The sequence below is a fragment of the Parabacteroides sp. AF19-14 genome (assembly GCF_003635485.1).
Lineage (GTDB): Bacteria > Bacteroidota > Bacteroidia > Bacteroidales > Tannerellaceae > Parabacteroides > Parabacteroides distasonis.
Map to the genome: position 1 here is coordinate 22,540 of NZ_QTMJ01000007.1, position 115,343 is coordinate 137,882.

Annotated in this window: 80 protein-coding genes and 2 pseudogenes (1 of these 82 running past the window's edge); 66 read left to right on the forward strand and 16 right to left on the reverse strand. The window is 43.8% G+C overall.

The features are described from left to right. The 10 genes and pseudogenes from DWX33_RS22800 to DWX33_RS08985 all read left to right on the forward strand — a co-directional run. Positions 1-194, forward strand: a pseudogene (locus DWX33_RS22800) (glycosyl transferase family 2); the annotation flags it as partial. A gap of 179 nt (positions 195-373) precedes the next feature. Next, on the forward strand, positions 374-2,113 hold the full coding sequence (locus tag DWX33_RS08945; protein ID WP_008778955.1) for a lipopolysaccharide assembly protein LapB: 1,740 nt from the start codon (positions 374-376) through the stop codon (positions 2,111-2,113). A 96-nt stretch (positions 2,114-2,209) separates the two neighbouring features. Continuing rightward, the gene (locus tag DWX33_RS08950) at positions 2,210-2,572 is read left to right on the forward strand and encodes a DUF3244 domain-containing protein (protein WP_005863687.1); all 363 of its coding nucleotides are present in this window, start codon (positions 2,210-2,212) and stop codon (positions 2,570-2,572) included. A gap of 26 nt (positions 2,573-2,598) precedes the next feature. Beyond that, complete coding sequence (locus DWX33_RS08955) at positions 2,599-3,477, forward strand: tail fiber domain-containing protein (protein WP_005863685.1); 879 nt, start codon at positions 2,599-2,601, stop codon at positions 3,475-3,477. Between the two features lie 90 nt (positions 3,478-3,567). Beyond that, positions 3,568-4,506 (forward strand): glycosyltransferase family 2 protein, encoded by a 939-nt coding sequence (locus tag DWX33_RS08960; protein ID WP_122380230.1) that lies wholly within the window; start codon positions 3,568-3,570, stop codon positions 4,504-4,506. A 177-nt stretch (positions 4,507-4,683) separates the two neighbouring features. Beyond that, entirely contained in the window at positions 4,684-5,721 is a 1,038-nt protein-coding gene (locus DWX33_RS08965) for a tail fiber domain-containing protein (protein WP_224201869.1), read from the forward strand. A 47-nt stretch (positions 5,722-5,768) separates the two neighbouring features. Next, positions 5,769-6,155, forward strand: a complete 387-nt coding sequence (locus tag DWX33_RS08970; RefSeq protein ID WP_008778959.1) for a hypothetical protein — start codon at positions 5,769-5,771, stop codon at positions 6,153-6,155. Between the two features lie 28 nt (positions 6,156-6,183). Then, positions 6,184-12,339, forward strand: a complete 6,156-nt coding sequence (locus DWX33_RS08975) for an RHS repeat-associated core domain-containing protein (RefSeq protein ID WP_121962021.1) — start codon at positions 6,184-6,186, stop codon at positions 12,337-12,339. Positions 12,340-12,385: 46 nt separating this feature from the next. Next, complete coding sequence (locus DWX33_RS08980) at positions 12,386-12,901, forward strand: hypothetical protein (protein WP_022193033.1); 516 nt, start codon at positions 12,386-12,388, stop codon at positions 12,899-12,901. A 497-nt stretch (positions 12,902-13,398) separates the two neighbouring features. Then, positions 13,399-14,976 (forward strand): PQQ-binding-like beta-propeller repeat protein, encoded by a 1,578-nt coding sequence (locus tag DWX33_RS08985; RefSeq protein ID WP_008778962.1) that lies wholly within the window; start codon positions 13,399-13,401, stop codon positions 14,974-14,976. Between the two features lie 49 nt (positions 14,977-15,025). On the opposite strand, the gene DWX33_RS08990 is transcribed toward DWX33_RS08985, so the two are convergent. After that, positions 15,026-16,225, reverse strand: a complete 1,200-nt coding sequence (locus tag DWX33_RS08990; protein WP_008778963.1) for a hypothetical protein — start codon at positions 16,223-16,225, stop codon at positions 15,026-15,028. A gap of 237 nt (positions 16,226-16,462) precedes the next feature. On the opposite strand from DWX33_RS08990, the gene DWX33_RS08995 reads away from it, so the two are divergent. The 24 genes from DWX33_RS08995 to DWX33_RS09115 all read left to right on the forward strand — a co-directional run bounded on the left by DWX33_RS08995 (position 16,463) and on the right by DWX33_RS09115 (position 48,938). After that, positions 16,463-17,167, forward strand: a complete 705-nt coding sequence (locus tag DWX33_RS08995; RefSeq protein ID WP_005860303.1) for a hypothetical protein — start codon at positions 16,463-16,465, stop codon at positions 17,165-17,167. 151 nt (positions 17,168-17,318) lie between these two features. Then, on the forward strand, positions 17,319-17,723 hold the full coding sequence (locus DWX33_RS09000; RefSeq protein WP_122380231.1) for a PH domain-containing protein: 405 nt from the start codon (positions 17,319-17,321) through the stop codon (positions 17,721-17,723). Positions 17,724-17,733: 10 nt separating this feature from the next. Next, positions 17,734-19,080: a dihydrolipoyl dehydrogenase gene (gene lpdA / locus DWX33_RS09005; protein WP_005860301.1), complete on the forward strand. Its 1,347-nt coding sequence runs from the start codon at positions 17,734-17,736 to the stop codon at positions 19,078-19,080. Between the two features lie 36 nt (positions 19,081-19,116). After that, a complete protein-coding gene (locus tag DWX33_RS09010; protein WP_005860300.1) occupies positions 19,117-19,842 on the forward strand; it encodes a DUF4271 domain-containing protein in 726 nt (241 codons plus the stop codon). Continuing rightward, entirely contained in the window at positions 19,839-20,594 is a 756-nt protein-coding gene (locus tag DWX33_RS09015) for a uroporphyrinogen-III synthase (protein WP_029257164.1), read from the forward strand. Before DWX33_RS09010 ends, DWX33_RS09015 begins: the two co-directional genes overlap by 4 nt. Further along, on the forward strand, positions 20,594-20,980 hold the full coding sequence (gene rnpA / locus DWX33_RS09020; protein ID WP_009016771.1) for a ribonuclease P protein component: 387 nt from the start codon (positions 20,594-20,596) through the stop codon (positions 20,978-20,980). Before DWX33_RS09015 ends, rnpA begins: the two co-directional genes overlap by 1 nt. Then, a complete protein-coding gene (gene yidD / locus DWX33_RS09025) occupies positions 20,980-21,201 on the forward strand; it encodes a membrane protein insertion efficiency factor YidD (protein ID WP_005863660.1) in 222 nt (73 codons plus the stop codon). Before rnpA ends, yidD begins: the two co-directional genes overlap by 1 nt. Next, positions 21,185-21,856, forward strand: a complete 672-nt coding sequence (locus tag DWX33_RS09030; RefSeq protein WP_057326766.1) for a TatD family hydrolase — start codon at positions 21,185-21,187, stop codon at positions 21,854-21,856. Before yidD ends, DWX33_RS09030 begins: the two co-directional genes overlap by 17 nt. 103 nt (positions 21,857-21,959) lie before the next feature. Then, on the forward strand, positions 21,960-23,252 hold the full coding sequence (gene tyrS / locus DWX33_RS09035) for a tyrosine--tRNA ligase (RefSeq protein ID WP_008778966.1): 1,293 nt from the start codon (positions 21,960-21,962) through the stop codon (positions 23,250-23,252). 413 nt (positions 23,253-23,665) lie between these two features. Beyond that, entirely contained in the window at positions 23,666-24,496 is an 831-nt protein-coding gene (locus DWX33_RS09045; RefSeq protein ID WP_005863654.1) for a family 16 glycosylhydrolase, read from the forward strand. Between the two features lie 91 nt (positions 24,497-24,587). Next, on the forward strand, positions 24,588-27,446 hold the full coding sequence (locus tag DWX33_RS09050) for a triple tyrosine motif-containing protein (protein WP_122380232.1): 2,859 nt from the start codon (positions 24,588-24,590) through the stop codon (positions 27,444-27,446). A 334-nt stretch (positions 27,447-27,780) separates the two neighbouring features. Next, positions 27,781-30,822, forward strand: a complete 3,042-nt coding sequence (locus DWX33_RS09055; RefSeq protein ID WP_057326768.1) for a TonB-dependent receptor — start codon at positions 27,781-27,783, stop codon at positions 30,820-30,822. 24 nt (positions 30,823-30,846) lie between these two features. After that, positions 30,847-32,343: a RagB/SusD family nutrient uptake outer membrane protein gene (locus DWX33_RS09060; RefSeq protein WP_122380233.1), complete on the forward strand. Its 1,497-nt coding sequence runs from the start codon at positions 30,847-30,849 to the stop codon at positions 32,341-32,343. A 114-nt stretch (positions 32,344-32,457) separates the two neighbouring features. Next, on the forward strand, positions 32,458-34,623 hold the full coding sequence (locus DWX33_RS09065) for a glucoamylase family protein (protein WP_122380234.1): 2,166 nt from the start codon (positions 32,458-32,460) through the stop codon (positions 34,621-34,623). Positions 34,624-34,763: 140 nt separating this feature from the next. Then, positions 34,764-36,920: a family 43 glycosylhydrolase gene (locus DWX33_RS09070; protein WP_005860287.1), complete on the forward strand. Its 2,157-nt coding sequence runs from the start codon at positions 34,764-34,766 to the stop codon at positions 36,918-36,920. Between the two features lie 9 nt (positions 36,921-36,929). Then, positions 36,930-38,324 (forward strand): glucoamylase family protein, encoded by a 1,395-nt coding sequence (locus DWX33_RS09075; RefSeq protein WP_008777708.1) that lies wholly within the window; start codon positions 36,930-36,932, stop codon positions 38,322-38,324. Positions 38,325-38,336: 12 nt separating this feature from the next. Then, on the forward strand, positions 38,337-40,592 hold the full coding sequence (gene bglX / locus DWX33_RS09080; RefSeq protein ID WP_122380235.1) for a beta-glucosidase BglX: 2,256 nt from the start codon (positions 38,337-38,339) through the stop codon (positions 40,590-40,592). 14 nt (positions 40,593-40,606) lie between these two features. Further along, a complete protein-coding gene (gene bglX / locus DWX33_RS09085) occupies positions 40,607-42,883 on the forward strand; it encodes a beta-glucosidase BglX (protein WP_122380236.1) in 2,277 nt (758 codons plus the stop codon). 18 nt (positions 42,884-42,901) lie between these two features. Then, positions 42,902-44,695 (forward strand): family 43 glycosylhydrolase, encoded by a 1,794-nt coding sequence (locus DWX33_RS09090; protein ID WP_122380237.1) that lies wholly within the window; start codon positions 42,902-42,904, stop codon positions 44,693-44,695. 271 nt (positions 44,696-44,966) lie between these two features. After that, positions 44,967-45,764, forward strand: coding sequence for a prolyl oligopeptidase family serine peptidase (locus DWX33_RS09100; protein ID WP_008777709.1), 798 nt, complete (start codon positions 44,967-44,969; stop codon positions 45,762-45,764). 293 nt (positions 45,765-46,057) lie between these two features. Further along, on the forward strand, positions 46,058-46,525 hold the full coding sequence (locus DWX33_RS09105; RefSeq protein WP_122380238.1) for a hypothetical protein: 468 nt from the start codon (positions 46,058-46,060) through the stop codon (positions 46,523-46,525). Positions 46,526-46,663: 138 nt separating this feature from the next. Further along, positions 46,664-46,819: a hypothetical protein gene (locus tag DWX33_RS22370; RefSeq protein ID WP_154396191.1), complete on the forward strand. Its 156-nt coding sequence runs from the start codon at positions 46,664-46,666 to the stop codon at positions 46,817-46,819. A gap of 9 nt (positions 46,820-46,828) precedes the next feature. Next, positions 46,829-47,395 carry a GNAT family N-acetyltransferase gene (locus DWX33_RS09110; protein WP_087346177.1) on the forward strand — a complete coding sequence of 189 codons (567 nt, stop codon included), beginning with the start codon at positions 46,829-46,831 and terminating at the stop codon, positions 47,393-47,395. 646 nt (positions 47,396-48,041) lie between these two features. Then, positions 48,042-48,938 (forward strand): YitT family protein, encoded by an 897-nt coding sequence (locus DWX33_RS09115; protein ID WP_087346180.1) that lies wholly within the window; start codon positions 48,042-48,044, stop codon positions 48,936-48,938. Positions 48,939-48,977: 39 nt separating this feature from the next. On the opposite strand, the gene DWX33_RS09120 is transcribed toward DWX33_RS09115, so the two are convergent. The 3 genes from DWX33_RS09120 to DWX33_RS09130 all read right to left on the reverse strand — a co-directional run bounded on the left by DWX33_RS09120 (position 48,978) and on the right by DWX33_RS09130 (position 52,475). Beyond that, entirely contained in the window at positions 48,978-51,800 is a 2,823-nt protein-coding gene (locus tag DWX33_RS09120; protein WP_122114997.1) for a pitrilysin family protein, read from the reverse strand. 132 nt (positions 51,801-51,932) lie between these two features. Next, positions 51,933-52,157 (reverse strand): (4Fe-4S)-binding protein, encoded by a 225-nt coding sequence (locus DWX33_RS09125; protein WP_005860269.1) that lies wholly within the window; start codon positions 52,155-52,157, stop codon positions 51,933-51,935. Positions 52,158-52,175: 18 nt separating this feature from the next. Continuing rightward, positions 52,176-52,475 carry a GNAT family N-acetyltransferase gene (locus DWX33_RS09130; RefSeq protein WP_036614495.1) on the reverse strand — a complete coding sequence of 100 codons (300 nt, stop codon included), beginning with the start codon at positions 52,473-52,475 and terminating at the stop codon, positions 52,176-52,178. Between the two features lie 195 nt (positions 52,476-52,670). Here DWX33_RS09130 and DWX33_RS09135 point away from each other — a divergent pair, with 195 nt between their 5' ends. From DWX33_RS09135 to DWX33_RS09175, 9 genes are all read left to right on the forward strand, one after another. Beyond that, positions 52,671-55,928, forward strand: a complete 3,258-nt coding sequence (locus DWX33_RS09135) for a DUF2723 domain-containing protein (RefSeq protein ID WP_008778978.1) — start codon at positions 52,671-52,673, stop codon at positions 55,926-55,928. 6 nt (positions 55,929-55,934) lie between these two features. Continuing rightward, positions 55,935-56,546 (forward strand): polysaccharide deacetylase family protein, encoded by a 612-nt coding sequence (locus DWX33_RS09140; RefSeq protein ID WP_005860262.1) that lies wholly within the window; start codon positions 55,935-55,937, stop codon positions 56,544-56,546. After that, entirely contained in the window at positions 56,546-57,463 is a 918-nt protein-coding gene (queG, locus tag DWX33_RS09145) for a tRNA epoxyqueuosine(34) reductase QueG (protein ID WP_122380239.1), read from the forward strand. Before DWX33_RS09140 ends, queG begins: the two co-directional genes overlap by 1 nt. Before the next feature lie 6 nt (positions 57,464-57,469). Beyond that, positions 57,470-58,759 (forward strand): S28 family serine protease, encoded by a 1,290-nt coding sequence (locus tag DWX33_RS09150; RefSeq protein WP_122380240.1) that lies wholly within the window; start codon positions 57,470-57,472, stop codon positions 58,757-58,759. 139 nt (positions 58,760-58,898) lie between these two features. Further along, a complete protein-coding gene (locus tag DWX33_RS09155; protein ID WP_233570149.1) occupies positions 58,899-59,717 on the forward strand; it encodes an FkbM family methyltransferase in 819 nt (272 codons plus the stop codon). 70 nt (positions 59,718-59,787) lie between these two features. Beyond that, complete coding sequence (locus tag DWX33_RS09160; RefSeq protein WP_122380242.1) at positions 59,788-60,675, forward strand: metal ABC transporter solute-binding protein, Zn/Mn family; 888 nt, start codon at positions 59,788-59,790, stop codon at positions 60,673-60,675. Next, the gene (locus DWX33_RS09165) at positions 60,659-61,420 is read left to right on the forward strand and encodes a metal ABC transporter ATP-binding protein (RefSeq protein WP_008773137.1); all 762 of its coding nucleotides are present in this window, start codon (positions 60,659-60,661) and stop codon (positions 61,418-61,420) included. The genes DWX33_RS09160 and DWX33_RS09165 overlap by 17 nt, the downstream gene beginning before the upstream one ends. A gap of 27 nt (positions 61,421-61,447) precedes the next feature. Then, positions 61,448-61,654, forward strand: coding sequence for a hypothetical protein (locus DWX33_RS09170; protein WP_005860253.1), 207 nt, complete (start codon positions 61,448-61,450; stop codon positions 61,652-61,654). 5 nt (positions 61,655-61,659) lie between these two features. Next, a complete protein-coding gene (locus DWX33_RS09175; protein WP_008778983.1) occupies positions 61,660-62,667 on the forward strand; it encodes an NAD(P)-dependent oxidoreductase in 1,008 nt (335 codons plus the stop codon). Positions 62,668-62,670: 3 nt separating this feature from the next. Here DWX33_RS09175 and DWX33_RS09180 read toward each other — a convergent pair whose 3' ends face one another. The 5 genes from DWX33_RS09180 to DWX33_RS09205 all read right to left on the reverse strand — a co-directional run bounded on the left by DWX33_RS09180 (position 62,671) and on the right by DWX33_RS09205 (position 66,859). Beyond that, positions 62,671-63,471: a head GIN domain-containing protein gene (locus DWX33_RS09180; RefSeq protein ID WP_122380243.1), complete on the reverse strand. Its 801-nt coding sequence runs from the start codon at positions 63,469-63,471 to the stop codon at positions 62,671-62,673. A 20-nt stretch (positions 63,472-63,491) separates the two neighbouring features. Beyond that, positions 63,492-64,268, reverse strand: coding sequence for a head GIN domain-containing protein (locus tag DWX33_RS09185; RefSeq protein WP_008778985.1), 777 nt, complete (start codon positions 64,266-64,268; stop codon positions 63,492-63,494). Next, positions 64,265-65,053, reverse strand: a complete 789-nt coding sequence (locus DWX33_RS09190; protein ID WP_057317243.1) for a head GIN domain-containing protein — start codon at positions 65,051-65,053, stop codon at positions 64,265-64,267. Before DWX33_RS09190 ends, DWX33_RS09185 begins: the two co-directional genes overlap by 4 nt. A 151-nt stretch (positions 65,054-65,204) precedes the next feature. Then, a complete protein-coding gene (locus DWX33_RS09200) occupies positions 65,205-66,029 on the reverse strand; it encodes a head GIN domain-containing protein (protein WP_005863610.1) in 825 nt (274 codons plus the stop codon). Between the two features lie 20 nt (positions 66,030-66,049). Next, a complete protein-coding gene (locus DWX33_RS09205; protein WP_008773133.1) occupies positions 66,050-66,859 on the reverse strand; it encodes a head GIN domain-containing protein in 810 nt (269 codons plus the stop codon). A gap of 112 nt (positions 66,860-66,971) precedes the next feature. Between DWX33_RS09205 and DWX33_RS09210 the strand changes: the two genes are divergently transcribed. The 10 genes and pseudogenes from DWX33_RS09210 to DWX33_RS09255 all read left to right on the forward strand — a co-directional run bounded on the left by DWX33_RS09210 (position 66,972) and on the right by DWX33_RS09255 (position 81,682). Further along, complete coding sequence (locus DWX33_RS09210) at positions 66,972-67,451, forward strand: pyridoxamine 5'-phosphate oxidase family protein (RefSeq protein ID WP_005860241.1); 480 nt, start codon at positions 66,972-66,974, stop codon at positions 67,449-67,451. 13 nt (positions 67,452-67,464) lie between these two features. Then, on the forward strand, positions 67,465-68,673 hold the full coding sequence (locus DWX33_RS09215; protein WP_122380244.1) for a hypothetical protein: 1,209 nt from the start codon (positions 67,465-67,467) through the stop codon (positions 68,671-68,673). A gap of 469 nt (positions 68,674-69,142) precedes the next feature. Next, positions 69,143-70,279, forward strand: coding sequence for a 6-bladed beta-propeller (locus DWX33_RS09220; RefSeq protein WP_057317246.1), 1,137 nt, complete (start codon positions 69,143-69,145; stop codon positions 70,277-70,279). Beyond that, on the forward strand, positions 70,276-71,271 hold the full coding sequence (locus DWX33_RS09225) for a BF3164 family lipoprotein (RefSeq protein WP_122380245.1): 996 nt from the start codon (positions 70,276-70,278) through the stop codon (positions 71,269-71,271). The genes DWX33_RS09220 and DWX33_RS09225 overlap by 4 nt, the downstream gene beginning before the upstream one ends. Before the next feature lie 118 nt (positions 71,272-71,389). Then, a complete protein-coding gene (locus tag DWX33_RS09230) occupies positions 71,390-72,952 on the forward strand; it encodes an ATP-binding protein (protein ID WP_057329487.1) in 1,563 nt (520 codons plus the stop codon). Positions 72,953-73,021: 69 nt separating this feature from the next. After that, the gene (locus tag DWX33_RS09235; protein WP_005860231.1) at positions 73,022-73,921 is read left to right on the forward strand and encodes a serine O-acetyltransferase; all 900 of its coding nucleotides are present in this window, start codon (positions 73,022-73,024) and stop codon (positions 73,919-73,921) included. A 130-nt stretch (positions 73,922-74,051) separates the two neighbouring features. After that, positions 74,052-75,602: a class I SAM-dependent RNA methyltransferase gene (locus DWX33_RS09240; RefSeq protein WP_005863595.1), complete on the forward strand. Its 1,551-nt coding sequence runs from the start codon at positions 74,052-74,054 to the stop codon at positions 75,600-75,602. After that, positions 75,583-77,784 (forward strand): S9 family peptidase, encoded by a 2,202-nt coding sequence (locus tag DWX33_RS09245; RefSeq protein ID WP_122380246.1) that lies wholly within the window; start codon positions 75,583-75,585, stop codon positions 77,782-77,784. Before DWX33_RS09240 ends, DWX33_RS09245 begins: the two co-directional genes overlap by 20 nt. 21 nt (positions 77,785-77,805) lie before the next feature. Next, complete coding sequence (gene purD / locus DWX33_RS09250) at positions 77,806-79,077, forward strand: phosphoribosylamine--glycine ligase (protein ID WP_122369503.1); 1,272 nt, start codon at positions 77,806-77,808, stop codon at positions 79,075-79,077. Further along, positions 79,078-81,682 (forward strand): annotated as a pseudogene (locus DWX33_RS09255) (family 78 glycoside hydrolase catalytic domain). A 63-nt stretch (positions 81,683-81,745) separates the two neighbouring features. Here DWX33_RS09255 and DWX33_RS09260 read toward each other — a convergent pair. The 3 genes from DWX33_RS09260 to DWX33_RS09270 all read right to left on the reverse strand — a co-directional run bounded on the left by DWX33_RS09260 (position 81,746) and on the right by DWX33_RS09270 (position 87,362). Beyond that, entirely contained in the window at positions 81,746-82,723 is a 978-nt protein-coding gene (locus tag DWX33_RS09260) for an endonuclease/exonuclease/phosphatase family protein (RefSeq protein ID WP_005863587.1), read from the reverse strand. Between the two features lie 74 nt (positions 82,724-82,797). Further along, positions 82,798-84,309 (reverse strand): RagB/SusD family nutrient uptake outer membrane protein, encoded by a 1,512-nt coding sequence (locus DWX33_RS09265; protein ID WP_233570152.1) that lies wholly within the window; start codon positions 84,307-84,309, stop codon positions 82,798-82,800. Positions 84,310-84,323: 14 nt separating this feature from the next. Then, positions 84,324-87,362, reverse strand: coding sequence for a TonB-dependent receptor (locus tag DWX33_RS09270; protein WP_005863583.1), 3,039 nt, complete (start codon positions 87,360-87,362; stop codon positions 84,324-84,326). Positions 87,363-88,258: 896 nt separating this feature from the next. Here DWX33_RS09270 and DWX33_RS09275 point away from each other — a divergent pair. Further along, the gene (locus DWX33_RS09275) at positions 88,259-89,275 is read left to right on the forward strand and encodes a hypothetical protein (protein WP_005860222.1); all 1,017 of its coding nucleotides are present in this window, start codon (positions 88,259-88,261) and stop codon (positions 89,273-89,275) included. Next, positions 89,260-89,709 (forward strand): YqaA family protein, encoded by a 450-nt coding sequence (locus DWX33_RS09280; protein ID WP_005863579.1) that lies wholly within the window; start codon positions 89,260-89,262, stop codon positions 89,707-89,709. Before DWX33_RS09275 ends, DWX33_RS09280 begins: the two co-directional genes overlap by 16 nt. 96 nt (positions 89,710-89,805) lie before the next feature. Here DWX33_RS09280 and DWX33_RS09285 read toward each other — a convergent pair whose 3' ends face one another. From DWX33_RS09285 to DWX33_RS09300, 4 genes are all read right to left on the reverse strand, one after another. Continuing rightward, on the reverse strand, positions 89,806-91,080 hold the full coding sequence (locus tag DWX33_RS09285) for a lipopolysaccharide biosynthesis protein (RefSeq protein WP_122297289.1): 1,275 nt from the start codon (positions 91,078-91,080) through the stop codon (positions 89,806-89,808). Between the two features lie 3 nt (positions 91,081-91,083). Beyond that, complete coding sequence (locus DWX33_RS09290; protein ID WP_057317251.1) at positions 91,084-92,139, reverse strand: M20 family metallo-hydrolase; 1,056 nt, start codon at positions 92,137-92,139, stop codon at positions 91,084-91,086. A gap of 1 nt (position 92,140) precedes the next feature. Beyond that, on the reverse strand, positions 92,141-93,061 hold the full coding sequence (gene ribF, locus DWX33_RS09295; protein WP_005860214.1) for a riboflavin biosynthesis protein RibF: 921 nt from the start codon (positions 93,059-93,061) through the stop codon (positions 92,141-92,143). A 228-nt stretch (positions 93,062-93,289) separates the two neighbouring features. Then, positions 93,290-93,793 (reverse strand): RNA polymerase sigma factor, encoded by a 504-nt coding sequence (locus DWX33_RS09300; RefSeq protein ID WP_036614544.1) that lies wholly within the window; start codon positions 93,791-93,793, stop codon positions 93,290-93,292. A 466-nt stretch (positions 93,794-94,259) separates the two neighbouring features. Between DWX33_RS09300 and DWX33_RS09305 the strand changes: the two genes are divergently transcribed. The 11 genes from DWX33_RS09305 to DWX33_RS09360 form a co-directional block, all read left to right on the forward strand. Next, on the forward strand, positions 94,260-96,542 hold the full coding sequence (locus tag DWX33_RS09305; protein WP_158595292.1) for an ATP-binding protein: 2,283 nt from the start codon (positions 94,260-94,262) through the stop codon (positions 96,540-96,542). An 80-nt stretch (positions 96,543-96,622) separates the two neighbouring features. Then, entirely contained in the window at positions 96,623-100,687 is a 4,065-nt protein-coding gene (locus tag DWX33_RS09310) for a two-component regulator propeller domain-containing protein (RefSeq protein WP_122380249.1), read from the forward strand. A 230-nt stretch (positions 100,688-100,917) separates the two neighbouring features. After that, positions 100,918-103,776: a TIM-barrel domain-containing protein gene (locus DWX33_RS09315; RefSeq protein WP_122380250.1), complete on the forward strand. Its 2,859-nt coding sequence runs from the start codon at positions 100,918-100,920 to the stop codon at positions 103,774-103,776. A 27-nt stretch (positions 103,777-103,803) separates the two neighbouring features. Further along, entirely contained in the window at positions 103,804-106,332 is a 2,529-nt protein-coding gene (locus tag DWX33_RS09320) for a sugar-binding domain-containing protein (RefSeq protein WP_122380251.1), read from the forward strand. A gap of 22 nt (positions 106,333-106,354) precedes the next feature. Further along, on the forward strand, positions 106,355-108,553 hold the full coding sequence (locus DWX33_RS09325) for a glycoside hydrolase family 3 C-terminal domain-containing protein (RefSeq protein WP_005863568.1): 2,199 nt from the start codon (positions 106,355-106,357) through the stop codon (positions 108,551-108,553). Positions 108,554-108,701: 148 nt separating this feature from the next. Beyond that, positions 108,702-109,652: a Dyp-type peroxidase gene (locus DWX33_RS09330; protein ID WP_005860205.1), complete on the forward strand. Its 951-nt coding sequence runs from the start codon at positions 108,702-108,704 to the stop codon at positions 109,650-109,652. Between the two features lie 496 nt (positions 109,653-110,148). After that, positions 110,149-110,754, forward strand: coding sequence for a hypothetical protein (locus DWX33_RS09335; protein WP_008778997.1), 606 nt, complete (start codon positions 110,149-110,151; stop codon positions 110,752-110,754). 12 nt (positions 110,755-110,766) lie between these two features. After that, positions 110,767-111,888, forward strand: coding sequence for a hypothetical protein (locus DWX33_RS09340; RefSeq protein ID WP_008778998.1), 1,122 nt, complete (start codon positions 110,767-110,769; stop codon positions 111,886-111,888). A 599-nt stretch (positions 111,889-112,487) separates the two neighbouring features. Next, on the forward strand, positions 112,488-113,393 hold the full coding sequence (locus DWX33_RS09350; RefSeq protein WP_121962567.1) for a transcriptional regulator: 906 nt from the start codon (positions 112,488-112,490) through the stop codon (positions 113,391-113,393). 387 nt (positions 113,394-113,780) lie between these two features. Beyond that, the gene (locus DWX33_RS09355) at positions 113,781-114,359 is read left to right on the forward strand and encodes an RNA polymerase sigma factor (RefSeq protein WP_087346833.1); all 579 of its coding nucleotides are present in this window, start codon (positions 113,781-113,783) and stop codon (positions 114,357-114,359) included. Between the two features lie 63 nt (positions 114,360-114,422). Beyond that, positions 114,423-115,343: the 5' portion of a FecR family protein gene (locus DWX33_RS09360; RefSeq protein ID WP_122380252.1), read on the forward strand. Its footprint extends 54 nt past the window's final position; 921 of the gene's 975 nt are visible here — the first part of the coding sequence; its start codon is at positions 114,423-114,425; its stop codon lies off the right edge, out of view.

The following is a 115,343-nucleotide window of genomic DNA, read 5'->3' on the forward strand; positions in this document are numbered from 1 at the left end:
CAGTCTGTCTATTGGTTATCGGCTCATTCTTTTGCTGGTTGTTTCTGGTGCCTCTTATTATTTATGCCCTTTTATTGTTTGTAGACGCAATGTTCCGCAATAAATGTGATTTACGTGTAGGGTTGTTATCTGTAATAGCCTCTTTTACGCAATTGTTTGGATATGGAGTCGGTTTTTTGAGAAGTATTATTTGAAAATTCATTTAAATGGAGGGGTATGCACAGAGGCTATTGAAGGATACCAAACTAAAGGAAAAGATTTTTAGTTGAGTAGTAGGCTTAAAGAAGATATTTTTTTGTGGCAAATGAATATTTTTATTGATATTTGTGGATAAATTTTATAACTTGCGTTTAAGTTGTAAACTATAATCTAAATGAAGAGAACACTAGGACTGACTTTGCTACTTTTCGCTACCCTTTTTTCTTGTATGCGCCAAGAAAAACCATTACCTGCGGAACTATCTCGTGCGGAATCTGTTATGTGGGAGCATCCGGATAGCGCATTACTCTGTCTTTCCTCTTTGGATAGCTCAATCATGAATGAGCCGGAAAATATACGTATGTACCATGCTTTGCTTAAGATTAAAGCTAAAGATAAGCTGTATATTCCTCATGAATCAGACTCTTTGATTAAATCAATAGTTCAGTATTATGAGGACTATGGGACTCCAGATCAATTAATGGAGGCATATTATTATCTAGGAAGTACATACCGGGATATGGGAGATGCCCCAAGAGCGGTGAGAGCTTTTCAAGATGCTGCGGACATAGGGAAAGATAGTAAGCGATATGATATATTAGGACGGGTTTATGAGCAGATGGGATATCGACTGGCATATCAAGGTTTGTATGATGAGGCTCTCGAAGCTTATAGGAAATCGTATGAATACAAGATGTATGATAAAGGAAAAGGAGAGGTGATCGCATTGAGGAATATTGCTCGGATCTATAACGCCAAGCAAGATACAGACAGTGCTATATACTACTATCAATCTGCTTATGAGAAGGCATTGTTATTAAATGATCAATCGAGAATAGATAATGTACTAAGGGAATTGAGTAGCATCTATATAGATATGGGAAAATATGATTTGGCTAAAGATTTGTTCAGTAAGGTTTCAAGTATGAAGAATCAAGCAAATATATATTTTGGATTAGGTTGTATATATGAAAGTTATAAGCAAATAGATTCAGCTCTATATTATTTTGAGAAAGCAAATGAGTATGGGAATATCTATATGAAAAAAAATACGTATAGAATCTTATCCAAAATAAAAAACCAAGAAGGAGACCGTAAATTAGCCTTGAATTATGCGTATAAATGTATAGAACTGTCTGATTCAATTAAGAATCAAACAAAAACGGAAGCTGTAGCAAAAGTTAACTCATTATATAAGTATCAGCATACAGAAAAGGAGAATGTTCAATTGAAAATAGATAATGAAAAAAGAAAAATTCGCAATTATCAATTTGCATTATTTGTTGTTTTAATTATTTTCTTTAGTCTATGTTATATATATGTGTTAGAAAAGAAGAAAAAAGCAGCGATTGAAAAGGAGAAAAAAATACGTCTATTGAAAGAGAATCAATATGCGGAAAGTTTGGATTGTATTGAATATAATAATAAGAAAATTTCATATCTAGAGGAACTTTTGCAGCAATCGGAGTGTCAAAGAGATAATTTTAAAAAGCAACTTGTGCAATCTCAAAAGGAATTATTAGAACTATCAAACCGAAAGATTCTTACTTCTCAAAATGAAAAAAGTTTGCTTGAAATAGCTTTTCGAAAATCCGAAGTCTATCGGTTATTTCATGAAACAAGTAATAATACTGATACGGAAATTCAGAATAAGGATTGGAAGGAGTTGAGAAAAGAGATTGATACAACCTATTCAAATTTCACCGCTCAATTATATGCTTTATACCCGCAAATCTCAGAGTTAGAACTCCATATTTGTTATTTGATAAAAATATCCATGCCCGTGAAGGACATTGCAAGGTTAGTTGGACGCTCGACTCCTGCAATAACAGCATCCCGGATTCGTCTCTATAAAAAGATTCATGGAACAGAAGGTACCGCAGAAATGATGGATAAATTTATCGCTGATTTATAATAACTTAATCGCTGTAAACAAAAAGTAAATAAGAAGTAAATCCTATTTTGCTTATAGATTTCTCATAGAGACTATTTTTGTTTATAAAAATAGATAATGAAAAAGAGAAGTTTTATATTGGGATTAGTATTTCTGATGTTTGTTTCTTCAGTTGTGTATCCGAATAGAGTGAAGGATACTGAACAATCTTGGGAAGAAGAGGAAGATCGTTCTATAATATCTTCTCCTACATTATCAATAGATGAAAATAATATTTACATCCATTCTAATAAATTATTGGATGGACTTAATGTGAAAATTATAAATATAAAAGGAAATGTACTTTATAATGACATCATAACTGTTTCTTCTGAGATAGAATATCCTATTTCTATAGATTTTTTGCTGAATGGTGATTATAAGATATTTATCTCAAAAGGAAATAATTATTTGGTTGGATATTTTGATGTGTTAAAATAGATATTATCAACTTAAATCTTTAAATCATGAAAAGATCTGTATCTTTATTAGGCATACTATGCCTATTCGTATCGTTTAGTGTCCAAGCCCAGTACACGAACATACAGACGTGGGGACAAAAATTGTATTATAACGGGAGTGATTATCCGGGTACATTTTTGAAATTAAAAGTTGCGGTCGCTAATCCTCGTATCTCAGGAACAGGAGGAAAGGTCGTTTTCTATGATTCAGAAAGCTCCCAGTATAATTATATAGAAGTAAAGGGGGTTTATCAATCTTCGGATGCTCGGTTGAAAACCAATATCACTCCCTTAAATAGTGGATTAGGAACCATATTGGGGTTAAAACCGGTATCTTACAATTGGAAAAGTGAGACATCGCAATTGAGATCAGCAGAAGCGGTACCTTCTAAAGCTTTTGGTTTCTTGGCACAGGAGGTAGCTGAGGTTATGCCAGAGATTGTGACGTTAAGTTCCACAGGTGATAGCTTGGTGGATTACACGGCTGTTATACCCGTTTTAGTACAGGCTGTAAAAGAATTGGACGCTACTATCCAACAACTGGAATTGCAATTGGATGAAAAAGCTAATTTGTCTGATTTGCAGAATAACAAGAATTTGACGAGTAAGTCTTTGCTCTCGAATGCGGTAATGAATCAAAATACGCCGAATCCGTTTAATTCTACCACGAATATATCCTTTACGATCCCTACATCCGCACGTTCTGCTTTTATCTCTATTTGCAATTTGCAAGGAACTCAAGTTAAGAAATTCGATATCGCTACCCGGGGAGAAGGTAGTATAATGGTAAGCTTTTCTGATCTAGGTGTCGCAGGTATGTATATGTATTCTTTGGTAGTAGACGGACAGTTGATCTCAACGAAACGTATGCTATTGGTACAATAATATTTATTTCTATTGAAGCTATAGTTTTTTTGATAAGATTGAGTGATACCGTCTGTAGAGGGTATCCTCAATCTTTTTTATACAAAAGATATGCGTTTATATTCCATTATAATTCCTGTTTATAACAGGCCGGATGAGCTTGATGATCTGTTATCAAGCCTTTGCAAGCAAACCTATGTCCATTTTGAGGTTATCGTGGTGGAGGATGGCTCTACGATACCGGCGAAAGAGATCGTAAGGCGATACCAAGAGCGGTTGGACCTCCATTATTGTGTGATCACGAACTCCGGCCCGGGTATGGCGCGTAATCATGGCGCTAGGCAAGCGCTTGGCGAGTATCTGCTCATACTGGATTCTGACGTGGTACTACCCTCCACGTGGCTTGAGCATATACACGACTCGTTGAATCATTATCCGGTGGATGCGTTCGGTGGTCCGGATAAGGCGCATGCCTCGTTTTCCCCGATCCAGAAGGCGATCAATTACGCCATGACCTCATTCCTGACGACCGGTGGTATCCGCGGCGGGAAGAAAAAGTTGGATAAATTTTATCCCCGTAGTTTTAATATGGGAATAAGGCGGGATGTATATGAGCGTCTGGGCGGTTTTTCCGGCATGCGATATGGTGAGGACATTGATTTTAGCATACGGATCATGGAGGCTGGTTATCGGACCCGGCTATTTCCTTCGGCATGGGTTTATCATAAAAGGCGGACGGATCTCATGCAGTTCTTCCGTCAGGTGCGTCATTCGGGGGAGGCCCGGATCGCGTTGAACCGGAAACATCCCGGCTCATTGAAGCTGGTACATTGCTTACCGGCATTATTCACGTTTTCAGTCTGTCTATTGGTTATCAGTTCATTCTTTTGCCGCTTGTTTCTGGTGCCTCTTATTATTTATGCCCTTTTATTGTTTGTAGACGCAATGTTCCGCAATAAATGTGATTTACGTGTAGGATCGCTATCCGTAATAGCCTCTTTTACGCAATTGTTTGGATATGGTACTGGGTTCCTTAGAAGTATTATTTGAATGTTTATCTATTTATATTTTAGAACAACTTATATGAAAACAACAAGACTTTTTTCTTTCTTAATTTTAATTAGTTTAGTATCAAACGCAAATGCTCAACTCCGGGTTCTTTCAAATGGACGAGTACAAGCAGGCCTTTTAAAAGACAATAATGAGGACTTAGGAAATGTAACCTCAATGCAGATATATGGTCGGATAGGGGATGCACGCGCAGGTTCGAAATTAACATTTGGTGATTTTGGACAATATGCAAATCAAGGTTGGAATGTGTTTGCTGGAGAATATGGAACCACGGATACGGATCAACTTTGGTTGCATGGGAAATTGGGTATTTATATGACTACAAATGGTTATGCTAACAATGTCGTGGCGTATTACAATCCGGCTAGTAATACTAATTTCGTGTTCAATACGAATCTTCGTGTGAATGGAGTGAATATAACTTCAGACGCTCGCTTGAAGGAAAATGTAGAGTCGCTGCAAAATCCATTAGCTCTTTTAGAGCAAGTGAATGGGGTCTCTTATTCATACAACCTCTCTACACTTGAGGAGAATAGGGAGCAGGATGAGTCTAAGTTCTCTGCCACATTGGATAATGGGATATCGGGAAGTTCCTCCGATTCAGAGGAGATTATGGATGCCGCTACTATCGCAAAGATAAATAGAGACAAACAAATCCAAGCAGAGATAGATCGAAGAGAGGCAGCGGAGGCTAGTCGTAAACGAATTGGTTTTTTGGCTCAAGACATACAAAAGGTATTACCCGAACTTGTACAAACGGATGAAAACGGGATGATGTCTATAGATTATATAGGTTTTATTCCGCTTATCGTAGAAAGTATCAAGGAGATGCAACAAACGATCCAACAACAGAATGAGGTGATTGATAATTTGCAAGCTCTACTATCGCCGGAGGTACAATCTCAATTACGTTCGAACACGACTTCCACAAGTAATATAAGTGCTGTGGATGGCGCAAAATTATATAATAGGGAAGGTGCATCTGTCTCTTATACCTTACCGGCGACGTTTGTGTCTGCTAGTCTACAGATATTTGATGTCACAGGTAAACCCGTGAAAGTTATTAAGTTGGATAATGGAAGTAGTAATGTGGTAGAAGTAAGCCGTTCGGAACTTGGTTATGGAACGTTTATTTATACGTTGTTTGTGGATGGGAAGAAAGCGGATACTTTGAAGAAGTATGTAAGTCTGTAATCTCAAGGAATTAAAAATAGAAATAACAGAATCATAAATTCTTTGATATGAAAGAGAGAATCGTCTTTTTTACATGTATCGTATTGACTTGCTTATTTTCCCCGTTATCATCACAAGAGGTTGACACGAGAAGCTGTGTGAGTACTTATACAAATCAGACAGTTTCATCAAGTGTATCAGTTTTGGGCTGTAATACGTTGGCTGTCCAAAATGTAACCGTGGCAAGTAATGGTAATTTATCTCTTTCCGCTCCGGCGCAAATTACGATTAATGGGCCTTTTGAGGTAAAGTCTGGCGGAATTTTGAATATTAGGCAATCCCAACAAATGATATTTACTTATACTTATGATGCGTCAGGAAATAGAACAACACGGCAATTTAGTGCGATGGCTTCATCTTTGGAGGCCGTTCCCGTAGACCAAGAGGAGGATTGATCAAAATATAATTTAAGTATACTTATAGATGAAATTAATATATTTATATACGATAGGGATATTTATCATGTTTATGTCCCCATCTTCTTATTTATGTGCCCAAGGAGTTGCTGAGAATAATCAATTTTTCGATTGGAAGGAAAGTGATTACAAGGCTTATGAGGATTCTTTATTGAAGGCTTTATATCCTCCGGTTATAGCGAAAACTGCAGAAAATCCGGAAAGGTTTTCACAGCAACCTCAGGCTTTTGTTCCTAAAGCCATATCTGATAATACTTACGTTCCGACTACAGTTACAATAGATAAATCGAAAGCTGTAGGAGAGATACCGATACAAACAGGTGTTTCCCCGACTGGAGCTAAAACCTATACGGTTCCCATACAGGTTTATCCGGGTATAAATGGATTTGAACCCCAATTATCATTGGCTTATAATAGCCAGCAAGGAAATGGCATCGTTGGTATTGGATGGGGTATTGGCGGTGTGCAATCGATCATGCGTACGAGTAGGAATATTTATTATGATGGTAAGCCCCAAGGAGCTTTACGTACGAAAGCGGATGCGTTCGTGTTAGACGGGATGCGTCTTATAAAGATCTCAGAGAATGCGACAACTATTAATTATGAGTCCGAGCAAGGCAATATAAAAGTAAAAGCTTTTTTGTCCGGCGATGTCGTGAAATATTTTGAGGTATTTTATCCTAATGGAACCAAGGGCATATTTGGATATGCCTCAAATACAAGCAATAAGATCTTTTATCCGATAGTTTCTTTGTCTGACTTGCGAAATAATCAGATCCTATATACTTATGTCGAGCAAGAAAACCATTACAGATTGACAAAAGTTGCTTATAATGGTGCCTCTGTGGAATTTCAGTATCAAGCCTCACGACCGGACCCCTTGGTCTCTTTTATAGGGGGGCTTAAGACAGGGGAAAGCTACTTGCTGGCTAAAATCATCAGTAAATTAGGCTCTACTGCGCTTTGTACGTATAGCTTGAGCTATAAAAACCAGAACAATAGCTCAGTTTTAAGCCAGATAGATTATTCCGCCTCCGGGCAATCTCTGAACCCTATAAAGCTTTACTATGGAGAAGGCATAACAGATGGGTCTTATGATAATGGTTCTGTCACACAGCTATATAATTGGTATGAATCAACGGATCCTGCTCGTATCAAGGTAGTGAAAGGAAGGTATGATTATGCGTCGGGGGCAGATGGTTTGATCTCTTTGCCTAATGAGAATCCCTATTGGGAGCATTACAGACATTCGACGGCTTTTCAGCATTCCCAGAATAGATATGACAATAAATTCACCGGAGAAGAGAAAATCTATCTTTATGCCGGATTGAATAGCGAGTACGCTTCCCCCATGCCCAATCTTACGACCGGAGCTAATTTTATCGATATCTTTTGTGCGGATTTGGAGGGAAAGCAAGAAGAGCATATCATAAAAGTAAACAATGGCGTTTCCGGTGATAATGATCAAGTGACTTTCCGTGTATATAGGGCCAGTTTGACTGTGGGATTGGTATCTAAATATACACGGACTTTTAATTTCCCGACCGTATTGACCGATGCGGATGGGGCAAAGAGCATACATCCTAAGTTTTATTATACAGGGGATTTCAATGGGGATGGAAAACAGGAAGTACTAGCGGTCTCTTGCCATCATCCTTTTGGAGAGACCAGTAAGACCTCTAAATGCTATATATTTGATTTGGAAAGTGGTAAGGTCTTATATCAGAGTTACTTGTTTCCCTATAACGTTAATTTTGTAGGCACGGAGCAGCCTGATCCTGAGGACGCATTTCAGAAAACAGATAGACTTCTGGTATTAGATTATGATGGAGACGGGAAAAGTGACATCGCTCTTATTAATGACTCCGGGGTAAATATATATACTTTTGATGTTTCCGGTAGTACTTGGACGGGCCGAAAAGTCTCTACTTATACCGGATTAAAAAAGGTGGATCTAAAAGATCGCTCGCTGTTGCTGGGGGAGATCAACGGAGATGGGCTTATGGATTTGCTGGTATCTCCGAAAAAAAAGGATCCAGTCTATACGTGGGCCGCTTATAACTCGATGGGAGATGGACAATTTTATAAATCCACGTTTGCCGGTACTCAAAACTCGGGGATTTCTACGGATGGCTTTTTGCTACAAGATGTAAACGGGGATGGTATGACAGACTTGATCCGGTATCATAGCTCCGGTTTCTTCACTTACCTCGCTAAGAAAAATAACGTGGGTTCGGTTGAATGTGCCCAAAATTATACATCGAAATCAATCTTGATCCCGACTAATATAAACAGTCATAATTATTTTAGTCAATTGGTCAGCTTGAAGAATGGAGTGGTTACAAAATATTCATTCAAGAGGAATGACAATAAAGGCGTTTTGGCCACGGGTATGGCGAATAGTTTGGGAGTGGTCGAAAAGAACACATACCTGTTGATGAATGAGGAGGCCATATCTTCCGGTACTTATGCTAAGGGTGCGAACGCTGTTTTCCCGTATGTGGACATTCAAGAGTCTATTCCTGTCATAGCCTTTTCCAGTACTTATATGAAAGGTAACCGGGTTGATAATTTCACTTTCACGTACCGAGGTGGTGTTATTCACCGCCAAGGATTGGGGTTTAGGGGATTTGAGAGTATATTCCGTACGAATTTGAAAGGGCAGCTTACGGAGCAATATTTTGATCCTTATAAATATGGCATATTGAAGAGTGAGGTTTCACCTGAGGCGAAATCGACCTATAATTTTGCCGTTAATGTTCAAGCCAATAAAACGGTCAAGATACGTTTAAGCAATAAGACAGAGCAGGACTTGCTTAAGGGTATTACTGCTACTACCGCTTTTGTATATGATACTTATGGAAATGCGACGCAAGAGACTATCACTTACACTGGGGGTATTACGGTAAAAAAGGCGAACACATTTTATAACAATACGGCAGAGAGTGGATATCTTATTGGTTTCTTGACCGATCAGAGCGTGACTACTACTCGTAATAGCAGTACTTATACCGAGCGAATGAATATTCCTTCGCATACGAACGGCTATGCGAATAGCAAGGTGTTCTATAAGAATGGAAATAAAGCGAAAACTTACGAGTATGTTTATGATACTCCGGGTAATATCACAAAAGAGACGCTATTCTTGTATGGTTCGGATAAAGGGCTGAAGACCGAATATGCTTATGATACGAACGGTCGATTGAAAAAGGTGACAAACCCATTAGGACTTGCAAATGAGTTTTCTTATAATACGGAGGGGCGTATGTCTTCTGAGAAGGACCACCGGGGAAAGTCTACGGCGCATACGTATGATCCATTTGGTCGGGAGACAAGTGTCACGTTCCCTGATAATACTACCGCTACTGTATCTTACGGATGGTCGGAGGAAGGGACAAACGCTTTGTATGCCATAACCCGTTCTGTGACGGGTAAACCTACTACTAAAAGTGTATATGATGCGTTGAATAGAGAGGTAAGAACGGCCGAGACTCGTTTTAATGGCAGTTTTCTAAAAACGGATAAAATTTATGATAGTTATGGAAGGGTGCAAAAAGTCTCTCGTCCGTTTGCCGGTAGTTCGGCTACGGCTTGGAATATCTATAGTTATGATACGTATGATCGCTTAACCGCTATATCGGAACCTTCCGGAAGAAAAACGACTCATGGTTATAGCGGCAATAGTATAACAACGGTGGAGGATGGAATCTCTGTCAAGCGGACGTATGATGCGTTGGGCAATCTTATATCTGTGGTAGACCCAGCAGGAACGATTACCTATAATCTGCGTCCGGATGGACAACCTTCTTCTATCGTCGCACCGGGTAACGTGACTACTTCATTTGGTTATGATGGTTTCGGCCGTCGGACTAGCTTGGGCGATCCTAGCTCTGGTACGACAACTTATGCTTATGACGCATCCGGCAACCTATTGAAAGAGACGAACGCAAATAATAAGGTTATCAATTACACATATGATACGTATAATCGCCTTAAAACGGCGACTTTACCAGAGTTTACGACTACATATACTTATAATGGCTACGATGAGTTGACGAAGGTCTCTTCTTCTGTCGGAACTTCCATTGATTATGTATATGATGCGTTGGGTCGTCTGTCGAGCCAGACAGAGACGGCGGTAGACAATAAATATTTACGAAAGGATTATACCTATAACGGAGGAAATGTAAGCTCTATTAAGTATACGTCTCAATCCGGAGTTTTGACAACCGAGAATTATAATTATGCGAATGGTCATTTAGTTGAGACCAAGCTGAATAACCAAACATCCATATTTAAGCTCACGAAAGAGAATGACATGGGGTTACCTACCGAGGTACGCTCCGGTGCCTTATCTCGTACCTATGGATATGACAGTTATGGATTCCCTACTTCCAGGAAGATACAGAAAACAGGGGTGACCACATTCCTCCAGAATATGGAGTATGTTTTCGATCCTGTTAAACGGAACTTGACTTACCGGAAAGACATTAATGTATCCCAAGAAGAGAAATTCTCTTATGATAATCTTAATCGTCTGACTTCCTACAAAGGGCTTATGGCAACTTATGACGCGAAAGGAAATATCTTAACCAAAGGGGATGTCAGTGGTACATTCGCATATAATACAAGTGGCAAGCCTTACGCCATATCTTCCTCTAGCGTGGCAAATGGTATTATGTCTTCCGCCACACAGGTTATTAGCTATACCTCTTTCAAGCGTCCGAACGCTATTACGCAAGATGGTAACGTGGCCTCGTTTACCTATAACGGCAATCAGCAGCGTGTGAAGATGCAGGTGGCTAAAGGGGGTAGCCGTTTGTTGACCCGCTATTATTTGGGGGATTGCTATGAGATCGATGAGACTCCCTCGGGTAATAAGGAGAAGCTGTATTTGGCGGGAGAGAATTACTACGACGCTTCGGCGGTATTGGTGAAGGATCATACGAATAGCTGGAAACTTTATTATATAGGTCGTGATTATCTGGGAAGTATCACGGATATCATCACCGAGGCAGGGACGAAATACGCGAGTTATAATTTTGACGCATGGGGTCGCCAACGTAACTCATCCAGTCACGTTTACATCCCTTCGGGGCAGGAGGTAGAGTTGTTCCTTGGTCGTGGCTACAGTGGCCATGAACATCTTAAGGAGTTTGGTCTGGTAAATATGAACGCCCGCCTGTATGACCCGGCTCTGGGTCGTTTCCTCGCTCCTGATCCGTTTGTCCAGATGCCGGACTTGTCCCAGAACTTCAATCGTTACAGCTATGCCATGAACAACCCGTTGAGGTATGTGGACGAGGATGGAGAGTTTATCCATATTATAATAGGTGCGGTTATCGGAGGAACAGCAAATTTGATCTATAAGGCTGTATCGGGTCAACTTCATAGTTTCAAGGATGGATTTGCCGCATTTGGTATTGGAGCCGCCGCCGGAGGTTTGGGGGCTGCGACTGGTGGGTTGGCCTTTGCCGCTGCTGGAGGTGCCGCCGGGGGAATCGGAGGCTTTTTGGCTGGAGCCGCCGCAGGTTCGGCGAGTACGGCGGTGATGATGCCTGTCCAAAGTGCGGGTAACTCGTTGTATTTCGGGGACCAGTTTATGAGCTTGAAGGATTATGGCTTGGGTATTTTGGGTGGTGCCTTGACAGGTGGAATCGGAAACGGTATGGTTGCCGCCTTGAAAGGTAATAACTTCTGGACAGGTAAGGACGTTAAATTCGGACGGACGATCTTCTCGTTCAAGAACACGGCGACAAGACCGGCACCGGAGATGAGGTTGATGGAGGCATCTACTCCTTCAGTAAATGTAGAGCGACCAAATCTAACTGCTACAGGAGATAAAATATCTGTGGCTAATGATCATAATACTTATACTGTTTATCAAGGAGTTGATGCAAATGGAGATGTACGTTATATAGGGATTACTAGCAGAAAGCCAGAAGTTAGATTCTCAGAGCATTTGAATTCAGGGACGAATAGGGCTACACTTGATTATAGACCGATACAAGGAACTGGGAACTTAAATAAGTTAGATGCTAGAATAATGGAGCAGAAATTGATAAATCGATATGGAATGCAGAAGAATGGAGGTTCTTTATATAATTTAAGAAATGAGATAAAACCTAAGTTTTGGGATAAGCATGGAATAGGTAAGTATTAATTTATAAAAATATTATCTTTACTGCAAAAAAGAAACTTGTGATAATATGGCAAAACGAATAGTGACAAAAATGGGAGATATTTTTTGTGTAGAAATAGATAATGGTTATAAAAGATTTTTTCAATATATCATTAATGATATAGAAGCTTTGAATAGCTCTGTAATACGAGTTTTCAAGACCCATTATCCCATGGATTATAGGCCGATTATAGAGGAGATTGTGATGGATGAGGTAGAGTTCTATGCCCATACGGTTTTACGTGCAGGGATAGTTTATGGGGCTTGGTACAAAGTTGGCAACTCAAAAGAGATAGGTGAAGGTCATAAGGATGTTCTATTTGGAACAGCTAGTGATGTCCGAGTTCTTCCAAACAAAGAACTTGAGTTTGTCAGTCCTTCGGAGAATTGGTATGTATGGCACATTAATGAACCTCCTTTGTTTGTAGGTAAACTTACGGAAAAGTATAAGGATTTAGAACAAGGTGATGTAATGTCTTATGTTTCTATAATTGATAGGTTGAGAAATGGAAGGTATATGCGTAAATGTCAAGGGAATGGATAGTTATGAAAAGAAACAGTGAATATAAATAATATGAAAGAATAGATAGTAGAATGGCTTTTGAATTTATGCCGTAACGAGGTAATACCAGAAAATAATGTAACATTAAATTTTGGTGTTTTTGAGTCTATATTAAAAAATAGGCTGTTTCGTGATAGAAAATGAGACAGCCTATTTTTTTGTTTGAGTTTTGTATATGTACTGATGCCGAGCTTATTTCTGAACTTTAATAAGTGTAGTTACACTATACAATCTGTTGATATATCTATCATCATAGAAGGCTTATCGGTGGAGCCGCCGCAGGTTCGGCGAGTAGGGTGATGATGATGCCGGTTCAAAGTGCGGGTAACTCATGATTTACAACCCACTATTGATAGAATACGATCAGGAAAGTTGTTTACGTTTCGTCATGATGGATCAACCTAATTATAATAATGTGACTTGTATTTCGTTAGAAAAATATCAAAAGTGAAATTGTATCAAATAATTATTGTGGAGATATGAGGGTCATCAAAATTTTCTTGCTGTTTGTTTGTTGTATTTCATTAGATGTACAATCTCAAACATTTTTGTCGGACACATTGGGTATCAATGAGGATGGCTCTGTTATCATTGCTAAAAGTTTGGCTTTACCCGGCTGGATTCTTGGAGTGGATGTGGATTCGACGGATAATTTGCTTTTTATCCGGTATCGGAATTTGTCGAAAAATGAGACTTCCTTGAAAAATAAGGGGGGAATATCCGTTTACTCCTTGGCTGATCAGAGGATGCTATGGCAACGTCCTGTCAATTATTTTAATCAAGATCCAAAGTTGACTTCAGAGGGAGTTTTGTTCGTGACAATGGGGAAGGCTACATCGTTGCTGGATTTGAAAACAGGTAATGAGGTTTGGAAGAAAAAGAAAATGATTCCTTATTGTGTGGACGCTAAGAACCGGATGTTTTTGGCTTATAAAGGCAGTTATATGAACGGGGTGTCTAACGAGTTGGAAGGCCATAGCCTTGCGACGGGAGAAAAGATGTGGAGCCGGAAAATGAGCCATGTATATGGATGGAATGAGAGTGGTTTACTGGATGACTCTACTCGATTGATTGTCTCGGATGGGATTCATCTGGTTCACATGGGAAATGGGGAAGGGCCGAGTTATGCCATGCCGACTGGGGCAAGTGATTATAAAGAGGCCGTCGCTCTTGGTGCGCTCGGTGTGGTGACGGGTGTCTTAACCGGTTTTGCAGCAGTGCCTACCGGGCCGAAGAAGGTGATGGAACTGGTATCGAATGTTTTATCGGACGACACGGTTTTTTACGTGGCAAGCCGGGAGAATTTGTTTTGTCTGGATCGGCAGTTGCAACCTAAATGGGGGTATCCGATACCTGATGGAATGGGATCTCGCTCTCATTTGTTTGCGAGAGGAGATAGCCTTTATATGATTAATATGGGAACAGGGTATCGAAATACTATTTTTGATACTTCTGAGGCTTATGCTCACGAATACTTAAGACTGAAGGTTGGCTGGCCGTTTATCGCCTGCTTCGATAAACGAAAGGGGGAGAAGGTTTGGTTTCGCCAGCTCTCGGATAAGAAAGAGATGGTGGAGGAGTTTGATATAAATTGGGAAGAGGATGCTCTGATGGTGTTGTTTTCCGATCATATCCGGAAATACTCGTTATCTGGGGATTCCTTATTGAGTGAGGTATCATGGAATACCGAAGTAAACGGGAAGTTATTATATCTTACCAATTCTTCTTATTTCTTGCAGGATTTTGAGGATAGTACATCTTATCAGCGATATAAACGCCCGGATTCGATTTATTGTTTGGTTACAGATAAGAATGAAATGGTTGAGCTAGACCAACAACTGAATGTTTTACAAACTTATCCTTTGTCTAGGTTACGTCCATTCAGGGATTTACCAAATGGGGATAATTTGATATTCTTGGGAGACAAAACATTGTGGGTTAATTCAAAGGGTGAAAAGAAAGCTTATTTACATACCTCATCCAAGATGTTTAGGGTAGGTGAAAAGTTTTTCATCTATAGTTTGGATGGTAAAAAGATATATGAATTTCCTTTATAATTAGGGGATATCCAAAGGCGGGTTGGATTGGTAAGTCGTATACAAATGCTTACATGGATAGAATCCCTGTTTTTGACAATGTATCCAAATAGTTTATTATATAACTATCAATGTTTTTAGGTTCTAGGGTATCCCTTGTCCAAGAAACTTGCTTTCCTGTTTCATCAATTTCTTTTTTAGCCCTATACAATAAATCGAAGTCACGCAGTAAAGATATTTTGGAATGTATATATAGTTGACTTAAGCATTGGATTACTTCTAAGACAGTTCTTCTTTTGTGATAATTTTCAAATAAGAGAAATCGAAGATAGTTCAAAAGTATGTATTCTTTGTTAATATCTAAATTGAACTCACATATAAGAATATCCATTCTTTTCCTTAGATCCTTTTGATTATCTATACAAGGTATCTGAGAAGCGAAGTCTTGCATGTTCTTGTTGACAAAGTCTGCTTTTATCATATTTTTAGACCAGGTTATCCATTTTTCATCAATTTCCATATCAAATACTGTCATGGCAAGTATCTCGAGGGTGTTTGGTACTTTATTTAATATTGCGGTGGGATTATAGAATGTGGATGTACGCAAATCAAAACGTCTCATAGCGTACAAAAGTTCTTCAATACTTTTATTTAGGTCTAACTTCGGAAAGACTTTGACTGGTATGGTGAAAAAAGCCATGTCTTGCTTTATCTCAAAAATACATTTCTCGCTCAGATAGCGATTCACATTTTCGATATGCTGTTCTTTGTCTTTTATTGATTTAGGTATATAATAAGGAATAATCATGCAAGTGAACCAATCTTCTTTTCCTTCATTCTTTAAAAGGCAAACCTCAATTCTGAAAAGTTTTCCCTCTTTTATGCATTCGAATGCTGTTTGGCTGACCTTTTTGGGTGGACTATCCCAAAGATAGAGTCCCAATCCTTGAAGTATGTATTTTCTTAATGTCTTTGGTCTCTTATAATTGTTGATAAAAGTCAATGTCAATGTCAGAGGTAAAATAAATATGAAGGGAATCAATGAGATTGCGATCAGTAGGTCCAATGGAATATTTCCGGATATGAGACCTGTAATAATTAGAATAGCCATACAAGGTATACAAAGGATAGTCACTAAAGAAAGTGAATATAGTAACCATCCTTTCAAGGTCAGAAACTCTAGATGAGTAAATTTACCCAAATCATGTATTATTAATTGTAGGTATTGTTTGATTGTAGAGATTGATATCTTATTTTCTTCCAGTTCCATTATGCTTGTTTAATGTCTATATTAATTACAAAATTACAACATATCCTTTATAAACTGGTATATTTCATGTAAATATGTAATAGATTACTTCATAGTTATGGTTAAATGTATTGTCAAGAAAGATATTTTGGCTATTTTTAATTTTTACCTTCTGAACATTTAGGGGTTCACTCTGTTTTAACAAAGCATTGGATATCCGGCATGTATTTAGTAGTGAATTAATTAAACGTCAAAATTATGAAGGTGAAAATATTATACACGGCTTTAATCTCATTGATCGCGGGAGGAGCGATGGCGCAAGATTGTACGTTCTTCTTTCCGCAAACAGAGGGAACGGTATGGGTCCGTAAAGGATATGACGCGAAGGGAAACTTACAATCTGTTATGAGTTATCAAGTGGATGAGGTGGAAACATTGCCTTCCGGCCAAGAGGTGGAAGCGGACTACGTATATACTAATCCCTCCGGTACGATCGTGAACAAAGGAGATATCAAGGCATACTGCCAGAATGGAGAATTTTTCCTCGACTCGAAAGAGACGCTCTCTTATCCGGGAGTGGTATCGGAAATGAATACGAATGTGGATATCACGGAGAACTTTATAAATTACCCAAATCCGTATGCGGCTAATTTCGATAAGAATAACGTGTATTTCGACGAGGCTTCCGTAAAGATCTACGATAAGAAGAACCGGAAGAATCGTAAGGATATGGCCATTAAGGATCGTGAGTTTATTAAAACGGAAAGCATAACAACTCCTGCCGGTACGTTCGATTGCGCTAAGGTAAAATATAATATCGCTACACGTTCCCCTAAATCAAAGGAGACAATCACTGGGTATGGCTATGAGTGGTACAGCCCGAATGTAGGCTTAGTGCGTACGGAACAATATGATAAGAATAACGTATTACAATCCTATACGGTATTGGAAGAATTAAAATAAAAAAGGCGACTACAATCTTATGATTTGTATTAACCGGTTTAAGTGGATACGCTGTTGCTGAGAAGTGACAGCGTATTTTCTTTTATGGGAAAGATTGGGCAATTTTCTTTTTGTTTGACGTTTTTCGTTAACTTGCGGCAAATTTCGAAAAATGGAAAGAGAATATAAATCAAAAGTGGGATGGTGGTATCATCTGGTGATTATCATGGTGGTAATTGGTTGTGTGGCTGCGTTTTTGCGTACCAATATATCGGTTATAGTGGGTATGATGGTCGCTGCGTTGGGGGTGCTTCATGTTTTCTTTAATACGTATTACCGGATAACGGAAGATGATATGTTGATAGCGCATTGTAGTATTTTCCCGGAGAAGAAGATCGCTATCGCTGATATAGAGGCGTTGGAATCTATCGTGATGCCGGTGTCAAGCTACGCCCTTTCGTTGGATCGGCTGATCATATGGAGCAATGGGAAACCTTGGATGCTCATATCTCCGACCAACCGGGCTGATTTTATCAAACAGTTGAGAAAGATAAATCCTAATATACAACTTAAATAGATCTAATAGTATGAAATACGATGTCGCTATAATCGGTGGAGGTCCTGCCGGTTATACTGCCGCGGAGAGAGCGGCGCAGGGTGGGCTTTCCACGATTCTTTTTGAGAAAAACGCATTGGGCGGGGTTTGTTTGAATGAGGGATGCGTGCCGACAAAGACGCTTCTTTATTCCGCTAAGACGTATGATAATATCAAGCATGCTTCCAAGTATGCGGTGAAAGCGGAGAATCCTTCTTTTGATCTCCCGAAAATCATCGCCCGTAAGAATAAGGTCGTGAAAAAGCTGACAGCCGGTATCCGTATGAAAATGACGGAGCATGGCGTGGTGATGGTTACGGCGGAAGCTTGTATCCAAGGACGTGCGGCCGACGGGACGATTACGATCGCTGCCGGAGAAGAGCTATACGAGGCTGCGAACCTTTTGATCTGTACGGGATCAGAAACGGTAATTCCTCCTATACCCGGATTGGCGGAGACGGAATATTGGACGAGCCGGGAGGCGTTGCAATCGAAGGAGCTTCCGGCCTCTTTGGTGATAATCGGTGGAGGCGTGATCGGTATGGAGTTCGCTTCTTTCTTCAATAGCCTTGGGGTAGAGGTACATGTCGTGGAGATGTTGGATAAGATATTAGGCCCGATGGATCGTGAGCTGTCCGAAATGTTGCAAGCGGAATACGCTAAACGGGGGATTAAGTTCTATCTAAGTCATAAAGTGACCGGGGTGCATGGAACCGAGGTTTCTGTAGAGAAAGACGGGGAGACATTCACGTTGCATGGCGATAAGGTCCTTTTGAGTGTAGGGCGTCGTCCGGTTACGAAAGGTTTTGGCTTGGAGACACTGGCTCCGGAGACTTTTCGTAATGGGGTGAAGGTGAATGAGTACATGCAGACTTCCCTGCCAAATGTATATGCTTGCGGTGATATTACCGCTTTTTCCTTACTGGCGCATACGGCAGTTAGCGAGGCGGAGGTGGCCGTGGATCATCTCTTGGGCAAATCGCGCCCGATGAGTTATAAGGCTATTCCGGGTGTCGTTTATACGAATCCGGAGATCGCCGGTGTCGGGAAGACAGAGGAGGAGTTGCAGGCAGAAGGTATTTCGTATACCGTGAAAAAAATACCGATGGCATTCTCTGGGCGTTTTGTCGCGGAGAATGAGATGGGGAATGGTGTTTGTAAGTTGATCTTGTCGGAGGATGAGACGTTGATCGGTGCCCATATGTTGGGTAATCCGGCCTCGGAGTTGATCGTGATCGCCGGAATCGCTATTGAGAAGGGGATGAAATCGGATGAGTTAAAGTCGTTTGTGTTCCCGCATCCTACGGTAGGAGAGATTATTAAGGAAGCGCTTTATTGAAATAATTATGTACCTTTGTGCCGATAATAGCGGCACATGGGTACATTTGAAGGATATGTAGGGATTCGTTTGTGGGACGGACAATTGGTGGACGATGTGGTCTTTAGCCTTTTGTTCGTCTTATTTATGTGTTTTGCGTTGGTGTTCCGTACCAATTATCGTTTATTCCTGAAGATGATGCGTGATGTGGTATATGTGAAAGAACGTCAAAATTTATTTGAGGTAACGAGGGGGAGCGAATGGCTCTTCCGGAATTTCATGACGTTTCAAGCCTTGTTTCTTTGTAGCGTTTGCCTTTTTGCTATCGCTAGGGCATATGGGTATTTCAACCATTTGCTAGAAAATACGGTATTGATATCTATTGGGTTGATAATGATGGTATTGATACTGTTTTATTGGTGTAAGCGCTGTTTCTATTATTTATTGGGGGTTGTTTTTACGGATGCTCCGAAATACAAGTTTTGGAAGACTAATTATAACGCTATTATAGGAGCGTGGGGGATTTGTTTATACATTCCGGCACTTTGGTTGGTATTCGTGGGGAGCAGTATACAGATTCCTGTTTTGTTGTTTGTATTTTTCTATATTCTGTGTCGTTTTGTGATAATTTATAAGACCATACGGATATTTCACAGGAAAAATAGCAGTTTTTTATATATTAGTTTGTACCTTTGCGGCCAAGAAATATTGCCTTTAGTTTTTCTGTATGAAGGCATTATTTATTTGTATAACTTTATCGAGTCAAGTACTCTATGGCATTGAATATTAAAAAATTATTGGTATCACAACCGAAGCCTGCATCGGAGAAATCACCATATTTCGATATTGCAGAAAAATACGGTGTGGAAATAGATTTCCGCCCGTTCATCAAGGTTGAACCTTTATCTTCCAAGGAGTTCAGGCAGCAACGAATCTCGGTTTTGGATCATACCGCCGTTATTTTTACGGCTCGTACGGCTATCGATCATTTCTTTCATTTATGCGAGGAATTGCGTGTGGCTATCCCGGAAACGATGAAGTATTTCTGTATGACAGAGGCGATCGCTGTTTATCTCCAGAAGTATATCGTTTATAGAAAACGTAAGATTTTTTATGGTCAGACCGGTAAGGCAGATGATTTGGTGACTGTTATCGCCAAACATGCGAAGGAGAAATACCTAGTACCTGTTTCCGATGTACATAAAGATGATCTATTCGCTTTGTTAGACGCAAAGAAAATCAACTATACGAAAGCGGTGATGTTCCGTACGGTGAGCAATGATTTCGCGAAGGACGAGAAATTCGATTATGATATGTTGGTTTTCTTTAGTCCGTCGGGTATCTCTTCCTTATTGAAGAACTTCCCGGATTTCAAGCAAGACGATATAAAGATCGGCTGCTTTGGCCCTACTACGGCAAAGGCTGTTAAAGATGCGGGTCTGCGTTTGGACGTTGAGGCTCCCACGGTGGAAGCCCCTTCTATGACTGCTGCTTTGGATTTATATCTGAAAAAACAGCAAGACGGTAAAAAATAATGACGACAAAAAGGTATACCCTTTCAAAAGAAGAACGCCTGTCGTGGAAACGTTACATTGACCTATTATTCGAAAAAGGACAATCGTTCGTGGCGTTTCCACTGCGGGTCGTTTATTTACCGATGGAGGAAGAGATGCCTGCCCGTGCTTCCTTCTTAGTGAGTGTACCGAAGAAAAAATTTAAGAGAGCCGTAAAGCGTAACTTGATCAAACGACAGGTACGTGAGGCTTACCGGGTTCGTAAATATGATTTACTGGAACCGTTGGAAGCGAAGAATAAGGGCATGTTAATCGCTTTCCTGTACCTCGATAAAGAGATCCATCCGTACGCTGCGATGGAAAAGGCAATGAAGAAAGCGATCCATATCCTTCGGGATAAAGAATAATGAGACGCTTTTTTACCACATTACTCTTATTGCCGGTTTATTTCTATAAATATTGTATCTCTCCTATGACACCGGCTTCGTGCAGGTATACGCCCACTTGTTCCGAATATGCGGTGCAAGCCTTGAAGAAATATGGCCCTGTGAAAGGATTGTATCTTGCGGTTAAACGAATACTTCGTTGCCATCCTTGGGGTGGGAGCGGTTATGATCCGGTTCCGTAACGCCATGGGTTATTATGATATACATACGCATCAGATGCCTTTCCATAAGGAGGATATCGCGATTATAAATAGGATCGTGAGTCCAATGGGTGATATGCAGCCGGGTCCACTTCTTGATACGGTTATTCGCTCATATGGTATCCATCCGTGGTATATATATAATGTAAAGGAGCAGATGGACTTACTTAGGGTATTGGTGTCTGGTTCGGGAGTCGTGGCGATCGGAGAGGCTGGACTTGATACACTGGCCGAATCTCCAATGGATTTGCAAAAAGAGGTGTTTCTGGCACAAGCTAATTTAGCGGAGGAAACACATAAGCCATTAATCATCCATTGCGTAAAAGCGTGGGCGGATCTCATTGCCTGTAAAAAGGCCGTGAAACCGGAGATGCCTTGGATTATCCATGGCTTTCGAGGTAATGGTGAACTTGCCTCCCAATTGGTTCGCTTGGGGTTTTATCTCTCCTTTGGAGATCGTTTTAATCCATCGGCTTTGCGTGCCGCATGGCCTGATTTCCTTTTCTTGGAGACCGATGATAAATCGATTGATATCCGCGGGGTCTACCAAAATGTAGCGGAAGCGTTGGATATTCCGGAAGAAAAGCTGCGGATTCAAATCGCTAAAAACGTTTCTATCTTCCACCTAAACGGATAATTATCAATTATCAATTTTCGATTCTCAATTAAAAAGTCGTACCTTTGCCTCGTATGAGATAAAGTGACAAATATATTAATGTAATACGATATAAATTAATACGATGAATTTTGTAGAAGAATTAAGATGGAGGGGCATGATCGCTGATATGATGCCCGGGACGGAAGAGCAATTGCAGAAAGAGTTGACATCGGCCTATGTGGGGATCGATCCAACGGCAGACTCTTTGCATATCGGACACTTAGTAAGTGTGATGATGCTGAAGCATTTCCAACGTGCCGGTCATCGTCCTATCGCTTTAGTGGGTGGCGCTACCGGTATGATCGGTGACCCGTCTATGAAGTCTGCCGAGCGTAATTTGCTGGACGAGGCTACTCTTCGTCACAATCAGGATTGCATCAAGAAACAATTGGCTAAGTTCCTTGATTTTGACTCCGACGCTCCTAATGCCGCTAAGTTGGTGAACAACTATGACTGGATGAAGGGTTATTCTTTCTTGAATTTTATCCGTGATATCGGTAAGCATATTACCGTGAATTACATGATGGCTAAGGATTCTGTGAAGAAGCGTTTGAGCCGCGAATCCAGTGTAGGTATGTCTTTCACCGAGTTTTCTTATCAATTGCTACAAGGCTACGATTATTTGTATTTGTATGAGCATGAGGGTTGCCGCCTACAGATGGGTGGTACTGATCAATGGGGTAATATCACGACTGGTACGGAATTGATCCGCCGTACGTTGGGAGGGGAGGCTTATGCCTTGACTTGCCCGTTAATCACGAAGGCCGACGGTGGTAAGTTCGGAAAGACGGAATCCGGTAATATCTGGTTGGATCGTCGCTATACTTCTCCGTATAAATTCTATCAATTCTGGTTGAACGTAAGCGATGCTGACGCCGCCAAGTATATCAAGATCTTCACGGACTTGAGCCAAGAAGAGATCGCCGCTTTGGAGGCGGAGCAAGAGGCCGCTCCTCATTTGCGTCCGTTGCAGAAACGTTTGGCGAAAGAAGTGACTGTTATGGTTCACTCTTTGGAAGATTATGAGGCCGCTGTCGAGGCTTCCAATATCTTGTTTGGTAACTCCACGCACGAGGCTTTGTTGAAATTGGATGAGGACACATTACTAGCCGTATTCGAGGGTGTTCCTCATTTCGATATCTCCCGTGATGAATTGGCCGCAGGAATCAAGGCTGTTGATTTGTGTACTGAAAAAGCCGCTATCTTCCCTTCAAAAGGTGAGATGCGTAAATTGGTACAAAGTGGTGGCGTAAGTTTTAACAAAGAGAAATTAGCGGAGGTTGATACTGTAATCGACTGTTCTTCACTGCTTGACGATAAGTATTTATTGGTTCAAAGAGGTAAGAAAAATTATTATTTGTTGATCGCAAAGTAAAAAAATAATCAAAAAATTTGCAAGGTAAGATTTTATTCTTACCTTTGCATCGCTTTAGTAAAGCAATCGGATTGTCTCATGGTGTAATGGTAGCACTACAGTTTTTGGTTCTGTCTGTCGAGGTTCGAATCCTCGTGAGACAACTCAACAATCCAGAGAGAGGGATGTCAATTGTGGCATCCCTTTTTTATTTTGTGACATTTTCTCGTATAGATAGCTTATCCGATAAATCCCTAGGGAAAATGGGGTAGTACTTACTTTGGCCATGAAGTATATCTTCTCTGCCACTTGAAGTATATCTCCTGTGGTATTTGCAGTATAATTGCGGGGATAACCTTGCGATGTGTTTTTTATCTACACTTTTATTTATTTTTTATACATTTGTGGAAATTCTGATTTAAATCTATATTGTTATGTCACGTTCATTTCTTTTGTTTAGTTTTATCCTATATCGTGTTTTCTTGAGCAGTCTGGCGAATGCTAGTGATGTCGATTTGTCTGCACCCATGGATAAAGGCGGGTGGAAATTGATATGGAGTGAGGAGTTTGACTATACGGGATTTCCTGATTCTACGAAATGGTCTTATGATACGGAAGGTAATGTATATCAATGGGGAAATAACGAGGCTCAATATTATACATCCGGCAGAAAGGAGAACGCTTGGGTCTCGGATGGGGTGTTGAGGATTACGGCCTTGAAAGAACCGATGGAAGGTCGTTCATATACATCGGCTCGCCTGATTACGAAAGGAAAAGGGGATTGGTTGTACGGACGTTTTGAGATTCGGGCGAAACTCCCGACTGGACGAGGGACATGGCCGGCCATCTGGATGCTTCCAACGGATTGGGAATACGGGGATTGGCCAAAAAGCGGGGAAATAGATATTATGGAAAATGTGGGCTATGATCCCGACACGATCGTAGGTTCTTCGCATACGGAAAAATATAATCATGCGATCGGAACTCAAAAAAATGCTAAAATTGCGTGTCCGGATTGTTATAAAGCGTTTCACGTGTACGCCTTGGAATGGGAGGAAGATGAGTACCGGCTTTATGTAGATGATCAATTATACTTTACATTTAAGAACGAGGGGACAGGCTATGAGGTTTGGCCTTACGATAAACGCTTTCATATCTTGCTGAATCTGGCGATCGGTGGGAATTGGGGAGGCCAAAAGGGTATTGATGATTCTCTTTTTCCACATGTGTTCGAGATTGATTATGTGAGAGTTTATAAGAAGTAGGGTGTAACGTGATGTTTTTTTATTTACTTTTGTGGTACATAACATTCTGTACTATATAGTGAAGGAGATACTTAAGAGGACGTTGGTTCGTATGTTGATTTGTTGCGTTATTGCCTTGTTATTTTGTATAACGGGGAATGCGAAGGTACCCTATATTCCTAAAATCATCAATTATTCCGTAAGCGATTACAAAGCGGGAAACCAGAATTGGGCCGTCTCCCAAGGTCCGGGAGGAAAGATGTATATTGGGAATAACCGGGGGCTTTTGGTTTTTGACGGTATTCACTGGGATCTTGTGAAATTACCGAATAATCTAGGTGTCCGTGCTTTGTATATATCGAAGGACGGACGTATTTATGTCGGCTCTTTCGAGGAGTTCGGGTATTTTGAGATGGATGATGAGAATGATCTGATTTATCATTCACTCAGTTCGTCTGAGATGAACGTCTATCTGAATAATGATGAGTTCTGGACGATTAATGAATATAAGGGTGAGATTTATTTTCAATCATTCCGGAGCTTTTTTATTTATGACGGGGAAAAAGTAAGAAAAGGTGTATCCGACCTGTCTCCATTGTATATTTTCACATTAGACGATCATCTATACGTTCAGTTTATGGAGGGAGGAAGCTTTTGTCGAATGGATGACGGCCAGTTTACAGAGTTACTATCGAAAAAGGTTTTGGAGGATGATGTGGTTTCGGTCTTGCCATTTGATCATCAGCTATTATTGGTCTCGGCTCGTAGTGGATGTTTTATCTATGATGAGGTGCGTAAAAAATTGTCTGTGTGGAATACACCAGCCAATGAGATATTAAAGGAAGGGATCGCAAACCGGGGAGTCATGATGAAAGATTCTACATTTATTGTGGGTACGATTTCTAATGGGGTTGTAGCGATTAATAAGCAGGGGGAAACTTTGTGGCATATCAACAGGGAGAATGGCTTGATTAATAATACGGTATTGAGAGTATTTGCTGATAATTCGGATAATTTATGGGTTACATTGGATAATGGTATCGCGCAGATACATGTGAATTCTCCGATCTATTTTTATGAACCGCTTGAGGCCCAGATTGGTATGGTGCATGATATGGTGATAGAGAAGGGTATTGTTTATTTAGCTACGAACCAAGGTCTTTATGCGTTATCTGAGAATGATAGTTATCCAACCTTGATTCCCGGTACTCAAGAACAGACATGGTATATCTCCGATGTCGGAAATCAACTGATTGCCGGACATAATACAGGTACCTTACAGCTAGAGGGCCGAAAAGCTACTCAGATACCGGGGCCCAATGGAGGGGGTACCGCATTACGTAAGACAATTATCCATGGAAAGGAAGTTTTACTCCAGATGTCTTACCGTCCACTCAGTGTTTTCACCCGGGATATGGTTACTAATCGTTGGAAATTTAGCCATAATGTAGAAGGATTCTCTAATTTGATCAAATCGTTTGAGGTTGACCCTACCGGCAATATATGGGCTAGCCATATGTATAAAGGTATCTATCGTCTTCGCTTGAATGAGGATTTGAGGAGTGTGAAAGAGATGGAGTATATCGGAAAACTGGAGGAAGGTAATGAGAGTGGTACGATTAATGTAATGAAATTACGCGGACGTATTGTTTTCTCGGATGGGAGTAAGTTTTATACTTATGAGGATTTGACTGGAAAGATCGTTCCTTATGATTTGTTGAATGAGGATTTTCCCGAGTTAAGCGATACCTATCGAGTTGTTTCCTTGAATAATGATTTATATTGGTTTATCCGGAATTCGGAATATGTATTGTTAGGATATGAGTCCGGGCGATTCCAGTTAAAACAGCGTATTCCTTTTACTTTGTTTGATAATCCGACCATAGAGGATAGGGGAAATATTTATGTGGCTTCCGACGGGACGTCTTATTTTTGTCTAAACGGGGGGATCGCTCGTTATGACAGATACCGGAATTATGTGGATACGACTCGAGTTCCATTGAGTTTGTCGCAGGTAAGGGCCTATAATCGGCACGAAAATGAGTTCGCTCCGCTCCCTTGCAAGGGAGCGGACGCACCGGTTTCCGGTGCGTCCGTATTGAGTTATAGCTATAATACGATTCTTTTTAAGTTTTCGTATCCGGATTTTACGGGGCGCCGTTTCCTGATCTATTATAAATTGGACGGATTTGATAATGAATGGATAGAAGGCACCAGTAATTTTCAACGGACTTATTCTAATTTACCCTATGGTAATTTTGTGTTACATGCGGTTGTGAAAGACGATCGAGGAAAAGAGCTATCTTCTTTGTCTTATCCATTCAAGATCGAACGTCCATTTTATAGCTCTTGGTGGGCTCTGATCATCTATTTTGCTTTGTTTTTATGTATACTGGTCGTATTAGTGAGAATGTATACAATGTGGATTGTCATGCGTGAGAAGAAAGTTAACGAGGAGCAAAAGAGATTGCAAGAAGAGCAATTGAGGGCGCAAGAGCAATTAATTGTCAAGCTAGAGAATGAAAAATTAGAAGATGACCTTACTTATAAGAGTAAGGAATTAGCCAGCGCTACTTTGTCTGTTATCTCTCATAATGATTTCCTTGAAGGTCTAAAAAAGGAAATACAAGCTCAACAATTATCAGGAAGTTATACGAAACGATTCTTCGATAAACTAATCCGGATGATCGAAGAGAATATATCAGGTGAGGATGAATGGGCCATTTTCCAGACTAATTTCGATCGTATCCACGAAAAGTTCTTTACGAATCTAAAAGAGCGGTATCCCGATTTGACTCCGGGCGATTTACGATTATGCGCTTTATTACGTTTGAATATGCCAACTAAGGATATGGCTCGTATGCAAAATCTTTCCGTACGTGGTATCGAGGCGGCGCGCTATCGATTGCGTAAAAAACTAAATCTACCGGAGGGGCAAAGCTTGGTAGATTTCATGATCCAGTTCCACTAAGAAATTTCATAGTTATGAATGAAAAATATCATAACTATGAAATAAGAAAATCATAACTATGAGTTTTCCTTGTCATTTTTGTGTTCCCATATTTAGTGAGATGTGTTTAATAACATATAATGTTCTCCTTTTGAATTAACAAATGTATTATAACTGAAAATAAGATAATTAATATGTATTGCAGTAGTATAAAAGTAGTAATTTTCTGCTTGCGCAAGGCTTGCAGTAGTGTTGAAGTATACAAAAATTTGCCCTTTTTTAGGTTTGGGTGTTCATTTGCTTCAAATTTAATAATGAGTGTAAAAACAAATGTTCAACTTTAAAACTAGAATGAATGAAAGCTAAATTAATGCTTTGTTTATGCCTGTTACTTGCCGCGACAACAATGTTTGCGCAGAATCTGACAGTTACTGGTGTGGTAACTGAAAAGGCCACAGGATACCCGGCTATCGGGGTGAGTGTTTTGGTTAAGGGTACGACTAACGGTACCATAACCTCTATGGATGGAGACTATACTTTGAGTAATGTTCCCAAGAATGCGACTTTAGTATTTAGTTATGTAGGTATGACTACACAAGAAGTTCCGGTTAACGGACAGACTGTAGTAAATGTTCTTATGAGTGAGGATACGCAAAACTTGGAAGAGGTTGTCGTTATCGGTTATGGTACGAGTAAGGCTAAGGATTTGACAGCTCCAATTGCCGTGATCAAGGCTGATGAGATTACGAAACATGCGACATCATCTCCGATGAGTGCTTTGCAAGGAAAAGTGCCGGGTGTGCAGATTACGAATAGTGGCCAGCCAGGTTCCGGTCCTTCCGTACGTATTCGTGGTATCGGTTCTATGAATACGGATAGCCAACCTTTGTATGTTGTAGATGGAATGTTCTTTGATAATATTGATTTCTTGAATAATAGTGATATTCAAGATTTGTCTATTTTGAAAGATGCTTCTGCCGCTTCTATTTATGGTGTACGTGCGGCGAATGGCGTAGTCTTGGTTACGACAAAGAAAGGTGCGTTGAATCGTCCTGCTACGGTTACTTATGATGGTTATGTTGGCTTTCAAAAGGCTACGAATGTATTGAAAATGGCTAATAGTGAGCAATATGCGACTATGATCAGTGAGATGGGTAATGAAACCTTACAGGCTGTTGTAAATAACGCTAAAAATGTTTGGGGAACACTTCCGAATACAAACTGGTATGATGAGATCTTACATACAGCTTTAACTCACAACCATTCTTTAGACATTTCTGGAGGTACTGAAAAAGCTACTTATTCTGTGGGTACCTCTTATTTGTATCAAGATGGTATCTTGGATTCTAAAAATGATTACTCTCGTTTCAATTTGCGTACGAAAGCGGATTATAAGGCTTTTGATTGGTTGAAAGTAGGGGCTAACGTTGTTTTGAGCAACTCTACGCAAAACTTGCCAAACGGCGAGGTTTGGTTAGCAGCTTTCCGTACACCGGGTATTATTCCTGTATATGATGAAAATAGCTCCTTGAATCCGTATCCTACGAAATATGGTTCTCCTGCCCAAATCGGTTTGAGTGAGTATTACTACAATCCGGTCGCTCAAGCGGAGTATTATGATTCTAAAAATTCAATGTTGCGCGTAATGCCTTCTTTCTATGCGCAATTCGACTTCTTGCCGGAGAATAAGTTATTCTTTAAAACGGCTTATAGCCAAGATATCAATGTTATTCAGACAAGAGCTTATACTCCTGAATATTTGGTTGGTGGAACTCAGTTGAATTCGACTCCCCTTTTGAATAAGAAGAATGATATTTATCACAGTTGGATTTTAGATAATACATTGACCTATACAGATACGTTCGGTGATCATGGTTTAACCGCGATGTTGGGTCAATCCGTACGTGAAGAGAACTGGCGTAACCTATGGGGAGAAGCTACAGGTGTTCCGGGCGGACACGAGGAATATTACTATTTGAATCAAGGTAATGCGGATGGACGTAAAACTGGCGATGACGGTACGACTTATCGTGGTGTTTCTTGGTTCGGTCGTGTATCTTATGATTATAAAGGCAAATATTTATTGTCTGCTACAATGCGTGCCGATGGTTCTTCCAAATACCAAGAGAAATGGGGTTATTTCCCTTCTGTAGGTGCTGCTTGGAATATTTCAGAAGAAGGATTCATGAAAGATCAGAAATGGGTTGATTATCTGAAATTACGTGCGAGCTGGGGTAAGTTAGGTAACGATAAGGTTGCGGCTAGTGATGGTTTCGCTTCCATTACGCAAGATATGGGTACCTCTGGTATATTTGGAGGAAGCGCTGTTCCTGGTTATACGAACTTGGTTTATTTTAGTTGGTTAGGTTGGGAAGTCGTGAATGAGACGAACGTCGGTTTAGATTTTCGTACGTTGAATAGCCGTTTGACAATAGAGGCAGACTGGTATTATCGTTTGACTCAAAATGCCGTGATCGATGCTCCTCTGCCAATGGGTGCCGGTAACTTATTAGGTAACAGAGGTGAGATTTTGAATACAGGTGTTGAGTTGTCTTTTAACTGGGCAGATAAGATCGGTAAAGATTTCTCTTACTACATTGGAGCAAACTTGACAACCTTGCACAATGAGGTAAAAGATTTGAATGGTTTATCTTATTTATATGGTGGTTCTGCGGAGTTCCGTACGATTTCTCAAGTTGGTGGTGAGTTGAATGCTTACTATGGATATGATATTGAGGGTGTTTATCAGAATGCCGCAGAGGTCGCTGCTGATCCGATTGCTGTAGCAAATGGTTTGGAGCCCGGAGATTTCAAGTATGTTGACCAAAATAAGGATGGTAAGATTGATAATAAAGACCGTGTAACATTGGGTTCTTATATCCCGAACTTCAATTACGGTATCAACTTAGGATTCTCTTACAAGAATTTCGATTTCTCTATGGTTATGCAAGGTGTAGCTGGAAACCAGATCGTAAACCGTAAACGTGGTGACCGCCGTTGGCACTCTGAATTGAACTATGACTTAGATCAGTTCGAGAATCGTTGGACAGGTGAGGGCTCTACTAACGAATATATGTCTGCGAAAGGTTCTGTAAAACCTTGGAATATCTCTAACTTTAACTCATTCTATGTAGAAGATGGTTCTTATTTCCGTATTCAGAATGTACAAGTTGCTTATACATTCCCGAAGAAAGACTTTGGAAAATTCAAGATGCCGAGCATTCGTTTGAGCTTGACTGCTGATCGTCCTTTGACTGTTTTCAAGGCAAACAGCTTCAGCCCAGAGTTGGGTAGTAAGAACGAGAAAGGTGAGATAGCATCTTCTTCTTATGGATTTGATGAGCGTGTATATCCTTTAGCATCTTCTTATACGTTAGGTCTTCGTATTATTTATTAATCTTTAAATGCTAATCAGAAGTATATGAAAAATATATTAAAAAAACAGATTTTATGGGCTATCCCTTTAGCCTTTTCATTGCTGACATCCAGTTGTAGTGATTACTTGGATAAGCTTCCAGAGAATACTGTAGAGGTAGAGGGTATTGATTATACGAATAAATCGAATATGTATATGCCTGTTTCCGGTGTATATGCGACCGCTCGTGGTTATCTGGGGTCTTGGTCCTCGTATGGATGTATCATAGTTCGCGGTGACGATGTGAATAAAGGAGGATCTCCTACGGACCAGATTGAGTATGAGTATGCTAGTAAATTCCAGTATGATCGTTTGACTACTTTCTGGGCATTAAGTGGCCTTTGGGGAAACTGCTATTATGTTGTCTCTACTTCTAATTCAGCATTGGAGTCTTTAGAGAATTATGCTAAACATTTGACGAGTGAGTCAGACAAGCAATTAAACGCTCAATATGCTGCTGAAGTTCGCTTTTTCCGAGCATATGCTTATTTCCAGTTGGTAAATTTATTTGGCGATGTGCCTCTTTTGTTAGACAATCAAGAACTGAATGTATTCAAGAATACGAAAGAGGATGTAAAGAAGTACATTTATGACGAGTTGGATTATTGTATAGCAAACTTACCGGCTATTCGTCCGAATGAGTCTGAGCATCCGGGAGCGGTTACAAAATATACCGCTGAGATGTTGAAAGCGAAACAGAAGATGTATGATAATGAATGGGATGAGGTATTGGCCTTGACCGAGGATATCGTCAATAGCGGAAAGTTTGAGTTGTATAATGACTTCTATGAGTTGTTTAAGATTCCGGGAAAATTGTGTAATGAGTCTTTGCTAGAGTATCAATTTACTGACTTTGGAAATGGAAGTGGTGATATCGTTTCTTCTGACAACTGGTTTGCGTTCCAAGGTCCTCGTGGAGAGGCTCCTATCTCTGGATGGGCATTTATTGAGCCGACTGAGAAAATCCGTAATTTATTCTCTAAACGTGGTGAAGCGGTTCGTGCGGAAACAACGTTCCTCATGACGGATGCCACTACTCGTGACGGTGATTATATTCCTGTCGCTCAACCGGGTGAACCGACTGCTTATAATGGAAAGGCTTATACACCGGCTAATCAAATGACTCCGGGACGTACTGGATATGGCGATAATAATAATATCCGTGTATTCCGTTATGCTGATGTGTTGTTAATGAACGCTGAGGCTAAAGTTCGTAAGGGACAAAATGGAGACGCTCCATTAAACTTGGTTCGCAAACGTGCTGGTTTAGCTCCGATTGCAAATGCGACTTTGGATCAAATTCTGGAAGAGCGTCAAGTTGAGTTGGCATTGGAATGGGGCGAACGTTTCTTCGATTTAGTCCGTACGGACAGAGCCACTCAAGAACTTCCGGGTTTTGTGAAAGGAGAAAGCGAATATTATCCGATACCACAGGATCAAATTGACTTGAATCCTAACTTAGAAGCTGAGCCTGTGCCTTTTGAGCCGGAAGTAACAGAGTAATATAAGTTTCTCATTATTTACTAGACCTTTGTAGTTTGGCAAGGCGGTGTCAACCCGTTTGGCACCGCCTATTTTATCTCAAATCATATCTTTATTTATATAAATATCAGCATCATGAAACACATCGCATTACTAACTACTCTCTTATTATCCGCCAGCTTGCAAGCGGTGGAGAAACCTTACGACTATGTTTTCTTCGAGAATAGCTTGATGAAAGGGGATTACTTTTATTCTCAAGCGAAATATACCTCACCTTCTTGGATTAAAAATGCGAGACATCATCTTCCAGTTGCCGGCTCTGTCGCTTTTACTCCCGGCAATTCCTTGGAGCTTACCTATGTATCCGCTCCCGGTGGAGATTGGTATAGCGAGATACAATATTGCCCGGTCCGTGGCAATGACTTCTTTCGTGAGCCCTCTACGCTCTCTTTACAAATACAACTGAGAGAGAGCATGAATGCTGCCGCTCTTCCCAATATCGCTATTCGTTATGCGGACAGCACGTATACCCAATACCTAAACCTGAGAAATTATCTGAAAGATACACGTCCCGGCGTATGGCATTCCGTATCCATTCCTTTGAAGGATTTCGGATTAAACGCCGTGAACGATACGAACATCAAGAAATTAGCGGCTGTAGCCCTTCGTCCCGGTACGGCCGATGGAAACGAATATACGATTTATCTGGATGATATAGAGCTTTTGCCGGCTTCCCTTCCGTCGGTAAGTACCTTAAACGCTCCGGTCTTGCAGGAAGCTAAGGCTTATGAGCGTCATATCGATATCAAATGGATTCCTCAATCAAAGGAGGATATAAAATACTATCGCATTTACCGTTCTTTCGACGGGATCACTTACCAGCCGGTCGCTGTCCGCCGCCCTTGGATGAATCGTTATACCGATTTCTTGGGAGAGGTTGGTAAAAAGGCTTATTATAAGGTGACGGCCGTGGATTATGCGCTGAATGAATCCAATGATTCCCAGACAGTCTCGGCCACTACCTATCCAATGACGGACGAGCAATTGCTGGATATGGTACAGGAAGCGAACTTCCGTTACTATTGGGAGGGAGCGGAGCCAAACAGCGGTCTTGCCCGTGAGAATATTCCCGGACGGAATGATATGATCGCTACCGGGGCTTCCGGCTTCGGTATCATGGCGATCGTGGCGGGTATCGAACGGGGATTTATCACCCGGGAAGAGGGCGTACAGCGTTTCTTGAAAATCACTTCTTTCTTGGAGAAAGCGGATAAATTCCATGGGGCGGTCTCTCACTTTATCGATGGGACAACCGGGAAGACGGTTGCTTTTTTCGGCCCGAAAGATAATGGAGGTGATTTGGTGGAGACCTCTTTCTTATTCCAAGGGCTGTTAACGGCTCGTCAATATTTCAACCAAGAGAATGACAAGGAGAAACAAATCCGTAAGAGCATCGATAATCTATGGAAAAACGTGGAATGGAGCTGGTATAAGCAATTTAAGGACAGCCCATATCTATATTGGCACTGGTCTCCAGATCAGGCGTGGGTGATCAATCATAAATTGATCGGCTGGAATGAGACCATGATTACCTATATGTTGGCTATCATGGGGCCGAAATACGGAATCTCTCCGGAGATGTATTATAGCGGCTGGGCCAGCCAAGAGGAGTATGCGCAGGAATACCGTGCCGGTTGGGGGTGTGTAGAAGATGGTAAGATGTATACGAATGGTAATACCTATTATGGGGAGAACTTAAAAGTCGGTGTCTCCAAGGGCGGTCCTCTTTTCTTTATCCATTACTCCTATCTTGGGTTGGATCCGCATAAGTTCACGGATAAGTACACGAATTATTTCGAGAACAACCAGAAAATGGCAAAGATCAATCAACGGTATTGTATCGAGAACCAAGGGGGGTATGTAGGTTATGGAGAAGATTGTTGGGGATTGACCGCTAGCGATTTCGCTTGGAACTATCAAGCTCAGGAGCCGATGCCGCACCGGGATAACGGAACGATGGCACCTACGGGCGCTCTGGCTTCTTTCCCTTATACGCCGGACGCTTCCATGAAAGCCTTGCGGAATTATTATCGTAACTACGGCTGCTTCTTATGGGGTGAGTACGGTTTCCGGGATGCTTTCAACTTGACTGTAAATTGGGTATCTCCCTTATTTATGGGATTGAATCAAGCGCCTGTAACGGTTATGATCGAGAATTACCGTACGAATCTGTTGTGGAACCTTTTCATGAGCCATCCGGATGTCCAGAAAGGTATCCAAAAGATTCAATCCATAAAATAATAATGCGACAAAAAACAACAATAACTTATCTTGAACATAATATGCTGGCATGTAATAGAATAAATAGGGCTATCGCTTCTTGGAAAAAACATGTACGTGTTTTCTCGGAAACATGTACGTCTTTTTCGGAAAACACGTACATGTTTTTCCGGAAAGACGTAGGAGTTTCTAGCGCTTCCTTAAAAGCCTACAATAAGTGTATGCTCGTATCGCTCCTTGCCTCTTTCTTCGCGGTCTCTACCGTAAACGCTCAAGTAAACGAGCGGGGAGATTCCGTGATCGTGATCAAGGGGCAGGTAAGCGATTACTATATTACCGTATCCCCAGAGCATTTTCTGGAAGGTACGATTACCGGACCGGACGGCAAGCCCTTGGAAGGCGCTACGGTGATGTTCACGGCTAGCCCGGTTCATTATACCACCGATGCGACAGGCTATTATAAGATACAAGCAAGCCGCTACGATCATGAGTTATTCGTGTATTATCCGGGGATGAAGTACGCTTATCGCACGTTTGGCGATAACGATACGAAAATAGATATCCGGATGGAAGCGGATCCTCGTGATGTACGGGTAAAAGCTCCTCAGCAAGCTACCCGCTGGTTCGACGCTACGGCCGATCATCCCTCTACCTATTGCAACCCGATGAATTTGAGCTACTGCTTCCGGGCGAATCTGCCGGATTTGGTGAAGAATGGCTCTTTCCGCTCTACGGCTGATCCGATGATGGTCATGTATAAAGGGGAATATTTCCTTTTCGCCACGAATCAAGCCGGATTCTATTATTCCAAGGACTTGAGTAATTGGGAGTTTGTATTCGCCGGTTTCCAACGTTATCCGGAAGATGACGACTTGTGCGCTCCGGCCGCTTTCGTAAGTGGAGATACCTTGTTCTATACCGGTTCTACCTATGCGGGATTGCCTATTTGGTATAGTACGAACCCGAAAAGCGGAAAGTTCAAGCGGTATGTGGAGAAAACGGCTCTTCCTAGTTGGGACCCGGCATTTTTGCTGGATGATGACGGACGTTTGTATATGTACTATGGTTCAAGTAATGAGTTTGCTTTGAAGGGAGTGGAATTGGATCGCCGTGATTTCCACCCGATCAGCAAGATCCAAGAGATCATGATGCTGCGCCCGGAAGAACACGGATGGGAACGTTTCGGGATGAACAATGACGATAGTACGACTTTAGCGCCTTTTACGGAAGGAGCTTTCGTGACCAAGCATAACGGTAAATATTATTTCCAATACGGTGCGCCGGGAACGGAGTTCAAGGTCTATGCGGATGGTGTCTATGTATCCGACAAGCCGATGGGCCCGTTCACCTACCAGAAACATAACCCGATGAGCTATAAGCCGGGAGGTTTCGTACAAGGTGCCGGTCATGGTGGTACTTTCGAGGATGCGTATGGCAATTACTGGCATGTGGCTACTTGCATGCTTTCTTTGAAATATAAGTTTGAGCGTCGTATTGGTTTGTACCCTACGGCATTCGATAAGGATGGCGTGATGTATTCGAACACCGCTTTCGGGGACTATCCTTTGCTTACGCCGAAAGGGAAGGTCGATGATATCGCGAATACGTTTTCCGGTTGGATGTTGCTATCGTATGGAAAACCGGTGATGGCCTCTTCCATGGATAGTACGTTAGTACCAGAGAATGTAACGGATGAGAGCATGCGTACTTTCTGGTCCGCCCGCTCGGGAGAGCCGGGTGAATGGCTCCAGATCTCTTTAGAGGGATTGAAAGAGGTACGTGCGATCCAGTTGAACTATTACGAGCATAGAGCCGTACAGCATAATAAGGCGATGGACTTGTATCATCAATATCGTATTTATCATTCTATAGATGGACAAAATTGGGAATTGGTAGTCGATAAGAGCGATAACGACAAGGACGTTCCGCACGACTATATCGAGTTGCGTGAGCCTTTGAAAACCCGTTATTTGAAAATAGTGAACGAACATGTGCCTTCGGGCAACTTCGCTATGTCTGGATTTCGTATTTTTGGAAATGGTTTGGGAGAAGCTCCCGCCGCCGTTAAGAACTTAAAGGTGGAACGCTCAAAAGCGGATAAGCGGAATGCGATGATCACTTGGGAGCCGGTAAAAGAGGCGTACGCTTACAATATCTATTATGGTATAGCGCCGGATAAATTGTACAACAGTATCACGGTACTAGGAGATACGATGTACGATTTCAGGGGCTTGGATAAGGATACGGACTATTATTTCTCGATCGAGGCATTGGGAGAGAGCGGCCGTTCACCGATGAGTAAAGTATTGAGACGATAACTATTTTAAATGTATATATCTATGAATACCTATTTCCGTACAGGCGTTGTTACCCTGTTGCTTGGCTTTTCGTTGACCGCTTGTCATGAGGCCAAGAAAAGTGACACATCCGCAGAGTCTACGCCCAATGAGCGTAAGTTGGATTTTCAGTCGGATGATGAATTCTTGACCTATATACAAAAGGCTCACTTTAATTATATGTGGGAAGGTGCGGAGCCTACCTCCGGACTGGCCTGTGAGCGTATCCATACGGATGGCGTGTATCCTGAGAACGATGCTGATATCGTGACCACCGGAGGTAGTGGTTTTGGCATCGCCGGGCTGTTGGTAGGTATTGAGCGTGGCTTTATCACCCGTGAGGAAGGTGTGGCCCGTTTTCATCAAATCGCTGATTACTTGGCGAAGGCCGATCGTTTCCACGGGGTCTGGCCTCACTGGATGCATGGACCTACGGGTAAGGTAAAGCCTTTCGGCCAGAAGGATAACGGAGGCGATTTGGTAGAGAGCGCTTTCTTAATGCAAGGTCTCTTATGCGTACGCCAATATTTCAAGGACGGTAATGCGAGCGAGAAAGCGTTGGCCGCGAAGATTGACCAGCTATGGCGTGAGATGGAATGGACATGGTATTTGAACGGGCAGGATGTATTGTATTGGCATTGGAGCCCGAATTACGCATGGGAGATGAATTTTCCTTTGGAAGGTTACAATGAATGTCTGATTACTTATATTTTGGCGGCGTCTTCGCCTACGTATCCGATCCCGGCTTCCGCTTATCATAACGGATGGGCTCGTAAAGGAGGGATCAAGAGCGATGCGGTCGCTTACGATTTACCTTTGATCTTGAAACATAATTATGCCGAGGAGTACGGCGGTCCGTTGTTCTGGGCACATTATTCTTATATCGGCCTATGTCCGGTCGGCTTATCGGATCGATACGCTAACTACTGGGACTTGAACCGGAATCACGTATTGATCGATTACCGTTATTGCGCGGAAAATCCGAAGGGCTTCAAGGGATATAGCGACGCTTGCTGGGGATTGACCGCCAGCTATTCCGTGAAAGGCTATAACGCGCATATGCCCTCCAACGATCATGGGGTAATTACGCCGACAGCCGCCTTGAGCAGTTATCCGTATACACCGGAGGAATCCTCGAAGGCATTGAAGCATTTCTATTTCAATCTGGGAGATAGCATCTGGGGTAAGTATGGTTTTTACGACGCTTTCAGTGAAGGCGAGAATTGGTATCCGCGTCGTTATCTGGCGATAGACCAATGTACGATCACCCCGATGATCGAGAATTACCGTACGGGCCTTCTGTGGCGTTTGTTTATGAGCTGTCCGGAAATCCAGGACGGTTTGAAGAAATTGGGTTTCACGATCCATAATGCGAGAGAATCTTAATATTTAAATAACATGAGAAAGATTATATTATCATTCGCCGCTTGTTTGGCACTTGCGGCATACGGACAAAAGCCCGTTCAAGATACGAGAGCGATGGATACGTTTATCGATCAGTTGATGGGTAAAATGACTTTGGATGAGAAGATCGGACAGCTGAACTTGTCCGGTGGGGGTGTTCCCGGCATCTTGAGTGGCTCGGAAGGTGCGGACGAGACGATTCGTCGGGGCTGGCTGGGTGCTACGGGAGGCTCGGAGCTGGAGACGTTCCGTAAATTGCAGGAGATAGCGGTTAAGGAATCTCGCTTAGGAATTCCGCTTTTGTTCGGACTGGATGTGATTCATGGATATCATACGATCTTCCCGATCCCATTGGCTTTGTCTTGTAGCTGGGATACGACGTTGATCGAGCAAAGTGCCCGTATCGCCGCTATCGAGGCCAGCTCAAACGGTGTGACATGGACGTATTCCCCGATGGTGGATATCGCCCGTGACGCTCGTTGGGGACGTATCGCCGAGGGTAGTGGAGAGGACCCTTGGTGGGGTGGAAAGATCGCCGCCGCCATGGTGAGAGGTTATCAAGGAGATGACTTGACGAAAGAGAACACGATCTTGTCTTGCTTGAAGCACTTTGCCTTGTATGGCGCTTCCGAGGCCGGTCGTGATTATAATACGGTGGATATGAGCCGTATCAAGATGTTTAATGAGTATTTCCCGCCTTATAAAGCGGCTGTAGAGGCTGGTTGTGCCACGGTTATGTCTTCCTTTAATTTGGTGGAGGCGATTCCGGCTACGGGTAACCGTTGGTTGTTGACCGATTTGCTTCGTGATCAATGGGGATTCAATGGGTTTGTCGTTTCCGATTATAATTCGATCGGCGAGATGACCAATCATGGTCTGGGTGATACGCAGACCGTATCGGCCTTGGCTTTGCATGCCGGCTTGGATATGGATATGATGACGAACGGCTATATCACGACCTTGAAGAAGTCGCTGGAAGAGGGCCGTGTGTCTCAAGCGGATATCGATCAGGCTTGCCGCCGTGTATTGGAGGCGAAATATAAATTGGGCTTGTTCGAGGACCCTTATCGCTACTTGGACGCAGATCGTGCGAAAAAGAATACATTCACGGATGAGCATATGAATACGGCTCGCCATATCGCCGGTAAATCCATTGTCTTGTTGAAGAATGACAAGGGTTTGTTGCCTTTGCGAAAGACAGGGACGATCGCCGTGGTAGGCCCGTTGGCGGATAAGAAGGTTGAGTTGTTCGGGACATGGTGTGGTATCGATACGGCGAAGTCGGCTTCCGTAGTGCAGGCCGTGAAGGAAATGGTTGGCAATAAGGCCCGTGTGATCTTCGCCAAGGGATGTAATTTGACGAACGAGCCGATGTTGGCGAAAGCCAGTGGCTTGAAGGTTGATCCGGTGGAGAATACCCGTTTGGTGAAGGAAGCGGTTGAGCAAGTGAAAGATGCGGATCGTATCATCGCTGTAATGGGTGAGCCGAATAACTGGTCCGGAGAGGCTTGCAGCCGTGCGGATATTAGTTTGCCGGAGAGCCAGAAAGAGCTGTTGAGAGCTTTGTTGGAGACCGGTAAACCGGTGGTGTTGGTCTTGGCGAACGGCCGTCCGTTGACCTTGGAGTGGGAGGATAGCCAATTCTCCGCGATCGTTGAGGCTTGGCATGGAGGTTCCGCCGCAGCTCGCGGATTGGTGGACGTATTGTTCGGCGACGTGAATCCTTCCGGTAAATTGACGACTACATTCCCTCGTAGCGTAGGCCAGATTCCTTTGTATTACAATGCTAAGAAAACAGGCCGCCCAATGAATCCGGATGATCATTTCACTTCTAAATATCTGGATATCACGAACGATCCTTTGTATCCGTTTGGCTATGGCTTGAGTTATACGACTTTCTCTTACGGTGATCTTCAGCTGGATAAGACGAGTGTGCAAGGAGAGAACGGTGTATTGACCGCCAGCGTACAGGTGACGAATACGGGCAAGCTAGAGGGCGAGGAAGTCGTACAGTTATATATCGGCGATCCGGCTGCCAGCATCTCCCGTCCGATGAAAGAGTTGAAGAACTTCCAGAAGATCTCCTTGAAACCGGGTGAGAGCCGAAAAGTCTCTTTTATGATTACGCCGGAAGACTTGAAATTTTATAACAGCGCATTGGAATACATCTGGGAACCGGGCTTATTCAATATTTACGTAGGTACGAACTCCCGGGACGTGAAATCGGCGCAGGTAACTTGGAACAAATAATACAGATACGAATAATGAAAAGGTTAACGACTTTTATCGCTGGTGCGGCCGTTGCCGCTACCTTAGGTGGATGCCAGCAACCCGCTGTAAGTGGCTGGAAAAGCTTCAGCGGCGACAAAAATATTGAACGCCGTGTAGATTCTGTGCTCCAATTAATGACCTTGGAGGAAAAGGTGGGGCAGATGGCCCAATACTCCTGTAACTGGGATGTGACCGGCCCGGTTATGACGGGGGATTATGAGACTTTGCTGAAACAAGGTCTTGTAGGAAGCTTGTTTAATGTATATACGGTAGATGGCGTACGTAAAATGCAAGAGATGGCTCTGTCCGAGAGCCGTTTGAAGATACCCGTATTGTTTGGTTATGATGTCGTGCACGGCTATCGTACGATTTTCCCGATGCCGTTGGCGGAATCCTGCTCTTGGGATTTGGAGCGGATGCGTAAAAGTGCGGCGATTGCGGCGGATGAGGCGAGCGCTTCCGGTATCGCTTGGACGTTCGCCCCGATGGTGGATATCTCCCGGGATGCCCGTTGGGGACGTGTAATGGAAGGTGCCGGTGAGGACCCGTATTTGGGAAGTCTGATTGCGAAGGCCCGTGTCGAGGGTTTCCAAGGAGGAAACGATTGGCGTTCGTTGGCTGACGTAAATACGGTCTTGGCTTGTTGCAAGCACTTTGCTGCTTATGGGGCCGCTGAGGCCGGACGTGATTATAATACGTCCGAGTTGTCGCAAAATACGTTGATGAATTATTATATGCCGCCTTATTTGGCGGCTAAGGAAGCGGGAGTCGCTACGTTTATGGCCTCCTTCAATGAGATCAACGGAGTGCCCAGCACGGGTAATAAATGGTTGATGACCGACCTGTTACGTAAGGACTGGGGCTTCAATGGTTTCGTGGTTACCGATTATACCGGTATCAATGAGATGGTAGCCCATAGTATCGTGCGAAATGATAAGGAGGCGGGAGAACTGGCCGCGAACGCTGGCATCGATATGGATATGACAGGGGGTATTTATAGTCAACATCTTGTACAATCCGTGAAAGAGGGTAAAGTCTCGGAAGAGAATATCGACCGTACCGTGGCGAGCATCTTGGAAATGAAGTTCCTCTTGGGTTTGTTCGATGATCCATATCGTTACTTGGACAATGAGCGTGAGAAGAATACGATCATGAAGCCGGAGTTCTTGCAAGAAGCTCGTGAGACTTCCGCTCGCTCGATCGTCCTTTTGAAGAATGATAATAACTTCTTCCCGATCTCGAAGGATAAGAATATTACGGTAGCCTTGATCGGCCCGATGGTAAAAGATAAGATCAACCAGAATGGCGAGTGGGCCGGCCGGGGTGAGCGTGAGGAGAGTATCTCTTTGTTCGAGGGTCTGACCGAGAAATATGCCGGTACGAACGTGAAGTTCATTTATGCCGAGGGATGTGATCTCTTGACTGATGATTCATCTAAATTCGCTGAGGCGATCGCTACGGCTCGCCGTGCGGATATCGTATTGGCGGCTATGGGCGAGGATTTCAACTGGAGTGGTGAGGCGGCTTGCCGTACGGACTTGAAATTGCCGGGCGCTCAACAAGCCTTGTTGAAAGAATTGAAAAAGACGGGTAAACCTCTTGGTTTGATCTTGGTGAACGGACGTCCTTTGGATCTTTCTTGGGAGGATCAGCATGTCGACGGTATCTTGGAGGCTTGGTATCTGGGTACGATGGCGGGTCATGGTATGGCTGATGTGATCAGTGGCGATTATAATCCGTCCGCTCGCCTGACGATGTCTTTCCCTCGTACGGTAGGTCAATTGCCTCTGTATTACAATCAGAAACCGACAGGCCGCCCGGTTCCTCCGGAAGCTCCGGATACGGATTATAAATCCAGATATATGGATGTGCCTAACACACCGTTGTATCCGTTCGGTTATGGCTTGAGCTATACGACTTTCGCCGTGAACTCTATGAAGCTGGATCAGAACTCTTTCACGAAAGGGGGCAAGATCACGGTAACGGCTGAGGTAGAGAATACGGGTAAGGTGGATGGCGAGACGGTCGTCCAGATGTATATCCGCGACTTGGCGGGTAGCGTGACCCGTCCGGTTAAAGAGCTGAAAGGTTTCGAGAAGGTGACTTTGAAAGCGGGCGAGAAGAAGCAAGTCTCTTTCACGATTGACGAAGCTTTGCTGGCTTTCTATGGTATCGATATGCAGAAGAAAGCCGAGCCGGGTGATTTCACGGTTTGGGTAGGCTTGAATTCTGCCGACGAGGCGAATCAGTCTTCTTTCTCTCTGCGGTAAAAATTAATACATATCAACATGAAACTATTATCAAAATATATCTTTTCGGCTCTGTTCTTGGCTGCTTCCGGAGGTTCCGCCACCGCTCAATCCATGCGGGCGAATACGTATTGTAATCCGCTTAATGTGGATTATACGTATATGATTTATAACTCATCGAACAACCTGTCTTACCGTTCGGGCGCGGACCCCGCTGTCGTAGAATTCCGGGGCGAGTATTATATGTTCGTAACCCGTTCGCATGGCTATTGGCATTCGAAAGATTTGTTGAACTGGGATTTTATCACTCCCGGTAAAAACTGGTATCCTCAGGGTTCCAACGCTCCCGCCGCTCATAATTATAAGGATTCCGTGCTTTATGTGATGGGTGATCCGTCCGGCTCCATGAGCGTTCTTTATACCGATGATCCGAAATCGGGTAATTGGAACGCTACTCCTGCTATACTCCACGACCTACAAGACCCGGATTTATTCATCGATGATGACGGGCAAGCTTATTTATTCTGGGGTTCTTCCAATGTTTATCCGCTTCGGGGCAAGAAACTGAATAAGGATGACCGTTTCTTGATCGAGGGTGAGACGGTCGAGCTTTTCGGCTTGGATATGCCGAAGCATGGCTGGGAACGTTTTGGCGAGAACCATACCGATACGGTATTGGGGGGCTATATGGAAGGTGCTTGGCTGACCAAGCACGACGGTAAATATTATATGCAGTATGCCGCCCCCGGTACGGAATTCAACGTATATGCCGATGGTGTTTATGTGGCGGACTCCCCATTAGGTCCGTATAAATACCAATCGCATAACCCGGTAAGCTATAAGCCCGGTGGTTTCATGAATGGTGCCGGACACGGAAGTACCTTGGTGGGGCCGGGAGGTAATTATTGGCATTTCGCATCTATGTCTCTCTCGGCTACGGTGAATTGGGAGCGTCGCCTCTGCATGTATCCTACTTTCTTCGATAAGGAGGGCATTATGTATTGTGATAATAACTTCGGTGATTATCCGCATTACGCTCCCGCCGAGCCGGGAAAGAAAGGTGAGTTTACGGGGTGGATGTTGCTTTCTTATAAAAAGCCGGTGAAAGCTTCCTCGTATGCGGAGGGTTCCGCTCCCGCCGCGCAAGGATTCACGGAATCGAACCGTCCCAAGACTTCCGCCAATTTCCTTCCGGCCAACTTGACGGATGAGGAATGTAAGACATTCTGGATGGCTCGCACGAATGGAGATACCGAATGGGTAGAGATCGATCTGGAGGTTCCCGCTACGGTGTATGCTGTGCAAGTGAATTATCACGATCATCAATCGAATATGTATGGACGTATTCCCGGTTTACGCCACCGTTATGCGGTGGAAGGCTCTTTGGACGGGCAGGATTGGGTAACGTTGGTGGATCGCCGGAATAATTATAAGGATGTCCCGAATGACTACGTACAAGTGGATAATCCGGCTCGTGTCCGTTATGTCCGTTATAAGAACATAGAGGTCCCGACGCCTCATCTGGCGATCTCGGACTTGCGTGTGTTCGGTATCGGTGAGGGCAAGAAACCTGCGACGGTGAAGAACTTCAAGGTCGTTCGCCAAGCGGATCGCCGTGACGCTATGATCACTTGGGACGCTGTCAAAAACAGCCAAGGCTACAACATCCGTTGGGGCATCGCTCCCGATAAACTATACAATTCATGGCTCCTATACGGAAAGAATGAATTACTTTTAAAGAGTCTGTCCACCGACCAGCCTTATTATTTCACCATCGAGGCTTTCAACGAGAACGGTGTATCAGAAGCGACAAAAATACAGGAAGCCCAATAATCTTCCGGTATCATTTTCAAATGTATTTTGTAGAGATAGGACAATCTGTCTCTACAAAATACATACAATATTCGATTATTTACTTACTAACGGGTATTTATCTGGATTTGCTATGATAGACAAGCTCAAATCTACATCTAAAGCATCCCAACGAATCCGCTCACGTCCTAATAGTTGGTTTAATCTTGATATTATACAACGCCTTAACAGACTATTTAATTATATTTGCGGAAGTTATCGATCTAGGTAGATAGTATTTACATTTGAATATATGATTATGAAAACACTTAGAAGTATCTTTTTTCTGTCTCTTTGCCTTCTTCTCTCCGTTGCTGGATATGCTGGTGATAAGGCTAGTTTTTTGAAAAAGCAGTTTACGGCTCGTGATGGTTATCAATTGAATTATCGGGTTCTGTATCCCCGAGATTATAATCCGGCGCAGAAATACCCGGTAATCCTGTTCCTGCACGGAGCGGGCGAACGAGGGTCGGATAATGAGGCCCAATTAGTACATGGTGGCGATATGTTCGCTTCTTTCGAGAATCAAACCAAATATCCGGCTATCATTATAGCGCCTCAATGCCCGGCCGAGAAGACTTGGTCTGAATATAAGGGATTGAACGCCGGAAAAGAAGGAAAGCGTTTCTATCCGTTGAATGCTCCGGCCACACAATCGATGGCCGCCGTCAAGGAATTATTGGATAGTTATATAGCGGAAGGTAAGGTCGATACGAAACGCATTTACGTAACCGGCCTATCAATGGGAGGTATGGGTACGTTCGATATCGTGATGCGTTACCCGAACCTGTTTGCCGCTGCCGCCCCGATTTGCGGTGGAGCGAATTTGCAACGTCTGGCGAACTTCAAGGGCAAGACGGCTTTCAGTATTTATCATGGCGGCTCCGACAGCGTAGTCGATGTACAATTCTCCCGTGACGCTAATGAGGCATTGAAGAAAGCAGGAGCTGATGTCCGTTATAAGGAATTTCCCGGTGTAGACCATAACAGTTGGGATAACGCTTTCGCCGAACCGGATTATCTGGCTTGGATGTTCCAGCATAGCTTGTAAAAACAGAGGTATCATCTCCAGATTTTTTACTTACTAGACATTATTTATCCTTTATAGGTTAGATATCCGGAAAAAAAAGTATATTTGCAGTGATCAACATTTTAAAACCAGAAAGCAGAGTAGAATACCTGCTTCTATTCGGTTGCAGGCATTTTTTTGCCTGTAACCGATCCGATATGACGGTTCCGTACCCCCGTGGAGTGCATTAATGTGCCTCCAGCTTTCTGGTAAAGTGTTGATCAACGGGTCAGGCGGGACCGTTCTTTTTTCCGCCTGCTTACAACTAATATATTATGGAAGAGGAAAAGATCTATTCCGTAACTGAACCTGTCGGTTCAGAGCAAGACGCTCCGGTTTCGAACATGGAAATGTTGAGTGATGTATTTTTTAAGGAAGAGGCACGACGCTTGAAAGAGGCGTGCCGTTTTGAGAAAGATGAGGATGATTTCGATTATCTGAACCATCAGTTGCAAAGCGTGAAAAATCTGTTGGTAGGTCTAAAACTGCCGTGGATACAAATAGCACCAATTTTGTACAGATGTATGGCCGTTTATCTGCAGCGTCCCGATCAACATGTAAGTAATATGAAAGTTCGCTACCTGTCAACGCAATTGATGGATGGGGTTTTGCTTTTATCCCAGAACGGACGGCTCATCAATGACTTGCTCATGTTTTTCGACCGCCAGATCAAGGAAATTCAATGTCTGCGAAATGAAAGAGGAGAGGAGATCGATAATGTGAGTATTTTAGGTACAGAGTGAAATATTTTGTAGAGACGTAGCGTTATGTTACGTCTCATACCATTCTAGGAAATTTCTTACTCGTTAATTAGGAACAGATTTGAAAAATTTATACCTTTGTTTCATACATCTAAAGTATAGGAGTTTTTTATGTTAGGAATGAATTCAAAGAGGACGCTTGTCTCTGGTAAATTCGCCAAAGAGATCAAAGAGAAAGCTCTTCGTATTCAGACTGGAGATTTGGACGAACGAGATAAAAAGGAGATCCAAAGAAACCGTCGGATTACCAAAGAGGTTTCCATTCTATGGAAATAATATTTGATCATGGAATATATTTTTGAGCGCTTAACAGATACATCTTGTTTACATGACTTTTGTTGTGGTGTTATTCCTATGGATTGTTTTATCCAAGATGGTTTTGATCTTAGTATCGCAAATCATTATTGTAGTGCTTATATCGTTAAGGAGAGTTTAAAAGAATCGACAGTCTTAGCATTGTTTGCTTTGAGTTTTGATTCCTTGGATTTAGATATTGATGATCGAAATGAAATTATAACAGGAGTCTCTAATACAAATATTCCAGAATTTACTGATAATTACAAAGATATATTTTTGACTAAACCCCGTTATCCCGCATTGGAAATTGCTTATTTAGCGGTAGACAAGAATTACCATAAGTCTGGTTTAGGGAAGATCATTGTGGAGGCTATTGTCCAAAAAGCACAAAAGCAGGATTTGGCGGGTTGCCAATTTATTACAGTAGAGGCCTTGAATACACAAGAATACAATGCTGTAGGTTTTTATGATAAGTGTTGTTTCTCGGCTTGCGAATATCCGAATCCAAATAAGGGTACATTAAGAATGTTCAGGACACTTTATCCGGTGTCGTAACCATTCAGCGAAGCGAATACGTTCTCTATATCATCTCGAAACAAGCTCATATATCAATCTGACACTTTGTAGACTAAAGTCCCGGAGAATCGTTTTTTCCGTACAAGAGTACGGCTTGTCCCTAAATACGCAAGGAAAAATCAGCAATTGCTTGGTTGGTAGATAGATGCTTGAAAACGGCCTTTTATTCTAGCGGAATTTATTCATCATAACTCATATCTGGAGGCCAAAAAAGGGAAATAATAGGGTAATGATAGGGTTATAATAGGGTACGAATGCCTATTCACGGGTACTTGCGACGCTATTCTTGACTACTCATGATGCCTAACGTGAGTATACGCGTCGCCTAATGCGGCCTATTGCATAGGCTTTCGTGGCTATTCATGCGTGAAAAGTGGTCCTTTTTAACAAAAAACGCCGTTTATAGCCTTCTCCTTCCCGCTATTTCGCTACTTTCGCCAGAAGTACTTGTCATGATATTTGCCTTATGTTGATCAAAAAGGTTTTTTATCGTTTATTTCGCTGCCAAAGAGATATTATTGAAGGGATGATACTAGGGAGAATATTTATGGGGAATATGGAAAAGGAAATAACCTACGTCCGATAACTTTCACTACCTTTGCGCCCGCAAAAATATACAAATAAGATGAAACCTACTTTATTAGTGACTTCCAGACAAGTAATGTTCAGAGAGATGAAGGATTACTTGATGATTGCGTTGGGGATGATCCTTTACGGTATCGGATGGACCGTTTTCCTTTTGCCGAATGACATTACGACAGGTGGAGTGCCGGGTATCGCTTCCATTGTTTTCTGGGCTACGGGATTTCCCGTTCAGTACACTTACTTCCTCATTAATGCCGTCTTGCTGATGCTTGCCTTGAAAATATTAGGTTTTAAGTTCAGTATCAAGACGATCTTCGCCGTGTTTACGCTTACTTTTTTCTTGTCCCTTATCCAGGAGCTGACAGCCGGGATGCATTTATTACAAGATCAACCGTTTATGGCATGTGTGCTGGGAGCCTCCTTCTGCGGAAGTGGTATCGGTATCGCTTTCTCCTCGAACGGTAGTACGGGTGGAACGGATATTATTGCCGCTATCATCAATAAATACCGGGATATAACGCTGGGACGGGTCATGATGATCTGCGATATGATTATTATCACCTCCAGTTATTTCGTGCTAAAGGATTGGGAGAAAGTGGTATATGGTTTCGTAACGTTATATGTTTGTAGTTTCGTGCTGGATCAGATCGTGAACAGTGCCCGCCAGTCCGTGCAATTCTTTATCATCTCGAAGAAGTATCAAGAGATTGGTAAGGAGATTAATGCGTTGCACCGAGGGGTTACGGTGATCGATGCTACCGGGTTATATACGGGGCAAGAACAGAAGATGATGTTCGTGCTCGCTAAAAAACGGCAATCCACTACGATTTTCCGTATCATTAATGATATTGATCCGACCGCCTTTGTATCCCAAAGCGCCGTAATCGGGGTTTATGGGGAAGGATTCGATCATTTTAAACTAAAGAAATCAAAGTAGAGACGGGGCACGCCCCGTCTCATCCCCTCAAAATAGTAACTAGGGTTGCATGATAACTTCTACCCGGTTACCCTGTCCCAAAAGCTTTTGGGCGAATGCCTTTATCTTCTCGGGAGTCAGCGCCTTAACAATCGACTCATAATCCGTATCGGTATCAAATCCTTTATAATAATAATCATCCAATACGTTCAACCAATAGCTGTTCTCCTGCAAGACTTCCGCATGACGTTTCAGCAGGTTATCCTGTGTTTTCTTGAAATCTTCTTGACGAGGGCCTACCTCGGAAAGCCGTTTCAACTCATTGCGGACAATTGTGTTCATCTGCTCCCACTTAGCCGGGTCCGTATCGAAGAATATCTGTAATGTCGTTCTTCCTTCCGGGAAAGGTGAGATTCTAGCGGATACACCGACGCCATACGTTCCTCCTTCTTTCTCGCGTACCTTCTCGTAATATACCAAGTCCATAACTTGTTTCAATGCGGTAGCGGTGATGATATTCTCCAGATTGTACTCCATTTGTCCGGTATAGAGGTTGGCTACCGTTACTTTCGGGATTTCCATGGAGCGGTTGAATCGATTCATATAGTCTCCCTTACGCATCGATGGAACCTCCGCCGGATTTCCCTTCTCAATTTTTCCTTGAGATGGCAATGTCGCTAAATACTGCTCTATATACGGACGGATACTATCGATCTGGATATTACCTACAAACGTGAATACGAAACCGGAAGCATCCGAGAAGCGTTCCTTGCGCATCTCCATGATACGAGGATAACTGATATGTTCGAAATCTTGTGGACGAAGACGTGACGCACGAGGATTATCTCCGTAAACCGCTTTAGACAAAGAGTCGCTGAAAGCGACCATGGGATTTAACTCCATATTCTGCAATTGCGCTTTTGTCCGTGTCTCGAAAGATGCGTAGGCCTCCTCGTCCATGCGGGGAGCCGTGAAGCTAAGGTAAATTAACTCGAATAAGGTTCGCAAATCGGAAGGAGCGGCCATTCCGTTCACGTTCTCACTATCTTGACTGAGCGATAGGGCGCAAGATACCTTCTTTCCGGCCAGACGCTTACTTAGATCCGTGGCGGAGAAATTACCCAATCCACCGATCTCGATCACGTCATTGAAAACTTTTAAGTTATCAATATCCTTCGTGCCGAATAAAGTGCTTCCTCCCGGGCTGGTAGCGGTCATGATGATCTCGTCCTTCTTGAATTCGGTAGGCTTCAATACCACCTTGATACCATTGCTTAAGGTAAATACTGTCGCTCCGAAGTGCTGGCCGGTCTTTGTCTCCGTGATCTGGCCCGGGGTCGGCAAGGTCGGGACTAAAGGCTCGTTGGAGACAGTTTCCTTATAAGGCTCTACCGGCATCTGTCGTGCTTTGAGGAACGTACGGAGCAGGTTCTCCTCGGTCGGGTATTTTATACCTTCTTTATCCGGTCCGGTTAACCCGATCACGATATTATCCTCTCCGATCATATCTTGGATATATTGGTTGACTTGCTCTACCGGGATATTCTGGGCGATCTGGTTCAATAGCGTGTATTCCATCTCAATGCCCGGGATATAACCGCCGTTGGTGAAATGGTTCACGTATTCACGGACATAAGCGTCGTTCTTTTGGTTATTCCGCTCGTTGTAAGCGGACTCGTATTGTTTCAACACGTTGATGCGTGCCCGTTCATACTCGGATGGCGTAAAGCCATATTGTTTTACCCGTTGAGTCTCTTTGACAAGCGTGGTCAGTGTGGAATCGATCTCGCCTTCCTTGGCAAGAGCGGCTACGGTCCATGCTCCCTTGCTTTTCGCGATCATGAAATTATCATCGTCGTAGGCTTCCGCATAGATAAACGGAGGATTCGCTTGATGCAAGATGTCATCGAAACGCTCGTCCATGATCGACGCGCATATTTGCTGGATATAGTCCTTTACCAATCCGGCAATCGTACGATTCAAGTCGTTGGGCAATTTATCGTGTTTATAGAAGATATAAAGGATCGTATTGGATGCCTCCTTGTCTTTGGCGATCGAGATCAGAGGTAGATCATTGTCGGGAACCGATACTTGTTCCCGTTTTGCCGGGTTGACCGGGGCAGGGACATCGGCGAACATCTTTTTGATCGTTGCCTCCACTTGATCTACATTTACGTCTCCCACGATGATAATCGCTTGCAAGTCCGGACGATACCATTTTTTGTAGTAAGCCCTCAACTCGTCCGGCTTGAAGTTCTCGATCACGTCGATCGAACCGATCGGCATCCGGTTCGCGTAACGGCTTCCCGGGTACATCTTGGGTAGTTGCTGCTCCCATAGACGAGTCTGGGCATCCTGTCGGGTACGCCATTCCTCACGGATGACCCCACGTTCTTTCTGGATAGCCGAGTCGGTCAAGGCTAGGAACCCGGACCAATCGTGAAGGATCAATAAGCAAGAATCAACCACGCCGCTTTTGTTGACAGGGGCGTTGGTAATCATGTAGACGGTCTCATCAAAGGAGGTATAGGCGTTGAAGTTTTCCCCGCTGCGCATACCTACACTCTCGATATATTCGTCCATCCCGTTATTCGGGAAGTTCCTACTGCCGTCGAAAGCCATATGTTCCAAGAAGTGAGCCAAACCTCGTTGATTGTCTTCCTCTAAGATGGAGCCTACGTTTTGGGCGATGTAAAAGTCTGCCCGGTCTTTGGGCTGATCGTTGTGACGGATGTAGTAGGTCAATCCGTTACTCAATTTCCCGTATCGAACCTTTGGGTCGATCGGAAGCGGTTCGGGTTCCTGCATCTCTTGTGCCATCACTTGTGTGAAAGCGACGAAACAAAGCAGGATTGCCGTTAAGATAGAATGTCTTTTTATCATATTTGTTTCATTGATAGTGAATCTAGATCACAAAACTAGCAAAAAATCATAGAAAGAGGCCCTTATGGCGAAAAAAGGAGTATCCGATGCGGAATACTCCTTTCTATCAAGATGAAACAGGCGGGGGGTGTCTCATTTCACCTCTTTATTCATTCGGTATGTCAACGCGCCAGACGGACATTGATTGATTTGGGCAATTAATTCCGCGGTTGTCGCGTTCTCTATCTGTATCCAGGGTCTCTCCTTCGGCTTATAGACACCGGGAAGAGTCTTTACACAGATACCGGCATGTTGACATAACTCCGGTTGCCAGATAATGGTGAGTTCACCATTCGTATATTCGATCTTCTTTCCCATATAATTTTGTTATAGATATTAAACATGTATGCCTCTCATTACGATGCGTTTCCAATCCGGATGCTTCTGAATATATCCAGCTACGAACGGACATAACGGGACGAGACGTAAGTCTTTCTTTTCGATATCCAAGAGCACTTTCTCCACCAATTGGCTACCAATTCCTTTACCTCCAAGCTCCATGGGAACCTCAGTGTGGGTGAGATAAATTACCCCATCCTTATTTTTTATATACTCTATTCTGGGAACGTATCGCTCTATATGAAATTCATATTGGTGGCGTTCTTCATTATCAATTAGTTCATAATTTTCTTTCATCTCCCTATAATTTTAATACTCAACTATTCTATTAACACTTGAGTGATAAGGTTTGTTTAATATAATTCTAATCTATTCTATATAATTTATAGGGGAATGGAACGTTAGGTATTAAACGTAAATGATTACCTTTGCGGCCGACTGCCCGTGTGGGTATGCAAGTAGAAACAATTAATTATCACACTTATACAAAGTATGGGAAAGTACAAACTAATCAACAACGTGTTGGGGTGGGTCGTTTTTTTGATCGCTTCTACCGTTTATCTGATGACAATGGAACCCACCGCCAGTTTCTGGGATTGTGGTGAGTTTATCTCTTCGGCATACAAATTGGAAGTAGGGCATCCGCCCGGAGCTCCTTTCTTCATGTTAACAGCCAATTTATTTACGCAGTTCGCCTCGGACCCTTCCAAGGTGGCGGTAATGGTCAATACGATGTCCGCCCTCTTTAGCGGCCTGACGATCTTATTCCTTTTCTGGAGTATTACTCATTTGGCTCGTAAGATTATCGTGGAAGACGATAAGACGATGTCTCTGGGACAGATGATTACGATCATGGGTTGCGGTTTGGTAGGTTCTTTGGCTTATACGTTTAGCGATACATTCTGGTTTAGCGCCGTGGAGGGCGAGGTATATGCTTATTCTTCCTTGTTTACCGCCTTGGTATTCTGGTTGATCTTGAAATGGGAAGAAGCCGCCGATCGTCCGCATGCTGATCGTTGGATCGTGCTGATCGCTTATTTGATGGGTCTGAGTATCGGTGTCCATTTGCTGAACTTATTGTGTATCCCGGCTATCGTGCTGGTATATTATTATAAGAAATTCCCGAATCCTACGATGAAGGGTACGCTGATCGCTTTATTGGTGTCGTTCGCTATCGTGGGCTTGATGATGTATGGTGTCGTACAAGGCTTGGTTGAGGTTTGCGGTTATTTCGAGCTGTTGTTTGTCAATACGTTCGGTATGCCGTATAACTCGGGTGTATATGCGTTCGTGATTATCTTGGCGGCTTCCTTGATCTGGGCGATCTGGGAGACGATGCAAGACGAGATCCATCCGGTGCGGATGAAGATATCCTTTATCCTCTCGATCGTATTGTTGGGTATTCCGTTTATCGGTAGCGGTTACGTGATCGCCGTGATCCTTACGGCGGCCTTGACGGCTTATTTGTTCATGAGCAAGAAGGTAAATATCAAGATGCTGAATACGATCTTGGTCTGCTTGATGGTAATCGTAGTGGGTTATTCATCCTATGCCTTGACATTGATCCGTGCGACAGCCGATACGCCTATGAACCAAAACGCTCCGCAAGATATCTTTACCTTGCGTACTTATTTGGCTCGCGAGCAATACGGTAAGACTCCGTTGATCTACGGCCAGACCTATGTATCCGAGGTGAAGCGTGAGAACCAAGGCGGTACTTGCGTACCTGTATCGAAAGAGGGTGAGCCGACTTGGAGCCGTGTCATTAAGAAAGATAAAAACGAGAAGGATCATTATTATATCTCTCGTTACGATACGGAATACGAATACGTGGATGAGTTGAGTATGCTTTTCCCCCGTATGTATAGTAGCGACGGACGTCATGTGGCTGCTTATAAGGAGTGGGCACAAGTGAAAGGTACACCGGTGAAGTTCAACCGTTGTGGTGAGATGGTGACGGTGATGAAACCTACATTTGCCGAGAATTTGCGTTATTTCTTCGCTTATCAGCTGAATTTCATGTACTGGCGTTATTTCATGTGGAACTTCTCCGGACGGCAGAACGATATACAAGGTAACGGTGAGGTCTCGAATGGTAACTGGATAACCGGTATTCCGTTTATTGATGAGGCTTTAGTGGGCCCGCAAGAGGATATGCCGTTCGATATTATCAATAATAAGGGGCATAACGTATATTATATGTTACCGCTTCTATTGGGTATCTTGGGGCTTCTATTCCAAGCTTATGCCGGAAAGAAGGGCATTCAGGGATTCTGGATCACATTCTTCTTGTTCTTTATGACGGGTATCGCGATCGTGCTTTACTTGAACCAGACGCCGTATCAACCTCGTGAGCGAGACTATGCGTATGCCGGATCATTCTATGCGTTCTGTATATGGATCGGTTTCGGTGTGGCGGCCTTGGCGAAAGGATTGCAGAAGTATGGCAAGTTATCTCCGGTGATAGCGGGTTCTGTCGCTACGGTACTGTGCTTGTTGGTTCCTATCCAGATGGGTGCGCAGAACTGGGACGACCATGATCGCTCGAACCGTTATGTTTGCCGTGATTTCGGTGCGAACTATTTGGAATCTTGCGAGCCGAACGCTGTCATATTTACGAATGGTGATAATGACACGTTCCCGTTGTGGTACGCACAGGAGGTGGAAGGTATCCGTACGGATGTACGTGTATGTAATACGAGCTATTTGCAAACCGACTGGTATATCAACCAAATGAAGAAGCAAGCATACGAATCCGATCCGCTTCCAATCTCTTGGCAACCGGAGGATTATGTGCAAGGTACTCGTGATGCCGCTTATGTATTCCCGATGACGGATAAGTCGATCGATCTGAAGACCGCTCTTGATTTCGTTCGTAGCAACGATCCGAAGTTTAAGAAGATCCCGGGTATCAATCAAGAATTAGATTATATTCCTGCGCAGACATTGACGATGGGGGTAGATTCCGCCGCGGTTATGGCTGCCGGCGTGATCGATACCGCTAACTTGCCGTATTTGCAGAAAGAGATGAAGATTGACTTGAAAGGCAAGGATGTCTTGGGTAAGCAAGAGTTGATTATCTTGGATATGTTGCAGACGAATGACTGGAACCGTCCGATCTATTACGCGATTACCGTAAGCCCGGATCAGTTCGTGAAATTGGATCCGTACTTCCAGCAGACCGGTATGGCTTATCAGATCGTTCCGATGGAGACACAGGGAACTGTTCGTTCGATCAATACGGAGAAGATGTATGACAACGTGATGAATAAGTTCAAATGGGGTGGTGTCAATACGCCGGGTGTGTACTTGGATGAGAATGTAATGCGGATGTGCAAGAGCTATCGTATTGCGTTGTTCAGCAAGCTGGCTGCCGCTTTGGTCGCTGAGGGCAAGAATGAGAAAGCACTGAACGTATTGGATAAGGCGATGGAAGTATTGCCTCCCGAGAATGTTCCGTTGGATTATAGCGCTCTTTCTTTAGGTGAGCTGTATTACGAGTTGGGCCAGAAGGAGAAGGCGGAGATGGTTTATAAAGGTATAGCGGACAATGCGTTGCGCAGTATAAACTGGTATTTCCGTTTGCGTCCGGGGCAATTATCATCTGTCGAGAGTGATTTAGGTCATAACTTGGCGGTTCTCCAAGAGGTATTGCGTGTGAGCAAACAATACAATCCGGAGTTCGCTAAGCCTTATCAAGAGGAATTTGATAATTACCGTATGGCGTACGGATCAGTGGCAAAAGACTAACAAAGTATGTTTATAGAACAACCGCCTTGGTTTTACAGGGCACTGTTCCCGGGGGTAACTTGGCGAATACCGGCAGAGAAGAAGTGTGTGTATCTCACCTTCGACGACGGCCCGATTCCCGAGGTTACCCCTTGGGTTTTAGATATATTGGATACGTATGGGATCAAGGCTACCTTTTTTATGGTAGGGGATAATGTACGTAAGCATCCCGAGGTCTTCCAGATGGTGATAGATCGTGGGCACCGTGTCGGTAACCATACGTTCAACCATATCCAAGGTATCAAGTTCTGGACGAAGAATTATTTGGCGAATGTGGAGAAGGCAGCCGAATATATTCCCAGCAATTTATTTCGGCCTCCTCATGGGCATATGCGTTTTCCGCAGGTAGTATGGCTTCGCCGCCATTATCATATCGTGATGTGGGATGTGGTCACCCGTGACTATAGCCCTCATATGACTCCGAACGGTGTCTTCAACGTGGTAAAGAACTATACCCGTAATGGTTCTGTTATCGTCTTCCACGATTCCTTGAAAGCCGAGCGCAATATGCGTGAGGCAATGCCCCGGGCTGTCGAATGGCTCTTAAAGGAAGGCTACGAGTTTAAAGTTTTTGAATAATGGGTATCTCCCAGTTTATAAAAGATAAAGCTATGGAATTAGGCTTTTCCGCTTGCGGTATCGCTGAAGTAGCGAAGGCCGGGAGCGAGGAGGCTTATTTTGACCAATGGATCGCGGAAGGCTACCATGCTGGAATGAAATACATGGAGAATCATCGGGAAATTCGTCTCAATCCGGATGGCTTGGTGGAAGGTGCCAAATCAGTTATCTCAGTAGCCTTGAATTATTATCCGAAAGTTCTCCGGAATCCGGCGGAACCTTATATCTCGTATTATGCGTACGGAGAAGATTATCATGGGGTCGTAAAGGATAAACTTCGCCAATTATGGAAAGCGATAACCGAGCATCATCCCTCCAACAATGAGGCCCGTGTATTCACGGACTCCGCCCCTCTGTTAGAGCGTTATTGGGCTTGGAAAGCTGGTTTGGGATGGATCGGAAAGAATACGAACCTAATCATCCCGGGCAAAGGCTCTTTCTTTTTCCTTGGGGAGATCGTGACAACTTTGGTAGTCGATACCTATGATTCCCCCAAAAAGAATCACTGCGGTTCCTGCATCCGCTGTTTGAACGCTTGTCCTACCGGAGCCTTGGAAGGGCCGAAACGTTTGAATGCCCGTAAATGTATCTCTTATCTTACGATCGAGCATCGTGGAGAAATCCCTGTTGAGCAAGCCGTCCTTTTAGGTAACCGTATCTATGGATGCGACACCTGCCAAGCCGTTTGTCCTTGGAACCGCTTCGCTATGCCTACGGCAGTAGCAGCCTTTCATCCCACCCCTTCTTTGCTCTCCCTTAAAAAAGACGACCTCAAGGCATTGAGCCGTGAGGATTATAATCGTATCTTTGCACATTCGGCGGTGAAACGCACCAAATATGAGGGATTATTACGAACAATACAATATCTAAAAGACTAAATTACCATGAGAAGAACATTTAACTTCTTGCTTCTTTTCTTCCTGTCGGTGATGACGGTAATGGCCGCTCCCGGAGATTTACAAGAGAAGCTTGCCGCCCTAAAAGGAATTAGTGGCATTGAAAAACTTCAATCCGATTATTATCCGGAGAAATATGTAGTACGTATTACTCAGCAGGTCGATCCGAAAGACCCCGCCGCCGGAACATTTACGCAACGGGTTATCGTAGGCCATGTAGGTTATGATCGTCCTACCATTATCGTGACCGAAGGATATGGAGCGGCTTATGCGCTCAATCCGAAATATCAGGAAGAACTATCTAAACTATTGAATGCGAACTTAGTGTTTGTGGAGTACCGTTATTTCTTGGAGTCGACGCCGGAACCTAAAAACTGGGATTATCTGACCGCCGAGAACTCTGCGTACGATTTACATAACGTCCGCAATACATTCAAGCAGATCTATCCGGAAAAATGGATCAGTACCGGTATCAGTAAGGGGGGACAGACTACAATGCTTTACCGTGCCTTTTTCCCGGACGACGTGGATTTCTCCGTTCCTTATGTCGGTCCGTTATGTAAAGGCGTAGAGGATGGCCGCCACGAACCTTTCTTACGTAAGGTAGGTACGAAAGCGGAACGCGAGAAGATACAGGATTTTCAATTGGAAGTCTTGAAACGTAAGTCCGATATGCTTCCTTTATTGGAGAGCTATTGTAAGAATAAAAACCTGACATTCCGTATCCCGATGCCCGAGGTATTGGATTATTGCGTACTGGAATATTCATTCGCTCTTTGGCAGTGGGGAACTTCGGTAAGTACGATCCCTTCCAAGTCTGCCGACGATCAAGCGCTCTTCGACTATCTGATGAATATCAGCGGTCCTGATTACTTCGCCGAGAACCAGCCGAATATCTCTTTCTTCGTACAAGCCGCCCGTGAGCTCGGTTATTATGGCTATGACGTAAAACCTTTCAAGAAATACCTTACGATCGATAGTGCCCACGGATACTTGAACCGTATCATGCTTCCCGGGGAACTGGTCGATAAAGTAGACTTCCGTCCGGCTCTGTACCACAAGATCTATAACTTCTTGAAAGACAACGATCCAAAAATGATCTTCATCTATGGCGAGATCGACCCGTGGAGCGCAGCCATGGTTCCCGCTTTCAAAGGCAAGAAGAATGAGCAAATCTATATCCAGCCCCGAGGTAGCCATCGTGCCCGTATCGGCAATATGCCGGAGGATATGAAGGAGCGGATCCTTACACAGATGAATAAATGGCTGGCCGAGTAAAAATAGAGTAGCCTATTTTTTCCCTATAAATCCCCGTATTATTACTTATCGGTTGTAATACGGGGATTTGTTATGTATATTAAGATATTTCTCGTATATTACGCCCTATTAAAAACTAGATGAAATGTTTACCGGTTCGATGATGAAATTGAAAAGCATATTATATGGGACGTTACCTTTTTACTATACCAAAGTGTTTGAGCCTTCTTCCCCTAAATTAGCGTATTATGATTATTTCCGAAAAAAGGGCTATACACGCTATCCTTATGATTTCGCTACGGAATATTTGGATATGCCAATTGCCGTTCAGTGGGATAAGGAGAAAGAATTGCCTTATGTGATGCACCGGGGAAATAAACGATTATATTTTCCGAGAGAGTATAGCACATCTAAGATCGAGAAATGCTATCGGGCTTTGTTGATCGAGCAAGACGTGAGACACCCCCATCATTATGCGGATTCCATGGAAGAATTTAGAGGAAAGACACTCTTGGATATTGGTTCCGCTGAGGGATTTACCGCTCTGGATACCATCGAGGTTACCCGTTTTGTTTATCTTTTTGAATATGAGGATAAATGGATCGAGGCGCTTCAGGCTACTTTTGAGCCGTGGAAAGAGAAAACGATGATCGTAAAGAAATATATCAGCGATCATGACGATGACGTTAATGCTGCTTTGGATAATTTCTTGAAAGACAAGTCTCGAAAAGATATCTTCTTAAAAATGGATATAGAAGGTGCGGAATGTATGGCTTTACAGGGCTGTATGGAATTATTCGCGAAAGCGGATCACTTGGATTTCGCGATCTGTACGTATCATAAAGAAACTGATGTCGTCCAAATCCCGGCTTTTCTGGACCGGTTTAACTGTTCCTATTCATTTACCGATGGCTATATGTTCGTAAAACATAGTTTACGCAAATGCCTTGTCCGGGGAAGTTGTCAAGCTAGTTCCTGATAACTTTGAATCGTCTCCTTGCTGCCTTATTACCCGATATTCGTTACCTTTGCGAAAATATATATGTGGTATGAAAGAATTTAAGGTATTGATATCGGCTCTTTTCGTCTTGATACTTATGGCCTGCGGCGATAAGCGGACAGATGAGAGGATCGTTTCCGTGACGATTGAGCCGCAACGGTATTTTGCGGAGAAGATAGCCGGAGATAAATTTAAGATTAATTGTGTGGTTCCGGCAGGGCAAAGTCCGGAGACGTATGATCCTACACCGCAGCAAATGGTGCAGGTGGGTAAAAGCCAAGGCTATTTAAGGATCGGATCGATCGGGTTCGAACAGGCTTGGATGGATAATATCCGGAATAATAATCCGGGACTCAAGGTTTTTGACCTGTCCGAAGGAATTGATTTACTTAAAAGCCCCGAGGAAGAAGAGGAACATGATCACCACCACCACCATCATCATCCCGGAGGCGTCGATCCGCATACGTGGAGCTCTATCTCTGGAGCGAAGGTGATCGCCAAGAACACCTTGGATGCCTTTGTGTCTTTGGACTCGGAGAATAAGGAATATTACCAAGCGAATTATGAGCAACTGACGAAAGAAATCGAAGAGACGGAAAAGACCGTTTCCGGTTTGTTACGTTCTCTTGACAATAAGACATTTATTATTTACCATCCGGCCCTGACCTATTTGGCTAACGAATATGGCTTGACCCAGCTTTGCATCGAGATGGACGGAAAAGAACCGTCTCCCGCACAATTAAAGGAACTGGTCGAGACCGCACGGGAACATAATGCGAAAGTCGTGTTTATCCAACGGGAGTTTGACCAGAAGAACGCCGAGTTGATCGCTAAAGAAACAGGTTGCCGTCTGATCCCGATCAATCCGCTGGATTACGATTGGGGTAAGGAAATGATTCATATCGCAAAATCGTTAGCCGATGGACAAGCTGATTGAGTTGAGAGAGGTTACCGCCGGATACGGTAATAAGATCGCCTTACGTAACGTAACGCTGGATGTGTGGAAAAATGATTTCTTGGGAATTATCGGACCGAATGGCGGCGGGAAAACGACGCTTTTAAAGGTGATACTAGGTCTATTGCCTCCTATTTCCGGAACGATTCGTTTTTACGATGAAAATGTAGAGGTTCCTTCCTTGAAGATCGGTTATCTACCCCAAATGAGCCAGATCGATAAGAAGTTTCCGATCTCCGTACGGGAAGTGATCTCTTCCGGTTTATCCGCGGAGAAACCCTTGTTCCGTCCATTCAATAGATCCCAGAGAGAGCGTGTAGACGAGGTGATCGTACAGATGGGATTGGAGGAGTTGGCGGGCAGGGCCATCGGTGAGCTTTCCGGTGGCCAGTTGCAGCGGGTCTTATTGGGGCGTTCTATTGTCTCCCGTCCGCAGGTATTGATCTTGGATGAGCCTAATTCGTATGTGGATAAACGATTCGAGTCTCGTTTTTATCAGCTCTTGGAAGAGATCAATAAAGAGAGCGCTATCATCTTGGTTTCCCATGATATCGGTACGGTTTTGACGATGGTGAAAAATATCGCTTGCGTAAACGAGACTTTGCATTATCACCCGGGAGCGAATGTCTCCGAGGAATGGTTGGGCGAGAAATACGCTTGTCCGATCGAGTTGGTGGGGCATGGTGACTTGCCGCACCGAGTCTTGAAGAAACACCAACACGAATAATTCTTTTTCACGAATAACTCTATTTTTATGATACCACAAATCATTTGCTGGATAAGCTTGCCGGAGATCGGTTATATCGTAGGTATTGCCGTAATCCTGTTCGGATGTAAGGCCGTATCGCAAAACCCGTTCATCAGTAAGAAACAAAAGATTCTTTGGATGCTGACGATCCTGTTCTTGAATTGGATCGGGTTGTTGTGGTATTATTATACATTTTATATGAAAGAAAAATGAAGGATATGAAGATATTGATAACCGGAGCGAGTGGTTTTATCGGCGGTTTCTTGGTAGAGGAGGCGCTTCGCCGTGGCTATGAGACGTGGGCGGGTATCCGTGCGGGTAGCAGTAAAGCGCATCTGCAAGATAAGCGGATTCATTTCATCGACTTGAAATATGGCGATCAGGAAGCGCTTACGGCTCAACTCTCAGACTTTGCCCGTGAGCATGGGGCATGGGATTATGTGATCCATAACGCCGGGTTGACGAAGACATTGGATAAGCGAAACTTTTTCCGTGTGAACGCCGAGAATACGCATCGATTTATCGAGGCTTTAGCCGCCGCCGGCTGCAAACCGAAGAAATTCCTCTTGATGAGCAGCCTAAGCAGCTATGGGCGAGGCGACGAGAAAACTTTCCGCCCGATACGCTTGGACGATCCGCAGCGGCCGGACACGGCTTATGGCCAAAGTAAGCTAGAGGCGGAGAACTACATCCGTAAACAAACCTATTTTCCTTACGTGATCTTGCGGCCTACAGGAGTATACGGGCCGGGTGAGAAGGATTATTTCATGGAAATACAAAGCGTAAAGTCGGGACTCGATTTCGCCGTAGGCGCTATTCCCCAGCGAATCACGTTTATCTATGTAAAAGATTTAGCGACCGTGGCCTTCCTTTCCCTTGAGAAAGAGGAGATAGAGAACCGGCATTATTTTGTAGCCGACGGAGATGTCTATACGGATGAGTCTTTTGCCCGTATGATACAAGATATCTTAGGAAAGAAGCGGGTATTGCATGCCCGTATACCGCTGGGATTGGTGCGTATCGCTTGCCACTGTTCAGAATGGATCGGTAAGTTGTTGAAGAAAAGTATGACGCTAAATAGTGATAAATACATCATCTTGAAGCAGCGTAACTGGATTTGCGATGTCACGCCTCTTCAAGATGATTTAGGTTTTATCCCAGCCTATCCTTTACGTAAAGGCTTGGAAGAAAGTATCGAATGGTATAAAAAGGAGGGGTGGTTGTAAGAATCACTCCACCTTCTCGATCTTACCGGAGCCCATTACCTTTTTTTGGATATCTTGGGGATCTCCTTTGTATTTTACGGAACCGCTACCGGCTATCTCTGCCTTGATTTTGTTTACGACAGAGGCTTCTATGTCTCCACTACCGGCAATCTTGCACTCAAGCTCATCCATGGTACAATCGAAAGCACGTACTGTACCGCTACCGGCGATCGAGAATTCAGCTATGCCTACGGTTCCCCCTAGAACGATCGTGTTAGACCCGGCCATATCCCCGTTTAATTCCTCACAATACACTTTATGGCCAACGAAATCTCCGCTACCGGCGATCTCTATCTTCAGGTTTGTAAAAGAGGCCGTGTCGTGGAATTGGATAATCCCGCTACCGGCTAATCCTGCCTCGAACTCCTCGGCTTGTAGAGGGGAATTTATATTTACATGGGTACTGCCTGCCGCCGCTAGTTTCTTTAGATTGCGGGAGTTGGCCGTAACCATGAACTCGGTCGGACGGAAATTCGTATGTTTCCTGAATTCTTTTTTCGGACGGATCTTAAGCTTATGGTTCTCTACATTAAACTCATATTTCTCGAAGATATTCCGGTCTGTCTTTATTTCCAAACATTCAGGAGCGTCGGATTGCGTGTAATTCACGACCATGCCTCCTCCCTCTAACTCAAGACAGTCATACTCGGAAACCGGGATGTTTTCCGTGGTGATATTGCCGTCTCCTTTTATGGTTTGTGTAGGGATACAGCTGCTTACTAGAAATAAGCCACATATAAGGAATAAAAGTGATATCTTTTTCATCTAATTGATTTTTGGGATGATTAATCTGCTTGTTTGATTTTTCCGACACCGGAGGCGGATTTCTGCGTATGCTCCGGATTGCCTTTATATTTAACGCTTCCCACACCAGAAGTGCTAGCGTCTAATTTCTGGGTAGCGTTCACTTCCATTCCTCCTACACCTGAAACTTCGCATTCCAGATCCTCAACGGGGCAATCGAACGCATATACGTGCCCTACACCCGATACGGAGTATTTGCCTTTCTTGATGTTTCCATTCAAGTAAATATTGCCGACTCCGGATATAGCTACCTTGAAAGTATCACAAGATAAATCAGCTAATTTCACGTCGCCTACGCCACTGATATAAAAAGACGTATTTGTCAGTTGTAGCGGTTGATCGGCGATAAAGTCGATGCTGCCACTGATCCCCGCTTCCTTCAGGTTCTTGGAACTTGTGTTCAATACCAGATGGGTCGGACAGATCTTCTTGCCGGATTTAGCCTTGATGATTAATTTGTGATCCTTATTCTCTATATCCAATAAGTCAAACAAATTCTCGTCCATGCTGATCTCCAACGAGGAGGCGCCATCTGTTTGGGTGTAATTACATATCGCACGGTTCTTCTTGTTGAACGGATTGATGCCTTTCGCCGATTCGATATTGGACCCTAGATGTATTTCCTCGAAATCATCTACTTGAATGGTACGGGTAACAATATTCTTGTTCCCATTGATACCTTTTCGAGCATTCTTACTGATACAACCTGTCGTAGAAAAGATCACCAGCAGACATAGGTATATAATTCTTGTTTTCATTCTTTTACTTCTTCTACGGTACCTTTACCGATTATTCTCTGTTGAACTGCTGTCGGGCCTTTGTAACGGATATTTCCTTTACCGATTACGTTGGCCTTTAAATTATCGGTAGCATGTACTTCCGCTAAGCCATTGCCTGTTACTTTGCAACTTAGCTGAGGAACCGCTAACCCAAAAGCGTGTATATCACCACTGCTGACGATACTGTAGTCTCCTTCTTTCGCGTTACCTTTCTTGATCGTTATAGAGCCGGAGCCATCGATATCACATTCGATCTTGTCGGCTTCCAGATGATTGACAACCATATTTGCGCTACCGGATACATTCAAATCCAGTTTACCGACCGTAACTGTCTCTTTCAGTTGCACCAAGCTATTGGCGTTCGCCTTAATAACGGTCTCGTCTCCGGTAAGCGGACTGTTTACCATGAAGTTGGCATTTCCGGAAACTTTTGCGGCGGCAAGCCATTTAGAATTCGTCTTTACGATAAACTTCGTGAAATGATCTACCTTCGCTCCTTTGAAAGCGATGGTTAAGACACGATCCTTCACCTCGATATTGACATAGGGATGAAGATTCTGGTCTACGGTAACCTCCACGGTAGCGGGAGCGTCAGACTGCTCGTAATTGAAATCAATTACGCCATCCACCTTAATCTCGTTATAATCGGCGACAGAAATCTTTTTCGAGGTCAATTTACCATCGCCTTTTACATGATCTGCGGCCCAACCGGTAGTGACCCATCCTAGGAAAAATACCATTAATAAGATAGCCTTTGTTTTCATAAGTATCGTTTTTGTGATTCTACTTTTTAATTTAGACTCTATAAATAAAGAGTTGGTTACAAAAATAGCAAGAAAAAGCTACCGGATATCACATCCAGTAGCTTTTTTAAATTTGATAATGTGTGTATTTTAAAATAATGTGTGTGTTCGATCAATTCGCACCTTGGATGGAGCCAGAGCCGGACTTTGATTTATTCACGTTTGCCGGGCCTTTATAGCGGATGTCTCCACTGCCCGAAACCGATAGGTTCATGTTATCTTTGGCATAAACACGGGCATCTCCACTACCGCTTACCGAGCAACTCAAATCATTGACAGATAAGTCGTATGCTTTTATATCTCCACTGCCCGATACGGAATAGCGGGCCTCGTCCGCCTTACCTTTCAAGGTGATGTCTCCAGAGCCTGAAACCTTGCTGGTAAGATTCTTGCAGTCCAAATCTTCAAAAACCAGATCGCCGGAGCCGGATACCGAGAACTCACCTAATCGTAATTTCACATTATGTGGGAACTTTACGTCGCTGGAGCCGGAAATCTTGATTTCCAGTTGATCCTCGGAAAAAGCGTTCTGCGCCTCAAAATCCATCGGGCCGGAAGTCTTTAAGTATTTCAGAGTCTTCGAGCTTCCTTCGATTACATACTGGGTCGGTTTGATACGGGTCCCGTCTTGTATGCGGATAGCTAACCGTCCGTTATTGGATTTGATCGAGAGGAGTGGGAATAGATTCTCGTCGATCGTAATTTTCAAGGAAGCGCTTCGTCCATGCGTATATTTGAATACCGGGAATTTCTTGTTGCTTCTATTTCCCCAAAAATTATTGCCGGAATATTCGATATTTCCACCCAGTTCGATCTCGCTATAGTTATCTACCGATATCTCTTTCGTAATTATATTCCCATTTCCTTCTACTTTACTAGCCTCTGCCATGAAGGCACAAAAGATAAGGGCTATTACCGCTACTAATTTTGTTTTCATCGTTCGTATGTATTAAATGTTTATTTGACTTTGTTGATCGAGCCGGAACCCATGATAGACTTACTGATCTCCGGATCTCCTTTATAATGAATCTCGCCACTACCTACGATATTAGCATCCAAGATTTGCGTGGCATATACGCTGATCTCGCCGCTGCTGGCGATATTACACTCTGCTTTACGTGCTTGGCAGTCAAAGGCTTTAATCTCACCACTTCCCGCTACATTGAATGAGGCACGATCTACGGTTCCTATTACCTCGATTTCCCCGCTGCTGGCGAGGCTGCAAGATAGGTTGTCCAGCTGTATATCCTTGGCGATGATATTTCCGCTACCGGCCATGTTACATTCGAGCTTATAACCTTTTACGGGGCCTCTCAACTCAACGTTTCCACTACCGGCCATATTGATCTCCATCCGGTTTACTTTCGTCGGTTTGCTGATAATGAAACTGCCGGAACCTACCGTATTCAACTCTTTTAGTTCCTTGGAGTTGGATTTTATCTTGTAGACGGTCGGCCTCAAGTCGTAGGAGTTATTATTAAAACCTTTCTTGATAGATTTCGGATAGATCTTTAACGTACCGCCTTCTACTTCGGTCACGAGGTAATCAAATAAGTTCTCATCGATCGTTACGGATAGATAAGGCGCTTTATCCGACTGTTCATACTCGAAATCAGCGGAGCCAACGAACGTAATCTCGTCGTAATCGCTAATCTTTATCTCCCGGGTTTCCGGATTTCCATTTCCATCGATACGTCGATCGGCGGCGAATCCGCAAACCGCGATCATCTGTATGCAGAATATAAAAAGTGATACTCTCGTCTTCATCGTCTTTAATTTTTTAGGTTCTTTTCTTAATAGACGAGCGAGGGTTATAAAGGGTTGCAGAAACAGATGATTTTTTTAATTTTGCATCAAGTTAGATTTAAACATAAGGAATATGAAGACACTTATACACACGGACAAGGAACAGATCGAATCGATTATCCGTCAGAGCGATGTTTGCTTTGTGGGCATGGCGGATACAGATGGAACGCCTTATGTATTACCGATGAATTTCGGTTATAAGGATGGCGTGATTTATTTACACTCGGCGCAGGATGGACGAAGCATCTCTATATTGGAACGTAATCCGAAAGTCTGTATTACGTTTAGTATTGACCATGCCTTGGTTTTCCAGCACCCGGAGGTAGCTTGTAGCTACCGTATGCGTTCGAAGAGCGTGATCGCTTGGGGAAAGGTCGCTTACGAAGAGGATTTCGACAAGAAGGTGGAAGCCTTGGATATTATCATGAAGCAATATTCCGATAAGACTTTCCGTTATAGCGATCCGGCGGTCCGTAACGTGAAGATTTGGACGGTAGATATAGACGAGGTCAGCTGTAAGGAATTTGGCGCTCCCCATAAGAAATCTTATTAAATCAATAAATGATATGAAAAAACTACTTCTTTTATTCGTTCTATGTCTTTGTTTTCCGGTGGTTGACAAGGCTTGTACCTCCATTATAATCACTGGAAAGGCTACTCCTGACGGGCGTCCGTTGATGTGGAAACACCGGGATACCGGCGCTCCGTATAACCATATCGGTTATTTTGACGAAGGTGGCTATCGTTTTCTGGGGCTGGTAAATAGCGATGATCCGGAGGGAGCCGTGTGGACCGGAAGCAATGAGACGGGCTTCTCTATCATGAATACGGCTTCTTATAACTTGAAAGACGATGATATAAAGGAGATGGATCAAGAGGGAAACTTGATGCGAAAAGCCTTGAGAGTCTGTAAGACGGTGCAGGATTTCGAGCATTTCTTGGATACCTTGCCTCGCCCGATGCGTGTGGAGGCTAATTTCGGAGTGATCGATGCTTATGGTGGCGCGGCTTATTATGAGACGAATAATGAGCGATATTATAAGAAAGACGCGAATGATCCGAATCTGGCGCCGGAAGGTTACTTGATTTATACGAATTTCTCTTTCGAGGGGCGTACGGATGAAGGCAAAGGGTATGTACGTTATGAGAACGCGAAAAAGATCTTTAAGGAAATGCGGGACGGAGGATTTACTCCTCAGCGTATCTTTCAACAGGCTTCCCGCTCTTTTTATAATAGCTTGCTGGATATCGATTTGATGGACAAAGAGCAAAGTCCGAACAATCGTACAGGCTGGTTTGTGGAGCAGGATTTCATCCCCCGTCTAGAAAGTACGGCTTCTATCGTAATCCAAGGCGTAAAATCCGGTATGAATCCGGAATTGACAACGATGTGGACTGCCTTGGGATATCCTCCTACCTCTGTCGCTATTCCTCTTTGGGTGAAAATGGGAAAGGAGCAAAGCGCTTTAGTTACTTACGACGCATCCTATAAAACAGCCCTATTAGATTGGTATTCCGTTCAATTACAGAAGAATGTCTACTCCATACATCGTGGTAACGGCCAAAAGTATTTGCATTGGCAACTGTTATGGAATGATGACCAATCTGGTTATATCCAACAGCTTCGTGCGGTAGAGAACCGGATTTTCGATTTATTCGACGCTCATAAGACGGAGTGGGAGCAAAATGGATTGGATACAAAGGAAATACAACGGCTGTATAAGGAAGTCGATAAGCTCGTAAATAAAGCCTTCTTGGGGCTTCAAAAATCATAACCATAAGGTATTTTGTTGATAGTGAAAAATACAGTAAGTATTTAAAATATACGTATTGATAATGTCTTTATAATCAGATTGATAAAAAGTTGATGATGTTTCCGGAAAAACATGTACGTGTTTTTCCGGAAACACGTACGAGAATTTGTGAAAACACGTACGTGTTTTGGGAAACAGATAATGAGGTTTTAAATGCATTTGGAAAAATGTACAATAACTATGTGGAAAATAAGCACTGTATCCCCTTCTAATTATCGAAAGTTTTTAGGGTTATATCCCAACAGGCCTTTTTCCCAGTACTACTCCTTCCTTTGTAGAATATATACTTCAAGTGCTCTAGGAGATATACTTCATAGGCCAAGGAAGTAGTACTTCTCGTGAATTCCGATTGTGCGCTTAGGAAAACTTGTGCAGTTGGCGTATTTCAAAAAGTTACGTATATTAGCGGTCTGAATCTAATATGAAAAACATGAGAAAACTATATTATTTAGTGATGATAAGTGTGGCTTCCATTTTGACCGCATGCGAGAATCGATCGGAAGAGTGGGACGTGGTGGATTTCGGAAACGATTGTGCGGTTGGCTTGCAGGAACATTTGGAATGCAGATTCATTCCTTTGGAGACGAAGGATAGCGTGCTGTTAAAAGATCTCTACCGGGTTTGCTGGGTGGACGATCGTATTTTTGTATTCGATAGAAGTGATGAGATAAATGCGCTTTTTGTATTCAGTGATCAAGGAAATTTTATTACTCGTGTAGGCTTGCGGGGACAAGGGCCGAAAGAGTATCTTTATCTAACTCACTTTTTCGTGGATGAGAAAGAGCGAATCTTGACATTGGTGGATTTTGGTGGGACGGCCTTATTGCGTTATGATCTGGATACCTATCAATATATATCCACGCAAGATGTAGCTGATTATTTTGTGGACTGCGCCCCTTTGGATAAGGAGAATTGGATTTGGTATTATCCTTTGGGATTTGCGACACCGCAAAGGGAAAACTTCTATCTGAAAGCCACGGACAGGAAAGGAGAGCAAGACGCATTGTTGGGATCGGCTTATTTCACGTCCGGCCATACGATCAATGGGAGCAAGACGTTGCATGCCTTTGCTGGGGATTGGTATGCGCATTTCCCCTTTACCCCCGAAGTATGGAAAGTGAAGGACGGGATGTTGGAGCCTGCTTATAAAGTTCGCTTCGGAGATAAAAGTATGCCTCCTATCGAGTATGTCAAGGAGAAAGGGAGAGGCGGGAGAGATTTCTCTGGCGATCTGTTTCGCTCCGGCTATGTAAATTCTTTTGGGCTGCTGGAGACCGAACGGATCCTGCATGCGACCTATATGTGCGATAAGGTAACTTACTTCGGATTTTATGACAAGGATAGGAAAGAGGCATTCTCGTATGCGTTCCCCAACTTCATAAGGGCTACGGGGTTGACAGGCTTTTACGGTATTTGCGGAGTGTATAAAGATTATTTTATCGGGAAGATCAGTTCGACGGTGCTGTTGCGTAATCAGATACATTATGAGGATTTGAGACGGATAGCGGAGAATCGTACACAGGACGATAATCCGATCTTATGTTTATTTAAAATAGAAAGGTCATGAGAGTATTGTATGGGATTATTGTATTCTTCGCTTTGTTTCTTCTCGCTTGTTCCGATGCAGAAAGAGAAGAAAAACGGCTGGAGGGAAATTTGTTAATGAAAGGGGATTCTGGTGTATGCTATGATGGGATTGGTCTTACCGAGTCTTATTTGGTGTTGTTGGCTCGTGGGTGTGATACGATCATTCAAGTATTCGACAAAGATGATTTGTCGCACCTGCATGCGTTTGCGTTGAAAGGATATGGTGCCACTTATTTCTCTAATCCGGAGTTTATGAAGTCAAATACAAAAGAACCCGCCGGAAAGGATGAGTTCTGGATCGTGGATAACCAACTTACATTTAATAAGATGCAGGTGCTGGCGGATTCTTTGCGTTTTGATCGGAAATATATACTAATACCCGAACTTGTTCCCTCTACGCATTATAATGTCACCACGAAAGAAGTTTATGCGGTTCCGATCGTAGAGAAAAATGTTTATGGTCCTTTCTGTTATGCGAATCGGGAAGAGGGAATTTATTGGGTGGAGCCACCAAAAGTAGCAAGAACGTATCGTTCTTGTAAGCACGTCGCTTATTTGCCTAATCTTTGTGTGAATGAGCGGCAAAACAGTGTGGTTGCTGCCTTGCGTTTCTTCAACCAAATTGATTTTTACGATTTGAAGGGAACTTATCAAAGGAGCTTTACGTATGGGAAGGAACCTATCGTGCCTTTATTGAAGAAAAATGACACCCAAGTGGATGTTCTTGGAACGACGAAATGCTTTATCGATATATTCGGTACGGATCAGTATGTATATTGCTTGTACGATGGTTCTGTGGATTTTTCTAATTTATCCACATTGCTGGTTCTTTCTTGGGATGGCAAGTTAAAGAAGCAATTGAATTTTGATCGTTCAATAAAGAGGATCGCCGTAGATTCCTCCGATCGCTTTTTGGTCGCCTTGGCCCAAGATGAAAGTGGAGTATTGGATGTGGTAAAATACCTGTTGTAAATGATATTCTTGACAGGCTGAAACCCCGTTTTCTCGAAAGCGAGTTCCTGATTGGAGATGTAAATAACTTGTGGAAGACAAGAATAGTAATTATCTTTGGAACAAAAGTGAAAAGATAATGACAAACAGTATCGTACGCAAACTGCCGATAGGTATACAGACCTTCGAGAAGATAAGGGAAGGGAATTATGTATATGTGGATAAGACGGAATGGGTGTGGCGGATGGCCTCGTTGGAGACACCGTTTTTCCTAAGTCGTCCCCGTAGGTTTGGAAAGAGCCTTTTGCTTTCTACTTTTGAGGCTTATTTTAAAGGAAGAAAAGATCTGTTTAAGGGATTGGCTATCGAACGGTTGGAACAGGATTGGATTGAGTATCCGGTGATCCATTTGGATTTGAATGCCAAGAAATTTGATACAGGGGAGGATCTGATTCGTCTTGTGGATAGGCAGTTGCTTGTTTACGAGGCTATATATGGTTCTAGTGATGCGGATGAGACGATTGATGACCGTTTGTTTACCTTGTTACGCTTGATTTGTGAACAGACAGGAAAACGGGTGGTCGTTTTAGTGGATGAGTATGATAAGCCTCTTTTGCAATCATTTGATAATGAGAAATTGCAAGAGGAGTATCGCCTAATGTTGAAAGCGTTCTATGGGGTGTTGAAAAGTGCGGATCGCTATTTGCGCTTTGTATTCCTAACCGGGGTGACAAAGTTCTCTCAAGTTAGCGTGTTTAGTGACTTGAACCAGTTGAACGATATTAGCATGGACTGGCAATTCGCAACGCTTTGTGGCATAACACGGGAAGAGTTAGCGACGAATTTTGTACCGGAGATAGAAGCCTTCGGGAAAAAGAATAATTGGTCGTTTGTTGAGGTGGTAGAGCGGATGGAACGTAATTATGATGGGTATCATTTCCATCAAGATGGAGTGGGAGTGTTTAATCCGTTCAGTATACTGAATGCGTTCAATAAGCTGGAGTTGGAGAGTTATTGGTTTCAGACGGGTACGCCGACCTTTTTGGTGAGCCTCCTCCGTAAAAGTAATTATGATTTACGGCTTTTGATAGATGGTATCGAGGCGCCTGCTGCTTCATTCACTGAATATCGAGTAAACACCAATAATCCGATTCCGTTGATTTATCAGAGTGGATATTTGACGATAAAGGATTATGATCGGGAATTTCGTAATTATTTATTGGAATTTCCGAACGAAGAAGTAAAATATGGTTTTATTAATTTCTTAGTCCCTTACTATACCTCCATTTCCAAGGAAGAGCAGAGTTTTTATATTGGTAAATTTGTACAAGAATTACGGACAAAGGATATAGATGCTTTCCTTTCCCGTCTCCAAGCTTTCTTCGCTGATTTCCCGTATGAGTTGAACGATAAGACCGAACGTCATTATCAAGTGGTTTTCTATTTGGTCTTTAAGTTGATGGGGCAATTTACTGAGGCGGAGGTGCGAAGTGCCAGAGGACGTGCGGATGCGGTGGTTAAAACACCAAAATACATTTACGTCTTTGAGTTCAAGTTGAACGGAACCGCCGAGGAAGCCATATGGCAAATCGATGAGAAAGGTTATTTGGTTCCTTATCAGGCGGATGGGCGTAAGTTGATAAAGGTTGGCGTGGAATTTAGCGCTATAGAACGTAATATTAGTCGTTGGCTGTATTTTTGATGCCTCTTCGTGAAGGTGTTCTCAAATAAAATACTATTTTTGCGCATTATAAAGAATATTCCGCAAATAATGGATATACAGAGGCATAGTAGCGTATTGGGCGATACGGTGGAGAAGCTGTCGGATGAGGCATCGTATAAACAATTGTTCCATGCGTACAGGGATGAGGAGGCGCTGCCCTCGGGCGAGGTGCTGAAAGAGATCATCGATCTATGCCGTGCGATCCTGTTCCCCGGTTATTATGGGAATGCCCGTATCAGTAAACAGACGATCCGTTTTCATACGGGCGTAAATGTTGAGACTCTTCATTCTTTATTATCCAAGCAGGTTTATGCGGGACTTTGTTTCGCGGATACATCTTGCGTGACTTGCCCGGAAGAAAAGATCTCCGCTGAGGCAGAGGCTATTTCGGAGGCTTTCATCTCTACGCTTCCGGAGATTCGCGGTCTGCTGGCTACGGATGTGGAGGCGACTTTCAATGGCGATCCCGCCGCTCAAAATCTAGGTGAGGTCATATTTTGTTATCCCGGTTTCCGGGCGATCGGTAATTACCGGATCGCCCATCAATTGTATAAGCTCGGGGTTCCTTATATTCCTCGTATGATTACGGAGATGGCACATTCCGAGACCGGTATCGATATCCATCCGGGCGCGAAGATCGGTCATCATTTCTCGATAGACCACGGGACGGGTACGGTGATCGGCGAGACGAGCGTGATCGGCAATTACGTCCGAATCTTTCAGGGCGTCAGCTTGGCGGGAGAGAAACTTCCCCCCGATGAGAACGGTAACGCTATCCGTGGCGTAGCCCGTCATCCTATCTTGGAAGATCATGTGACAGTATATTCTAATTCCACCTTAATCGGTAAAATCCGGATTGGCAGAGGGGCTACGATATGTGGTAACGTCTGGATAGCGGAGGATGTACCGGCAGGGAGTACGGTTACACAATTGAAAATTGAGAATTGAAAATTATCAAGAGGGTAGCTGGAAGGAGATCGAAGCATGTCAGAGAGCGAAATGAGAATAATTAATAATAAACAACGTAATACGCAATTGGGAATAATTTTCAATTCTCAATTCTCAATTTTCAATTAAAATGAGCGAGACATTTGAAATGGTGGCCAAAACCCTATACGGGTTGGAAGAGATCTTGGCCGAGGAGTTATTAGCTTTAGGTGCCAACGACTTGCAGATCGGTCGTCGTATGGTTTCCTTTACGGGTGATAAGGAATTGCTTTATAAAGCGAATTTCCACTGCCGTACTGCCCTGCGCATTCTGAAACCGATTTATCATTTCAAGGCCAAAGATGCTGATACCGTTTATAAAGAGGTGAAAAAGGTAGAGTGGGAGAAGTATTTGTCGCTGGACAAGACGTTCGCGATCGACTCGGTGATCTATTCCGAGGATTTCAATCACTCGAAGTTTGTCGCTTACCGTACGAAAGACGCTATCGTGGATTATTTCATCGAGAAGTTCAAGAAGCGTCCGTCCGTTCGTGTCAATAACCCGGACTTATATATCAATATCCATATTTCGCATAACGATTGTACCTTATCTATCGATAGCTCCGGCGAGTCTTTGCACAAGCGTGGTTATCGGGTGGATCAAACGGAAGCTCCGTTGAATGAGGTGTTGGCTGCCGGCATGATCCTAAAAACCGGTTGGAAAGGAGAATCTAATTTCGTAGATCCGATGTGTGGTTCCGGTACATTGTTGATCGAGGCTGCCATGATCGCCTTGAATATCGCTCCGGGTATCCATCGGAAAGAGTTCGCTTTCCAGAAATGGGTGGACTATGATGAGGAATTGTTCGATCGTATTTATAATGATGAGAGCGGGGAGCGTGAGTTCGCTTTCCATTGCTATGGCTCCGATATTTCCCAAGCCGCTATCGATATCGCCTTGGAGAATATCCGTAGCGCTGGCTTGATGAAATATATCGATCTGAAGGTGAAACCGTTCCAACAATATACAGAGGCTCCGAAGCCAGGTATATTGGTGACGAACCCACCTTATGGAGAGCGTATATCATCTCGTGATCTATTGGGATTGTATAATATGATCGGCGAGCGTTTGAAACATGTGTTCATGGGATATAAGGCTTGGATTTTGAGCTATAAAGATGAATGTTTCGATAAGATCGGCTTGCGCCCGAGCGAGAAGATCAAATTGATGAACGGTTCCTTGGAGTGCGAATACCGTTGCTATGAGTTATTTGAGGGAACCAATAAGGACTTCAAAAAGGCATTGAATGAGGATGGAGAGGAGCGTCCGCACAGATCGGAAGGCTCTTTCGAGCGTAGAGGCAATGATCGTCCAAACTTCCGTACGGGTCGTGTGGATCGTCCGGAGCGTCGTTTCGCCGCTGCCCATAGCGAGGATGATGAGGAGCGTTTCGCTTCCATTCCGGGGAAACGTATCTTTGGAGAGGATCGGGGAGAGGACCGTCCGGTCCGCAAGAAATTCGTGGATGCCCCGGTTCGTAAGCCGATCAAGCCAAAAGGAGAACGTCCTGTGAAAATGCGTTATCGGGATGAGGATGACCGTAAGAAAGGGTTTGGCGATCATAAGCGGGATGGAAAGCGCCCATTTAGCAAACCTATAAAGCCTATAAAACGGAGAGGGTATGATGATTATGAGGATTAAATCATCTTTATTCATAAGCCTATGTCTGATTTTATTAACGATGTCGATTACCGCCCAAGATAAGCAACTCTCCTTGCACGACTTGATTCCGGGAGGAAAAACGTATAGCCGCTTCGTACCTCGTGACTTGAAACAGTTACGATGGTGCGGGGACGAGTACTTATATGTTAAGGGAGATAGCGTGTTAGGAGCTAAGCCGGGGAAAAAAGAAGAGGTCCTTTTTTCGTTGGAAAGACTGAATGGGACCTTGACGGCGGCAAATCTGCAGACGGTTGGTTCCTTGCCTAGCTTTTCGGTACCCTATGAAAGAGGTTCGGTCTTGGCTTTTACTAGCAAACAGCACCGGATTCATTATGACTATAAGAAAAATAAGGTAGTCGCTGATTATGCTTTGAAGAATAACTGGGCGAATTATGACTTTTGCCCGGCTACGAATAACTTAGCTTTTACGGAGGGAAACAATGTGCATATTTTATCCCCGGATGGACGAAATACGATTGTTACACGTGAAACACAGGATGGAATCGTATGCGGACAGGCTGTCCATCAACGGGAGTTCGGGATTACGAAAGGTATGTTTTGGTCTCCTAAAGGTTCGGCTCTAGCGTTTTATCGTATGGATGAGCGTATGGTGACCGCTTACCCGCTGGTGAATATCGATACTCGTTGCGCTACGCCGGTTCCTCATAAATATCCGATGGCTGGAATGAAGAGCCATGAGGTTACGGTGGGTGTCTATCAGGTAGCTACCGGGCAGACGGTTTGGTTGGAGACAGGCTTGCCGAAAGAGAAATATTTAACAAATATCGCTTGGAGTCCGGATGAGAAGAGTATTTATATCGCTGAGTTGAATCGTGAGCAGAACGAGATGCATTTGGTGCGGTACTCTGCCTTGACGGGAAAGAAAGAGGCTGATCTGTTTACCGAGACGGATCGTTGTTATGTGGAGCCGCAGCATCCTGTGCTCTTCTTGCCGAACGATCCGGATAAGTTTATCTGGCAGAGTGAGGCGGATGGCTATAACCATCTATATCTGTATGATACGACTGGAAAGGAATTAAGGAAGCTAACCGGTGGGGAATGGGTGGTTACCAAGGTGCTAGGCTTTAGCAAAGACGGAAATAAGGTGATTTTCGAGGGAACGGCACCTCATCCCGTATCTCCGAATATGCAAGGAACGGGGATGCAACGTTATATTTGGGAGACGGATTTGAGAACGGGTGATATCATGAATTGCTTGAGTTGGAAAGTGGGCGTGCACCGTTGGTTGCTGAGTCCCTCCGGCGAATATGCGATTGATTATGTAAGTTCTCCTTCTACCCCGAGGGATATCGATTTAATCCGTGTAAAGGACGCTAAAGTGATTTCTACCTTACTTTCCGCTCCGGATCCCTTTAAATTGTATCGGATGCCGCAGATCAAGGTTGGACATATCCTTGCCGCCGATGGTAAGACTCGCTTGAATTACCGGTTGACTTTACCGCCGGATTTGGATGAGACGAAGAAGTATCCTACGATTGTCTATGTATATGGAGGCCCTAAAGTACAGCTTGTTACGGGCGACTGGCAAAACGGGGCTCGTGGTTGGGACCTCTATATGGCACAGAGAGGTTATGTGATGTTTACCGTGGATAGCCGCGGCTCGGCAAATCGTGGACATGCTTTTGAGAGCGTGATTCATCGTAATTTGGGTATCAATGAGATGGCGGACCAAGTGAAGGGTGTCGAGTTCCTGAAATCTTTGTCTTATGTGGATACCGACCGTATCGGGGTACATGGCTGGAGTTATGGCGGTTTTATGACAACGAACTTGATGCTGACTTATCCGGAGATCTTTAAGGTGGGCGTGGCCGGAGGGCCGGTTATTGACTGGAGCAATTACGAGATTATGTATGGCGAGCGTTATATGGATCGCCCGCAGGATAATCCGGAAGGTTATAAGAACGCGAACCTGAAACTGAAGGCCGGTAATCTGAAAGGCCATCTGCTGATGATACATGGGGATATCGATCCGGTGGTAGTGTGGCAACACAGCCTAGGTTTCTTGAAGGCTTGCGTAGAGGCTGATACTTATCCGGATTACTTTGTTTATCCTCGTCATGAGCATAACGTGACCGGTAAGGACCGTCCGCATTTGCATGAGAAGATTACGAGGTATTTCGATGATTACTTGAAAAATTGAGAATTGAAAATTAGAAGAGATATGAATATATTGTTATTAGGCTCTGGTGGGCGTGAGCATGCGATCGCTTGGAAGATCGCTCAAAGCCCGAAAGTTGATAAGTTATTTATCGCTCCCGGTAATGCGGGAACAGCGTTGGTAGGAACCAACGTGGATATTAAAGCGGATGATTTTGCCGCTATCAAGGATTTTGCGTTGGCGAACCAAGTGAATATGGTCGTGGTAGGTCCCGAGGATCCATTGGTGAAGGGTGTTTATGATTATTTCAAGAAGGATGAGGCATTAAGCTCCATCCCCGTGATCGGCCCGAGTGGGGAAGGTGCCCAATTGGAAGGTAGCAAGGATTTCGCCAAGGCGTTTATGATGCGTCATCATATCCCGACCGCTCGTTATAAGAGTATTTCCACTGAAAACCTAGAGGAAGGCTATGCGTTCTTGGAATCTCTTTCCGCTCCTTATGTATTGAAAGCGGATGGATTGGCTGCCGGTAAAGGGGTACTGATTATCGATAACTTGGAGGAAGCCAAGAAAGAGTTGGGAGATATGCTGGGCGGAATGTTTGGCGACGCGAGCAAGACGGTAGTGATCGAGGAGTTCTTGGATGGTATCGAATGCTCCGTATTCGTCTTGACGGATGGCAACGATTACAAGGTGCTTCCGGTAGCGAAAGATTATAAGCGTATCGGCGAGGGCAATACGGGTTTAAACACAGGTGGAATGGGAGCTGTTTCCCCGGTTCCTTTCGCTGATGAGGTCTTTATGGCGAAGGTGGACGAGCGTATTATCCGTCCTACCGTAGAGGGATTGAAAGCGGAGCATATCGATTATAAAGGTTTCATCTTCTTGGGTCTGATCAATGTGAAGAATGAGCCGATGGTGATAGAATACAATTGTCGTATGGGCGATCCGGAGACAGAGGTAGTCATGCTTCGTATCCAAAGCGATTTGGTTGATTTGCTGGAAGGGGTAGCGGAAGGCGATTTAGCGGCTCGTACATTGGTACAGGACCCTCGTGCGGCGGTTACGGTTATGTTGGTAAGCGGCGGTTACCCGGAGGCTTACGAGAAGAATAAGGTAATCACGGGATTGGATGGCGTATCCTCGAACAATATAGTGTTCCATGCCGGAACGAAGCTGGTAGACGGCCAGATCCTGACAAATGGCGGCCGTGTGATCGCGGTCAGTTCGTATGGAGCTAATAAGGAGGAGGCTTTGGCCCAATCTTTCGCCGGAGCTAAGCAGATCGATTTCGATAAGAAGTATTTCCGTCGGGATATCGGATTTGATCTGTAAATGACAATTAGAGAGAATATGCGTATGAAAAAACGAAAACTATTGCTTTTAGGGGTTGTTTGTGCGGCTCTCTATGCATGTTCGACCGATCAGACGAACGAATCGGGGAAGCGTGTCTCCGCATTGGATGATGCCGCTTGGAACCATTCCGAATGGATATCCGTGGCAAATGCACCTGTCATAACGGGTGAGATCAACGGATCGAATGAACGTGCGGCCGATGGTGCCGCTTGGTTCGTGAGTGTCGTAAAGAATGAAAAAGAGATAAACTCGGCACGCTGGATGACCACGGGCTTGGGTGTGTACGAGTTATACGTGAATGGGAAGTTGATCGGAGAAGAGATTCTCAAACCGGGTTTTACGCATCCCTACAAGACGAAGCGTTCGTTTACGTATGAGGTAAGCAATGCCCTGTCGAAACAGGCGGGAGCGGAGAATGTTTTCGCTGTGCAGGTGACACCGGGATGGTGGGCCGATAAGATCATCACATACAGCGGCCAGCAAGGAATGGTGGGTACCAAGGTCGCTTTCCGTGGAGTGCTTGAGCTTACCTATGCGGATGGTAGCAAGGCGTACTTAGGTTCCAATACGAGCGATTGGAAAGCCGGGATCGCCGGACCGGTCAAACATGCCGCTATCTTTGATGGTGAGGAATATGATGCCCGTGAGTTACCGGGATACGATACGCTCGATAAGCTTTCGACACCGGAAAAGAATACGGAATTTGAGGGAGAGATACTTCCTTCAAATGGAGGTGAGGTCTATTTTCGTGAAGATTTGGCGCTTTCTCCTCAAAAGGCCTATCTATGAAGGGGTCACCGGAGAGAGTGAAGATGCTTATGGAAAGGTTGTTATAACGAAAGAATATGCGGCTGGCGAGGAAATGGTAGTTCATCCGGGCGAGACACTTGTCGTGGACTTTGGCCAGAATTGTGCGGCAGTTCCTGCTTTCGAGTTCATGGCAAAGGAGGGTACCCAACTAAATTGTCGTCCTTCTGAGATATTGAACGATGGAAATGGTGCGAAGAGCCGAGGAATGGATGGGCCTGAAGGTAGTTGCCATCGCTTGAATCTACGCACTCCGGATACCGGGATGTTACTCGACTATACCTTTGCGGATCATAAGGACTATACGACCTATCGCCCTCATCGCACGTTCTATGGTTATCGCTTCGTATCGATCACGGCCGATCAGGAGGTGCGTATCCGGTCGATCCAGTCGATTCCTGTCTCCTCGATTACCCAACAGATGGAGACCGGATCAATAACGACCGGCAACAAACTGGTCAATCAGTTGATCTCAAATACCCTATGGGGACAACGTTCCAACTACCTCTCGGTTCCTACCGACTGTCCGCAGCGCAACGAACGGCTGGGATGGACCGCCGACACGCAGGTATTTGCTGAGACTGGTACTTTCTTTGCCAATACCGCTGATTTCTTCCATAAATGGATGCGTGATATGCGTGACACACAATCACCAACCGGTGCGTATCCCGGTGTCGCTCCATTGGCTCAATACGGTGCGTCTCCTACTGATATGAACCGCTTGGGCTGGTCGGACGCGGGAGTTATCGTGCCTTGGGTTGTCTGGAAACAATTTGGCGACACTCAGATTATCGATGAGAACTGGGCGGCGATGGAGAAATATCTCAATCATATCAACGAGACCAAGTATGACCATCATGCCCTTAGCGCGGAGAATGGCAATTACCAGTGGGCCGACTGGCTCAGTTACGAGCCGCTTGAGAGTTGCAGCGGCCGACATACGGCGAAGGATGGATCCGGAACGCTTCCGGAAGCCTATGATTATTGGAATTATCTAAGCGCGAATTACTGGCTTATAGATGCCGGAATGATGAGCGATATGGCTCGTGCGACGGGACGGGATGCCGAGAAATACGAAGCGATGGCTGCTCAAGCGAAACAGTATATATTGGATAAATTCTTGAATGCTGACGGAGAATTTAAGACGGCGATATTCAATACCATGCAGACGCCTGCCCTATTCGCCTTGAAGAACAAGCTGGTCGAAGGGGTAGCCAAGGAGAACATGATGAAACGACTGCGTGACAACTTCGCCGAGCATGGCAATTGCCTTCAGACAGGTTTCTTGGGTACTTCCATCCTGATGCCTACGCTTACGGAGAATGGAATGAGTGATATCGCTTACGAGCTTCTTTTCCAGCGCAAGAATCCGAGTTGGCTGTATTCGGTAGATAATGGGGCGACAACGATTTGGGAGCGTTGGAATAGCTATATGCTTGATAAAGGCATGGGACCGCAAGGCATGAACAGCTTTAATCACTATGCCTATGGATGTGTATGTGAATGGATGTGGGAGACCATGGCTGGTATCTCTGCGGATACGTCGGAGCCAGGATTCAAGCGCATTATCATGAAGCCGATTCCCGATAAGCGTCTGGAGTTCGTAAATGCGGAGTACAATTCGGCGGCAGGGATTATCAAGAGTTCTTGGAAGTATGAGGGAGACCAGTGGATTTGGGATTTCACCATTCCCGAAGGAGCGGTCGCTCTCGTGACACTTCCGGGCGAAAGCCAAGCTCACGAGTATCGTGCGGGTTCGTATCAGATCGTTAAATAAGTAGCTTATACTTACCCAAGTTTACATTAAAGTTTGTAAGCTTGGGTAAGATTATTGATAGTATTATTTTAATTTACTCAGATCAAAATCAATAATAATCGGACGATGATCGGATGGCCACCAGAAATTAGATAGCTCTTTCGGGTCACGTACAGGCTTCGTGTACTCATCTGTAATTACGTCTGCATACTGGATTATGTCAAACAAAGGCTGTGTACAATATACGTAATCAATGCGGGCTTCTTTACCGGTTGTTGTCTTAAATTCATTTGGATACTTCTTAGCGATGACATCTACATAAGGTGTTTCTTGAGCGATATAGTCTTGCGTCAAAAACTTAGGACTATCTTCCGGATATCGATAGATGGCGTTGTCTGTGCGATTGCGGCTGTTGAAGTCACCCATCATCATCCAATATTCGTTGGTAGCATTCGTGCTAGTACCAATGGTGTGCTTACAAATATACTCTATTTCCATGCGACGGTATTTATCACCACCGTTTTCAGCTTTACTTGCTTCTTGGTCTTCAGTGCGAAAAGCCCATTGTTGTGGCCATGTGTGTAGTGTTACTATATTTAAAACCTTTTCGTCTACAATGATCTTTGCCCAACCGGCACCGTGGGTTACTACTTGGTTTGGCTCCTCACCTATTATTTTTTTTATATTTTCGATCGGATACTTAGAGGTGATGACCTGCGGGTAATTATCCCGATGTCCGCCTATGTACCAGTAAGGGTGTCCGTACCGTTTGGCTAATACTCCCCAATTATCTACCAGAAAACGTTCTTGGGAATCCAAAGGATCCGCGGTACCATTTTTATAGATGCTTTGAGCCTCACACCATACGCAAATATCAGGATCTTGTTGTTTTACCCAAGTCGTGAATTTCTCGTAATTATCATCTTGTCCACACCACATACCGTTTTGTATATTCCAGTAGAGTAGACGTAATGGTTTCTGTTCTTTTTTTTGTCCGCAAGAGATTAAGAGAGTGGAGATGCAGACTGCGGATAATGTCTTTAAAAATTTGTTTCTGTTCATAATATATCTGATTTGTTTTGTCCCGGGCGTAAGTAACCCGGGACTGGTTTGTTACAAATTTATCTTTTTCTTTTTTAATTGGAGCTGGTATAACCCGGATTCTGATCTTTAACTTGATCCATTGCTTTGTTATAATTGAATTCGCTGTCTGGTATTTTCCATAAATAATGACGTTCTTGAATCTGTGTATATTCACCGGTCTCCACATTAAAGTACTTACCTACCAGTTCTTGAGCACGACCTTGACGGACTATGAAGTCCCAGTGCTTTGCCTCATTGAAGTGTTCATAAGTCTCTTCTTTTAATAGTAAATCCATATAAGCGGTCATACTGGCGTAATCACTCAACTTATAGTCCAGTTCAGCATTAGGTACTTTAGGATCTTTGCCATAGGCACGTCGGCGCAATTGGTTTAACATTTCAATGGATTCCATAGTTGGGGTATTGGCAACACGGGCACAAGCCTCACTGTAGATCAGCATAGCATCTGTATAGCGGATCAAAGGAATAGATACATTTGCGCCATTACCTTGTGCGTTCGGATCCGTATATTTTGTGAGTAGACAAGTATATTCACCGTAAGCGTCTTTGCCGAATACATAAAAACCTATGTTCATACCGTAACGTAGGTCATTCGTGTCCCAGCTCTTGATGATATGGTTACGCAGGTCTGTATAGTGCGTGTAATAGCCGTTACCATTTAACATGGTTTTACCGGGAACGAACTCATACTTTGGATGTGAGGTATAGGATAGGTAGTCCCATGTCTTACCATCAATACGTGAAGTCTTGATGTAGAATATCTCCTCTGTAGAGGTGGTCAAGTCTGCGCCAAATACCTTGTCAAAGTCACGTGGTTCCGCAACTTGTACTAATTGGTATGCACCACTGTTCACCACTTCTCCACTTAGCTTTTTTGCCTCGATATAATCTCCTGTATGCATATATACATCTGCTAGGCAGACCCGTACGGTATTTTTATCTGGAGTAGCCAAATAACGTTTTTTGTCAGGACAATTATCTAAAGCATATTTTAAATCTTCGATTATGAAGTTGTATACTTCTTCTTTGCTACTCTTGGGAATATTCCACTCTGTGATATTTTTATCTGTTTTCAAAGGTACACCACCCCAGTATTTCACGAGATTAAAGTAGTTGAAGCCTCGTAAAAAGCGTAACTCTCCCAGATAGGCCACCTTTTCCTCTTCGGTCATCTTTGTAGCGTTAGGTATCCGCTCGATAGCGGTGTTACAGAACATAATAGCCTTATAGAGGCTCTGCCAGTTTGAATCACTCCGATTCATATGTGTTGCGTTCACAAAGCCATTGTATTGTTTGTATGTTTGATAAACTCCTTTTGGATAACAATATTCTGTATTGATCTCTAATGTGGCGAAGAAGTTTGAATTATAGGCTGACCGCATTGCGTCTAACGGTGCTAATACCGCAGCATTTGCTTCTTCTACAGTATTATAAAATGTCTCGCTTGAGATCGAATAAGTATAATCGGTCTCATTTAAGGCGTTGTCACAAGCTGTTAGTAGAGTAACTCCGGCCATTGCGCTTATTATTATTAGATGTCTCATTGTTTTCGCTTATTTTAAAATTTAACACTCACACCCATGGAAAGGGTTTTACTGTTTGGATAAGTCAAATGGTCTATACCTGCATTCACGTCGCTGCCTTTTGAGCTAACTTCAGGATCTACACCTTTATACTTCGTTAATGTCAACCAGTTCTGTGCGCTAACGAAGATACGAATACCGTTTAGCCAATTTTTGGTAGCCCACTTGTCACATGGCAGATTGTAAGCTAAACTGATGTTTTTTAGACGCAGATAGGAACCATTCTCGATAAAGCGGTCAGAGTATTTCAGTGAACCAACGGCATTGATCTTGGGATAGGCAGCATGACTGTTGTCTTGACCTTCTCGCCAACTCTCGTAGTATACTTTACGCTCAATATTCATGCCTTGGCCATAGCTGTAGTTTCGCATCTCACTCAAGTTAAACACGTCGTTACCTTGACTGCCTTGTAAAAAGAAGTTGAAGTCCCAGTTCTTATAGCGGATACCACAGTTCAAACCATATGTAAAATCAGGGAAAGGAGAACCTGCGATGTAACGGTCTTCCGTATCGGTGTACTGGCCATCTCCGTTCATATCCTCATAAGATAAAGAACCGTTCTCGTCTAAACCAGTGTCTTTGTAGACATAGAAAGCTCCTAATGGCTCACCTTCACGGATAATTGTGATGGAACCAGATCCATAGTTGCTATAAGTTGTGCCAAGGATATCTTTACCATCAGCTAATTCTTCGACGCGATTCTTATTATGAGCTATATTGAACTGTAAGGTTAAGCCAAAGTCCTTGTTTTGTACCACATCACCCTCGATCAATAATTCGACGCCTTGATTGCTTATACTACCGATGTTACGTACGGTGGACTTGTAACCGGATGATGAAGGAAGTGATACTGTATTCAGTAGATCCGTGGTTTTCTTATAATAGTAGTCTGCGGTAATACGTAGACGTTGTTTAAAGAATCCCAAATCCACGCCGGCATCCCATTGCGAGGTCGTCTCCCATTTCAGATCTTCTGGATAGGTACTGCTGGGTGAGTAGTAAGGTACGTTCTCGCTTCCAGTAGCAGTCTTACCTGTGGTTAGTAGATTTTGTGTCATGTAGGGATCAATAGCTGTTGAGCCTGTCTTTCCATAGCCAACACGCAACTTCATGTTTGAAATACTTTCAAATTCTTTCATGAAAGGCTCTTCAGACACACGCCATGCCACAGCACCAGAAGGGAAATATCCCCATCTTGATCCTTCCGAATAGCGGCTTGATCCATCAGCACGGAAACTGGCTGTTACGAGGTAACGTCCTAATAAACTATAGTTGATACGCCCAAGATAAGACATCAAGACCCATTTGCTGTAGTTTGTACTTGGTGTGTTGGCTGTTCCTGCTGATGACAGGTTGTTCGTTTCTTGAACGTCACTCAAGAAAGTGTTGCCTGAGGCTGCGATCGATTTGTAAACATTTTGTTGGTAAGTAAAGCCGCCCATTACGTTAAAACTGTGGATGTTGTTTAACGAAAAATCGTAGGTCACGATATCTTCGTTAATGATGTTCGTACTACGCTTGTGGTTGACATCGGCAGTATTATTTTTGTAAATATACTTTTTGGTGGTGTAACCATCGTAGCGGGCATCAGATCCTTCCAATCCGAAACTGGTCCGTATGCTTAAGCCTTTAATCGGATTGAAGTTCAAGGCGGCGTTGATGTTGGTCAGATTTGTCACGGTTTTATAAGTGGACTCATAAGCCATACATAAAGGGTTCTTGATCTCATGGCTAGACCAGCTGTACCAAGAGCGTAGATCTTTATAATCTCCATTCTCATCATAAGGATAAAAGTTTGGTGAGGCGGAGTAAGCAGCACCAATCATAGATGAACCGCCATTACCACCTCCATCAGACTGGTTCATCTGGTTAATCATACTGTAGCCCATACTGACGGAAGCGGTTATCATCTTGCTCATAGTCATATCCAAACTACTACGCAAATTGTACTTGTTATAATAACTGTTCGGGATCAAACCATCTTTAGTCATGGCAGAGCCACTGACAAAATATTTTAGGTCATCGGTACCTCCAGATACATTGATGTTATGATTCATAATGGGAGCATTTTGAAAGAACTCTTTTTGCCAGTCCATACCTTTCCCCATGGCGGTTATGTCAGCTTCACTAAAGGGAGCGGTTTCCAGTATCTCTGCGTTTACAAGGTATTCGTTATAAAAACGGGCCCACTCTTGGGCATCCATCAAATCCAGTTTCTTGATTTGCTTTTGGAATCCATATTCAAAATCGTATGAGACTTTCGCTTTTCCACTTTTCCCTTTCTTGGTCGTGATCATCACGACACCATTAGCACCACGTGAACCATAGATGGCAGTAGCGGATGCGTCTTTCAAAATTTCCATAGATTCAATATCATAGGTATTGATAGAGGCTGTGCTGGCAGGAATACCATCGATAATGTATAGGGGTGAGTTGTCACCTTTGATAGAGTTTACTCCACGTATCCTAATAGAATAGTCTCCGGAAGGATCACCTGTATTTTGGGAGAGTACTACGCCGGGAACTCTTCCTTGTAAAGCCTGTACTGGGTTGGCTACGGTAAAGGCTGTCAGCTCATCTGCCTTCACGCTACTCACAGAGCCGGTTAGGTCTTTCTTCTTCATTGTCCCATAACCAACTACCACTACCTCATCTAAAGATTCCACATCTTCTTTCAGGGTAATATTAAGTGTATGTTGGCCTTTGACTGCCACTTCTTGTGAATTATAACCGATATAACTGATTTGTAGAATGTCGTTTGGCTTTACTTGTAAACTGAACTTTCCATTTAAGTCTGTTACTACTCCATTCGTTGTTCCTTTTACCAATACATTGGCTCCAATTACAGGTTCACCCATTCCATCGAGGATGGTACCGGTTAACTGATAACTGCCTTGTTGCTGGCTGATAGGTGCTAATGAAGACTCTGCCCAAGCTTCCTTTGGCATAAAGGATAAAGATGCCATCAAGCAAAAGGCTCCCAGAATAGGGACTACATGTTTGCAATTTTTCATAAATCGTTTTAATTTTTAGCTATTACAAAGTACGACTATTCATGTGACAAGTAGATTACATTAGAGTTGCATAGTAAGAAAGATTTTGAATCTAAGCGCTTTTATATGGTTTTCTCTATATTAAATCTTGCTCATAAATAATCAATTTAACATACGTTTAAGGGCTTATTCTTAACGTTAACAAAGTAGCCGTGAGGGCTTTGAGCAATTGTTTACATGAATTGTTAGAGGGAGTACCTCTTGATCCTGAATTACAAGTGGGATACGTTGGCTTGGATCTCATAACACCGACGTTGTGTACCCATAAGTCCTTTCCTGAATAAAGTTCCCTCTGTCTCCTATGGGTAATATAAATTTTTAGGTTTAAAACAAAGTAAGCGTGAGACTTGTTTTCTATTCATCTGATTCGGGTGTCTGGAAATACCTTGCAAGGATGAATAAGTAAACAATATTCCCACGCTGTAAAGTTATGTATTGGCATAGCGAATGCTTGCCGTGTACATGCACTAACAGAATGAGCGCTACATTGTCTTCATCCTCCTTGCTTGAAATTTTCCAGACTTCGAACCAAGGATAAAGCAAAAAACGCTTTCTTTTTATTTTTCTGACCGCTCTTTAGCCAGACAACACAAATATACGTTTCTTTTTGAACAATGCAACGCTCTGTGAGAATATTTTTCAAATGTAAATATAATATTTAAGTGATATGGTAAAAAGACATAGCTAATTTGCAGTTGGCTGCATTGACCAAGTCTGTTAGCTGCATCGGCCAAATCAGTTAATTGAAATGACAAGGTTAGTAAACTTTGTTGGCCGATGCAGTTTACTTGTTATATTTTCATACCTTTGCCACTTATTTCATTCCTTTAGGATGTGAATATGAAAGAATAAGGTATATGGCAAGAGGAACAACTTCATATTACGGACGTAGATATACTATAGCGACACCTATGACCCATTTGTACATGCTTTGCGCTTGTATTTTTTGTTGGATCGTGGGGTATGTGGATTCGGTAGGCTATCCCGTGTATGGAGAGGTGACGGCTCCTCCTTTATGGAATGCCCTTTGTCTGGTTCTTCCGGGTAAGTTGTTTACCTATTTGATCGGTTTTTTGCTGATGGCCGGTGGTGCGTTTCTGGTGCATCGGGTAAACTATGCGTTGATGTTGATTCGTGAGAAGACATTGCTTCCCTTTCTCTTCTATGCCTTGTTGACAAGTACAAACCCGGATTTCTTTCCCTTGAAATCAACATCTGTCGGGGTGTTTTGTTTGATATTGGCCCTTTATCAGTTATTTACCTCTTATCATGACCCGGACGCTACGGATAAGGCTTATAACGCATCCTTGATTATCAGTATCGGAAGTCTGTTGTGGATACACATCCTTTGGTTCTTGCCGCTGTTTTGGCTGGGGATGTATAATTTCAGGACATTGAATATCCGGACCTTTGTCGCTTCCTTGTTCGGAATCTTGACGGTTTATTGGTTTGTTTTCGGATGGTGTGTCTGGGAATGGGATTTCACGGCATTTACCATACCTTTCACCTCCTTATTCAAGATCCGTTTCCTTGCGGTACTAGGGACGGGAATTATAGATTGGATACAGATTGTTTTAGTGGCGGGATTAACGATCATTGCCTCATTAAACATCGTTACACATGAGTATGAGGATAATTTGCGTACTCGTCAGTTTCTTTCTTTTCTGATTGTCATGGCCATTTGGTCGTTTGGATTGTTCTTTATCTATGAGCAGTCGTCCGAGGAATTTCTGGAAATGGCCTGTGTTCCGGCGTCTATCTTGATCGCCCATTTTTTTACGGTGAACCGGGGGAAATATATCTTTTGGCTGTTCCATTTCTCGGTAGTTATGTTTATCGCATTATTAATGATACGTATATGGAATTTCTTATAGCCTACGGGTATATCGGGGTGTTTATCGCTTCTTTCTTAGCGGCTACGATCTTGCCGTTTAGCAGTGAGGTCGTATTGACGGGTGTATTATTGGCGGGTTCGGCTTATTGGCCTTGTATGATCGCCGCTACGCTTGGTAATTTCTTAGGTGGAATGAGCTGCTATTGGTTGGGGATGCTGGGAAAGGTAGAGTGGATCGAGAAATACCTCAAACTCGATCCGGTAAAACTACAGAAGGTGCAGGATTGGATCAAGGGAAAAGGCTCTTGGATGGGCTTTTTTGTTTTTCTTCCCGGTATCGGTGATTTTATCGCTGTCGCTCTAGGTTTCTTGCGGGCTAATATATGGGTCGTGGCGATCTCCATGTTCTTAGGAAAAGCGATCCGTTATTGGGTTTGGATGGAGTTTGTTTATAAGGTACAGTCTATGTTTTGATAACCCGAGACCTGTACCTTGCACGAAATCATTTCAAGCGTAATTGTCCCCTTTTCCGTGAACTTGATGGCGTTATCGATAAAATTCGTGATAGAATTACAAGGATTTTTGTATATGAATTCTGCAAGCTTGGAAGTCTTTTTTGTTCGGAAGGAACTCATTCCAGCGTGTAAGTGTTTGCCGGGAGAAGACCGTCAATGAGAAAACCAGCATAGAGGTAAAGGCGATACTGGTCGTGATAGCGGAACCTACGACCCCGTAAGACGGGATGAGTAGAAAGCCGGAGATTAATAAGGCAATAAGCCCTACGCACGAGCTTGCCGTACTGTACCGGATCTTTCCGCTGCCGATGAAATAATGGCTGATGATGCTGTTGCAGCCTAACGCTACGATTCCGATCGATAATCCGCCTATCACTTTACGTATGCCTTTGAACTCGGCGCTGAAAAGATAATCCGTATATATCCATTCCGGTACCAATAAGATACATCCCATCACGAGGGCTAAAGCGCAAAAGGTCAATTTGAAAAGCTGTAAGGTAATACGTTTTTGTTCCGTTGCCTCTGAGGTCTTGGCCACGCTACTGTATTCGATGAAACTTACGCTGCGACTAATATTCCATACACTCTCGGAGATCTTGGTCCCAGCATCTAGCAAGCCTACGCTTCCCAACCCGGCGAAACGTTGTATCAAGAAATAATTGAGTCGGGTAGTACAGGTTTCCGCCAACCCGTCTGCGCCGGCCCACAGGCCGTAGGCAAACATTTCTTTTAATAGACCGTAGAGTGATTTGCCGGAAGACCGGGATGTCTCCTTTAAGAAATAAGGAACAAGCATCGATAGGCTGGCAATAAAGGCTATGCCGTTCGTGACATATAATCCCCAGACATACGACCGTACGTCCGGGCGCTTCAATATATAATAGAAATAGAGTAAGACGAAAAATAGCAGTCCTCCTTGCAATATAAACGTGAGATTAAACCCTTTGATATTGTCTTTACCCAACAAGAAGCGGGCATTGGCGTTTACCGTAGAGCTCAAGATCGCCAACAAGAAGATATCCAGCCGATAGCCGGTGGATAAAAGCCCGGTAAGATACATGAAGCCGCAAGCTAGGGAAGAGCCGATAGGTGTCCACAGATATGCGGAAAGGAAAATTGTCCGCATGGAGTAACGATTCATGAAATAGACAATCGTATTCCCGCATAAAATCCCATTGACGATTACCGCTATATTTACCGAGGCCACGATCAACCCGATCATCCCCACGCCCTCGATTCCCAGCACCTTCGCGTTGATGAAGATCAGCGCTAGGTTAAGGAAAGCTATCAGATAACGCGAGCCTATTGTCCCCAGTATCTTTTTTAACATAAGCTATAGTTGTAATCCATTCAGTAACCTTACATAGGTATCGATCGCTTCCCGGATCTCCGGTCCCTTGATGTATTCGTCCGCGGAATGGGAACGTGCCGAGTTTCCCGGCCCTATCTTTACGGAGGGGAAACGCATCAAGGCTTGGTCGCTAAGCGTAGGAGAGCCGAAAGGCTCTTTTCCCATCAAGATCGCCCGTCGCACAAAAGGATGATCCAGATCCGTGCGGGTGGAGCTAAGGCGGAAGCTGCGGGCCTTGATCTCGCAATGAACCTTTTCCTTGATTAGCTCGAATAACTGTTCGTTCGTATAAAATTCGTTGGTGCGGATATCTACCGTGAATTCGCATTTATCGGGAACGACATTGTGTTGTGTACCGGCATGGATGATGGTGACAGTCATTTTCACCGGTCCGAGGAAGTCGCTTTTCTCCGGGAATTGATAGGTGCTGAACCATTCTATATCCTTCATCGCTAAAGTGATGGCATTGATGCCCTCATTACGTGCGGCATGTCCGGCCTTTCCGATAGCGGTGCAATCCAGTACCATTAACCCTTTCTCGGCTACGGCGGGTTGCATACCCGTGGGTTCACCTACGACAGCGAAGGAGATAGGAGGAAGCTCGGCCAATGCGCTTTCAATGCCATTCTTCCCGGATACCTCTTCCTCACAAGACGCAAGGAAGATTAGATTATAAGGTTGCTCTTTCTCGCTTAAGATACAGAAGGCTTCATAGAGGGAGACTACGCTCGCCCCGGCATCGTTACTGCCCAGTCCATATAATTGATCATCCTCGGTCTCTTCGGGAGTGAACGGGTCTTTGGTCCAACCGGAAGCGGGCTTGACGGTGTCTATATGGGAGTTGAGTAAAAGGGTCGGTTTACCGAAATCGAAATCCGGGGCGATGATCCACAGGTTGTTGCCTTTGCGGAACACCTTTTGTCCGGCCTTTTTCCATTCTGCTTGCAGGAAATCCGCTACGGCGGTCTCGTCCCGGCTGAAAGACGGACGGGAGATCATGCCTTTTAATAAATCAATCGCTTCGTAATATCTTTCCATATTATAATAAATTATTTACGGTGCATCTGTCTTTCTCCAGTTGGGCTTTCAATTCTTCTAAGGAATCGAATTTGATGTCTCCGCGTACGTATTGAACGAATGAGACACGAATGCTATCATTGTAGATATCTCCGGAGAAATCCAGAATGTTGACCTCCATGGATATGTCCTTCCCATTATTGAGTGTCGGACGGTCACCGATATAAAGCATTCCCTTATATCGTTCGCCTTCCACCTCCACCCATACGGCATATACGCCAATACCCGGAATGACTTTAAAAGGCTCATCTACCCGTATATTCGCCGTGGGAAATCCTAGCGTGCGTCCCACTTTATAGCCGCTGACGATATGGCCCAGCAATTGATAGGGATAGGTCAGTAAATAAGCGGCTTCCGCTACATTTCCGGCTTGAAGTAATTTCCGGATCTCGGAAGAGCTGACGGCCGTATTCCCTTCGTCATAGGGAGATGCCTTTAGCACCTCGATACCACATTCGGTGCCATAAACGACATATTGCTCGAAGCCATCCGTCCGATCGTGCCCGAAACGATGGTCATATCCGATCAATAAGGTCTTTACATGCAGGCTCTTCGCTAAAATAGAGGTAATGAATTCCTTGGCCGAGAGCCGGGATAGCTCGATCGTAAAATCCAATACGATGCAATAATCTACTCCGGTAGTCTCTAATTGCTGTAACTTTTCCTCGAAAGAATTTAATAGCTTCGGTTGGTAATCCGCGTGCAATACGGCCCGGGGATGTTCCGGGAAGGTGATAACGGCCGATGGCAGGTTACGTGCTTTGGCAATCTCTTTCATCTCGTCGATTAAGAAACGGTGTCCTAGATGCACACCATCGAAAAATCCGATCGTAGCCACCAGTTCCTTTCCTTTCAGTCTGTCAAAATCTCTTACAACAATCATTGCGCCTTATTCGTTTCAATTCCAATCGAAAGACAAATGTACGGGATAATTTTTAATAATCATGTTCTTATCTAAGGATACTAGGGTAGCCGTACCAAAATTTGTCTCCTTGTTGGATACGTGTCCGTAGTCCTGTCGGGTCTCCCCGAATAGGGTATCTATGTTAAAAGCTCCTATCTCTCTCACTTATGGAGAGAGATAGGAGCTTTTTATTTAATTAAAAGTTTATCAATGGAAGTCTTTTAACGTTTTCTGTAATTCCTGTCGGGCGAAAAAGATACGGCTTTTTATCGTACCTAGCGGTAAATTTAGCCGTTCAGCTATCTCGTGATATTTATAACCGCTCAGAAACATTGAGAAAGGAGCCTTCAAATCTGCGTTCAAGTTATTGATCGCCTCTGTTATATCATGAATTTGGCAGGTTCCTTCTGGTGAATCAAACCCAGAGTCGTTCAATACGTCTAGATTATATAGGTCAGCATCCCGATTGATCAGGGTTTGCTCACGTACCACTTTGTGATAGTTATTGATAAATATGTTTCTCATTACTGTAAGGACCCATCCTTTGAAGTTCACGTTGTCTACAAACTTCTCTTGGTTACTTAATACCTTGAGAGTCGTGTCTTGTGTCAAATCAAAAGCATCTTCCCGATTCGCTGTAAGCATGAGCGCGAAATTCATCATGTTTTCCTGCATGCTTAATAATTTCTTTTGAAATGTTAATGCGTTCATAGGTTACAAATTGAATAAAAACTTATTATTTATATCACTTATCGTCTTTTAACCATTAAAAGACTTAGCAAATGTATATATTCGGTACAATAACATGTAATTCTTTAATAATTATTGATGTTTAAAATTGTAAGTTAATAATTTCGCTGTAAAAATGGATGAAAATGAATAATATTTTCAAGTTATTCAAGTGCTATTATTTGAAATATTCAAGTATTTGCTTATAATTTTCAACATAATAAATTATGTAAATAGTGATGGATGAAAGACGTGAAGTCTTGAATAGTAGTGTATGTAATTGCGTTCACTGATTAATTAATGTATAATAAATGATGTATTGTTATCGGATTTAATATTCTATTTTATAGAAAATGTTTATTTTTGCACATATTTGAAAAAAACTATGAGTCGTATTAAGATAATATTTGTTCTTATCCTAATTTTGTTAGGAATTTGTGCAGACCTTATGTCGCAACCTCCCCAAAATGAAGATTATATACTCGTTATAAACTCTTACTCAGAAAATTCCCCATGGAGCTATAATTGTACCGTGCCTATTTACGAGACGTTGATAAAAGAGTATGAGGAACTAACGGCCTATACGGAGCACATGAATATGCTATTGATACAGAGTGAAGAGGAATTATCTCTGTTTGAGGAGGATTTTTTTAAAAAGTATAAATCTCCTCCTCGTATGGTCTTGTTGTTGGGAAATCCAGCGTTCGCTTTATTGCTTGATAAGTTAGAAAAGGCTTGGGGACAGCAGATCCCGGTCATATTATATACGAATAAGTTATATGTAGGTTTACGTGAGACTTATTTGCAAGAACGGATTATCACACAGGAGGAAAAGACCCCCATACAAGATTTTATTCGGTTGCATCCGCAGGTGACGGTTCTTTTCATTCCGGATTATATAAAAGAGACAGTTCGATTGATGCGTAGTTTGATACCGGATATGCAAAGGTTATTGTTTCTATCTGACAAGACTTTTCTAGGTTTGCAAAATCAAGAGATAGTAGAGAACCTTATGCGAACTGAACACCCAGATGTACAGCTTACGGTGTTAACAGCGGGAGATACTTCCGTAGGCGATTTGATCGATTCTTTAAGGAATGTAGACAAACAAACGGGGATACTTTTGTCTTCATGGACTTTTAAAAGCCGGCAAGGGAAGTACGTGGTCCAGAGTTCTGATATTTATCAGACGATAAGTTCATATACCTCTTCTCCTATATTCACTTTAAATGACATGGCGATTGATAAGAACGGACTGTTGGGAGGATATTTTTACGTATCGGCTAGCATACATGATATAGTTATAAAGACGGTCCGGTCCGTACTTAATGGTACGCTTGACGGATCTATAGTTTCTCCTGATCATCCAAGGCCGGTATTTGATTATCAAGTGCTGGAAAAAAAAGGATTCTCTCCCTCCGACTGCCCGCTTGATACCTTCTTTTATCTGAAGCCCTCTACTTTTTGGGAACAATATCGCTTGCATATTTCTATGAGTGTTCTATTATTGTTTTTTATTATCTTTTTCCTCCTTTGGCGAATAGAAACCTTAGGCCGTCAGCGAAATTTGCAACGACGTGAGTTAGAACTGATGAAAGATTACCGTGCGTTGAGCCGTAAGCTATCGCTGGCATTAGATGTCGCTAATATTATCCCATGGAGGTGGGATTTGCGGGCTCATCTCATATTCTGTGATATTCAGTGCTCTAATTCGGATTTGAGTAATTTGGAGCAACCTATGCCTAAGAGATCACTTGAGATATCGGAGGAGAAATATTTTAGTAAAATCCGTAAATCTGATAGAGAACGGCTGAGAAGTGTTTGTGAGGCATTGATTAGAGGGGATATCGATAAGGTAAAAGAGGAATTCCTTATCTATAGGTCTGGAAGGAGTAATCCTAATTTTGACTGGATTGAAGTGCAGGCGACCGTAGAGAAAAGAGATGAGCGGGGGTGTCCGATCGTATTGACCGGTTCTTCGCTTAGAATTACCGAGCGAAAAAGGATAGAGGAAGAATTATTACGAGCTAGGGATAAGGCGGAAGAATCAAATCGGTTGAAATCTACTTTTCTTGCGAATATGAGCCATGAAATCCGGACTCCATTAAATGCCATCGTTGGTTTCTCTCAAATATTGACGACTACGGACGATGAAGAGGAAAAGAAACAATTTGTTTCTATCATTGAGAGTAATAATGTGCTTTTGTTGCAATTGATCGGTGATATACTGGATTTGTCGAAAATAGAGGCTGGGACTTTAGAGTTTGTCCGTAATGAAGTGGACTTGAATGTTTTGATGAATGAGCTGGAGAGTTCTATGCGTTTGAAAATAGCAGATACCGTAGAATTACGTTTTACGGATCGTATGCCGAGTTGTCGTCTTTATGTGGATAAGAATAGGTTATCTCAGGTTTTGATCAACTTGTTGACAAATGCGATGAAGTTCACGAAAGAGGGCTATATCCATTTTGGGTATAGATTGGTAGATGAGGATACGCTAGAGTTTTACGTATCCGACACGGGATGTGGAATCCCGAAGGAACAATTGCGAAACATATTTGAGCGTTTCATCAAGTTGAACAATTTCGTGTCGGGAACGGGCTTGGGATTGTCTATTTGCCAAGTAATCGTGGAGCGTATGGGTGGACGAATATGGGTTGAGTCTGACGAGGGGAAGGGAGCTACTTTCTTTTTTACTATCAAATATTTCCCTATCGAAAAGGTATTATAAGGCGAAAATTTAAATGGGTGTCCAGCTTGTTCTTACTTTGCGTAAGTTTCGTTCTAAAAAAATATCTATATTTGCTGGATATGAAAACGAAAGCTCTACTTTTGATAACTATTCTGTCTTTCTGTTTGTCGGGGTCTTTATTCGCGATGGAGGAGATTCTTTTCAATCATCTGGGCGTGAAGGATGGATTATCCTCTAATGAGATTACCTGTATATTGAAGGATCAGAAAGGCTTTATGTGGTTTGGCACGACCTCGGGACTGAACCGCTTTGATGGTTATGAGTTTAGTCGCTATAAGCCGGGAGATATCGATTCCTTTTTTGTTGAGGAAGGTATCTCGGATTTGGTGGAGACCGCCGATGGTAAGATTTGGATTACTTATTATGATGGTAAGATCGGGGTCTATGAGCCTTCAATAGATTGTTTTGTTCCCCAAGAGGAAGTCCTTGATAGCCTACGGCTGGAAAGTCTTCCGGCCCGTATTTTTACGGATCGTGATAAACGATTGTATTATACGACCTACGATAATGGTTTTTATCGATATGACCCATCGCAGGGAAAAGTCAGTCTCTATCCGCTTGATAAGGCAGAGGGCGGTGTATGTGGCATAGGGGATGTAAATGACCGGTTGTACGTGATCCATACCTCCGGAAAGATACAAGGCATTGATAAAGCATCCGGTAAGAGTGTCTTTCAAGATGATTATTTGACCGCTTATGCAAAAGCGCAACCTTTCTATATGTTTGCCGATAGCGAGGGTGAGCTTTGGCTCTTTTTGAACCCCGGGCATAGTGACGGTGTGTTCCGCTTGAATCCAAAAACCAGCGTATGGAAGCATTATACGACTTCCACCCCGATCGCCCTTTCCTCCTCGATGGTCCGTGACGTGAGAGAGGATATGAACGGGAATATATGGATCGCGACGGATCATGGCGGTATCAATATATTGGATAAGACGAAAGAGAAATTGCGTTATCTAAAAAATAATCCTTTCGACTTGACGAGTTTGGGACAGAATAGCGTAGTATGTCTCTATCGGGATGATACGGATATAATGTGGGCCGGGACCTATAAGAATGGCGTTAGTTATTATCATGAGAGCATCTTTAAGTTCCAGACGGTTCGTTATCCGTTGTTGCAGACATTGGACGCCTCGAATAATGATTATAACTGCGTGGTAGAAGATCCTACCGGTGATTTATGGGTGGGGACGAGCGGAAATGGTTTATTGCGCTATAACCGGAAGACTGGTGAATATACCCGTTACCGGGCGGGAAAAGAGAGCGAGAACAAAATTTCCGGTGATGTGGTGATCAGTATGACAAAAGACTTGAACGGGAACCTGTGGATCGGCACCTATATGGAGGGATTGACTTGCTTCGACGGTAAACGGTTTAAACATTACCGGGATATTCCGGGAAGCAAGGATGGCTTGTCCAGTAACAGCGTGTACAGCCTATATGCCGATACCAAGAATCGCTTGTGGATCGGTACCTTGGATGGGGGATTGGATTGTCTGGACTTATCGACGGGTGAGTGGATGTACTATCGTGCCGGTGATAAGCATAATGCGATCCATACGGATATCGTTTACAGTCTTTCAGGAGACTCGAAAGGTGATATTTTTGTGGGAACTTCATCGGGTGTGAATTGGATTGAGCCAGAGACGGGGAAGGTTTCCAGCTTTGACGGGACAAAAGATGGGAGTTTCCGGTTTAAGGACAGAATCATTAACGTGGTATTTTCTGATAGCCGCCAGTTGCTGTGGATAGGGAGTAACCATGGTTTGCATATCTATGATCCGCTTAATGACCGGATTTATCAATTGAATCAATCTACCGGGTTGCCGGATAACAGTATCATGTCTATCCTTGAAGATGAGTATCATACCGTATGGGTCGGGACGAAAAACGGATTACTGAATATCGCCCCGAGCCGAAATGCCAATAATGAGTACCAATTTAACTGGAATAGCTATGATGAGAGTGAGGGTGTGCAAGGACGTGTATTTAATGTGAACAGCGCAGTCCGGTTGGCTTCGGGTGAATTGGCGTTTGGGGGTACCAACGGGCTTACCTTCGTCAATCCTTCCCATATCCATTATAACAGCTATTCCCCGCCGGCTGTGATAACCGGACTTACCGTGAATAATGTGCCGGTCGTACCGAGAGGGAACCGGCTGACTTTAGAGTATGGGGAACGTAATTTCACGTTTAATATATCTTCCTGCTGTTATTTCCTCCCCTTGAAGAATAAGTATGCGTTTAAGATGGAGGGATTCGACCCGGACTGGACGACCGTAGATGCCAAGGGACGGCGGGTCACTTATACGAACTTAAATCCCGGTACTTATACGTTTCAAGTAAAGGCACGAAATAATGACGGGGTCTGGAGCAAAGAGATTACCAGTCTAGAAATAACTATCTTGCCGCCTTTCTGGGCGACTGGATGGGCGATTGCCTTATACATTATAATAGGTTTATTGTTTGCGTATGGAATCATGTGGTTTATCCTTCGTATCCAGCAGAAAAAAATGGAGCAGGAGAAGGAGAAGGCGATCGTGAGAAAGCAGCATGAGGTAGACGAGATGAAACTCCGTTTCTTCACGAACGTGAGCCATGAGTTTCGCACGCCGCTTACGCTGATCTTGACCCCATTAGAGAAATTGATGAAAACGGAGGAGAATGCCGAGACGAAGCAGATATTGAGACTGATCTACCGTAACGCCGATCGCTTACTTAAGCTCGTGAATCAGTTATTGGATTTCCGTAAGATCGATGTGCAAGGGGATACGTTAGTCCTATCTACGGGTGATATCGTGCCGTTTGTCCGTGATGTGGCTTATTCTTTTAAGGAGCTTTCAGAGCAGAAACATATTCGCTTCTCCTTCTCTTCGGTTTTCACTTCGTTACCAATGAGGTTTGATACGGATAAGGTGTTCAAGATCGTATCCAATCTGTTAAGCAACGCTTTTAAGTTTACACCGGAAGGGGGAATGATTACTGTAACGTTGAGTTTATTGCCGGACAAGGAAGGGCGGAATAAATTACTTATAGAGGTTTCCGATAGCGGTATAGGTATCCCTGCGGATAAACAAGAGGCTATATTCGACCGTTTTTATCAGGTTTCGTCTTCCGATAAGGGAAATCCCGTGATGGGGACAGGTATAGGCTTACACTTGTGCCGTGAATTTGTCCGTATGCATCAAGGCTCGATTGCGATAAAAAGCCAGCCGGGTGTAGGTAGTACGTTTACGGTGACTTTGCCTGTCATCCCGCAGGATCATCAAGATATTATCTCCTCGCCAGATGAGGGAGAGGAAAATGAGAAACGAGTTTCTCTGGTCGAGACTACGCCGGAGACAGCCGATACAGGTGCCGTGAAAACCTCGGAATCTACCTTGCTGGTTGTGGATGATAATGCGGACTTCCTAGAGTTTATGAGACTCAGTTTAAGTAGCGCTTATTCCGTACTCACGGCGGCGGATGGAGAAGATGCGTGGAAGCTCATTCCGGAGGAGCTGCCGGATATGGTGATCAGCGACGTGATGATGCCTATCACCGACGGTATCACCTTATGCCGCCGGATCAAGGGAGACATCCGGACTTCCCACATCCCGGTGATCCTACTGACGGCAAAGTCCGCTAAAGATAGCCAACTGGTCGGTCTGGAAGCCGGTGCGGATGATTATATCAGCAAGCCATTCAATATGGAGATGCTTCTCTTGAAGGTGCGGCATTTGATCGAGATGAAGAAGAAGATGCAAAAGGCCTTTATGCAGTCCTCTACCATGGGCATCGCCTTGACGGAGGTACAAGCTAGCTCCATGGATGAGGAGTTGATGCGTAAGGCCATCGGCTATATCGAGGAGCAGATCGCCAATCCGGAGTTGTCCGTAGAACGGTTGAGCCGGGAGATGGGCATGAGTCGTGTGAACTTCTACAAGAAATGCCTTTCCATCACGGGTAAGACTCCGGTGGAGTTGATCCGTACGGTGCGCTTGAAGCGTGCGGCGCAGTTATTGGAGAAGAGCCAGATGCGGGTCAACGAGGTCGCGCTGGAGTGCGGTTTCAATGATGTGAAGCTATTCCGGAAGTATTTTAAGGATGAGTTCGGAAGGCTTCCCTCTGACTATCATAAATAAACTTTTTCTAAATAAATGCCACGTAATTAGGGGATATAACAAAATATCCCCTTAAAATAAACATTCTTCCCCTACCTTTTTACGGTTCTCCCCGTAACCCAAAACATTTATGGCTTCCTGTCCGCCGCGAACCCTTTAATTTTGCCAACGAATGAAGAACCATTTTTCTTGTATGGAAAAACCTGTTCGGACTCATTGCTGATCGGAAATAATTAAAGAATCTATAGAATATGAAACAACACATCGCGGTATTCACGTTAGGGCTTTCCCTGCTGACTTCCTGCATGACTGATTCCGCTTACCGGAAGGTCGAGAATGGCTTGGTCGCCGATATCCGTTCCGGACAGGCGAAGGCTGTTAAATTGGAAGTAATCTCTGATGATATTATCCGGGTAATCGCCTCTCCGGATGGTAAGTTTTCCAACCAAGTGAACTTGATCAAGGACACGAAATCGTTACCCGCCCCATCGTTTCAGATAACGACCTCGGGGGATACGATCATCGTAAGTACGCAAACCACACAGGCCCGTCTTTCACGGGAGACCGGAGAGGTTCGCTTTACCGACGCCAACGGACACACGATCCTTCGTGAGAAGACAAACGGAGGCAAGGAATTTACGCCGATCGAGGTGGAAGGAACCAAAGGCTATACCTTACGTCAGGTATTTGAGAGCGAGGACGAGGAAGGGCTTTACGGCCTAGGACAGCATCAGAGCGATGAGTTCAACTACAAAGGCAAGAACGAAGAGCTTTTCCAATATAACACGAAGGTGAGCGTGCCGTTTATCGTTTCCTCAAAAGGGTATGGTGTACTTTGGCATAACTATTCCTTGAGCCGTTTCGGCGACAAGCGTCCATACGCCGATTTGGGCGATGTCTTTGGGCTATACGGAAAAGACGGGAGGGCAGGGGCGTTGACCGCTACCTACTATACGGATAAGGCGAAGATTTCCGTTTTAATCCAGCGGGATGAAGATAAGGTAGATTATGAGAATCTGAAAACCATCAAGAACCTGCCGGCAGACTTCCCGAAGCCGAGCGCTTCCGCTACTTGGGAGGGCGAGATCGAGGCGAAAGAGACGGGTACTTATCATTTCAAACTACATTACGCCGGTTATACCAAGGTATTTGTGAATAACGAGGAGATCATCCCGGAACGTTGGCGTGCGGCATGGAACCCGAATGATTACAAGGCTACGGCCGATCTGGAAAAGGGCAAACGTTATCCGATCCGTATCGAATGGTTGCCGGATGGCGATGTCTCTTATATCGGCTTGAAGGTATTATCTCCGCTACCGGAGGAGGAGCGGGAGCGGTTGGCTTTCTGGTCGGAAATGGGGGATGATATCGATTACTACTTCATCAACGGAGAGTCTTCCATGGATAAGGTGATCAGCGGTTACCGCACGGTTACGGGCAAGAGCCAGATCATGCCGAAATGGGCGATGGGATTCTGGTTGAGCCGTGAGCGTTATAAGACGCAAGAGGAGCTATTGACCGCCTTGAACGAATACCGCCGGCGGCAGGTTCCCTTGGATGTGATCGTACAGGACTGGAGCTACTGGCCGGTAGACGCATGGGGTAGCCACGAGTTTGATAAGGAACGCTTCCCGGACCCGAAAGGCATGATTCAGGAAATCCACGATAAGGATGCCCGTATCATGATCTCCGTATGGCCGAAGTTCTATTATACGACAGAGCATTATAAAGAGTTGGATGCGCTGGGTGCTATGTATCAGCAGGCGATTAAGGATAGTATCCGCGACTGGATTTATCCGGGTTATATCGGTTCTTTCTATGACGCGTACAACCCGGAAGCCCGCAAGCTTTTCTGGGAACAGATGAACGAGCATCTGTATTCCTTGGGCATCGACGCTTGGTGGATGGACGCTTCCGAGCCGAACGTACAGGATAATACGGATATCGAGTATCGCAAGGCGCTTTGCGGACCGACTTATCTGGGCCCGTCCACGAAATACTTCAACGCTTACGCTTTGGCTAACGCCGAGGCGATCTACGACGGACAACGTAGCGTAAACCCGGATGACCGTGTATTCTTGTTGACCCGTTCCGGTTTCGCCGGCCAGCAACGTTATTCTACCGCTACATGGAGTGGCGATATCGGTACTCGCTGGGAGGATATGAAAGCGCAGATCAGCGCCGGCTTGAACTTCGCCATGTCCGGTATCCCTTACTGGACGATGGATATCGGTGGCTTCAGCGTGGAGAACCGTTATATGGCCGCTAAGGAAGGTAGCGAGGATTTGAGGGAATGGAGGGAGTTGAACAACCGTTGGTATCAGTTCGGAGCTTTCTGTCCGTTGTTCCGTAGCCACGGGCAATATCCTTGCCGCGAGATCTATAATATCGCTCCGGAAGGATCGCCTACGTACCAATCGATGAAGTATTATACCGAGTTGCGCTATCAATTGATGCCGTATATCTATAGCTTGGCCTCCAAGACGCATTTTGAGGATTATACGATCATGCGTGCCTTGGTGATGGATTATTCGGACGATGAGAAGACTTACGATATAGACGACCAGTTTATGTTTGGCCCGGCCTTCATGGCATGCCCGGTGTATGAGTATAAGGCTCGCGACCGTGAGGTGTACTTCCCGGCCGGCATTTGGTACGATTTCTACAACGGCAAGCGTATACAAGGCGGAACGACAATGGACGTGGATGCTCCTTACGAGCGTATGCCTTTGTTCGTGAGAGCCGGCTCTATCGTACCGACCGGAAAGGTAATCCAGTCTACGAAAGAGGAGCAGAAAGACTTAATCGTCTCTGTTTACGCCGGTGCCGACGGTTCCTTCACCTTATATGAGGATAATGGCGTGACCTACGATTACGAGAAAGGAAATTACGCTACCATCCCGTTTGTTTATGATGATGCGAGGCGAACGCTCACGATCGGCGCACGGGAGGGCGACTATCCGGGCATGATCCGCGAGCGTCAGATCACGGTACGTCTCATCACGCCGGAGAACCCCGCTGGTAAGGACGTGACAATATCTTACCAAGGTAAACCTCTAGTTGTAGAGACGGGGCACGCCCCGTCTCTACAACTGGGTAGTATCAATTAAACTATATAATCACTAATGATACCACTGATGAATCGGCCATTCGCGTGGCTTCTGGGCCTATTGCTCACCGCCTGTTCCCCCGCTGGGGAGCAGGTGCGTGAACGTAGCTCATGGAATGACGATTGGAAGTTTGCCTTGTCGGATAGCGTTCAGGATTATTCATCCCCGGACAGCGATGATTCCACTTGGCGTATCTTATCTTTACCGCATGATTGGAGTATCGAGGGGGATTTCTCCCTCGATAACCCGTCTACCCCGGGCGGCGGTGCGCTACCGGGCGGGATTGGTTGGTATCGAAAGACATTTACCCTTCCGGAGACGGATCGGGGTAAGGTTGTTTATGTTGATTTCGACGGGGTTTACCGGAATAGCGAGGTCTGGATCAATGGTCATTCGCTGGGATTCCGCCCGAATGGTTATGTATCGTTTCGTTATGACTTGACGCCTTATTTGAGGTATGGAAGCCAACCGAACGTGATTGTCGTGAAGGCGGATAATAGCGAGCAGCCGAATTCCCGCTGGTATTCCGGCTCCGGTATCTACCGTAACGTATGGCTGGTGAAGGTGAATCCGGTGCATGTGGACAACTGGGGCACTTTCGTGCATGATATGAGGATCTCACCGGAGGAGGCTACCTTCTCCTTGGAGGTGAGAATAAGGAATAGCTCGGAGGCGGATAGGGAGGCCGAAGTCTCTACCTCTATTTACGATGACCGTAACAGAGTTGTTACGGCACCCGTAACAACTCTGTTACGGGTACCGTATACGCCCTGTTACGACGCCCGTATGCGGGAGGCATCTGTCGATCATCAGTTCTCTATCCCAAATCCCAAACTTTGGAGTCCCGATTCTCCCTCGCTCTACACGTCCGTCACGGAAGTGAAAGTGGACGGCAAGGTGGTAGATCGTTACGAGACGGTATTCGGATTGCGTACGTTCCGTTGGGATTCCGCTACCGGCTTTTATCTGAATGATAAGCCTTTGAAGATAAAAGGGGTTTGCCTACATCATGATTTAGGCTGTCTGGGTGCCGCCGTGAATACACGGGCTATCGAGCGCCAGCTACAGATCATGAAGGAGATGGGTGTGAACGCGATCCGTACCAGCCATAACGCCCCGGCACCCGAGTTGCTGGATCTTTGCGATCGTATGGGCCTTCTGGTACAGGATGAGTCTTTCGATATGTGGGAACGCCGTAAGTCCCCATACGATTACGCCCGGTATTTCGCGGAGTGGCACGAGCGGGATTTGACGGACGAGATCTTGCGTGACCGGAATCACGCCTCTGTTTTCATGTGGAGTATAGGCAATGAGGTACTTGAGCAATGGAGTCATGCCGACGCTACCGAGCTGGATCTGCAAGCGGCGAACCTGATCTTGAATGCGGGCCATGCCATCGATCCCGCTTTGCTGAAGGATACGACCCTTAGCCGTCAATCCTTGATCACCCGTCATCTGGCGGCTATCGTGAAACGGCTGGATACCTCCCGGGTCGTTACCGCCGGCTGTAACGAGGTAAACCCTGCGAATCATCTGTTCCGCTCGGATGCCTTGGATGTGCTGGGCTTCAACTACCATGAGCAATATCTTGAGCCGTTTCTCCGGAATTTCCCCGGAAAAAAACTGATCGTGAGCGAATCTACCTCGGCCTTGATGACCCGTGGCTATTATGAGATGCCGTCTGATCATATTTATATCCGTCCGGAATCGTGGGACAAGCCTTTCGAGGCTCCCGAGCATGTTTGCTCCTCTTATGATAATTGCCATGTACCTTGGGGCTCTACGCACGAGAAGACTTGGCATCTGGTGAGGACGCTTCCGCATGTATCCGGCCTGTTCGTCTGGACGGGTTTCGATTACTTGGGAGAGCCTACCCCCTATTGGTGGCCGAGCCGGAGCAGCTTCTTCGGTATCGTGGATCTGGCGGGTTTCCCGAAGGATGTATATTATATGTATAAAAGCGAGTGGACGGATGAACCCGTATTGCACATTTTCCCGCATTGGAACTGGAAGGAAGGCGAACCGGTGGATATCTGGGGCTATTATAACAATGCCGATGAGGTGGAACTATACCTAAACGGAAAGAGCCTAGGCGTACGACAAAAAACGGACAGTACCTATCATGTCTCTTGGCGTGTGCCTTTTACGCCCGGAACTTTGAAAGCCGTCTCCCGCTTAGGGGGTAAGGAGGTCTTGGTGAAAGAGATCCATACGGCAGGAGAGCCGGCCCGTTTGGTCTTGACACCGGATCGTAGCGTCATCCAAGCGGATGGCTCGGACCTATCGTTTGTAACCGTAGATGTATGCGATATCGATGGTAACCGGGTTCCCGACGCTACCCCGTTGATCCGTTTCTCCGTGGAGGGCCCGGGTGAGATCGCCGGAACGGATAACGGAGATCCGAACGATCCGAACAGCCTCCGTAAACCGAAACGGCAAGCTTACTACGGAAAAGCCTTGGTCGTGATCCGGAACAAGGGCGGACAAGGCGACATCCACTTAAAAGCCATAGCCGAGGGCTTACCCGAGGCGACGGTAACGATTCAAGCGCAATAATAAACCTATAAATAAAGAGGAAATGAAAAAGATAATAGGCGTGATCGCTTGTGGGCTATTCTTGAATGCGGCTGCCGCGAGCTCGCAGGTCACGGATAAAGAGAAGGTACAAATGGAGAAACGTATCGAGAAACTGATTAAGAAGATGACCTTGGAGGAAAAGGTCGGATTATTGCATGGTAACTCAAAATTCTATGTTGCCGGAGTAGAGCGTCTGGGGATTCCCGAGTGGAGCTTGAGCGACGGGCCTCACGGGGTACGTGCGGAGATCAATCGCCACGACTGGGCGTATGCAGGTTGGACAAATGATTCCGCCTCTTATTTCCCGACCGGCACGGCTTTCGCCGCCGCTTGGAATCCGGAGTTGGCTTACCGTCGGGGCGAGGTGCTGGGCGAGGAGGCTCGCTGGCGTAAGAAGGATGTGTTGCTGGGCCCGGGCGTGAATATCATTCGCTCCCCGCTTTGTGGCCGTAATTTCGAGTATATGAGCGAGGACCCTTATATGAACTCCGTATTGGCGGTCGCTTATATCAAAGGCTTGCAGAGCCGTGACGTGGCTTGCAGCGTAAAGCATTTCGCCGTGAATAACCAAGAGACAAACCGTACGACTGTCGATGTGGAATGTAGCGAGCGTGCCTTGCGTGAGATTTATTTACCCGCTTTCAAGGCGGCCGTACAGGAGGGAGGCGCCTTGACGGTAATGGCCGCTTATAATAAATTCCGTGGGGAGTTCTGCGCGGAGAATAACTACTTGGTTCGCAAGATCCTTCGGAATGAATGGGGATTCGATGGCGTATATGTAACCGATTGGGGAGCCGCTCATAGCACGGTTCCTTCTATGGAGGCCGGCTTGGATCTGGAGATGGGCACGCTGATCGATAAATATGAGGATTGGTATTATGCCAACCCCTTGATCGAGGCTGTTAAGTCTGGTAAGATTCCTATGAGCTTGGTGGACGAGAAGGTGGGCGATGTCTTACGTGTGATGATCAAGACGAATGTCTTGGACCCGAAAAAACGTTTCGGCCCCGGTTCCATGAATACGAAAGAGCATCAGCAAGCCACTTACGACGCGGCTGCCGAAGCCATTGTCTTATTGAAGAACCAGAATAATCTTCTCCCGTTGGATTTCTCCTCGATCAAGAGTCTGGCGGTAATTGGCGATAACGCTACCCGCAAACATTCCAATGGTGGCTTGAGTTCCGAGATCAAGGCGGTTTACGAGGTAACTCCATTAGAGGCGCTTCGTGCGAAATGGGGCGATAAGGTGGATATCCGTTTTGCCCAAGGTTATGAGAAGCTATCTACTTTCGTGGAGGGAAGCAATAATGGGCAAAGCTCTGGTACTTTCTCTTCCAAGACACAGGAAAGCGACGCGTTATTGAAAGAGGCGGTAGAGGTTGCCCGCACGAGTGACGTGGCCCTTTTGGTTTGTGGTTTGAACCATGATTATGATACCGAGTCGTTCGACCGTCTGAATATGGATATCCCATACGGGCAGGTTGAGTTGATTCAAGAGGTGGTAAAGGCGAATCCTCGTACGATCGTGGTCATGATCGCCGGATCGCCGTTGAATATGGCTGCCGTAGATATTTGTTCCCCGGCTATCGTTTGGGCTTGGTTCAACGGCATGGAAGGAGGAAATGCCTTGGTAGACGTATTATCCGGCAAGGTGAATCCAAGCGGAAAGATGCCGTTCACCACTCCCGTGAGCTTGGATCAATCTCCGGCGCATGCGTTGGGCAACTTCCCCGGCAGGGATCTGAAAGTGAATTATGAGGAAGATATCTTGGTCGGTTACCGCTGGTTCGATACGAAGGGGCTTCCGGTCGTTTATCCGTTTGGTTACGGCTTATCCTATACGACATTCAACTATTCCAATCTGAATACGGATAAAAAGACGTATGATCAAGCGGACACGATCCAAGCGACTTTCACCCTAACCAATACCGGAGACCGTGAAGGAGCTGAGGTGGCCCAATTGTATGTAAGCGATCCGGTTTGCTCCGTGATGCGTCCGGTCAAGGAGTTAAAAGGCTTCAAGAAGGTATTCCTTAAACCCGGTGAGAGTCGGCGAATCACGTTGGACATCCCCGTATCCTCTTTAGCTTTCTATAGTGAGGCACAAAGCCAATTCGTCGTAGAACCCGGCGAGTTCATCCTCCAACTAGGAGCCTCCGCCTCAGATATCAAGCAGAGAATCAGCGTGGAGGTGAAATAACTACCCAGTTGTAGAGACGGGGTACGCCCCGTCTCTACAACTAGATATTGAAAAATAACCGCTAGGACATTTTTCGTTACATTTCCTTGAACAAGAGCGCATCTATAGAGTTATATCCATATAATAACAATATAATTAAAGATGTGCTATGAACTCTCTACAAAATCCATTGAACGCTAACTATCCGCAAGATGTTACCCAAAAACCGGGCGAGAATGCGGTTTTCATTGTCTATGCTCTAAAAGATCTCCCCGACACGATTGATAAGGTAAAGGACGTGTGCGCTAATTTCTCCGCTTTGATACGTAGTATGCGCAATCGCTATCCTGATATGCAATTCAGTTGTACGATAGGATTCGGGGCGGATGCTTGGAAACGTTTCTTTCCGGAGCAAGGAAACCCCAAAGAATTGCAACCGTTTGAAGAGATCAAAGGAGTTAAGCTTACGGCTGTTTCTACCCCCGGGGATTTACTATTCCACATCCGCTGTAAGCAGATGGGACTGTGCTTTGAGTTCGCCTCCATTATAGACCAGAAACTGCGAGGTGTCGTGGAATCGATCGATGAGACCCACGGTTTTCGGTATAGAGACGGTAAGGCGATTATCGGTTTCGTGGACGGTACGGAGAATCCTGCCGTGGATGAAGACCCCTATCGTTTCGCGGTAATAGGTGATGAGGACCCCGAGTTTATGGGCGGAAGTTATGTATTTGTGCAAAAATACATTCATGATATGGTGGCATGGAATGCGCTTCCAGTGGAAGAGCAAGAGAAAGTCATCGGTCGCCGTAAATTCAACGATGTCGAGCTATCAGATGAGGAAAAACCGAAGAACGCCCATAACGCCGTGACGAACATCGGAGACGATCTGAAAATAGTCCGTGCTAACATGCCATTCGCCCATACCTCCAAAGGTGAATACGGTACCTATTTTATCGCCTATGCCAGCACGTTCAGCACCACCCGACGAATGCTGGAGAATATGTTCGTCGGTGATCCCGTAGGCAATACGGATCGTTTGCTGGACTTCAGCACGCCGATAACGGGAACTCTTTTCTTCGTTCCGTCGTATGAGTTGCTTGATAAGTTAGGGGAATAATTATTTATCCACCCTTAACTGTCTAGTTAACAGACTTCCGCAGTGCCAATCATTTTCCATATCGTGGCACGGCTGTGCCATCAGCGTGGCATAGCTGTGCCTTCCTTATGGCAATGCTGTGCCACTAGGATGGCACAGTCGTGCCATCATGATGTGCTTATCTTTTAATGAAAGGCTTGTTGACTGATAAGGTTGGAGTTACGGATAACAGAAGTAAACCGCCTATTATCAATACTTCAAATATCCATAGCGGTTATATAGTGTTGGGAGTGTAGACGCATGTTGTATGTCGTTTGCGGATTTCACCCCGGATTTATGAAGTTAACTTACTTTGAAATGTTAGTTAACTGGTAACTTTCTACCTAAAAAAGCCATTTGGCAATGTACCTAATCTTTTTTGCGCTATAAAAGTATTTTGTTTGTGTTTTTTAGTATCTTTGCCAGATGTTTAAGGATAAAACGATGTTTTCCATATAGTTAAATACTGTGCTTTTTGATGAGATTAGAAGATCTAAATGAATATTATGATAATCTCTGCGATACTTTTGACCGTGGAGAGATGGATTTTGTTATGAACCATGACCGTGCTCATAATGCTGTTATTGAATGCTTTATGCTTAATAAATCAAATGTGATTAATATGTATTGTGGCGAAATGTCTGTTTTCCGTGAGGGATTCTACAATCATATCAATCAAGATAGTAATTATGATCTCAAGGAAGGAGAGACTGCATTAGGAGATGAGATCAAGAAAAAGGTTATTAAGTCTTTGAGAGAGTTCATAAACCGTCCCAATGTATCCTTGAATATTTATTTTGAAAGGTTTGATCGTAAGTTCTTGAGAGATTTAATCGATCTTCGTGTTTTTAGTGATGGAGTAAGTTCCGAGAAGATACGTCTTTTTAAATTGGAAGATAATTTATTCTTGAAAAGCGATATGGCGCATGTCTCATATACGGATACCAACATTGTTAGAATGGAAAGAAATCCGCAGACGCACGAAGCTACATGTGCGATAAATCCACCTGAAGAGATTTTGAGCAAGGTAAAAGCTACTTTTAAGTCGATGTCGTTGGTAGGTGAGGAGATCAAGTTGAATTAGTAGAAGGTTGGTATGCTGTTTCTTGGAGGAAGCCAGACATTTATTGGTATATTGGCATCATTGATTGTATTATGTGTCATTTTGGACAAAAGTAATTTTATACATAGTATTCTTGATGAGATAGGAAAACGTATTGATGAAGAGATCAAATCTTTGGATAAAGCAGTGGGGTTCGATGTGATCAACGATGTGCCGGCAAACTCTGATTATAAACTATTGCAGCGCTATATAAATGAATTGCGTGTAGAGGCGAAAACAAGACCAGAATGCAAGCAGTTGCTAATTAGTGCTATGGCTATGGATATGAAACTTCAAGCTACGTTCGATCAACTTAAATCCGGATATTCCTCTAAATTCTTGAAGCCAGCTCATGACTTGATAGAGAAAATTCAAAGGTCAAAAGAACAGGTTATAGCTCCGTTATATGCGCTTTTGTTCTGCTTAACAGTTTTTATTTGTGATGAGATTGTTGTGGGAGTTGCGGGAACGAGCGATTTTGTTGTTTCCTTTTTGACTATCTTTGTGGCTTTCTCGGGTATTTTCTGGTTGATGATGTGGAAGATTTTCTTTAGAGATATACGGATAGAGACTGAAGAAGGTTCTTCTCAAAAAACGAAAGTGTTTGTTTCTAGGTGGATAAGGTGGAAATGGATGTGTTTCGCATTTCCTATGTTTTATGCGACTTGTTTGTTCTTGTCAACTTTTATCCCTATTATCTGGGCTAAATGTTTAATATCATTCACTATAGGAATACCTATATGTGTAATGGCATGGTTAAAAGCTAAGAGCCATTATGAGTTTGGCTTCTATACTTATGAATATGTTTTCAAGCACTTTGGGGGATTGTTTCTTATATCATTTCTTTTTGCTGTGGTAACGACCGGTGGGTGTGCGCTATCAGATGATGTATCTTCTGTTTGTTTTACTTATGAGGATTTTGTTGCGCTTAAAATCACTGTGATTTTGTTTGTCTTGATCAGCGGTCTGTTGTTCCCGTTTCTTATGCCTTATTATGGTTTTAAGCGTGTCTTGAACATTGTAAAAGATGAGGTGAAAAGCAGCAAACAATCTATGGAAAGAGAGCTTAGTAGTATAAAGGAAGAGTTAAAAGAGTTTTGTAAGGTCATTCCATAAACTTTAGGGTAGTAGTCTTCGTACTGTTTGATGGATTTCCATCTTGATTTTTTCCTTAATAATCAATTGTAATTAAAGAATATATCATATATTTGCCTAGCTAGTAATTAAGACAGAAAAGCAAAAGGTAAAAGCGTAGGTTTTTATCTACTTATTCTTTCTTTGTTGGTAGTAAAACAATGATAAAATAGAAAACGTATGGATTATTATAGGCTAAAATATTTTTAATACGTATATTTGCGACAATAAAAGGCTTTTAAGTTAGAAGCCTATATATGTTGCGTGTGATATTTGTGCGAGTTGACAGAATCCGCTAAATTTTTCAACTTTAGAGAAGCACAAAGAAGGCCCCGCAACCCTTTACCGAATATACGTGTTATCTATACTGTTAAAGTATGGATAAGATTATTGTATATAGATAAAGGGGGCGTGCGGCTGACTTTACTCTAATGTGGGTTTTTAGCGGAACCTTTGTCAACGTAATGTTCAGCCAATCGCCCTTTCTTTATTTTATAATGAAAGGCCAGCTCTTCAATATAACGCCAAATAACGCCCTTTTTAAAGATAAATAGTATAAGTTTTACTTTAATCAAATAGTTATGCCTGAGTTTATTACTATTGAAGAAGCCGCTCGTATCACCGGCTTTCCATCTCAAGAAATCCAGCAATGGGCGATATCTAAAAAAATAACATCTTACGTCGTGAAGCAAGGTGTTCGCCTAGTCGATCTGACCAATTTGCGTGAATTCATTTCCCATATCGAGCGTATGGGAATACAAAAGCTATACCTGCAACTTATCATCCAAGACAAGGAAGAAGAGATAAACGAGATCATCTCCCAATTCGATGATTACCTTTTCTGCCTGCGATCCCTTAAAAACATCTCTCCCCTACTTAAACTCATTATCGCCGAACTATCAACATTCATACACGACAAGAAAGACCGACTTATCTTTACGGAAATAACTTCCGGAGCCAAGATAGAAGACGTAGCTAAACGTTGTGGTATATCCTACGACGGAATCTGTCGCCGATATAAGGTCATATCGCTCCGCTTGCAAGAAAACATGGGCTTCCTGACCGAATACAAGAAAACAATCACGAACCAAGACCTTGAGATAGAACGTCTGTGGATAGAGAACAGGAACATGGAATACGAATTGAGAAGATTATATAAAAAGGCGCTCCAAAACGGTCTATGTATCGAATCTCCCCGATCACTTACCCCCGTTCCCTTAAATGCCGCGAAACGGATATGCCAACCCATTACCCGTCTCACCTTAGCGCCTTATATCCGTAAATGCCTTACAACCTTGAAAATAGAAACCATAGAAGATATTCTACGTTACGCCCTCAAAAACGGACTCGACTCTTTATTAGACCTTCCCGGCTTTGGCGCTCTTGGTTTGGCCCAACTGAAATTCCAACTCGAAAAGCATAAGATAATCGATAAAACCGGACATTCCGACCTTTATCAATATATCATTTGCGAAGCGGATAATTAGTGAGGACATTCTTTGTCCTCAAGTAGAATTTAACTAGATTTCAAGGATACTCATACTGTATTTACATTTTTTTGTATATTTGCGATATGTAATGATGCTTGTTTATATTTGGATATTTATTAGTAACCTTGTACTTGGTTCTGATGAGACCATGTCTTGTTTATAATATAAATATCTAAATAACAACCATCTAGTTCGTTTTTTCTTTAGTTCTCCACTACCATCGGTAATTTTACTATTTAGTTATCCGCTGATTATCTTTATCTTATCATTCATATCATCTACACTAACCGACATAGTTTCATCAGAACTCATGTATATGAAAACTGCAAATATGCAGAAAGGAGATAAGATTTGTATGGCGTGGATATGTAATATATATGTAATATGAAAGTGGATGGACATTTGCTTATAGATCTGAAGAATGGAGATGAAAAGGCTTTTGAGACTCTATTCTGGAAATATAATGAGCATGTATATCATTTTATTTACTCATTACTATATGAAAAATCTATGGCAGAGGACTTGACCCAAAACGTTTTTCTTAAGATTTGGGAGAAGCATGAGACGATAGATGTGGAGCAAAACTTTGACGCCTATCTATTCACCATCGCCCGTAACTTAGTTTATAAAGAGACAGAGAATCGGCTACTCTCCGAGAAACTGACGGAAAGCCTACAACGGCAACTATCAGATGCCGATTCTCTTACGGAAGAACGAATCGACGCAGAGTCTTTACGGGAATATATTAATAGCTTGATAGAAGAATTACCGCCATCACGTCGGGAGATATTCCGTTTGAGCCGTCATGAACATTTATCATATAGAGAAATAGCGGAACGCCTCTCTATCTCAGAAAAGACTGTGGAGACACAGGTAAACAGGGCTTTACGTTTTTTGCGAGATCGGCTGTCTTCCAATTGTCTATTGGCTGCACTATTATTGTTTTTAATTAATGAATGTTAAATCTTGATCTTTTCAAATAACTTGTAGGGGGATGCCTTCTCTCGAGGATATACTATATATACGATGGCAAAAAATAATAGATATATTGATTTGTTGGACCGCTTTATGAGTGGCAGTACTTCACCGGAAGAAGAAAAAGAGCTTCTGGGGTGGTTTATGAATGTTCGTTCGAAAGATGAGATATTCTCATTTTATAAGCGGAAATGGGAAGATGTGTCCGGTAGAGAATTATCGGCGGAGATACAAGGACGGATGTTCCTCCAAATCAAGAACCGGATGAAAACGCCTGAAAGAAGATCCTTCGGGAAGTGGTGGTCGTATGCGGCTGTTATTCTTTTATGTGTGAGTCTGGGAATCGGATCTCATTTATATACACGTGGTGTAGGTGGGAATCAACAGGAATATATCGTATCGGCGGAAAAGGGGCAACGTGCTAGTTTGGTCCTGCCGGATGGAACGAAAGTTTGGCTAAACTCGCATACTCGTGTTACGTACGATGGAGATTACGGGAAGGATGAAAGAGCAGTCTTCCTGTCTGGTGAGGCCTATTTTGAGGTCGCTAAAGATAAGAAGCACCGCTTTGTCGTAAAGGCAGGAGACTTGGAGCTGGAAGCTTTGGGTACGGCGTTTAATGTCAAGGCATATGATGAGGATAAAGAATTAACGGCGACCCTATTTGAAGGAAGCATCCGGGCTGTTGCGGGAAATGAAATGGCGGTTTTATCTCCAGATCAGCATGTGCGTTTCAATAAGGCCAGTAGGAGGCTGTTGGTAGAAAGACCTACCAATTCGTCGTATGCCCGGATGTGGAGAAATGATGAGTTGGCTTTTGAGAGTGAGACTTTAGAGGATATAGCCGTATTGTTGAATCGGATGTATAACGTACAAGTCAATTTTGATTCGGAGCGGATAAAACGTTATCGCTTTTCTGGGGTTATAAAGAATAATAGCTTGGATAACATCTTTGAGATTATAAGTCTTACC

What these genes read in the sequence shown, in the direction of transcription:
- DWX33_RS09210 (WP_005860241.1), top strand. Translation starts at nt 66,972, where the DNA reads ATGAAGACACTTATACACACGGACAAGGAACAGATCGAATCGATTATC.
- DWX33_RS09045 (WP_005863654.1), top strand. Translation starts at nt 23,666, where the DNA reads ATGTCACGTTCATTTCTTTTGTTTAGTTTTATCCTATATCGTGTTTTC.
- DWX33_RS09160 (WP_122380242.1), top strand. Translation starts at nt 59,788, where the DNA reads ATGAAAGAATTTAAGGTATTGATATCGGCTCTTTTCGTCTTGATACTT.
- bglX (WP_122380236.1), top strand. Translation starts at nt 40,607, where the DNA reads ATGAAAAGGTTAACGACTTTTATCGCTGGTGCGGCCGTTGCCGCTACC.
- DWX33_RS09135 (WP_008778978.1), top strand. Translation starts at nt 52,671, where the DNA reads ATGGGAAAGTACAAACTAATCAACAACGTGTTGGGGTGGGTCGTTTTT.
- DWX33_RS09170 (WP_005860253.1), top strand. Translation starts at nt 61,448, where the DNA reads ATGATACCACAAATCATTTGCTGGATAAGCTTGCCGGAGATCGGTTAT.
- DWX33_RS08955 (WP_005863685.1), top strand. Translation starts at nt 2,599, where the DNA reads ATGAAAAGATCTGTATCTTTATTAGGCATACTATGCCTATTCGTATCG.
- DWX33_RS09215 (WP_122380244.1), top strand. Translation starts at nt 67,465, where the DNA reads ATGAAAAAACTACTTCTTTTATTCGTTCTATGTCTTTGTTTTCCGGTG.
- rnpA (WP_009016771.1), top strand. Translation starts at nt 20,594, where the DNA reads ATGACGACAAAAAGGTATACCCTTTCAAAAGAAGAACGCCTGTCGTGG.
- yidD (WP_005863660.1), top strand. Translation starts at nt 20,980, where the DNA reads ATGAGACGCTTTTTTACCACATTACTCTTATTGCCGGTTTATTTCTAT.
- tyrS (WP_008778966.1), top strand. Translation starts at nt 21,960, where the DNA reads ATGAATTTTGTAGAAGAATTAAGATGGAGGGGCATGATCGCTGATATG.
- DWX33_RS08975 (WP_121962021.1), top strand. Translation starts at nt 6,184, where the DNA reads ATGAAATTAATATATTTATATACGATAGGGATATTTATCATGTTTATG.
- DWX33_RS09155 (WP_233570149.1), top strand. Translation starts at nt 58,899, where the DNA reads ATGATGAAATTGAAAAGCATATTATATGGGACGTTACCTTTTTACTAT.
- DWX33_RS09105 (WP_122380238.1), top strand. Translation starts at nt 46,058, where the DNA reads ATGGAAGAGGAAAAGATCTATTCCGTAACTGAACCTGTCGGTTCAGAG.
- DWX33_RS09355 (WP_087346833.1), top strand. Translation starts at nt 113,781, where the DNA reads ATGAAAGTGGATGGACATTTGCTTATAGATCTGAAGAATGGAGATGAA.
- DWX33_RS09335 (WP_008778997.1), top strand. Translation starts at nt 110,149, where the DNA reads ATGAGATTAGAAGATCTAAATGAATATTATGATAATCTCTGCGATACT.
- DWX33_RS09180 (WP_122380243.1), bottom strand. Translation starts at nt 63,471, where the DNA reads ATGAAAAAGATATCACTTTTATTCCTTATATGTGGCTTATTTCTAGTA.
- DWX33_RS09220 (WP_057317246.1), top strand. Translation starts at nt 69,143, where the DNA reads ATGAGAAAACTATATTATTTAGTGATGATAAGTGTGGCTTCCATTTTG.
- DWX33_RS09130 (WP_036614495.1), bottom strand. Translation starts at nt 52,475, where the DNA reads ATGAAAGAAAATTATGAACTAATTGATAATGAAGAACGCCACCAATAT.
- DWX33_RS09260 (WP_005863587.1), bottom strand. Translation starts at nt 82,723, where the DNA reads ATGAACAGAAACAAATTTTTAAAGACATTATCCGCAGTCTGCATCTCC.
- DWX33_RS08965 (WP_224201869.1), top strand. Translation starts at nt 4,684, where the DNA reads ATGCAGATATATGGTCGGATAGGGGATGCACGCGCAGGTTCGAAATTA.
- DWX33_RS08960 (WP_122380230.1), top strand. Translation starts at nt 3,568, where the DNA reads ATGCGTTTATATTCCATTATAATTCCTGTTTATAACAGGCCGGATGAG.
- lpdA (WP_005860301.1), top strand. Translation starts at nt 17,734, where the DNA reads ATGAAATACGATGTCGCTATAATCGGTGGAGGTCCTGCCGGTTATACT.
- DWX33_RS09000 (WP_122380231.1), top strand. Translation starts at nt 17,319, where the DNA reads ATGGAAAGAGAATATAAATCAAAAGTGGGATGGTGGTATCATCTGGTG.
- DWX33_RS09055 (WP_057326768.1), top strand. Translation starts at nt 27,781, where the DNA reads ATGAAAGCTAAATTAATGCTTTGTTTATGCCTGTTACTTGCCGCGACA.
- DWX33_RS09340 (WP_008778998.1), top strand. Translation starts at nt 110,767, where the DNA reads ATGCTGTTTCTTGGAGGAAGCCAGACATTTATTGGTATATTGGCATCA.
- DWX33_RS09265 (WP_233570152.1), bottom strand. Translation starts at nt 84,309, where the DNA reads ATGAGACATCTAATAATAATAAGCGCAATGGCCGGAGTTACTCTACTA.
- ribF (WP_005860214.1), bottom strand. Translation starts at nt 93,061, where the DNA reads ATGATTGTTGTAAGAGATTTTGACAGACTGAAAGGAAAGGAACTGGTG.
- DWX33_RS09010 (WP_005860300.1), top strand. Translation starts at nt 19,117, where the DNA reads ATGGGTACATTTGAAGGATATGTAGGGATTCGTTTGTGGGACGGACAA.
- DWX33_RS09100 (WP_008777709.1), top strand. Translation starts at nt 44,967, where the DNA reads ATGATTATGAAAACACTTAGAAGTATCTTTTTTCTGTCTCTTTGCCTT.
- DWX33_RS08990 (WP_008778963.1), bottom strand. Translation starts at nt 16,225, where the DNA reads ATGGAACTGGAAGAAAATAAGATATCAATCTCTACAATCAAACAATAC.
- DWX33_RS08945 (WP_008778955.1), top strand. Translation starts at nt 374, where the DNA reads ATGAAGAGAACACTAGGACTGACTTTGCTACTTTTCGCTACCCTTTTT.
- DWX33_RS09190 (WP_057317243.1), bottom strand. Translation starts at nt 65,053, where the DNA reads ATGAAAACAAAGGCTATCTTATTAATGGTATTTTTCCTAGGATGGGTC.
- queG (WP_122380239.1), top strand. Translation starts at nt 56,546, where the DNA reads ATGGGTATCTCCCAGTTTATAAAAGATAAAGCTATGGAATTAGGCTTT.
- DWX33_RS09280 (WP_005863579.1), top strand. Translation starts at nt 89,260, where the DNA reads ATGGAATTTCTTATAGCCTACGGGTATATCGGGGTGTTTATCGCTTCT.
- DWX33_RS09245 (WP_122380246.1), top strand. Translation starts at nt 75,583, where the DNA reads ATGATGATTATGAGGATTAAATCATCTTTATTCATAAGCCTATGTCTG.
- DWX33_RS09350 (WP_121962567.1), top strand. Translation starts at nt 112,488, where the DNA reads ATGCCTGAGTTTATTACTATTGAAGAAGCCGCTCGTATCACCGGCTTT.
- DWX33_RS09185 (WP_008778985.1), bottom strand. Translation starts at nt 64,268, where the DNA reads ATGAAAACAAGAATTATATACCTATGTCTGCTGGTGATCTTTTCTACG.
- DWX33_RS09305 (WP_158595292.1), top strand. Translation starts at nt 94,260, where the DNA reads ATGTCGCAACCTCCCCAAAATGAAGATTATATACTCGTTATAAACTCT.
- DWX33_RS09090 (WP_122380237.1), top strand. Translation starts at nt 42,902, where the DNA reads ATGAAACTATTATCAAAATATATCTTTTCGGCTCTGTTCTTGGCTGCT.
- DWX33_RS08995 (WP_005860303.1), top strand. Translation starts at nt 16,463, where the DNA reads ATGAAGGTGAAAATATTATACACGGCTTTAATCTCATTGATCGCGGGA.
- DWX33_RS09270 (WP_005863583.1), bottom strand. Translation starts at nt 87,362, where the DNA reads ATGAAAAATTGCAAACATGTAGTCCCTATTCTGGGAGCCTTTTGCTTG.
- DWX33_RS09320 (WP_122380251.1), top strand. Translation starts at nt 103,804, where the DNA reads ATGAATCGGCCATTCGCGTGGCTTCTGGGCCTATTGCTCACCGCCTGT.
- DWX33_RS09235 (WP_005860231.1), top strand. Translation starts at nt 73,022, where the DNA reads ATGGATATACAGAGGCATAGTAGCGTATTGGGCGATACGGTGGAGAAG.
- DWX33_RS09165 (WP_008773137.1), top strand. Translation starts at nt 60,659, where the DNA reads ATGGACAAGCTGATTGAGTTGAGAGAGGTTACCGCCGGATACGGTAAT.
- DWX33_RS09285 (WP_122297289.1), bottom strand. Translation starts at nt 91,080, where the DNA reads ATGTTAAAAAAGATACTGGGGACAATAGGCTCGCGTTATCTGATAGCT.
- DWX33_RS09200 (WP_005863610.1), bottom strand. Translation starts at nt 66,029, where the DNA reads ATGAAAACAAAATTAGTAGCGGTAATAGCCCTTATCTTTTGTGCCTTC.
- DWX33_RS09315 (WP_122380250.1), top strand. Translation starts at nt 100,918, where the DNA reads ATGAAACAACACATCGCGGTATTCACGTTAGGGCTTTCCCTGCTGACT.
- DWX33_RS09065 (WP_122380234.1), top strand. Translation starts at nt 32,458, where the DNA reads ATGAAACACATCGCATTACTAACTACTCTCTTATTATCCGCCAGCTTG.
- DWX33_RS09070 (WP_005860287.1), top strand. Translation starts at nt 34,764, where the DNA reads ATGTTTTTCCGGAAAGACGTAGGAGTTTCTAGCGCTTCCTTAAAAGCC.
- DWX33_RS09290 (WP_057317251.1), bottom strand. Translation starts at nt 92,139, where the DNA reads ATGGAAAGATATTACGAAGCGATTGATTTATTAAAAGGCATGATCTCC.
- DWX33_RS09300 (WP_036614544.1), bottom strand. Translation starts at nt 93,793, where the DNA reads ATGAACGCATTAACATTTCAAAAGAAATTATTAAGCATGCAGGAAAAC.
- DWX33_RS09110 (WP_087346177.1), top strand. Translation starts at nt 46,829, where the DNA reads ATGGAATATATTTTTGAGCGCTTAACAGATACATCTTGTTTACATGAC.
- DWX33_RS09205 (WP_008773133.1), bottom strand. Translation starts at nt 66,859, where the DNA reads ATGAAGACGAGAGTATCACTTTTTATATTCTGCATACAGATGATCGCG.
- DWX33_RS09175 (WP_008778983.1), top strand. Translation starts at nt 61,660, where the DNA reads ATGAAGATATTGATAACCGGAGCGAGTGGTTTTATCGGCGGTTTCTTG.
- DWX33_RS09140 (WP_005860262.1), top strand. Translation starts at nt 55,935, where the DNA reads ATGTTTATAGAACAACCGCCTTGGTTTTACAGGGCACTGTTCCCGGGG.
- DWX33_RS08985 (WP_008778962.1), top strand. Translation starts at nt 13,399, where the DNA reads ATGAGGGTCATCAAAATTTTCTTGCTGTTTGTTTGTTGTATTTCATTA.
- DWX33_RS09120 (WP_122114997.1), bottom strand. Translation starts at nt 51,800, where the DNA reads ATGATAAAAAGACATTCTATCTTAACGGCAATCCTGCTTTGTTTCGTC.
- DWX33_RS09030 (WP_057326766.1), top strand. Translation starts at nt 21,185, where the DNA reads ATGATCCGGTTCCGTAACGCCATGGGTTATTATGATATACATACGCAT.
- DWX33_RS09310 (WP_122380249.1), top strand. Translation starts at nt 96,623, where the DNA reads ATGAAAACGAAAGCTCTACTTTTGATAACTATTCTGTCTTTCTGTTTG.
- DWX33_RS08950 (WP_005863687.1), top strand. Translation starts at nt 2,210, where the DNA reads ATGAAAAAGAGAAGTTTTATATTGGGATTAGTATTTCTGATGTTTGTT.
- DWX33_RS09275 (WP_005860222.1), top strand. Translation starts at nt 88,259, where the DNA reads ATGGCAAGAGGAACAACTTCATATTACGGACGTAGATATACTATAGCG.
- DWX33_RS09225 (WP_122380245.1), top strand. Translation starts at nt 70,276, where the DNA reads ATGAGAGTATTGTATGGGATTATTGTATTCTTCGCTTTGTTTCTTCTC.
- DWX33_RS09325 (WP_005863568.1), top strand. Translation starts at nt 106,355, where the DNA reads ATGAAAAAGATAATAGGCGTGATCGCTTGTGGGCTATTCTTGAATGCG.
- DWX33_RS08970 (WP_008778959.1), top strand. Translation starts at nt 5,769, where the DNA reads ATGAAAGAGAGAATCGTCTTTTTTACATGTATCGTATTGACTTGCTTA.
- DWX33_RS09125 (WP_005860269.1), bottom strand. Translation starts at nt 52,157, where the DNA reads ATGGGAAAGAAGATCGAATATACGAATGGTGAACTCACCATTATCTGG.
- DWX33_RS09050 (WP_122380232.1), top strand. Translation starts at nt 24,588, where the DNA reads ATGTTGATTTGTTGCGTTATTGCCTTGTTATTTTGTATAACGGGGAAT.
- DWX33_RS09240 (WP_005863595.1), top strand. Translation starts at nt 74,052, where the DNA reads ATGAGCGAGACATTTGAAATGGTGGCCAAAACCCTATACGGGTTGGAA.
- purD (WP_122369503.1), top strand. Translation starts at nt 77,806, where the DNA reads ATGAATATATTGTTATTAGGCTCTGGTGGGCGTGAGCATGCGATCGCT.
- DWX33_RS09330 (WP_005860205.1), top strand. Translation starts at nt 108,702, where the DNA reads ATGAACTCTCTACAAAATCCATTGAACGCTAACTATCCGCAAGATGTT.
- DWX33_RS22370 (WP_154396191.1), top strand. Translation starts at nt 46,664, where the DNA reads ATGAATTCAAAGAGGACGCTTGTCTCTGGTAAATTCGCCAAAGAGATC.
- DWX33_RS09150 (WP_122380240.1), top strand. Translation starts at nt 57,470, where the DNA reads ATGAGAAGAACATTTAACTTCTTGCTTCTTTTCTTCCTGTCGGTGATG.
- bglX (WP_122380235.1), top strand. Translation starts at nt 38,337, where the DNA reads ATGAGAAAGATTATATTATCATTCGCCGCTTGTTTGGCACTTGCGGCA.
- DWX33_RS09060 (WP_122380233.1), top strand. Translation starts at nt 30,847, where the DNA reads ATGAAAAATATATTAAAAAAACAGATTTTATGGGCTATCCCTTTAGCC.
- DWX33_RS09230 (WP_057329487.1), top strand. Translation starts at nt 71,390, where the DNA reads ATGACAAACAGTATCGTACGCAAACTGCCGATAGGTATACAGACCTTC.
- DWX33_RS09115 (WP_087346180.1), top strand. Translation starts at nt 48,042, where the DNA reads ATGAAACCTACTTTATTAGTGACTTCCAGACAAGTAATGTTCAGAGAG.
- DWX33_RS08980 (WP_022193033.1), top strand. Translation starts at nt 12,386, where the DNA reads ATGGCAAAACGAATAGTGACAAAAATGGGAGATATTTTTTGTGTAGAA.
- DWX33_RS09075 (WP_008777708.1), top strand. Translation starts at nt 36,930, where the DNA reads ATGTATATATCTATGAATACCTATTTCCGTACAGGCGTTGTTACCCTG.